This is a genomic window from Bartonella sp. AA9NXGY, assembly GCF_042196845.1.
Classification (GTDB): Bacteria; Pseudomonadota; Alphaproteobacteria; order Rhizobiales; family Rhizobiaceae; genus Bartonella.
This window is the reverse complement of sequence record NZ_JBHIRB010000008.1, coordinates 1-115,270: the sequence shown is the minus strand read 5'-3', so window position 1 is coordinate 115,270 and position 115,270 is coordinate 1. Positions and strand designations below refer to the sequence as shown.

At 37.2% G+C, this 115,270-nt stretch carries 89 protein-coding genes, 2 tRNA genes, 2 other RNA genes and 2 pseudogenes; 39 read left to right on the top strand and 56 right to left on the bottom strand.

The features are described from left to right. The first annotated feature begins 593 nt into the window (after positions 1–593). Both ACFIM6_RS05710 and ACFIM6_RS05705 read left to right on the top strand, forming a co-directional pair. Positions 594–779: a hypothetical protein gene (locus ACFIM6_RS05710; RefSeq protein ID WP_375612034.1), complete on the top strand. Its 186-nt coding sequence runs from the start codon at positions 594–596 to the stop codon at positions 777–779. 53 nt (positions 780–832) lie between these two features. Beyond that, positions 833–1,262, top strand: a pseudogene (locus tag ACFIM6_RS05705) (phage antirepressor KilAC domain-containing protein); the annotation flags it as partial. 244 nt (positions 1,263–1,506) lie between these two features. Here ACFIM6_RS05705 and ACFIM6_RS05700 read toward each other — a convergent pair. Together ACFIM6_RS05700 and ACFIM6_RS05695 are read right to left on the bottom strand one after the other, a co-directional pair. Then, positions 1,507–2,772: a hypothetical protein gene (locus ACFIM6_RS05700; protein WP_375612033.1), complete on the bottom strand. Its 1,266-nt coding sequence runs from the start codon at positions 2,770–2,772 to the stop codon at positions 1,507–1,509. A gap of 26 nt (positions 2,773–2,798) precedes the next feature. Continuing rightward, positions 2,799–3,229, bottom strand: a pseudogene (locus tag ACFIM6_RS05695) (DEAD/DEAH box helicase family protein); the annotation flags it as partial. 608 nt (positions 3,230–3,837) lie between these two features. On the opposite strand from ACFIM6_RS05695, the gene ACFIM6_RS05690 reads away from it, so the two are divergent. From ACFIM6_RS05690 to ACFIM6_RS05675, 4 genes are all read left to right on the top strand, one after another. Continuing rightward, on the top strand, positions 3,838–4,446 hold the full coding sequence (locus ACFIM6_RS05690) for a fumarylacetoacetate hydrolase family protein (RefSeq protein WP_375612032.1): 609 nt from the start codon (positions 3,838–3,840) through the stop codon (positions 4,444–4,446). 150 nt (positions 4,447–4,596) lie between these two features. Further along, on the top strand, positions 4,597–5,076 hold the full coding sequence (locus tag ACFIM6_RS05685; RefSeq protein WP_375612031.1) for a LysE family translocator: 480 nt from the start codon (positions 4,597–4,599) through the stop codon (positions 5,074–5,076). Positions 5,077–5,858: 782 nt separating this feature from the next. After that, a complete protein-coding gene (locus ACFIM6_RS05680; RefSeq protein WP_375612030.1) occupies positions 5,859–7,259 on the top strand; it encodes an amino acid permease in 1,401 nt (466 codons plus the stop codon). Between the two features lie 1,004 nt (positions 7,260–8,263). After that, positions 8,264–9,655, top strand: coding sequence for an amino acid permease (locus ACFIM6_RS05675; RefSeq protein WP_375612029.1), 1,392 nt, complete (start codon positions 8,264–8,266; stop codon positions 9,653–9,655). 115 nt (positions 9,656–9,770) lie between these two features. Here ACFIM6_RS05675 and ilvC read toward each other — a convergent pair whose 3' ends face one another. The 3 genes from ilvC to ACFIM6_RS05660 form a co-directional block, all read right to left on the bottom strand. Next, positions 9,771–10,790: a ketol-acid reductoisomerase gene (ilvC, locus tag ACFIM6_RS05670; RefSeq protein WP_375612028.1), complete on the bottom strand. Its 1,020-nt coding sequence runs from the start codon at positions 10,788–10,790 to the stop codon at positions 9,771–9,773. A 1,067-nt stretch (positions 10,791–11,857) separates the two neighbouring features. Next, positions 11,858–12,592 (bottom strand): pyridoxine 5'-phosphate synthase, encoded by a 735-nt coding sequence (locus ACFIM6_RS05665; RefSeq protein ID WP_375612027.1) that lies wholly within the window; start codon positions 12,590–12,592, stop codon positions 11,858–11,860. 86 nt (positions 12,593–12,678) lie between these two features. After that, on the bottom strand, positions 12,679–13,800 hold the full coding sequence (locus ACFIM6_RS05660) for an ATP-dependent RecD-like DNA helicase (protein ID WP_375612026.1): 1,122 nt from the start codon (positions 13,798–13,800) through the stop codon (positions 12,679–12,681). Positions 13,801–14,840: 1,040 nt separating this feature from the next. On the opposite strand from ACFIM6_RS05660, the gene ACFIM6_RS05655 reads away from it, so the two are divergent. From ACFIM6_RS05655 to ACFIM6_RS05645, 3 genes are all read left to right on the top strand, one after another. Then, a complete protein-coding gene (locus ACFIM6_RS05655) occupies positions 14,841–15,767 on the top strand; it encodes a D-2-hydroxyacid dehydrogenase family protein (RefSeq protein ID WP_375612025.1) in 927 nt (308 codons plus the stop codon). Between the two features lie 230 nt (positions 15,768–15,997). Continuing rightward, positions 15,998–16,249 (top strand): hypothetical protein, encoded by a 252-nt coding sequence (locus ACFIM6_RS05650; RefSeq protein ID WP_375612024.1) that lies wholly within the window; start codon positions 15,998–16,000, stop codon positions 16,247–16,249. 1,212 nt (positions 16,250–17,461) lie between these two features. Beyond that, the gene (locus tag ACFIM6_RS05645) at positions 17,462–17,683 is read left to right on the top strand and encodes a hypothetical protein (RefSeq protein WP_375612023.1); all 222 of its coding nucleotides are present in this window, start codon (positions 17,462–17,464) and stop codon (positions 17,681–17,683) included. Positions 17,684–18,883: 1,200 nt separating this feature from the next. Here ACFIM6_RS05645 and ACFIM6_RS05640 read toward each other — a convergent pair. The 7 genes from ACFIM6_RS05640 to ACFIM6_RS05610 form a co-directional block, all read right to left on the bottom strand. After that, complete coding sequence (locus ACFIM6_RS05640; protein ID WP_375612022.1) at positions 18,884–20,683, bottom strand: acetolactate synthase 3 large subunit; 1,800 nt, start codon at positions 20,681–20,683, stop codon at positions 18,884–18,886. Between the two features lie 270 nt (positions 20,684–20,953). Next, positions 20,954–21,826, bottom strand: a complete 873-nt coding sequence (gene miaA / locus ACFIM6_RS05635; RefSeq protein ID WP_375612021.1) for a tRNA (adenosine(37)-N6)-dimethylallyltransferase MiaA — start codon at positions 21,824–21,826, stop codon at positions 20,954–20,956. A gap of 706 nt (positions 21,827–22,532) precedes the next feature. Further along, on the bottom strand, positions 22,533–24,056 hold the full coding sequence (locus tag ACFIM6_RS05630) for a Do family serine endopeptidase (protein ID WP_375612020.1): 1,524 nt from the start codon (positions 24,054–24,056) through the stop codon (positions 22,533–22,535). Between the two features lie 151 nt (positions 24,057–24,207). Continuing rightward, positions 24,208–25,146 (bottom strand): protease modulator HflC, encoded by a 939-nt coding sequence (gene hflC / locus ACFIM6_RS05625; protein ID WP_375606990.1) that lies wholly within the window; start codon positions 25,144–25,146, stop codon positions 24,208–24,210. Between the two features lie 2 nt (positions 25,147–25,148). Continuing rightward, entirely contained in the window at positions 25,149–26,288 is a 1,140-nt protein-coding gene (gene hflK / locus ACFIM6_RS05620; RefSeq protein WP_375612019.1) for an FtsH protease activity modulator HflK, read from the bottom strand. 119 nt (positions 26,289–26,407) lie between these two features. Further along, positions 26,408–26,917, bottom strand: a complete 510-nt coding sequence (locus tag ACFIM6_RS05615; RefSeq protein WP_375612018.1) for a dihydrofolate reductase — start codon at positions 26,915–26,917, stop codon at positions 26,408–26,410. Further along, positions 26,914–27,708 carry a thymidylate synthase gene (locus tag ACFIM6_RS05610; protein WP_375612017.1) on the bottom strand — a complete coding sequence of 265 codons (795 nt, stop codon included), beginning with the start codon at positions 27,706–27,708 and terminating at the stop codon, positions 26,914–26,916. The genes ACFIM6_RS05615 and ACFIM6_RS05610 overlap by 4 nt, the downstream gene beginning before the upstream one ends. Positions 27,709–27,921: 213 nt before the next feature. Here ACFIM6_RS05610 and ACFIM6_RS05605 point away from each other — a divergent pair, with 213 nt between their 5' ends. From ACFIM6_RS05605 to ACFIM6_RS05595, 3 genes are all read left to right on the top strand, one after another. Next, on the top strand, positions 27,922–29,229 hold the full coding sequence (locus ACFIM6_RS05605; protein WP_375612016.1) for an MFS family transporter: 1,308 nt from the start codon (positions 27,922–27,924) through the stop codon (positions 29,227–29,229). Between the two features lie 956 nt (positions 29,230–30,185). Beyond that, positions 30,186–31,496 (top strand): MFS family transporter, encoded by a 1,311-nt coding sequence (locus tag ACFIM6_RS05600; RefSeq protein ID WP_375612015.1) that lies wholly within the window; start codon positions 30,186–30,188, stop codon positions 31,494–31,496. 653 nt (positions 31,497–32,149) lie between these two features. Beyond that, positions 32,150–33,457 (top strand): MFS transporter, encoded by a 1,308-nt coding sequence (locus tag ACFIM6_RS05595; protein ID WP_375612014.1) that lies wholly within the window; start codon positions 32,150–32,152, stop codon positions 33,455–33,457. Between the two features lie 69 nt (positions 33,458–33,526). On the opposite strand, the gene ACFIM6_RS05590 is transcribed toward ACFIM6_RS05595, so the two are convergent. Continuing rightward, a complete protein-coding gene (locus ACFIM6_RS05590) occupies positions 33,527–33,832 on the bottom strand; it encodes a DUF2853 family protein (protein ID WP_375612013.1) in 306 nt (101 codons plus the stop codon). 96 nt (positions 33,833–33,928) lie between these two features. Here ACFIM6_RS05590 and ssrA point away from each other — a divergent pair. From ssrA to ACFIM6_RS05565, 5 genes are all read left to right on the top strand, one after another. Further along, positions 33,929–34,285: a transfer-messenger RNA gene (ssrA, locus tag ACFIM6_RS05585) on the top strand. A 179-nt stretch (positions 34,286–34,464) separates the two neighbouring features. Further along, positions 34,465–35,016 carry an SspB family protein gene (locus ACFIM6_RS05580; RefSeq protein ID WP_375612012.1) on the top strand — a complete coding sequence of 184 codons (552 nt, stop codon included), beginning with the start codon at positions 34,465–34,467 and terminating at the stop codon, positions 35,014–35,016. 8 nt (positions 35,017–35,024) lie between these two features. Next, entirely contained in the window at positions 35,025–35,207 is a 183-nt protein-coding gene (locus ACFIM6_RS05575) for a DUF4169 family protein (RefSeq protein WP_375612011.1), read from the top strand. A gap of 10 nt (positions 35,208–35,217) precedes the next feature. Then, entirely contained in the window at positions 35,218–35,469 is a 252-nt protein-coding gene (locus ACFIM6_RS05570) for a ribbon-helix-helix domain-containing protein (RefSeq protein ID WP_375612010.1), read from the top strand. 120 nt (positions 35,470–35,589) lie between these two features. Beyond that, a complete protein-coding gene (locus ACFIM6_RS05565) occupies positions 35,590–37,929 on the top strand; it encodes an ATP-dependent helicase (protein WP_375612009.1) in 2,340 nt (779 codons plus the stop codon). 56 nt (positions 37,930–37,985) lie between these two features. On the opposite strand, the gene ACFIM6_RS05560 is transcribed toward ACFIM6_RS05565, so the two are convergent. Then, positions 37,986–38,615 carry a DapH/DapD/GlmU-related protein gene (locus ACFIM6_RS05560; RefSeq protein ID WP_375612008.1) on the bottom strand — a complete coding sequence of 210 codons (630 nt, stop codon included), beginning with the start codon at positions 38,613–38,615 and terminating at the stop codon, positions 37,986–37,988. Positions 38,616–38,751: 136 nt separating this feature from the next. Between ACFIM6_RS05560 and ACFIM6_RS05555 the strand changes: the two genes are divergently transcribed. The 3 genes from ACFIM6_RS05555 to ACFIM6_RS05545 are packed head-to-tail and all read left to right on the top strand — an operon-like array spanning position 38,752 to position 42,078. Further along, positions 38,752–39,333: an SCO family protein gene (locus tag ACFIM6_RS05555; protein ID WP_273790767.1), complete on the top strand. Its 582-nt coding sequence runs from the start codon at positions 38,752–38,754 to the stop codon at positions 39,331–39,333. Positions 39,334–39,359: 26 nt separating this feature from the next. Beyond that, complete coding sequence (locus ACFIM6_RS05550; protein WP_375612007.1) at positions 39,360–40,229, top strand: 50S ribosomal protein L11 methyltransferase; 870 nt, start codon at positions 39,360–39,362, stop codon at positions 40,227–40,229. Positions 40,230–40,251: 22 nt separating this feature from the next. Beyond that, on the top strand, positions 40,252–42,078 hold the full coding sequence (locus tag ACFIM6_RS05545) for an aminopeptidase P family protein (RefSeq protein WP_375612006.1): 1,827 nt from the start codon (positions 40,252–40,254) through the stop codon (positions 42,076–42,078). 595 nt (positions 42,079–42,673) lie between these two features. Here ACFIM6_RS05545 and ligA read toward each other — a convergent pair. The 24 genes from ligA to ettA all read right to left on the bottom strand — a co-directional run bounded on the left by ligA (position 42,674) and on the right by ettA (position 75,667). Next, the gene (gene ligA, locus ACFIM6_RS05540; protein WP_375612005.1) at positions 42,674–44,833 is read right to left on the bottom strand and encodes an NAD-dependent DNA ligase LigA; all 2,160 of its coding nucleotides are present in this window, start codon (positions 44,831–44,833) and stop codon (positions 42,674–42,676) included. 111 nt (positions 44,834–44,944) lie between these two features. After that, on the bottom strand, positions 44,945–46,606 hold the full coding sequence (recN, locus tag ACFIM6_RS05535; protein ID WP_375612004.1) for a DNA repair protein RecN: 1,662 nt from the start codon (positions 46,604–46,606) through the stop codon (positions 44,945–44,947). Between the two features lie 6 nt (positions 46,607–46,612). Next, a complete protein-coding gene (locus ACFIM6_RS05530) occupies positions 46,613–47,506 on the bottom strand; it encodes an outer membrane protein assembly factor BamD (RefSeq protein ID WP_375612003.1) in 894 nt (297 codons plus the stop codon). Between the two features lie 157 nt (positions 47,507–47,663). Next, positions 47,664–48,548 (bottom strand): UDP-3-O-acyl-N-acetylglucosamine deacetylase, encoded by an 885-nt coding sequence (gene lpxC / locus ACFIM6_RS05525; protein ID WP_375612002.1) that lies wholly within the window; start codon positions 48,546–48,548, stop codon positions 47,664–47,666. 213 nt (positions 48,549–48,761) lie between these two features. Beyond that, on the bottom strand, positions 48,762–50,534 hold the full coding sequence (gene ftsZ / locus ACFIM6_RS05520) for a cell division protein FtsZ (protein WP_375612001.1): 1,773 nt from the start codon (positions 50,532–50,534) through the stop codon (positions 48,762–48,764). A gap of 63 nt (positions 50,535–50,597) precedes the next feature. Then, a complete protein-coding gene (gene ftsA / locus ACFIM6_RS05515; protein ID WP_375612000.1) occupies positions 50,598–51,899 on the bottom strand; it encodes a cell division protein FtsA in 1,302 nt (433 codons plus the stop codon). Continuing rightward, a complete protein-coding gene (locus ACFIM6_RS05510; protein WP_375611999.1) occupies positions 51,896–52,807 on the bottom strand; it encodes a cell division protein FtsQ/DivIB in 912 nt (303 codons plus the stop codon). The genes ftsA and ACFIM6_RS05510 overlap by 4 nt, the downstream gene beginning before the upstream one ends. After that, positions 52,795–53,715, bottom strand: a complete 921-nt coding sequence (locus ACFIM6_RS05505) for a D-alanine--D-alanine ligase (RefSeq protein WP_375611998.1) — start codon at positions 53,713–53,715, stop codon at positions 52,795–52,797. The genes ACFIM6_RS05510 and ACFIM6_RS05505 overlap by 13 nt, the downstream gene beginning before the upstream one ends. 237 nt (positions 53,716–53,952) lie before the next feature. Further along, positions 53,953–54,930 carry a UDP-N-acetylmuramate dehydrogenase gene (gene murB, locus ACFIM6_RS05500; RefSeq protein ID WP_375611997.1) on the bottom strand — a complete coding sequence of 326 codons (978 nt, stop codon included), beginning with the start codon at positions 54,928–54,930 and terminating at the stop codon, positions 53,953–53,955. After that, a complete protein-coding gene (gene murC / locus ACFIM6_RS05495) occupies positions 54,908–56,335 on the bottom strand; it encodes a UDP-N-acetylmuramate--L-alanine ligase (RefSeq protein WP_375611996.1) in 1,428 nt (475 codons plus the stop codon). The genes murB and murC overlap by 23 nt, the downstream gene beginning before the upstream one ends. Next, complete coding sequence (gene murG / locus ACFIM6_RS05490) at positions 56,319–57,455, bottom strand: undecaprenyldiphospho-muramoylpentapeptide beta-N-acetylglucosaminyltransferase (protein ID WP_375611995.1); 1,137 nt, start codon at positions 57,453–57,455, stop codon at positions 56,319–56,321. Before murG ends, murC begins: the two co-directional genes overlap by 17 nt. After that, the gene (locus ACFIM6_RS05485; protein ID WP_375611994.1) at positions 57,448–58,602 is read right to left on the bottom strand and encodes an FtsW/RodA/SpoVE family cell cycle protein; all 1,155 of its coding nucleotides are present in this window, start codon (positions 58,600–58,602) and stop codon (positions 57,448–57,450) included. Before ACFIM6_RS05485 ends, murG begins: the two co-directional genes overlap by 8 nt. Before the next feature lie 143 nt (positions 58,603–58,745). Further along, positions 58,746–60,140, bottom strand: a complete 1,395-nt coding sequence (murD, locus tag ACFIM6_RS05480) for a UDP-N-acetylmuramoyl-L-alanine--D-glutamate ligase (protein ID WP_375611993.1) — start codon at positions 60,138–60,140, stop codon at positions 58,746–58,748. Positions 60,141–60,144: 4 nt separating this feature from the next. Next, on the bottom strand, positions 60,145–61,215 hold the full coding sequence (gene mraY / locus ACFIM6_RS05475; RefSeq protein ID WP_375611992.1) for a phospho-N-acetylmuramoyl-pentapeptide-transferase: 1,071 nt from the start codon (positions 61,213–61,215) through the stop codon (positions 60,145–60,147). Positions 61,216–61,237: 22 nt separating this feature from the next. Beyond that, positions 61,238–62,659 carry a UDP-N-acetylmuramoyl-tripeptide--D-alanyl-D-alanine ligase gene (gene murF, locus ACFIM6_RS05470; protein ID WP_375611991.1) on the bottom strand — a complete coding sequence of 474 codons (1,422 nt, stop codon included), beginning with the start codon at positions 62,657–62,659 and terminating at the stop codon, positions 61,238–61,240. Then, positions 62,656–64,107, bottom strand: a complete 1,452-nt coding sequence (locus ACFIM6_RS05465) for a UDP-N-acetylmuramoyl-L-alanyl-D-glutamate--2,6-diaminopimelate ligase (RefSeq protein WP_375611990.1) — start codon at positions 64,105–64,107, stop codon at positions 62,656–62,658. Before ACFIM6_RS05465 ends, murF begins: the two co-directional genes overlap by 4 nt. A gap of 23 nt (positions 64,108–64,130) precedes the next feature. After that, a complete protein-coding gene (locus ACFIM6_RS05460) occupies positions 64,131–65,873 on the bottom strand; it encodes a peptidoglycan D,D-transpeptidase FtsI family protein (protein ID WP_375611989.1) in 1,743 nt (580 codons plus the stop codon). Further along, on the bottom strand, positions 65,873–66,277 hold the full coding sequence (locus ACFIM6_RS05455; protein ID WP_375611988.1) for a hypothetical protein: 405 nt from the start codon (positions 66,275–66,277) through the stop codon (positions 65,873–65,875). Before ACFIM6_RS05455 ends, ACFIM6_RS05460 begins: the two co-directional genes overlap by 1 nt. Continuing rightward, positions 66,274–67,272 (bottom strand): 16S rRNA (cytosine(1402)-N(4))-methyltransferase RsmH, encoded by a 999-nt coding sequence (gene rsmH, locus ACFIM6_RS05450; protein ID WP_375611987.1) that lies wholly within the window; start codon positions 67,270–67,272, stop codon positions 66,274–66,276. The genes ACFIM6_RS05455 and rsmH overlap by 4 nt, the downstream gene beginning before the upstream one ends. Before the next feature lie 264 nt (positions 67,273–67,536). Further along, positions 67,537–67,927: RNase P RNA component class A (gene rnpB, locus ACFIM6_RS05445), an RNA gene on the bottom strand. Positions 67,928–68,010: 83 nt separating this feature from the next. After that, entirely contained in the window at positions 68,011–68,520 is a 510-nt protein-coding gene (locus ACFIM6_RS05440; protein ID WP_375611986.1) for a lytic transglycosylase domain-containing protein, read from the bottom strand. A 1,355-nt stretch (positions 68,521–69,875) separates the two neighbouring features. Further along, positions 69,876–70,253 carry a hypothetical protein gene (locus ACFIM6_RS05435; RefSeq protein WP_375611985.1) on the bottom strand — a complete coding sequence of 126 codons (378 nt, stop codon included), beginning with the start codon at positions 70,251–70,253 and terminating at the stop codon, positions 69,876–69,878. Between the two features lie 2,159 nt (positions 70,254–72,412). Continuing rightward, positions 72,413–73,351, bottom strand: a complete 939-nt coding sequence (locus ACFIM6_RS05430; RefSeq protein WP_375611984.1) for an ArsR/SmtB family transcription factor — start codon at positions 73,349–73,351, stop codon at positions 72,413–72,415. 666 nt (positions 73,352–74,017) lie between these two features. Beyond that, entirely contained in the window at positions 74,018–75,667 is a 1,650-nt protein-coding gene (gene ettA, locus ACFIM6_RS05425; RefSeq protein ID WP_375611983.1) for an energy-dependent translational throttle protein EttA, read from the bottom strand. A 160-nt stretch (positions 75,668–75,827) separates the two neighbouring features. On the opposite strand from ettA, the gene ACFIM6_RS05420 reads away from it, so the two are divergent. Continuing rightward, positions 75,828–76,364 carry a hypothetical protein gene (locus ACFIM6_RS05420; RefSeq protein WP_375611982.1) on the top strand — a complete coding sequence of 179 codons (537 nt, stop codon included), beginning with the start codon at positions 75,828–75,830 and terminating at the stop codon, positions 76,362–76,364. A gap of 46 nt (positions 76,365–76,410) precedes the next feature. After that, a complete protein-coding gene (pncA, locus tag ACFIM6_RS05415) occupies positions 76,411–77,019 on the top strand; it encodes a bifunctional nicotinamidase/pyrazinamidase (RefSeq protein ID WP_375611981.1) in 609 nt (202 codons plus the stop codon). A 450-nt stretch (positions 77,020–77,469) separates the two neighbouring features. On the opposite strand, the gene ACFIM6_RS05410 is transcribed toward pncA, so the two are convergent. Next, positions 77,470–78,522, bottom strand: a complete 1,053-nt coding sequence (locus ACFIM6_RS05410) for a DUF475 domain-containing protein (RefSeq protein ID WP_375611980.1) — start codon at positions 78,520–78,522, stop codon at positions 77,470–77,472. A 359-nt stretch (positions 78,523–78,881) separates the two neighbouring features. On the opposite strand from ACFIM6_RS05410, the gene ACFIM6_RS05405 reads away from it, so the two are divergent. Continuing rightward, the gene (locus tag ACFIM6_RS05405; RefSeq protein WP_375611979.1) at positions 78,882–79,421 is read left to right on the top strand and encodes a helix-turn-helix domain-containing protein; all 540 of its coding nucleotides are present in this window, start codon (positions 78,882–78,884) and stop codon (positions 79,419–79,421) included. Positions 79,422–79,808: 387 nt separating this feature from the next. After that, on the top strand, positions 79,809–79,988 hold the full coding sequence (locus tag ACFIM6_RS05400; protein ID WP_142416545.1) for a DUF1508 domain-containing protein: 180 nt from the start codon (positions 79,809–79,811) through the stop codon (positions 79,986–79,988). A gap of 530 nt (positions 79,989–80,518) precedes the next feature. On the opposite strand, the gene ACFIM6_RS05395 is transcribed toward ACFIM6_RS05400, so the two are convergent. From ACFIM6_RS05395 to ACFIM6_RS05380, 4 genes are all read right to left on the bottom strand, one after another. Then, positions 80,519–80,689 carry a hypothetical protein gene (locus tag ACFIM6_RS05395; RefSeq protein WP_375611978.1) on the bottom strand — a complete coding sequence of 57 codons (171 nt, stop codon included), beginning with the start codon at positions 80,687–80,689 and terminating at the stop codon, positions 80,519–80,521. A gap of 52 nt (positions 80,690–80,741) precedes the next feature. After that, complete coding sequence (locus tag ACFIM6_RS05390; RefSeq protein WP_375611977.1) at positions 80,742–81,053, bottom strand: hypothetical protein; 312 nt, start codon at positions 81,051–81,053, stop codon at positions 80,742–80,744. 305 nt (positions 81,054–81,358) lie between these two features. Then, the gene (locus ACFIM6_RS05385) at positions 81,359–81,613 is read right to left on the bottom strand and encodes a hypothetical protein (RefSeq protein ID WP_375611976.1); all 255 of its coding nucleotides are present in this window, start codon (positions 81,611–81,613) and stop codon (positions 81,359–81,361) included. Positions 81,614–81,628: 15 nt separating this feature from the next. Further along, on the bottom strand, positions 81,629–81,754 hold the full coding sequence (locus ACFIM6_RS05380) for a hypothetical protein (RefSeq protein ID WP_375611975.1): 126 nt from the start codon (positions 81,752–81,754) through the stop codon (positions 81,629–81,631). 608 nt (positions 81,755–82,362) lie between these two features. On the opposite strand from ACFIM6_RS05380, the gene ACFIM6_RS05375 reads away from it, so the two are divergent. After that, positions 82,363–82,677 carry a helix-turn-helix domain-containing protein gene (locus tag ACFIM6_RS05375; RefSeq protein WP_007347852.1) on the top strand — a complete coding sequence of 105 codons (315 nt, stop codon included), beginning with the start codon at positions 82,363–82,365 and terminating at the stop codon, positions 82,675–82,677. Here ACFIM6_RS05375 and ACFIM6_RS05370 read toward each other — a convergent pair. Both ACFIM6_RS05370 and ACFIM6_RS05365 read right to left on the bottom strand, forming a co-directional pair. Beyond that, positions 82,601–82,783, bottom strand: coding sequence for a hypothetical protein (locus tag ACFIM6_RS05370; protein WP_375611974.1), 183 nt, complete (start codon positions 82,781–82,783; stop codon positions 82,601–82,603). The genes ACFIM6_RS05375 and ACFIM6_RS05370 overlap by 77 nt on opposite strands. 1,697 nt (positions 82,784–84,480) lie before the next feature. Further along, positions 84,481–84,557, bottom strand: a tRNA-Ile gene (locus ACFIM6_RS05365). Between the two features lie 170 nt (positions 84,558–84,727). On the opposite strand from ACFIM6_RS05365, the gene ACFIM6_RS05360 reads away from it, so the two are divergent. Continuing rightward, positions 84,728–85,471, top strand: coding sequence for an SIMPL domain-containing protein (locus tag ACFIM6_RS05360; protein WP_375611973.1), 744 nt, complete (start codon positions 84,728–84,730; stop codon positions 85,469–85,471). 29 nt (positions 85,472–85,500) lie between these two features. Here ACFIM6_RS05360 and ACFIM6_RS05355 read toward each other — a convergent pair whose 3' ends face one another. From ACFIM6_RS05355 to dnaG, 3 genes are all read right to left on the bottom strand, one after another. Continuing rightward, positions 85,501–85,962 carry a YcgN family cysteine cluster protein gene (locus ACFIM6_RS05355; RefSeq protein ID WP_375611972.1) on the bottom strand — a complete coding sequence of 154 codons (462 nt, stop codon included), beginning with the start codon at positions 85,960–85,962 and terminating at the stop codon, positions 85,501–85,503. A gap of 608 nt (positions 85,963–86,570) precedes the next feature. Further along, a complete protein-coding gene (gene rpoD / locus ACFIM6_RS05350) occupies positions 86,571–88,586 on the bottom strand; it encodes an RNA polymerase sigma factor RpoD (protein WP_375611971.1) in 2,016 nt (671 codons plus the stop codon). Between the two features lie 373 nt (positions 88,587–88,959). Beyond that, positions 88,960–90,897: a DNA primase gene (dnaG, locus tag ACFIM6_RS05345; RefSeq protein ID WP_375611970.1), complete on the bottom strand. Its 1,938-nt coding sequence runs from the start codon at positions 90,895–90,897 to the stop codon at positions 88,960–88,962. A 134-nt stretch (positions 90,898–91,031) separates the two neighbouring features. Between dnaG and ACFIM6_RS05340 the strand changes: the two genes are divergently transcribed. The 4 genes from ACFIM6_RS05340 to ubiC all read left to right on the top strand — a co-directional run bounded on the left by ACFIM6_RS05340 (position 91,032) and on the right by ubiC (position 96,774). Beyond that, positions 91,032–92,249, top strand: a complete 1,218-nt coding sequence (locus ACFIM6_RS05340) for a mechanosensitive ion channel family protein (protein ID WP_375611969.1) — start codon at positions 91,032–91,034, stop codon at positions 92,247–92,249. A gap of 69 nt (positions 92,250–92,318) precedes the next feature. Next, positions 92,319–94,010, top strand: coding sequence for a Na/Pi cotransporter family protein (locus tag ACFIM6_RS05335; protein ID WP_375611968.1), 1,692 nt, complete (start codon positions 92,319–92,321; stop codon positions 94,008–94,010). Between the two features lie 857 nt (positions 94,011–94,867). After that, complete coding sequence (locus ACFIM6_RS05330; RefSeq protein WP_375611967.1) at positions 94,868–95,119, top strand: GlsB/YeaQ/YmgE family stress response membrane protein; 252 nt, start codon at positions 94,868–94,870, stop codon at positions 95,117–95,119. A gap of 1,148 nt (positions 95,120–96,267) precedes the next feature. Next, positions 96,268–96,774, top strand: coding sequence for a chorismate lyase (gene ubiC / locus ACFIM6_RS05325; RefSeq protein WP_375611966.1), 507 nt, complete (start codon positions 96,268–96,270; stop codon positions 96,772–96,774). Positions 96,775–97,451: 677 nt separating this feature from the next. On the opposite strand, the gene ACFIM6_RS05320 is transcribed toward ubiC, so the two are convergent. Then, on the bottom strand, positions 97,452–97,949 hold the full coding sequence (locus tag ACFIM6_RS05320) for a GatB/YqeY domain-containing protein (RefSeq protein ID WP_375611965.1): 498 nt from the start codon (positions 97,947–97,949) through the stop codon (positions 97,452–97,454). Between the two features lie 235 nt (positions 97,950–98,184). On the opposite strand from ACFIM6_RS05320, the gene carA reads away from it, so the two are divergent. Continuing rightward, complete coding sequence (gene carA / locus ACFIM6_RS05315; RefSeq protein ID WP_375611964.1) at positions 98,185–99,381, top strand: glutamine-hydrolyzing carbamoyl-phosphate synthase small subunit; 1,197 nt, start codon at positions 98,185–98,187, stop codon at positions 99,379–99,381. A gap of 872 nt (positions 99,382–100,253) precedes the next feature. Here the strand turns inward: carA and ACFIM6_RS05310 are convergent. Continuing rightward, positions 100,254–101,474, bottom strand: coding sequence for an MFS transporter (locus tag ACFIM6_RS05310; RefSeq protein WP_375611963.1), 1,221 nt, complete (start codon positions 101,472–101,474; stop codon positions 100,254–100,256). A 548-nt stretch (positions 101,475–102,022) separates the two neighbouring features. On the opposite strand from ACFIM6_RS05310, the gene ACFIM6_RS05305 reads away from it, so the two are divergent. Beyond that, positions 102,023–102,862, top strand: a complete 840-nt coding sequence (locus tag ACFIM6_RS05305; protein WP_375611962.1) for a DUF1460 domain-containing protein — start codon at positions 102,023–102,025, stop codon at positions 102,860–102,862. A gap of 717 nt (positions 102,863–103,579) precedes the next feature. Here ACFIM6_RS05305 and ACFIM6_RS05300 read toward each other — a convergent pair. After that, entirely contained in the window at positions 103,580–104,488 is a 909-nt protein-coding gene (locus ACFIM6_RS05300; RefSeq protein ID WP_375611961.1) for a cation diffusion facilitator family transporter, read from the bottom strand. Between the two features lie 767 nt (positions 104,489–105,255). Here ACFIM6_RS05300 and ACFIM6_RS05295 point away from each other — a divergent pair. Further along, a complete protein-coding gene (locus ACFIM6_RS05295) occupies positions 105,256–106,065 on the top strand; it encodes a TrmH family RNA methyltransferase (protein ID WP_375611960.1) in 810 nt (269 codons plus the stop codon). Positions 106,066–106,342: 277 nt separating this feature from the next. Here the strand turns inward: ACFIM6_RS05295 and mnmA are convergent, their stop codons facing one another. Further along, positions 106,343–107,566 carry a tRNA 2-thiouridine(34) synthase MnmA gene (mnmA, locus tag ACFIM6_RS05290; protein ID WP_375611959.1) on the bottom strand — a complete coding sequence of 408 codons (1,224 nt, stop codon included), beginning with the start codon at positions 107,564–107,566 and terminating at the stop codon, positions 106,343–106,345. Positions 107,567–107,956: 390 nt separating this feature from the next. Here mnmA and ACFIM6_RS05285 point away from each other — a divergent pair, with 390 nt between their 5' ends. Next, a complete protein-coding gene (locus ACFIM6_RS05285) occupies positions 107,957–108,232 on the top strand; it encodes a DUF1153 domain-containing protein (RefSeq protein WP_273790817.1) in 276 nt (91 codons plus the stop codon). 139 nt (positions 108,233–108,371) lie between these two features. Here the strand turns inward: ACFIM6_RS05285 and ACFIM6_RS05280 are convergent, their stop codons facing one another. After that, positions 108,372–108,758 (bottom strand): flagellar export protein FliJ, encoded by a 387-nt coding sequence (locus tag ACFIM6_RS05280; RefSeq protein ID WP_375606932.1) that lies wholly within the window; start codon positions 108,756–108,758, stop codon positions 108,372–108,374. A gap of 563 nt (positions 108,759–109,321) precedes the next feature. On the opposite strand from ACFIM6_RS05280, the gene ctrA reads away from it, so the two are divergent. Further along, positions 109,322–110,023, top strand: coding sequence for a response regulator transcription factor CtrA (gene ctrA / locus ACFIM6_RS05275; protein WP_273790819.1), 702 nt, complete (start codon positions 109,322–109,324; stop codon positions 110,021–110,023). Between the two features lie 223 nt (positions 110,024–110,246). On the opposite strand, the gene chpT is transcribed toward ctrA, so the two are convergent. Further along, complete coding sequence (gene chpT, locus ACFIM6_RS05270; RefSeq protein ID WP_375611958.1) at positions 110,247–110,885, bottom strand: histidine phosphotransferase ChpT; 639 nt, start codon at positions 110,883–110,885, stop codon at positions 110,247–110,249. A gap of 214 nt (positions 110,886–111,099) precedes the next feature. Here chpT and ACFIM6_RS05265 point away from each other — a divergent pair, with 214 nt between their 5' ends. Genes ACFIM6_RS05265 through ACFIM6_RS05255 form a run of 3 tightly spaced genes read left to right on the top strand, consistent with a single transcriptional unit; the run spans position 111,100 to position 112,366 of the window. Continuing rightward, a complete protein-coding gene (locus tag ACFIM6_RS05265) occupies positions 111,100–111,696 on the top strand; it encodes a DUF1134 domain-containing protein (protein ID WP_375611957.1) in 597 nt (198 codons plus the stop codon). A gap of 27 nt (positions 111,697–111,723) precedes the next feature. Continuing rightward, positions 111,724–112,110 (top strand): hypothetical protein, encoded by a 387-nt coding sequence (locus ACFIM6_RS05260; protein WP_375611956.1) that lies wholly within the window; start codon positions 111,724–111,726, stop codon positions 112,108–112,110. Continuing rightward, positions 112,100–112,366 carry a hypothetical protein gene (locus ACFIM6_RS05255; RefSeq protein WP_375611955.1) on the top strand — a complete coding sequence of 89 codons (267 nt, stop codon included), beginning with the start codon at positions 112,100–112,102 and terminating at the stop codon, positions 112,364–112,366. Before ACFIM6_RS05260 ends, ACFIM6_RS05255 begins: the two co-directional genes overlap by 11 nt. Before the next feature lie 324 nt (positions 112,367–112,690). Here ACFIM6_RS05255 and ACFIM6_RS05250 read toward each other — a convergent pair whose 3' ends face one another. Next, entirely contained in the window at positions 112,691–113,809 is a 1,119-nt protein-coding gene (locus tag ACFIM6_RS05250) for a DegT/DnrJ/EryC1/StrS family aminotransferase (protein WP_375611954.1), read from the bottom strand. Between the two features lie 49 nt (positions 113,810–113,858). Continuing rightward, positions 113,859–114,815, bottom strand: a complete 957-nt coding sequence (locus tag ACFIM6_RS05245) for a Gfo/Idh/MocA family protein (protein ID WP_375612035.1) — start codon at positions 114,813–114,815, stop codon at positions 113,859–113,861. Between the two features lie 164 nt (positions 114,816–114,979). Here ACFIM6_RS05245 and ACFIM6_RS05240 point away from each other — a divergent pair. Beyond that, positions 114,980–115,056, top strand: a tRNA-Met gene (locus tag ACFIM6_RS05240). Positions 115,057–115,270: the final 214 nt, after the last annotated feature.

Sequence of the window (115,270 nt, the reverse complement as noted above, 5' to 3'; positions counted from 1 at the left end):
AAGGCTAGATCATGTTCTCAAGCTTTATCTATATATTCCATATCCTTATGAGTTTAGGCATTACATATTCTTATTGCGATTTTAAAAACAGATTATCACTTATGCTTTGTTTTTTTCATAAAAAATCAATAAAATCAATTCAAAAGGTACTTCCCAGCGGGTTGGCTTCTTTGCGGGGCAGGACAGCGCGAACTATCGCTAGCGACAGAATTTTCAAATCAACTGTACATTGTACACTTAACTCATTGATAGATAACAATTTCAATATGTACACTGTACAGTATGTGAAACGTTTTCTTAGCAAAAAGTAATTTTTATTACTTGACAATTCTACAGTAATAGGTATCTTCGAATCAGGTGCCTGAAAACACCTTAAAACCATAAGCGGATGGATTGCCGATACAATCGTTTTCCGTACATTGAAGGCTTTGACTCATTGTATGTTAGGCGCATATAATAACTTTGTCGGGTGTAGTTATGCTATACAATACCCTTCGGGGAAAGGCGTAACGACGGACTAGATGCCGTGTTTCTTAGTGCCCAGCACTCTTTTAGAATGTCATTAAGGAACGTCTAACATCTAAGAATTCTTTATGAATACCATTATTAAAATTACTGAATTATGTGGCAAAAGGCATGACAATATTATGCGTGACATCAAGAAAACGCTTGAAGAACTTAACGCCCTCAAATTTGAGGAGGTTGATTTTGGTGGGCACTACCTTGATAACAAAAGTGAAAGCCGCCCTGTTATAACCTGCCAAAGCGTGAATGCTTAATTCTTGTTTCTAGTTACAGCACTGCCTTACGAGCAAAGATAATTGACCGTTGGAAAGAGTTGGAAAGACAAGTAGCTATTCCACAAATTGATTACTCCAAACCCGAGGTATTACTTGGCGCCTTAAATCATCTACAAAATCAAATTAAGCAGAAAAACCATGTTATTTCAGAATTAGCACCAAAAGCAAAAGCTTTAGAAGGCTTAAAACGCTCTGATGGTTTGTTTGGTTTGATTGAAGCCGCGAAGATGTTGGAGATAAGACCAAAGGATTTAATAGATTACTTACGTAAAAATGATTGGGTGTATCGACGTGGTCCATTGTTACCTTAATCAGGATAAAATCAACAAAGGATTCATGGACTGTTCTGCCATCACCATTCAAAAATCGGATGGAACAGAAAAGGTGCTGCCTTCAACAAAAATCACACCTAAAGGATTGGCGGCATGTTTGAGAGAACAAGTCCACGGAGGTGTGCAATGAAGGTAGATTCTAACTTCTTATGCGATTTATGGATGGCATTATCTCAATTTTCTAGACATGAAAATATGAGTGATAAGATTGTACTGCTCTGGTTGACATCATGAGTTTAGTAGAAAAAGCTTTGATTTTAAAACTTCAAGATGAAGTGCCTATCCTTCTTTCGATATCTTTCTCATCTGACGCTCCATAAAAAAAGCCCCACAAAAGTGGGGCTGGATAAAATGATGTTCTAATCAATCTCGCGTTAATTATAATAAAGTGGCTCGCTACATCCACGGGCGCCTATTTTTTCATCTTCTACATAACGAGAATGCGCAAAATTCCGTACAAGATGATCATTGTTAGAGCCACCAGTCCAATCGCCTCCTTCCAACATAACATTTATGTCTACACGTAAACTGCTTCCTTGCTCCCCTGTATGCCATTTAGTCACTGGATAACAACCAGACAAATATTGCCAAACATAACCGCAACCATCCTCACAACCGATATGCGAAATCATCCGTCTATTGTTTGTATCAACGTGTCCTCCAGACGTCTTAAGAGAAGGCGCTTGATTGCCGACAATACTGGTTGCTTGATTACTTCCATACATGCATGGCGAAAACTCATCACTCGTCAAAAATCTCTTATTAACAGACCAAAAATCAAATGCATGATCCGCATAGCTACGATTGGTCGTAATCGGAACACCATATGCCAACTTTACATTTGCATCTGTCCCTGATTGAAGATAAATATCAACCCAAATATTCTTCCACGGATCGTAAACCATTCCCTCTGGATCAGTCCTCGGACAGTGATTTAAACACCAAACAGAATTGGGCAAAACATCCCCCGCTTGGTAACCCGATAAGAGATGACCTTCAATCTCACCAACATCCGCACATAGCGTATGAAATCCACCGATCTTTTCAGAATTATCCTTTGTATAGCCATCAGGAGCCGTCGGATTTTGCGAAAGCTCAAAGCATAGCTCATTCGTCTGATCTTTTAAGATGAGATATATATAATAATCCTTTCCTGCTTCAAGATCTTCGTCAAAAGTCATCCTTCCACGCCCTGGAACGCTGTAAAAGATGGACCTATCCCCATTCTCTCCACCATGATAAAAGCGAAAACATGCCCCTTCATTGATCACAAGACCTTTTCTATTTTTCGAATCGACTTCCAGAATTCTGTCAGGTTGATGAAAACGCACATCCTCTAAATAACTAGTGGCAAGAGAACCTACCTTACTTTGAAGCTCAGAAAGACTGTCACTGTTCCTCTGTGCCTTCTCTTGAACTTCTATCAATGCACTCTTCGCTTCTTCCGCTAACACTTTTGCCTCAGAGGCGGCTATATTCGCAGAATTTGTTGTTGCTGTCACCGTGTCTAATGAACTCTTGACCTCTCCAAGCCCTTGCTTCGTCGTATCAGCTTCTTCTTTTGCTTGCTCCGCAACATTCATCGCTTCTTCCGCTGTTGTCTTCGCAGTCTCAGCTACTTCCTTGGCTTCTACAACCAAAGGTTCTACCTTACTGCCTTAGCCTGTGCTGCTTCACGAATGATCAGATCAAATTCTGGTAAACCGTATTTCTTTTGCGCATCCGCAATCACTTGGATTAATTGGTAAGTAGCAAACACCACGGTCATTGCATTCGCTAAGACTTTATTTGTTTTTTTCAAAGCTTTTGAACATCCGTTGGTAGCTGATAGAGCAATATCTGAAACATCAAGTTCGACAACAGCATCTTTGTTTTTCGACGCTTGCCAACTTATGTATCAGAATACACCGCAAAGGAACGAAACGGCACTTCTGTATAGCGTGTCCATTCTCTTATTGTTTATGACATCAAAGCCAGAAAAGGCACGAGAAACAAAACACGCTCTCCAGTTCCGGATATTTGTTGTGCTATCTTAAAGCTGGTAAAAATCTTCTCCGTTCCAAATGCCATAATAAGTTTGCCACGGTCTGCTTCTTTTTAACCATCACAGACTTTCTCATACTTTTGGATTTGTTGAAAAGTTATCCCTAATTGGTGCCCTAATTGCTTTTACGACATTCCCAGCATTTTTTTTGAAAGCGATTTTTTGCCTATAGAAATGTCGTTAAAATGTGGCTTTTTGCTTTTCACTTTCAAGTCCCCCGCTGGGTGCGAGCACCCTCGCATTAGTATTCCGAGAGCCTGAAAGTACTGAGTTCGAGTCAGATTTTTTGCTTTTAGTGCTCACCGCACCTAGACATAGAAAAATATCCCATAATTCCGAGACACCCACAGAGTGGGCTCATTTATGATCGAACTTTAGGGCTTTCAACCCCTACTGATCGCTGCGTAGACGAGCAAAATCACTCTTTAAATAATAAAGTAATTTCGGGAAATTGGCAATCAAAATTAAAATAATCTCAAAGACTATAAGATTGGGCACTCTTCAAAAGAGGATAATGCGAAGAACTGTCATCATGGTTAATCATCAACCCACATAATGCTTCTTTTTCAGAAACCGCACAACGCGATATAAGAAAAAATGTTGTTTGCAAAGTTCTCTCTTGCCTATACAAAGAGAAAATGAAAAATTTGGAGGGCGCCCTATGATAAATGACATCTACTGTGTTGGATACAATTATGTTGAACATGTTCATGAACTAGGTAATGTTGTTGAAGATGAACCCGTTATCTTTAGCAAGCCAAAAAGTTCACTCGTTTTAGGCAATGAAATTTATCTCCCTAATTTTTCCAAAGAAATACATTTTGAAACCGAAATTGTACTCAAAATCTCAAAGGACGCTTTCATGATCATGGAGGAAGAAGCAGAAGAATGCTATGATGCCGTAGCAATAGGTCTTGATCTCACAGCGCGGGATTTGCAAACAAAACTGAAAGAAAAAAAGCTTCCTTGGCTTTTATCGAAAGGATTTAAAGGCGCCGCATACGTCTCTGACTTCATAAACAAGGAAAAAATAAACAACCCAATAACCTTTGCAATGAAGTTAAATGGCGAAACAAGACAAGTTGGCAATACGAAAAATATGATCTTTAACTTTGAGAAGATAATCTCATTTTTAAGTCACTACATTCAGCTAAGACGTGGTGATCTCATATACACAGGTACTCCACAGGGTGTAGGAAAACTTTCTCAGTTTGACAGAATAGAATTGTATCTCGAAAATCAATTAATTTCAGAGCTAAAAGTAAAATGAATCATCAAATACTGACCTTTTTCATTGTTTCATTTTTTTTAGTCATCTCACCGGAGCCGAATATGGCCCTTATCATCGATAATGCAACGAGATTGGGAAGAAAGAACGCATTTGTAAACGTTTTAGGATTGTGTACAGCAACATATGTGCATGGGGCATTTTCCACACCTAGGTGTATCAGCGCTCATTCTCAACAACAAAACGCTGTTTTTTTTAGTAAAACTCATGGGTGGCAGCTATTTATTATACATGGGCTTTAAATCAATTAAATCTGGAATACACAGCTTAAATTCAAAAGAAAGAAGTTCAACGAATGAAAAGCATGCTACGAGTGAAACAAAGCTTTTAACCAGCTATATGGACGGTTTTCTGACACAAATACTAAACCCCAAAGTATCTATATTTTATATAGCAGCTTTTCCAAAATTCTTAGCTTCTGGAGGTAGCATTAAAAAAGGTTTTGAACTTGTCACAATACATTCTTTCAACATCTTTGCATGGTTTACTTTAATGACCATTTTTATATCATTTGCCAGTACCGCCTTAAAAAAGCAGCGGGTAAAAGGCTCGATTAACATTGCGACAGGAACAGTTTTATCTCTGTTTTCTTTTTTCATTTTCTTTGGATAGTTTTATCTTTGATAACAAATTGTAAAGTTAATAGAGCAATCTTTTCCTGATTCTGTCTCTCACTATGAATAGCTCAATCTCTAACAGAGCTTATACAATCCCCAGTTCTTTTTTTCTTTATATAACTGAATTACGTTGCATTTCTTTATCATACTCTCAAGGACGTTTGTGTAAACAATGTGAGTTTCTCGCAATATTTTATAAAATGTTACCAATATCTAAACAAAATCCTTATTCATCACTTTAAAAAAAATAAGCTATGATATTCCTCTTTTCGCTTATGAAACAAAAGTAACTTTTTGATTTATGATAGCACCATACAAACAAAAAAATGATTTAAAAATCATTTTAATTTTCCATTAAAAATTGTTTCTTAAACTAAGATGAGAACTCTCGAGTGCTATTTGAGCAAAAAGTAAACTCTCACCATTATGAATAATAATAAATAATGCACTGATTACAAATAATAAGTTTCAAAAAATTATAAAAACTCCTGACAACTTTCTGAAATAATTTTAAAAGCCCCACGTCTTTTAATGAACAATTAATTTGTTATTCATAACAATAAAAAGCTCCCCATTCAAATATCTGTTACGTTATTTAAGAGGAAAACATTCTCTTTTTTCAAAACCATATTCCTAAAACATATTCTTTTCTTTATCCACACAAAATCATAAAAAACGTTTTTTTCCTTTACACCTCATTTATATCATGCTTCGATACAAAATAATGCTTTTTTAGTGTAATTTAATCTCAAAATAATTAAAGGGAACCCCCAAAAAATGAGCTACAAACAAAATTTAAAAGATAATTCTCAGAATAAGTTACAGCGTGGACTACACAACCGACATGTACAACTTATAGCCATTGGTGGTGCTATTGGAACAGGTCTCTTCATGGGGGCAGGAAAAACAATTAGTGTAGCAGGTCCTTCCATCATACTCGTTTATGCTATTATCGGTTTTGCTCTATACTTTGTCATGCGTGCTATGGGAGAATTGTTGCTTTCTAATTCACAATACCGATCTCTTATTGATTTTTCAACCGATATGCTAGGACCGGGAATCGCTTTCTTTGTTGGCTGGAGCTATTGGTTGAGCTGGGTTGTAACTGGAGCTGCTGACATTATTGCCATCATCACTTATATGAACTTTTGGTGGCCAACACTCAATCCATGGTTTACCGTTTTTACCTGCATTAGTGTCTTTTTAATCTTTAACCTCTTTGCCGTAAAACTATTCGGTGAACTTGAATTCTGGTTTGGTCTTATCAAAGTCGTCGCAATTTTAGCATTAATTGTTGTGGGATTTTATATGATCGTTACGGGCTTTACCTCTCCCAATGGTACGGTTGCTTCTCTCAATCACGTATGGAACGATGGAAATATCTTTCCGCGAGGAATGACAGGTTTTTTTGCTGGATTTCAAATTGCTATTTTTTCTTTTGTTGGTATAGAAATTGCTGGAACAACCGCTGCTGAAGTAAAAGAACCTAAAAAAGTGCTCCCCAAAGCAATTAATGCAATACCGGTCCGTATTGTACTCTTTTACATTTTTTCTCTCGCTGTAATTATGTCTGTCACACCTTGGGATCAAATTGTTCCAGATAAAAGCCCCTTTGTCTCGATGTTTTGGCTTGCAGGCATTCCGATAGCTGCTGGCTTGGTAAACTTTGTCGTTATTACCTCAGCTGCCTCTTCAGCAAATAGTGGTATTTTTTCTACCAGCCGTATGATATATGGACTTGCAACACAAAAAGGTGCCCCTCCAATTTTAGGTAAACTTTCCAGATACCATGTTCCAGCCAATGCTCTATTCTTTTCCTGTTTATGTATTTTAATAGGGTATACAATTGCCTCACTCTCTCCAAGCCTCATAAGTGCTTTTACAATTGTGACAAGCATTTCAGCTATTGCATTTTTATTCGTATGGTCTGTAATTTTGATTAGCTATATTGTGTATCGTCGCAATCGCCCTCATCTACACGCTGAATCCATTTATAAAATGCCAGGAGGTGTTATCATGTGTGGGATAATTTTAGTTTTCTTTGTTTTCATGCTCTATTTGTTGACATTAGAAGCTGATACTCTACTAGCCTTAAAATATAGTATATTCTGGTTTGTTTTCTTAGGTATAATGTATTTTATGTTTGTAAAGAAAAAAATAACTCAAGGTAACAAATAAAGTCTATACATAAAAACATCTCAAAAAAGGGTAATTTTAGTTACCCTTTTTCTACTTAACCTCCTCCCCAAACATCAAAAAACGACGACTCCTACCGGCACCGGTTTGTAAACAAACCGGCTTATTAAGGGGGAATGCTGCTGATCATTTATATGGTTCACCTACATAAGGCTCTATGGGCTAGCCCTGCCCTGAACACTCACCACCCATTCTAAAAATACTTAATGCGTAAAACGTTATATGCTTTATATCACTACTCTACACAACAGTATTTTACTGCACAATAGGATAAGAAACGAGCTATTCTGTAAAAAATTCTCTATAAACTTCACTGACATTGTTTACTAATAAAACATGAGATTTATCTAAAACTTTCCCCCCAAAAAATTTATATTCAATTTTTTATCAAAATTAAAAATATAGCTCTAAACAGAATATATCTTAATAGCTATCTGCAATAAAAAAAGATTCTATGAAAATATTTTTCTATTTGTAATAAATTTTAAATATTAATACTTAAATGTAAATTTTAAATATATTTTTTAATATTTTAAATAATAGTTTAACTATTTAAACTTATTTTATTTATATACAAAGTTTTATATTTAATAAATTTACAATTTTATTTATATTTTTATATAGATAACAATATCTATAAATAAATAATTTTAAATATAAATATATTTATATAAAAATTTACTATAAATAAATATACATAAAATATAAATTATTATTTATATACATATAATAATATATAATATAAATTATATTATATATATTAATTATGTATAAAACATAAAAAATCAAAAAAATATAATACAATTTATCTTTTTTTTCTTATATATAAAATAATTATTCCATTAATTAATAATGTTTTTGCTTTATTCACATATAGTCATAGAAAAAAATTCCTTTACTCCTTAACCATAGCGTGTTCCGATAGAAGGAATTACCTTTTTTAGGGTAATTTTTATTTAAAAATAACTAAGGAGAACTCCCCAAAAATGAACAAACAAAATTTAGAAAAAAAACCTAAGAAGAAATTGCAACGTGGACTACATAACCGACACATACAACTTATAGCCCTTGGTGGAGCGATTGGAACAGGTCTCTTCATGGGATCAGGAAAAACAATCAGTGTAGCAGGCCCCTCAATTCTACTCGTTTATGCAATTATTGGTTGTGCTCTATACTTTGTCATGCGTGCTATGGGAGAGTTATTGCTTTCTAATACACAATACCGATCTTTTATTGACTTCTCAACCGATCTTCTAGGGCCATGTGCCGGATTCTTTATCGGCTGGACATATTGGTTGTGTTGGATTGTCACTGGAACTGCTGAAATTATTGCTATTGTCACTTATACACACTTTTGGTGGCCTGAGCTCAATCCGTGGATTCCTGTTATAATTGGTCTTATGTCCTTTTTAATTCTTAACCTCGTCGCCGTAAAACTATTTGGCGAACTTGAGTTTTGGTTTGGTTTTATCAAAATCGTAGCAATTCTAGTCCTAATCGTTGTAGGATTTTATATGATCTTTACCGGTTTTGTCTCTCCAAACGGTACGGTTGCTTCTCTTAGCCATATATGGAACGGTGGGAATATTTTTCCGCGAGGAATTACAGGCTTTTTTGCTGGATTTCAAATTGTTATTTTTGCTTTTGTTGGCATTGAACTCGCTGGAACAGCTGCTGCTGAAGTAAAAGAGCCTCAAAAAGCTTTACCACAGGCTGTTAATTCAATACCAATCCGCATTGTATTCTTTTATATATTCTCTCTTCTTGTGATTATGTCTGTGACGCCGTGGGATCAAATCAGTCCAGAAAAAAGCCCATTTGTAACAATGTATGCACTTATTGGTATCCCAACTGCTGCAGGTTTGATGAACTTTGTTGTCCTCACAGCTGCCGCATCTTCAGCAAATAGTGGAATTTTTTCTACCAGCCGTATGATATATGGGCTAGCAACACAAAAAGGTGCTCCTAAATTTTTAGGAAAACTTTCTCGTAACCACGTTCCAGCCAACGCATTATTCTTTTCATGTATATGCATCTTATTTGGTTATGCCGTTGTATCGTTATCTCAAACACTCATAGCTGCTTTTACAATTGTTACGACAATTGCCGCAACTTTGTTTATATTTGTATGGTCTATCATTTTGATCAGCTATATCGTCTATCGCCGCAATCGTCCTCTCCAGCATACTGTCTCTCCTTATAAAATGCCAGGAGGTGTTGTTATGTGTTGGGCGCTTCTTGTTTTCTTTGCATTCATTATCTATTTATTGTCATTAGAAGCTGACACTGCCATAGCTTTAAAATACACTCCAGCATGGTTCATATTTTTAGGAATTGTATACTTTCTTTTTGGGAAAAAGAATTATGCAAAAAATTAAAAAATAAAGCTTATGTTTCCAAAAACATATAAAAAAGGGTAACTAAAGTTACCCTTTTTTTGATATTTATCTATAAAATTATAAAAGCTATTGACAAAATATCTCTGTAGAATCTTCAATTACGCTCTTTATCAACCAAAGCATTCGATTTTATCCAAGGCATCATAGAACGAAGTTTTTTACCAACTTCTTCAATAGGATGATTATCATTTAAACGCCGCATACTTTTAAAATGAGCAGCACCAGCTTTATATTCTTGAATCCAATTCGATGTAAATTTACCCGTTTGAATATCTTTCAATATACGTTTCATTTCTGCTCTGGTTTCATCCGTAATCACACGTGGACCAGACATATATTCACCCCATTCAGCTGTATTAGAAATCGAATAATTCATATTTGCAATGCCCCCTTCATACATGAGATCAACAATCAGTTTAACCTCATGCAAACACTCAAAATAAGCCATTTCCGGCGCATAACCTGCTTGTGTTAATGTTTCATAACCTGCTCGAATCAATTCAACAAGACCACCACAAAGAACCGCTTGTTCACCAAAAAGATCAGTTTCGCACTCTTCTTTAAATGTTGTTTCAATCACCCCAGCACGTCCACCACCAAGTCCACATGCATAAGATAATGCTACATTATGTGCATGCCCTGAAGCATCTTGCGCCACCGCTATTAAGCAAGGAACACCACAACCCCGTTGGTATTCATGACGAACTGTATGCCCTGGACCTTTAGGAGCAATCATCACAATATCAACGTTTTTTTTAGGTTCAATCAAGCCAAAATGAATGCTCAAACCATGCGCAAAAGCAATCGCTGCCCCATCGTGTAAATGATCATGAATATGTTCCTTATAAATATCAGCTTGCAATTCATCTGGTGTTGCCATCATGATGAGATCTGCCCATTTTGCTGCTTCAGCAACACTCACCACTTCAAAACCATCAGCCATGGCTTTTTTAACTGTTTCCGACCCTGAACGCAAAGCTATTTGCACATTTTTAACACCAGAATCTTTCAAGTTTAAAGCGTGCGCACGCCCTTGAGAACCATAACCAACAATGGCTACTTTTTTCCCTTTAATGAGATTAACATCCGCATCACGATCATAATAAACACGCATAAAAAATTCCTTCTTTCTCTATTTAAACTGGATTTCAAATTATTTTTATTCAATAAGAAACATTATCTACAGTGCATCACACACTTATAAAGACAAAAAAAAACCGCTTATAAGAACACAGCAATTGAATAATTTTAAAGTTTACATATTGCATAGAAAAAACTGTAGTCCCCAAACATTCCTAAAACATATACGGATCCCCAAATAAACTTCAACTGCTATTCTACAAAAACAATAATTACACAAAATAAGATTTCTAAAGAAAATTTAGCTAATATTCTACTCTTTTATCGTGCAACAACGCTATATTCTAAAAATTAAGATACAACATACAATCTTTAACATGAACCAAATCAATACGGATAGCAAGAAAAATTACAAAATAACAAGTATTGTTTTAATACAACCTTCAAAAGCATATACAACAATATCTTTAGAATAATAGAGAGGATGTTTTTACTTTTTACGTTCTTTTAATATCCACGCCTCTCACACGAAGAAGCCCCCATACGGCTATTATGTTATCCATTTATGGCGCCTTATAAAAAAATTTTAATATGCTCAAGCCCTTTTCAAGAATTCCCTATAATAGTGTAAGATTTATTGCACATCACTCTCTTTACTTCATAAAGCTACAAGTCGATATCATCATTCTATTTAACAGCTCCTATTGCATTAAGCTTATTCATAAGGAGATTTTACGTTATACTATTTACAGATAACCCAAAAATGAGCTCAAATATCAAGAAAATTTGTGTATTAATCCATTAAAATCCTACGCACTCCTTTTATAAGGGAAATACTTTCAAAACCCTACTTCTTCTCCATTCAAAGAAATTATAATAAGAAGATTTTAAAACTTCCTCATAATGGATAGTACAAATAAAAAACATCGCATGCACTCAAAAACAAAAGATAGAAAGCAACCAATAAATAGAGGAACAATAGAATATTTATAATGCACGATAATAGTGCTATTTATATCAACATATATAAAATTGTTTTTTAAGATAAATTGGCAAACCTCTATAAAAATTTCTTTTCCAATTTTTATAGAGAGAAAAAGATTACGATAATAACCGGATAAAACGCTGAACAGTCTCATGTATTCCATACTCTAATGCATCAGCAATGAGCCCATGGCCAATAGAAACTTCATCAAGCCAAGGAATATTTTTGACAAGAGCAGGAAGATTCATAAGTGTCAGATCATGCCCTGCGTTTATACCTAACTGCAATTCTTTTGCTCTTCTTGCTGCTAAAACAAGTTTATTGAGCTCTTGATCTTGTTTTGTTTTATCCTGAAATGCACCACCGTAAGGTCCCGTGTAAAATTCCACACGATCAGCGCCCATTGCTTTAGCAATATCAAGACCATCGACAGTAGGATTAGCAAAAAGGGATACACGAATCTTTCTGTTTTTTAAATTCTGAATAATAGGTGCTAAAAATTCTGCATCATGAGAAAAATTCCAACCATGATCAGACGTTGACTGATCTGGATCATCAGGAACAAGGGTAATCTGATCCGCATAGTTTTTAGCGATATCCAAAAATTGATCACTGGGATAACCTTCAATATTAAACTCAGCAGTAGGAAAAGTGTTCTTTATTAAACAGTATATATCTGGTAAATCCGCAAAACGAATATGCCTTTCATCAGGGCGCGGATGAACCGTCAAACCTGCTGCTCCAGCAGCAAGCGCTATATGCCCAATATTCGTTATACTTGGCCACGGAAGATTACGTCGATTACGCAAAACAGCAACAGCATTAAGATTAACCGAAAGTTTTACCGCCATGCCCATTTCCATTTTTTTATAGTGTGTAACAAGATAGAAAAAAGGCATTTTCCATCTGAAACTTAGATGATATACACATCTTTTTTCTATCGAACAATCGTTAAACGTTCTGCTGCGCGGGTAATTCCCGTATAAAGCCAGCGCGCATACATATCACGAAATGCAAAACTTTCATCAAACAAAACGACATTATTCCATTGAGAACCTTGCGCCTTATGAACCGTTAATGCATACCCATAATCAAAATCATCATATCGCTTTTTTAATTGCCATGAAATTTCTTGATCAGGGTTTTCAAACGCTGCTTTTAAAAGTTTAATCTTTGCTACCCCACGCTCACTTTCTTCTGGTTTCACAAGAAGATTAATACTTGGTTTAACGGTCTCCTTCTGTGAAGTCATCACCTTCCATAAGGAGCCATTCAACAAACCTTTAATCGGATCATTTCGCAAACACACCAGCTTATCTCCCGCTTGTGGATAATCTGCTGTAAATCCCTTTAACACACGCAAACGCTGATTATAAAGGTGGCGTGTACGATTAACCCCTACCAAGACCTGATCAGCATCCAAAACCAATTGTTGATTGACCTCTTTACGTGTCACAACGCGCGCTTCTCCATAGTCACCATAAGCAATATCGCGTCCTTCACGTACATCCATAGCAAGACGTATAATCGGATTATCTCGCGCTTGCCGATGAATTTCTGAAAGAAGAAAATCTGGTTCTCCATTAGAAAAAAAGCCTCCACCTGATATAGGAGGCAATTGACCTGGATCACCAAGAACAAGAATTGGCGTTCGAAAACTCATTAAATCACGGGCCAATTTTTCATCTACCATCGAGCACTCATCAACAATAATGAGTTTAGCTTGTGCAGCAGCACTTCTTCGATTTAACGTAAATGTTGGAGCAATAGATTTTTTTCCTGTTATTTCATCGGAAACTTCCTCTTCACCACGTGGACAATAAATTAGCGAATGAATCGTACAAGCATTGCTTGCACCTTTAGAACGCAAAACCTGCGCCGCCTTCCCTGTAAAAGCAGCAAATTGAACAGAACCATCAACTGTCTCTGCAAAATAGCGCGCAAGCGTCGTCTTACCCGTCCCCGCATAGCCAAAAAGGCGAAAAAGAGGAGAACGCCCTTCCTTCAACCACGCGGCAACAGCCTTCAATGCATTATCCTGTTCCCGTGAAAACTGCATAGCTTACCAACATAAGATTTGCATAAAAAGAGCAGTATTTTGAAAAAAACCAACTATCAAGAAAAATTTTTTTATTAAGAATTGCTGACACACGCCCATCTAACAACTTTCGTAGCACAATTATCAATTATTTACCCATTGTTTTTTCAAGATATTGTAACAATCTAAATTTTATCTATACATCGATCTTCTTGGTAACACCTTATGCGTATCAAATAAAACATCATTTTTTACAACAGTAACACCAACAATGGAAGATGCATATCTTAAATTTAAAATAACACCTATATACGCTTTTTCTAACCAAAATTTAGAATGAGAAAAAGAGTATTGCAATTGCAAAACCCTCACTAGAAAAAATGTCCTTAACAGGATAAAAATAATGTAATTTTTGAACGCTATTTTACACAATCAATCAGCTTTCTTGCACATAAAAATAAAGTACATCCACTATTACGAAATAATAATTAAATATCTCAAAAACCTTTTAGCTGAAATAAAAATAGCTCTCAACAAAACGACTTAATCCTATGATGATACACCTATAAAGTTCCTATCTCCCTCTCATCATGATTTTAATAAATTTACTCTTCATGCTACAAATAAGTGATATCTCAACGAATAAAGAGAGACATCACACTTATATGAAGCACGCTTTATCTCGCACAAATATGTAGCTTTTTCTGTTTCAACAATAAAATATGGTTCGTAAGTATGGCCTTCTTGGTAGTCTATTATAGAAAACTGGGACATGGCTTCAGTCCAGCGTAGCACTTCAGGTTCGTCCTCTAGAATATGAGAAAAGCGCAATTCTCCATCGACTGAGTTAAACTTTTTCTTTTTGTCGCAATGTTTTAAAGTTTATAAAAACTAACTGATTAATGCTATTCTTATTTGCTAGAAATAACAATAAATCAAGGGGTATAATTTGTTAATAGGCTTGGTGTTATATCAAAATATCAGCGATGAGATTGCTTTTTGGTTGTTTTAGAAATGAAATAATGAGCTCAAATATTGATGAATGAAACGGAAGGTTTAAATTGAAAATATTAATTCCAGATGACTATCAAAAAGCCACTCTACCATTACAGTCTATTACAAAATTAATGAAATCGCATGAAGTGCTGGTTATAAATAATTTAGCTAAAGAATATGATTTAGAAGATAGGCTCAAAGAGATAGATATTCTGATCTTAATCAGAGAGCGGACTATAGTTGATAGAAATCTTCTCCTGAAACTGCCAAATTTAAAATTAATCTGCCAAACAGGCCCTATAGGTTCACATATTGATATAGAAGCTTGTAGAGACTTAGGAATTGAAATATTAGACGGTGGTGGAGATCCAACTTCTGCTGCTGAATTTGCGTGGCTCTTAATTATGTCTGCGCGTAGAAAACTCTGTAAATCTGTATCTGATATGAAAAAAGGACGATGGCAAACAACATTTGGCAACCAAATGAAAGGGGCTACTCTTGGAATATTCGGGTTTGGCCGTATTGGTAAAATGGTTGCTCAATATGCTCAAGCTTTTGGCATGTCCATTTTGGTTTATGGGAGCGAGCGTTCAACGCAAGAAGCAAAAAATTTAGGTTATCATTTTACGCATTCAAAAGATGAATTTTTTACACGTCCTGACGTTATATCCGTCCATTTACGTTTAAGCGATAAAACCAGAGAAATCATAAAATTAGATGATCTATTGAGCATGAAACCTCATGCTATTTTTGTCAACACAGCGCGTTCAGCTTTGGTTGAAAAAGGGGCGATAGAAAAAATACTAAGTTTGGAAAATTCAATTTACTTTGCACTGGATGTTTATGACAGCGAGCCAGTATATGAGAGCAAATTATTGCAATCAGATAGAGTTCTTTGCACACCGCATCTGGGCTATGTGACTGAAGAAAGCTTTGAGAATTATATTGAAAAAGCTTGCCAAAATATAGCGTCTTTTATAAAGAGCACTTAATGCCGGCTGAGCCAATGTTTGTAAAATTTATCTTATATCGCTAGCGTATCAAATTTGCACGACACATAATAGCTTATTTCCTTAAATGAAGCATATTCCTTAGCTTTCATATTAATACCAATTGTATTGACAGATTTTTATGTAATCAGCATAAAATACCTAATTTATTGTTGCAAGCATTATTAAAAAGGCTACTTCATTGGAATACAATTTAATTGGAGGGGGGCGGAGTGAGCAATAATAAATTTATAGAAAAGAATTATTATAGATGTATTATATTGCTTGTTGCCACTATCGCTCAAGCATCAGCCTGCTTCTTTGTTCAAGGGATTGGTCCTTTAGCTGAATTTTTTAAGAAGGATTTCTCGCTTAGTGATTCTCAGATAGGTTTACTATCTTCAGCAGCGCAGTTCCTACCTATTATTGGATTACTTGTAGCTGGTGAATTACTAGACAAGTTTAACGAGCACTATATTATTTGAGTTGGCGCGATCGGCGTTTCTGTCGCTCTTTTGTTGGAAGCAATCGCAGATAACTATATTTCCCTTTTGGTTTGTTTGCTAATTGTAGGGGGATTTATAATTCTGCTCAACTCGGTAGTGCTAAATCCGTTTCTTCATGGTTTTCACAATCGCAACGCGGATTTGCAATGGGAATAAGGCAGGCGGGGCTACCATTAGGTAGAGGGCATTAGCTGGGTATAGTTATTCCTGCGAGTGCCCTTGTCTATGGCATACAAGGTGCGTTTTTGGTCGGTACCATAGTTTCTTTTTTAGGTGGATGTATCTTTATTATTTTTATCACTCACCAGCAAAAGTTATCACTATCGTTCCAGAAAGCAAGGCAAAAGTTTCGTTCTATGCAAATGTAAGGTCACGTCTTGCGATGTGGCTGCGCCGCATATGAAGAATAATATTTTTTCAAACGTTTCACTTGTGATCATTTAATATGTTTTAACCATTTTTATAACGATTTATTTTTATAGAATCTATCACCTGTCTCTAGATAAAAGTGCTTATTTATTTTTTGTTTCACAGGCTTCTGGTGCCTTAGGAAGAATTATTTTAGCAGCGTGGAGTGATCATTGTAGAAAAGGACGATTTTTTCCTGTCTTGTTTTGCATGATTGCAATCGTTTTTGGATTTTTAATATTAATTTTGAGCATGAGTGGATCCATAATTTATTTAACTATTTTATCTGCTTGGTTAGTTTTTTGGGAATGGAATGGTATGGCCCTTGAGCTGCTTATATTGTAGACTCTTAAACCGAAAGAAAGCGTTGTGTTTTCTCTGGGTTTAGCAATATCTGTAAATCAAATCGCAATTATTACTACTCCACCATTATTTGGATTAATCCAAGATTTTACAGACACTTATTTACTAACATAGCTGATTTTAATTATTGTTTTTTCACTTTTTTAATAAAAAAGTAGGGAAATATAATTGGGGAAATTATAATGATAAATGGAAAATACTTTTTAGTTGAGCAATGTCGAAAGAGACAAACTTTGAGAGGCTTTAGACCATGTTATTTATGATCCATACGGTGGTATTGAATATTCGGTTGAGTTAAAAAAATAGCATTTTCGCTGCTACCCCATAGAATATTGACAATTCTTATGAACCAAAAGGTGTCTATTACCCCTAGACCATATTTAATCTTTGAAAACCTTCCTGTTGATAAACAAATTAATTATGTCACCTAATCCTTACAATTTAGATGTGTCTTGTAAAAGTGGCTATATTAGCGAAAATTTAATTATAATGTTTTCTTTATTGATCGGAGAGCCTTATTCAATTAAGTTTGAAGGCGAACATATAGTAAATAACCTAGTTCCTTTAGAGGATAATAAAAAAGATTATACAGGATTAGGATCTGAAGTTGAGTTAGATTTTCATATGAAAATGCTGCACTAAAATTTATAACGGATTTAAATTTATCTCCTAAAGGTGATACTTTTATCTGGTATTCGCAATGGTGTTGATGGCCCGTTAACGAGAATATCTGATGCACGTCTAGCCTTAAAACTTTTAAGTGAGGAGGATTTGAGGAGCTTAAGGGATAATTTATATATAATTAATGTTCCCTATAGATGGAGAAAAAATGGGGTAACCTCTACAAGTAAAGTGCCCCTAGTTCAAGGGGACGGTGAATTCCCAGATATCAGCGCTGTTTTTTATCCAGGCATGTTAGAGCCACAGTCAAAAAAGCCAAGAAAGCTTCAGATCATTTTTATGAAGCTATTAAGGCTGTATCTTTTGGAATTGATGTACAACCAGAAAGATTATTATACATTGATAACAGAATGACCCTACACTCTAGAGATAAATTTTTTGGATCATTTGATAGTTATGAAAATCCAATGCGGTGGATTCAAAGAGTGTTTGTGTCTGCAGATTTATGGAATCATAGATATATAGAACAAATAAAAGAAAGAGTATTTAATTTTCAATGTTAATATCCTGATAATGATATGATGTTGAGTATTATTCTGGTTTATATATTGACGATACATCTCATATGTATAGGTTTCTCCCGCATAATCATACCTGATTATAAGCTATGGTGACCTATTGGTTTTCTATGGCTGCATTTGATTTTTGTTATTTTTTCCCTTCCTTTCAAACCGCTAGGGGATTTTCCTATCAAGCCCCTGAAAGAGCTATTTGGAGTAATTTCATAATGCAAAACCAAAACATAGTAACAAACTTTTCTATTGTTTTCACAAGTATGACGGCTTGCATGGTTGCACCCTTCAAGCACTGTGGCTTTTTTTCTTGCACGATGAAATCATTCATATATGAGACAACATAATTAATTTATAACAGATAATTCAATGTATTATCTAAAAAATGCAACGAAATAGCTATTAATGTGAACATATGAATTAAAAAAACAAACATCGCGTACAAATAAATTCAAACATAATTGTGCACACGACTTATAACATTTTTTAGATGAACAAATAATAATACACCCCATGTCTTTAAACAAAGAATGAAAATCATAAAATGAGCTCTAAGGATAATAGGAACTCTCCACAAAGAAGTGACAGAGATGAAGACTCCAAAGACTTCATCATCACCATCCTTCACCATTTTGTTAACATATTCATTTTATACAAGAATCTTTCCCTCGGAAGAAATAGCATTTGCAATAGCTTCTTCGCTTGCCTCATCGGGTAATAACATCTCATTATGAGCACATCCCGATGGGATCATAGGAAAACAGTTTTCTAAATGATAAACACGACAATCAAAAAGAACAGGCTTATCACAGTCAATCATCTGCTGAATTTTATCATCAAGTTCATCGGGTTTTGAACAATGAATTCCCACGGCTCCATAAGCTTGTGCCAATTTCACAAAGTCAGGCATAGATTCCGTATAAGAATGAGAAAGACGATTACCATGCAGCAATTGCTGCCACTGGCGGACCATTCCCATATACTGATTATTTAAAATGAAAATTTTCACCGGTGTGTCATGCTGAATAGCTGTTGCAAGCTCTTGAATATTCATCTGAATGGAGGCATCACCAGAAATACACACAACAAGCGCATCAGGATGCGCTATTTGAACACCTATAGCAGCAGGTAAACCATATCCCATCGTTCCAAGACCACCAGAAGTCATCCAGTGTTTTGGTTCATCAAAGTGATAATACTGCGCTGCCCACATCTGGTGTTGTCCAACATCTGTTGTAATATAAGGACAGACATCTTTGGTAAAAGCATAAAGTCGTTCAAGAGCATATTGCGGCATAATGACATCTTTTTTCTCCGCATATGCCAATGAATTACGAGCTTTCCAACGGTTAATTTGCGTCCACCACGCCTCACGGACTTCACTGTTAAACGCTGGTTGCTGTATCTTTAAGAGTTGCGTCATATCTCCTAAAACACAAGCCACATCACCAATAATTGGAACTTCTGCTTTTACAATTTTATTGATAGAAGAAGGGTCAATATCAATATGAATAATACGCGCATGAGGTGCAAATGCATCAAGGCGCCCGGTGATACGATCATCAAATCGTGCTCCAACAGCTAACATGACATCACAATCATGCATGGCCATATTAGCCTCATAGGTTCCATGCATTCCAAGCATTCCAAGCCAATTTTTACCGGAAGCAGGATAAGCACCAAGTCCCATTAATGTTGAAGTAATCGGAAAATCCCCCAATTGAACCAAATTACGTAAAAGCTGTATAGCTTTCATCCCCGATGAAATAACACCACCACCAGAATAAATAATAGGGCGTTTTGCCTCAACTAAAAGAGAAACGGCAGATTCAATAGCCTTAGTATTCCCTTTCAACGATGGAAAAGAATGTAAAGACTCCTGAACTTGAGGTGCTCTATAAAATCCTGAAGCAAATTGAACATCCTTAGGAATATCAATCAAAACCGGCCCAGGACGACCTGATTGAGCAAGAAAAAAAGCTTCATGAATAATAGCCGCAAGATCATTGACATTTTTAACCAGCCAATTACGCTTCGTACAAGGCTTTGTAATTCCAACTGTATCAGCCTCTTGAAAAGCATTTGTTCCAATCACCGTTGTTGACACCTGCCCAGAAAAACAAATAAGAGGTATCGAATCCATAAGAGCATCTTGCAAAGGTGTAACAGCATTCGTTGCCCCTGGACCAGACGTCACAAGCATAACCCCTACCTTCCCTGTGCTGCGTGCATAGCCTTCAGCTGCATGCCCTGCGGCTTGTTCATGGCGCACTAAAATATGCTGGAGTGTATCTTGGTGATAAAGAACATCAAAAATAGGCAAAACAGCCCCACCAGGATAACCAAAAATATGTTCAACGCCTTGATCTATAAGAGCTTGAACCACTATTTCAGCGCCCGACATTATTTTTCCATCTGCACTCTCTTGCTTTCTTGGATCATTTCTCATTTTTCCCACTCACCTACTTTATAGGACAATAAAAAAGCCCCTAACGGAGCCCATAAAAAAAGCCCCCAAAGGAGCCCATTACACAACACATACTGTATGATTACCCCCATTATTCCAACGTATAAAATATATAAAAAATTCCTTGTAGAGAGATTTCTAATTCCATTGATACCATTCGTCAATAAAAAATTATATTTTCTAAAAAATTTCTTTTTCACGAATTATATTTTATCTTTCGATAAGTTTCTTTGCAAAGCTCTAATTCTTTTATCAAAAAGTAAGCATCCATTCTTCATCAAATTGATTACGAAACCATGTCATTTGTCTTTTTGCATATCTCCTCGTTTGTATTTTTACCGCTTCAAGAGCATTCTCAAAGCTTCTATATCCATCCAAATAAGCCATAAATTCAGGTATACCAATAGCCTTCATTGCCGGTAAAGAAGGGGAAAGTTTAAGTTTTTTCATAGCCACCACTTCTTCTAAAGCTCCTCTTTCAATCATAGAATCCAAGCGTTTATGAATACGTTCATAAAGCAGAGAACGTGGTGGCATGAGAAGAATTTTTTCGGTCAAATTTGGCGCAATGAGAGGTGTTGTTTTTTGTTTCTGCCACCAACTGAGCGTCTTACCGGTTGCATCATAAACTTCCAAAGCACGGACAATACGCTGTCTATCGTGCGAAGAAATTTTTTCAGCAACAACAGCATCAATCTGCAACAACTGGCGATAAAGACTTTCAGGTCCCTCTTTATCAAGCAGCAAACGCCACTTCTGCCGCACAACATCTGGAACATGAGGGATTTCCGAAATCCCCTCTAAAAGAGCACGAAAATAAAGTCCTGTTCCACCAACAAAAATAACTGATCTTAAAGAAAAAGTAGCCAATAGCCTCTCGACATCACACAACCATTGCCCTACTGAATAATTCAAAATAGGACTCACATGACCATAAAGATAATGGGGAACAATCGCGGTATCAGCCTCCCTCGGCCGTGCCGTTAAAATATTTAAAACATCATAAACCTGCATTGAATCAGTATTAATAATGAGAGCATTTTTTTCTTGAGCCATTTGCAAGGCAAGTTCTGACTTCCCACTTGCCGTTGGCCCCGCTATTAATGTAACTGTTCTCTGTGCCATGAATAGCAATTTCTCCCAATCAATAATTTATTACAACATGCAGACACCCCTAAAGTCTTCCTGTATTTTCTCTCCATTATCATAGAGTAAATACTTCAAACAAAAAATACGAACACAAATTCCCCTTAAGACAAAGCCCCTTATGAAACTTATAAAAAAGAAAAAATGGACTTAATAACAACACCAAAGGAATTTCCAAGCATTTTTTGCTATCATAATTCAATAACAAACCACAGCTATAATAATTCTGTCCGTTAAGGCCATTAAAAATATACTCTTTGTCATCATTTATGAAAATAATACTAAGTTTAATCTATACAATCAAATAGCTTTATTTTTTCCTATAAAAATAGCATGCTACGCCGGTTTATAATAAGAGCCTCATAAAGTATCATATCAATACCATTTACTTGCGCATCACAAGCAGAGATAAAAATGGACTTAAGAAAGGTGTACCAATATCTCTTATGCAGCATTTCAAAGTCTAGGCTGTTACAATATTGAGAACTGAAAAATACTATGATGACACCAATTTATACTTTGATATTCAGCATAAAGATATAATGATTTCCAATGGATTTTATATTGCACACCCCATACTCTCTATCGTGAAATGAGCTTGAGAAATATTGGACATCACATGGCTGACTTGCAAAATATCCCACACACTAAGGCTGATAAAAAACAAAAAATAATTTTTTAAGGATCAATCCATTAGGAGCGTTACGAACCGTAACTCTCCATCTGGACACGCTACAATAAATAGAGCATTTTTGCGTCCAGCTTCACGTAATTTATGAATACGTTTTTTAGCCTCATCAATTGTTGTGATAGAACTCTGATTGATATCAACAATCACTTCACCAACGCGAATACGCTTTTTATCCGCTGCACTATTTTGTGCAACAGATGTCACCACTAGTCCTCGAAGTTTATCTGAAATTGAATAACGATGACGCAAATCCTCTGTCAGTTCAGATAACGTCATTCCCATAAATTGCATTGTCACGTTTTTCGACAGATCTTGATTTTTTTTATCATCAACTTCTTCTGTATCTTCATTTGGATCTGTTTCAATCAAACGTCCAAGCTTAACTTTTACTGTTGCTTCTTGCCCATTGCGTAAAATAGTAACGTCCACCACTTTTCCTTCTGAACTTTCTGCAACTAAACGCGGCAAATCACGTGCATGCTTAATTTTGGAATTACCAAAGGAAAGAATAACATCTCCAGTTTGTAACTGGCTATTATCTACATTATTTTCTTCCGTCTGTTCTATTTTACCAGCCACCAATGCTCCCACAGCATTATCCAATTTTAAACTTTTTGCAATATCCTCTGTTACCGGCTGAATACGAATAGCCAACCAACCACGCCTTATTTCTCCAAAATCACGCAATTGATTAATAACAGAAAGAGCCATATCCGATGGAATAGCAAATCCAATACCGATAGATCCTCCCGAAGGTGAAACAATTGCTGTATTAATGCCAATGACTTCACCATTTCTATCAAATAACGGCCCACCAGAATTTCCCCGATTAATTGCTGCATCTGTTTGAATAAAATTATCATAGGGACCAGCATTAAGATCACGGTTACGTGCAGAAATAATACCAACCGTCACACTTCCACCAAAACCATAAGGATTACCAATAGCCATAACCCAGTCACCAATACGTGCTTTTTCTGAGTCACCAAAACGCACAGCTTTTAATTTTTTACTTCCTGCATCGACTTGAAGCAACGCCAAATCAGTTTTGCTATCCTTTCCAAGAAGCTTTGCCTTTAGTTTTGTCCCATCCGTAAAATTAACTTCAATATCATCAGCATCTACAATAACATGATAATTTGTAACAATAATCCCTTTTTGCGCATCAATCACAAAACCAGACCCTAAAGAACGCACCTTTTGAAATTGACTATCTTTTTGACCATCCTTGGGTGTAAAAAAATCACTGAAATATTCCTCCAGCAATGAATCTTTTGGGATAACGGGTACCGAGGTGTTTGCATCCTGTTCTGTTCCTTCAACAGTCTGCGCCGTGGAAATATTCACAACTGTTTCCAAAAGCTCAGAAGCTAAATCAGGAATAGAAAGCAATGCCTTGCTTGTCTCGGCTCCCCAAGACAAACTCACTGATCCTGATAGAAACAAAGTCACACAAAAAACAACTCTTGTGATAAAAAACTTTAAAAACGTATTTTTACTCACGACACTTCTATCCATGACATGCCTTTAATCAAAGATGCAAAGAGCCCCACTAAATTTATCTACGTAAAACCAGCACGGCTCGATACTCTCTACCACTTTTACCATAAAAGAAAATGGTCACAGATCATTCTTTTCATGCAAAATCTCGTATCTGCAATCCATTATTTTATCTATTCTCTCCCGATTTTGGATCAGTTTTACTGAGGCCAGTATTCATTGTCGGTAAGAATGCTTTATTTGCCTGCGGCGGATTACGAAAATAGAAAAAGAAATCCTCATTTGGAGAAATCACCATCGGTGTTTTCTCTAAATTCTTGTATTGTTCCATCGCCAACCAAAAATCGTAAAAAGACGGATTAGCCTCCCTCGCATTCAATAAAAGACGAATACTTTCAGCTTGACCTTCACCACGGGTAATTTCAGCATCACGCTTTGCAGCTGCTACAATTTCTTCATATTCACGATTAGCTTCTGCCACAATACGATCTCGCTCCTGCTGACCACGAGCCCGGATATTTTCCGCAGCAGCTTCACGTTCAGCTGCCATTTGCCGATAGACATCTTCTGAAACAGCATCAGTCAAATCGGTTTTACGAATACGCACATCAACAATGGTAATACCCAACGAGCCTGCATCTACAGAAAATTGCTTCTGTACTTCAGCCATCATCGCGCCTCGTTCATCCGATAAGGCTGCTTTAAATTCTCGCTTACCATAAACAGCACGCAAAGCGTCAATAAACCGTGGTGCAAGGTTTTCACGTGCCGCAATTTGTGGACGCCCAGAAGCAATGCGCTGTAAAAACAACTTAGGATCTGTAATACGGTAAATAAAGAACGCATCCACCTCATAATACGCACCACCACGAACCTGTACAGATTGTGTAGGAACATCGTAACGCAATAACCGATTATCAACAATGATCATCTTATCGATAAAGGGCGCCTTGAAATAGATTCCAGGATTAGATTCTACCTGAACAATTTGTCCAAAACGCTTAATTGCTACTTGTTGACGAGGATAGACGATAAATACGGACATCCACAAAATCATCAAAACAAACACTATAGCACTAAAAACAAACAAAAAGCGAGATTGCTGCATAATTAATCTCCTCCAGAAATACGAGAATCTAAGAGTAACGCAGGACGCGCTGCTGTTGCCTTTACTTTTTCCGATGACTTGCTACGCAACAATTCATTCAAAGGTAAATAAGGCACCGCTGGAGAATTTGCCTGATCAAGAACCAGCTTATTTGGTGAAGAAAGAATCCGCCCCATCGTCTCCATATAGAGACGGTAGCGAGCAGCTTCTGGTGAAATCGCAGCCTCTCGAGCTATCGCCTGAAAACGTTCAGCACGCCCTGTTGCCTCTTCAACCATTTGTGCCTTTTCACCTTTTGCGATTTCCCGTGTGCGTGAAGCTTCACCATTTGCTAAACCAATTTTCGTAAAACGCACACGATTCCCCTCTTCAATCATTCTTCCACGTTCCTGCTCCGCCTGCTGAACAGAATTAAACGCAGCAGCAACCTTTGTCGGAGGAGCAGCTTCACTGATAGAAACACGGCTTATTTCGACACCAAGTTGATATTTATCCACAGTCAACTGGATAATCTTTCTAACGTCATTAGCAACTTCTTCTTTCTTGTCACGTAAAACATCATCAACCGGCCGCGAACCAATGACCTCACGCATTGCACTCTCAGCAACTTGGCGGACAGTTCCCTCTTGATCATTCACATTGAATAAAAACTGACTAGGGTATGAAATCCGATAATAAACGGAAAAATTAACATTAACGATATTTTGATCACTCGAAAGCATTAAACCATCACTTTGTTGCGCCTGACCGGGCTTCCCACCAATCGCGATTGTTTTTTCCGTTAAAGGGACTTTCATATAGGTCTCAATTGGCCAAAAATGAAAATGCAACCCATCACCAATAATGCCTTCTTTAGGGATGCCAAAGCGCAACTCTACCGCTTGTTCATTTTGCTGAACAATATAAATTGACTGGTATAGCCAAAAAAACACAATAAGCAGAAGGAATAAAACAGAAAAACTGCTTCTCCCGAATTGTTTAAATTGATCCTGCCCTTTGCGCAAAATTTCATTAAGATTAGGACCATTTTCGCCACCATTACCGCCACCAGAACCAAAGAGATTCTTAGCTGGTGTTTTTTTGTCACCACTGTTTTTATCGCCACTCCACGGGCCACCACCATTTTGATTTGTCCAGGGCATTATCACCTCTTTAACTGATTACCACTACTCGAACACCAACCATTTGCTTGATCTTATAGGGTGTCTCTTACCTCATTACAATACAACTGATAAACCCTTCCACTTCATATTACAAAAAATTATTTCCGCTCATAAACAACAAAACGTGTCGGATGACTATCTTTATCCCCTTTTGGAATATCTTGTGTTTGCACAATAGTCCACTTTTCTTTATCAAAAACAGGAAAAAAACTATCACCTTCTATAGAAGCTAAAACTTCTGTAAGGAATATTTTATCAGCCATATGCAACCCTTGTTGAAAAATTTCACCACCACCAATAATAAAAATTTCCTCTACATCATTTTGAGAAGCAACATTTGTTGCAAGAGAACAAGCTTGCGATAAAGAGTGAGCAACAACAGCCCCTTCAGCACAAAAGGTACAATCACGTGTAATAACGATATTTGTACGCCCTAGTAAAGGTCTCCCAATAGAATCCCAAGTTTTTCGCCCCATAACAATGGGCTTACCCAATGTCAAAGCTTTAAAGCGTTGCAAATCCGTTGATAAATGCCACGGCATTACACCTTCACGACCGATAACACCATTTTCTGCAACAGCAGCAATTAAACAAATGGAAATCGTCATATTGCTACCGGCGCTTTAATATGGGGTTGTGCTTCATAATTAAGCAACTCAAAATCCTCAAATTGAAAAGAAAAAAGATCTGTTACCGCTGGATTTATGCGCATACATGGCAAAGCATTTGGTCTACGAGACAATTGATATTTTGCCTGTTCAAAATGATTAGAATAAAGATGAGCATCTCCCAGAGTATGAATAAAATCGCCTACTTTAAGACCGCTTACTTGCGCAATCATCATCGTTAGCAATGCGTAGGATGCAATATTGAATGGAACACCTAAGAAAATATCCGCCGAACGCTGATAAAGTTGACAAGATAATTTCCCCTCCGCAATGTAAAATTGAAAAAGACAATGACACGGAGGCAACGCCATTTCCTCTATTAATGCAGGATTCCAAGCTGATACAATCAAGCGACGAGAATCTGGCGTTTCCTTAATCATTGTTAAAAGATTGTTAATTTGATCAATATGGCGTCCATCAGGAGCAGGCCAAGAACGCCACTGATAACCATAAACAGGACCAAGATTTCCCTTTTCATCAGCCCACTCGTCCCAAATTGACACACCATGCTCTTTCAACCAAGCGATATTTGTATCGCCTTTAAGAAACCACAAAAGTTCATAAATAATTGAACGTAAGTGTAGTTTCTTTGTTGTCAACAACGGAAATCCTGCTTGTAAATCAAAACGCATCTGATACCCAAAGATAGATCGCGTTCCAACACCCGTTCGATCTGTCCGATCAATACCCTGATTTAAAACATGAGATAAAAGAGCAAGATATGATTTCATGAGGGTATTATGTCCGATTCTTCTTATTATAGAAAATAAAAACTGTAAAATCCGTACAAAGATAATTCAAATCTTTTTCCAAAAACATCTTACACAAGAAATTATCATGATCTGACTAAATTTTTGATGCAAAAGATAAAATACTATAGACAGCTTCTAAAAAAATGACATAAATGAACAAAGATGGATGAACATCAAATAAAGGGATCGACTATGGAAAAACAAGAAGCTTTAAAACCACATGATACAAGAAAACGTATCTGGGCTATCGTGTCCAGTGCATCAGGTAATCTAGTAGAATGGTATGACTTTTATGTTTATTCCTTTACATCTATTTATTTTGCATCACAATTCTTTCCCTCAGATGGCAATGACGTTACGCAACTTTTAAAAGCGGCGGGTGTTTTTGCTATTGGTTTTCTTATGCGCCCAATCGGCGGATGGCTTTTTGGCTTCATTGCCGATCGTTACGGACGCAAACGCTCAATGCTTATCTCTGTTTTTATGATGTGTGGTGGTTCGTTCTTAATCGCCCTACTTCCTACCTATGAAACCATTGGAATGGCAGCAGGAATTCTTTTACTTTTACTCAGAATGCTTCAGGGGCTTTCTGTCGGTGGTGAATATGGTACAACAGCAACTTATATGAGCGAAATCGCCCTCAAAAATCGCCGCGGATTTTTTAGCTCTTTCCAATATACCACACTGATTGGAGGTCAACTTCTAGCCAGTCTCGTTATATTCATTTTAGCGCTTTATCTCACCGAAGATCAGCTAAAAGCGTGGGGCTGGCGTATTCCATTTGCCATTGGTGGATGCGGCGCAATTGTTGCGATTTATCTACGCCGCACACTCCATGAGACAACGACCAAAGAAAGTCGTTCTAGTGCACAAGCTGGTAGTATTAGGGGACTTCTGAGCAACCACCGAAAAGCTTTCTTTCTGGTTATTGGCTTTACAGCTGGAGGATCGCTCACATTCTACACCTATACGACTTACATGCAGAAATATCTGATCACAACCACTGGCTTTGATAAACATACAGCCACAACAATCATGACAGCTGCACTCTTTGTTTTCATGTTACTCCAACCCCTCTTTGGTGCTCTTGCAGATAAAATTGGAACAAGAACTTCACTCCTTATTTGGAGTGTCTTATCTATTATCTTTACCATTCCTGGACTTAATATGATTGGTAGTACTGATAGTACATGGATTGCTTTATCAGTCATTACTGGAATGCTCTGCATTATGAGCTTTTATACATCTATCTCTGGCATTGTAAAATCAGAAATGTTTCCTGCTTCAGTACGAGCAATAGGAGTTGGGCTCTCTTATGCTATTGCCAACGCACTGTTTGGCGGTTCTGCTGAATATGTCGCACTTGGATTAAAAGATCTTGGATATGAATCTGTCTTCTATTTTTATATAACCGGCATGATGATTATTGCATTCATTGCTGTTCTCTTAATGCCAGATGCTCGCAAAAAAGGGTATTTACAAGGAGACGATATTCATTAACCTTTAATGTTAACAAACAAGGATTTTAACAAAAAAGCCCAGAGTACTGGGCTTTTTTTTATATTCTTTCCGATAGAAGTTTAAAGCTCACAATTTTTTATCCCTTCAAACACTCTAAAGAAGCAATGTTCCCTCCTGCACACGCCGCTTATAAAAATAAATGGCTTCATATTATTATGTAATAAATACTTCTTTAGCTGAATTTAATTCACTGAAGATAAAAAACGTTTGATTTATTTTAATATTCCCATGCCCACTCAAAATCGAAGAAAAGTGATTATCTTTCAAGATAATTTTATCAATAATAAAGATTACACTCATGATTTTGTTTAATACGTTCTTAATAGTACCCCCTCATGCAAAACAAATCCTTTCATGAAAAATAGAAAATACCATTATATTATGAATTCGCACACTTTTTTGAGAAACATTTCTCAATGCACCCAACTCCATTTCACAACGACACCCGTGAATGACATAACGTAAAAGCCCCGTAAAGTATAAACATGGGCATCACTCTCTTTACACTTAATAAAAGTGCAAGCCGCTATCATTATACTATTGAGGAACTCTTAATATTGTACTCCCCCTTAACACTTAAGATCATTCCTAAAAATTATTTTAACTGATACACCAACCTCGCATGAAATAGTCAATAACATCATTTTACGAAACAACATCAAGCATATAAACTAAAGAGTATCATATCTTCATAAACACTCTGCATATGCAAATAATTCACAATCAAACAAAAAATAATATTTCCTTAAGGATAGTAAAAAGCGTATGATTTACGCAATGTAACAACACCATGAGCCCAAAACACCACTGATAGCTCTAGAAAAAATCTTTATGTTTCCCTAAAAAATTATCATGATACAATGGCGTTTTTATAATGCACATCGTAAATAGCTTTAAAAAGAAGAAAAGTTATAAATCTAAAAGGGGAATACTTCATGAATAATCAAACAACTTTAGATCCACATGATACAAGGAAACGTATTTTTGCTATCATATCCAGCGCATCAGGAAATCTGGTAGAATGGTACGACTTTTATGCTTACTCCTTTGCATCGGTTTATTTTGCATCACAATTTTTTCCTGAAGATGAAGATATTGTTACACAACTGTTAAAAACGGCAGGAATCTTTTTTATTGGCTTTCTTATGCGTCCAATTGGAGCATGGCTCTTTGGATACATTGCGGATCGTTATGGACGTAAACGCTCAATGCTTATTTCTGTTTTTATGATGTGTGGTGGCTCTTTTCTCATTGCCATACTTCCCACTTATAAAACCTTGGGAATAACAGCAGCATTTCTTCTCCTTTTAGTCCGTATGTTTCAAGGGCTTTCCGTTGGCGGTGAATATGGTACAGCAGCAACGTATATGAGTGAAGTTGCGCCCAAAAATCGTCGTGGTCTCTTTGCTTCTTTTCAATATGCAACAACGATCTCAGGTCAACTTCTGGCAAGTTTTATAATATTTATTTTAGCCATTTACCTTAACGAGGATCAGTTAAAAGCATGGGGATGGCGTATTCCCTTTGTCATTGGTGGCTTTGGAGCAATCGTTGCAATTTATCTGCGTAGCTTGCTTCATGAAACAACAACCCTCAAAAGCCGCTCTGAACAACACGCTGGTAGTCTTAAAGAACTTTTTCGTAATCATAAAAAAGCTTTCTTTTTGGTTGTTGGCTTTACAGCTGGTGGATCTCTCACATTTTATACATACACCACTTATATGCAAAAATATCTGATCACAACCACTGGTTTTGATAAACAAACCGCAACAACGATAATGACTGCCGCCCTCTTTGTTTTTGTGCTACTCCAACCCCTTTTTGGTTCCCTAGCCGATAAAATTGGAGCAAGAGCTTCACTCATTAGTTGGGGGGCATTATCCATTATCTGCACCATTCCTGTACTTAAAATGATCGGTAATGCCCATAATCCATGGACAGCACTCTTAATCATTATTGGAATACTCTGTGTTATGAGTTTTTATACGTCCATTGCTGGTATCATAAAAGCAGAATTGTTCCCTGCTTCAATCCGAGCAATTGGTGTTGGATTTGCTTTTGCCATTGGCAACGCACTCTTTGGCGGTTCTGCTGAATATGTAGCGCTTGGATTAAAAAATATGGGATACGAATCTGTTTTCTTTTTTTACATCGTTGGTATGATGGTCATTGCACTCATCTCTATTCTTCTTATGCCCGATATAGATAAAGGAGGATATCTCGATAAAGACGATAGACTTCATTAAACTTATTTTCTGGATAAAAAAAGCCCAAGAAATTGGGCTTTTTTTGATCTCCTCTCCACCCTAGTAAAGAACGAAAAGCCCGCCCCGCATTCGTCTTACAAACAACTCAGTTTCTTTTAAATTGTCTATAGTTACTGCCCTCTTTATGTAATTTACTTGATAAGATTCTATGGGCAGCCCTACCCTAAATATTTATCACGATATCTAAAAAACACCTCATACGGAAAACCTTATCTGAGGCTTACCTCACCCCCCTAAATGATGATGTGTTATGATACAATAAGATAAGTGAGGACACAAAATCCCCTTTTACATTACTTAAGCTTTTTGAAATATTTTCAGTTTTGGGGCTTTCTGCTCATAAAGACCATCTCTTCTATAATCTTCCGGTATGATGCCAATATTGCATTCTTATCATAAAGTTTAAAGGTATCTTGATCTACTTTTCAATGTTCTCTCCCTTTAAATGCAACGTGATAACTTTTTATTCTATAACACAAGTAAAAATCTTAAAACGAATAACAACATAACTCTAATAAATCATCTTAAAGAGTTTCCCTAAGAAATTGTTATAATACCATTGAATTTTTCTGGAAATCATAAACAATTATGTTTAGAAAATATGAACTATAAATCCAAAAGGGGAACAATTCATGAAAAATGAAACAACTTCAGCATCACAGGATGCAAGAAAACGTGTTTTTGCTATTATAGCAAGCGCATCAGGAAATCTCGTAGAATGGTATGATTTTTACGTTTACTCATTTGCATCAATTTATTTTGCATCACAATTCTTTCCCTCCGATGGTGATACGATTACACCACTGTTAAAAACCGCGGGTGTGTTTTTTATTGGCTTTCTTATGCGCCCTATTGGAGCTTGGTTTTTAGGATTTGTCGCCGATCGTTATGGACGTAAACGCTCGATGCTTATATCCATTTTTATGATGTGTGGTGGCTCTTTTTTCATCGCCATACTTCCCACCTATGAAACCTTAGGAGTAACATCAGCAATCCTTTTACTTTTAGCTCGGATGATGCAAGGACTTTCAGCAGGTGGTGAATATGGTACAGCAGCCACTTATATGAGCGAAGTTGCCCTCAAAAAACATCGTGGGCTTTTTGCTTCTTTCCAATCAGCTACCCTTATTACAGGTCAACTTCTTGCCAGCTTCATTATATTTATTCTAGCATCTTATCTCTCTGAAGATCAGTTAAAAGCATGGGGATGGCGCATTCCTTTTGTGATTGGTGGTTTCGGGGCAGTGATTGCGATTTATCTGCGTCGTTCTCTCCACGAAACAACCACGAAAGAAAGCCGCTCTCACAAACACTCTGGCAGTCTTAAGGAACTTCTCACCAAGCATACAAAAGCCGTTGTCGTAATTGCATGCTTTGCATCAGGAGGATCACTCACATTTTACACCTTTACGACTTATATGCAAAAATATCTGATCACAACCACCGGCTTTGATAAACATACCGCAACAACGATTATGACAGCTGTACTATTTATTTTCATCCTATTCCAACCCATAGCTGGTATCATAGCCGATAAAATTGGAACAAAAACTTTACTTATCATTTGGAGTATACTCTCTGTCATCTTTACATTTCCTGGACTCTGGATAATCGGTAATACGCATAGTATATGGGTTGCCTTTTCCGTCATTATTGGCTTGCTCTTCATTATGAGCATGTATACATCCATCTCTGGTGTCGTCAAATCAGCAATGTTTCCCTCTTCAATACGCGCATTAGGCGTTAGCATCTCTCATGCCATTGGCAACGCCTTATTTGGTGGTTCTGCTGAATACGTTGCGCTTGGATTAAAAAAGTACGGTCATGAATCACTCTTTTATTTTTATATAACCGTCGTGATGATCATGGCATTCATTGCTCTTCTCTTTGTCCCGAGTATGCGTAAAGGAGGCTACCTCCAAGAGGATGAAAAACATTAACCCTTTTTATCAACGAAAAAGCCCAAGAAATTGGGCTTTTTTTTATCATTATCACAAATTTAATATTGTTTAAATTTTATGAAGTGCATTAAGGTGCTTAGCAACTAGATAATAAAAAGTCACACGACTTTTTCTACGCTCTCCAGACATCATCTCAGCCACTTTTGAAACAGCCATTTTAGCACTCTTCTCATCGGCTTCTAAAACATCTTGAACCCATTTTTCAACACGTTCTAACTCTTTTGGATCCGATGTAGCAACAAGCGCTGCATCCTGCTTTTTCATCACTAAAGCTAAACGACGGCTAAGTCGTTCTACTGCTGCTTCATCGGGATTTGAATCATATAGTTTAATATCTGCTAGATTATTTGTCATTTTGCATCATCTCCTCTCCAAAAATGAGCGGACTATACTTTACAGCCGCATCATATAGCTCCATAAATAATTAGAGGATTAAAAATATTAACAACCCCCCTTTTCCTAAGACTGTTCTTCATCTATATTTAGAGGGCTGGTTCACCAGCTATGGTAATAAATGGACGGTGAAATAAACCTATTGGACCCGGGGGCGGTACCCGGCGCCTCCACCAAAATATAAGAAACCAAAATTATATTTTGGTGGGGGCGAAATAGGATCGACAAGGGTGTAAAGATCGCTCTTTTACTCGGCATTGTACCACCGTTATCGGGCTAAATGAGTAGTTGCAAATGACAACTATGCGGAAGCACGTCTCGCCGCTTAAGGTGGTGTGAATGTTTCAATTTAAGTCTTAAACCGTCGCAGGTTTAAGCGGGGTTCGGAGGCACCTGGCAACAGAAGCCTTCACTTTTTTAAATGTTGTTGATTGATCTTTCAGACATTATCAGACATTATTTACCATAGAGTTTCGTATTTATTCGATTTATTGAGGTGCATCGTAGAAAAAATCTGCTAATTTAAAATATATTCTGTCACACAATATCAATACGCCCCATTCTGCTACGTGAAATAAAAGGAATAAACTTCGATGGTTAAAGATCAAATCCGTTACGATATTCTCGTTCAGGATGCGCTTCGTGGAGTTATCCGTAAAGTTTTATCGGAAGTTGCCAAAGCAGGTCTTCCGGGAAATCATCATTTTTTTATAACTTTTTTGACAAATGCCCCAGGCGTTAAAATTTCTCCTCGGCTAAAAAATCGCTATCCCGAGCAAATGACAATCGTCTTACAACATCAATTTAGAGATCTCAGTGTTTCAGAAACAGCTTTCGAAGTAACCCTCTCTTTCAGGGAAATAACCGAAAAGCTCGTGATTCCTTTTACTTCCATTCAGGTCTTTTATGATCCTGTAGCAGCATTTGAAGCAGCATTTGATCTGCCCTCAAATCTGACCTCTGGAGAAAGTGAAAATTCAGAAAATACCTCAACTACGCCTATTACCTTATCAAACAAACAAAAAAAAGAAAATACGCTTACAAAAGAACAAAATCTCAGTACAAATAAAGAACCTTCAAATAACGATGCAAAACAAAATCAAAGTGCTGATGTTGTCTCTTTAGATTCCTTTCGGAAAAAATAATTTTTCTCATGACTGAATTGATTAATCTTCGCCAATTTCGAAAACAAAAAAAACGTACAGAAAAATCTCTTTGTGCTGAGCAAAATCGTTATCGTTTTGGACGAACAAAAACTGAAAAAAATTTTGAGCAGCAAAAATCTTTAAAAATGCAAAAATTTCTTGATCAAAATCGTTTGCGAAACGACGAATAAAGGTGGAAAAATGCACGAAAATAATTCTATCGATTGGTCAAAAGTCATTCCACGAAAGATATCTGTTCGCGTTGATGGACACGCAACAAGCGTCTCTTTAGAACCACCATTTTTAGATATTCTAAAAGATATAGCCCGCAAAAAAGGACAATCTTTAGCCTTTATTATTACCGATATTGATAGCAAAAGACCACAACAAGTAAATCTTTCGGCTTCGTTACGCGTTTATGCCCTTCAAAGCGTTCTCACCCAAAGCCTTTAATGTTTGTGCTTATTTTTTTACGTTCTCTTTCTGTCTGTTCAACTGAAACTGTTGTGACTTTTTAAGAGAAGTTTTTTTAATCTAGAACTTCAATAAAAAAAAGACTACAAAAGAGAGATAATGAGTAATTTTTCTGATCATACCATACCTTTCTTTGAAGAAGATTCCCCTCCAGACCATGATAAGAAGAGCTCTGGTTTTTTCTCCCATACTCTAAAAAAACAAAAATCATATAACACAGACTATTTAGAACAACTCAATCCAGAACAGCAACAAGCTGTTATGAATACTGAGGGGCCTCTTTTAGTTCTTGCCGGTGCTGGTACAGGAAAAACGCGCGTTTTAACAACCCGTATTTCTCACATTTTACGCTCTGGACTTGCTTCTCCTCAGCAAATACTTGCTGTCACTTTCACCAACAAAGCAGCACGTGAAATGAAAATACGTATTGGTGAACTTATTGGAGAAGTTGTTGAAGGTATGCCTTGGCTTGGAACCTTTCATTCCACTGGAGCTAAAATTTTACGCCGTCACGCAGAGCTTGTTGATTTAAAAAGAAACTTTACAATTCTTGATAGCGATGATGTTCTTCGACTTTTAAAACAACTTATTCAAGCTGAAGGATTAGACGATAAGCGTTGGCCCGCACGAAACCTTGCCATGATGATTGATTCTTGGAAAAATCAAGGACTTTCACCAAAACATATCTCAAAAAGTGATGCTCATTCCTTTGGTAACGGCATGGGACGTGAACTTTATCACAGTTATCAAAATCGATTAAAAGATCTTAATGCTTGTGATTTTGGTGACCTTCTACTTCATTCTATCTCTATCTTCCAACATAATCCAGATATTCTTCGCGAATATCATTCTCAATTTAGTTATATTCTTGTCGATGAATATCAAGATACAAATACAGCACAATATCTTTGGCTTCGGCTTTTGGCCCAACATCCTCAAGGTCAACATGTTAATCTTTGTTGTGTTGGCGATGATGATCAATCCATTTATGGATGGCGTGGTGCAAAAGTCGAAAACATATTACGTTTTGAAAAAGATTTTCCTTCTGCTAAAATTATTCGTCTAGAACGCAATTATCGCTCAACATCTCATATTCTTAAAACCGCCTCCCATCTCATTGCTCATAATGAAGAAAGACTGGGAAAAGTCCTTTTTTCTGCTCAAATAAAGAGTGAGGAAGAAAAGGTAAAAATTCATTCAGCATGGGATTCGGCAGAAGAAGCACGAGCAATCGGAGAAGAAATCGAACGCGCACAACAAACCGGTCATGCATTAAATCATATGGCTATATTGGTACGCGCATCATTTCAAATGCGTGAATTTGAAGATCGCTTTGTAACGCTTGGCCTTAATTATCGCGTCATTGGTGGTCCTCGTTTTTATGAGCGAATGGAAATACGTGATGCCATGGCTTATTTACGCGTTGTTGTCCAACCTACTGATGATTTAGCTTTTGAGCGTGTTATTAATACACCCAAACGCGGCATAGGAGATGCAACCCTGCGCATTCTTTATGAGAGTGCACGTGCACGTGCTGTTCCTCTCTTTTCTGCTGCCGCAGACATCATTGAAACAGATGAATTAAAGCCTAAGGCACGCAGTGCGTTACGAAGCCTCATTGAAAACTTCCGCCGCTGGCAAAATATGCTTCAAGACACTCCTCATAGAGAACTTGCCGAGATCGTCCTTGATGATTCTGGTTATACAACCATGTGGTTAGAAGATCGCTCACCAGAGGCTCCTACAAGACTAGAAAATCTTAAAGAAATGATTCGTTCCATGGAACAATTTGAAAATCTTCAAAGTTTTTTGGAACATGTTGCACTCGTTATGGAAACGGAAAATAATGAAAATATGGATGCAGTCAACATCATGACACTTCATTCAGCCAAAGGACTTGAATTTGAAACAGTTTTTCTTCCAGGTTGGGAAGAAGGACTCTTTCCCCACCAGCGCTCATTAGATGAAGGTGGACGTTCAGGATTAGAAGAAGAACGGCGTCTTGCTTACGTAGGTCTAACAAGAGCAAAAAAACATTTGCATATATGGTTTGTATCGAATCGAAGAATTCATGGACTTTGGCAACCTGCTCTTCCCTCCCGTTTTCTAGATGAATTACCAGCAGAACATATAGAAGTTGTAGAAATGGAAACATCCTATGGTGGTTATGGAAAATCTTCCTTTCAACATCACGATTCCTTTTATACTGACTATGCAACAGCAAGACAAAAGCGTGCACAAAAAAACAAGAATATTGAAGGGAAAGTTATCTCTCAATCAATCTCTCATGCACCATCAGATTTTTCTGTCAATGATCGGATTTTTCACATAAAATTTGGCTATGGTTATATTACAGCAATAGACGATCATAAATTGACAATAATGTTCGAAAAAGCCGGAGAAAAGCGTGTACTAGACAATTTTGTAAACAAAGCTTAATTACAAGTAAACCACGATCAGTTTTTTCAAGAAACCACTTTGTTTTATTCTGACTATCATTTCCATTTACGAACAAAGGCTTCAATGGGCAGATTTTGCATATCAGGCAATGCGTCGTGAATTTTATCAAGTGGCCAATCCCACCAAGCCATATTTAAAAGGCATTCTATCACATGATTGGGAAAACGCATCCGCAATCGCTTAGCAGGCACCCCAACGACAATCGTATAAGGCATAACATCTTTCGTTATAACAGCGTTCGCGCCAATGATAGCGCCATGACCAATTGTCACTCCAGGCATAATAACCGCACCATGTCCAATCCACACATCATGCCCAATAATAACACGTTTTGCACAACGCCTTTCACGAAAACCACTATCTAATGCCATATAACGAAAATATTCGTTTGGACGATAGGTTATTTTATGCGTTGAAACGCGCTCCATAGGATGCTCCAACGCATTCATCCGTACATGAGATGCAATAGAACAAAAACGCCCAATATCGCTATAAATAGCCTCACTATTACGCTCTAAATAAGAAAAATCTCCAACGGTTACATCCCGTAAAATCACCCGCTCATTAATTTCCACATAGCGCCCTAATTTACAACCATGCAGCCGCGCTGTCGTATGGATACGAGGTTCACTTTCATGAAATCGAAGATCTTTCTCAATATTCATACATCTTTCACCAATGTTTTATCAATAGATATGGAAAGACATACCAATCAAGCCAATAAAATCAACCATGAAACAAACATTGCAAAACAAACCTGCCGATGTTACAATTTCTCGATCTATCTAAGAGAGTCAAACTATGAAAAATGTAATACGCATCTTGGGGCTGACAATCATATTTCTTGCAGGTGTTTTTATTTATGATACGCTGACAAATAAGCCTTTAGGTGATAACTTTACGCTCACTGATTCTAATGGAAAAAATATTACTGAGGCTGATGTTCGAAGCAAGCCTTCAATAATTTTTTTCGGCTTCACTATGTGTCCTGAAAGCTGCCCTACCACACTGATGAATCTTGATCGATGGCTTACAGCCCTTGGGCCTGAAGCTGATAAATTAGGTATATGGTTTGTAACTGTTGATCCTGAACGTGATACACCAAAAGTACTCCATGATTATCTCAGTAATTTTAACAATAAAATTGTTGGCATCAGCGGAGATCCTGAAAAAGTTCATAAAATGGTCAATTCTTTCAACATCGTTGCTGAAAAAGTCCCTGAAACAGATGGAAACTATACATATAACCATACAGCAGCAATTTTTTTACTCAAAAAAGGTGGAAAATTAGCTGGCGTTATCCGTTATGACACGAAAGAAAGCGATAGCGAATTAAAAGATGAAATCGCCATTGAACGGTTAAAAAAACTCATCTTAAACTAAAAAAACCGATCAAAAGAAAGAACAGCATGTCGCAACAAATTCGCCTCTATTATACTGCTTCTAGAAATGAAGCAGAACGGTTCTATACCCTTATAGAAACAGCCTTTGACGAAGAAGGGTATCCTCTTGCTCTTACAGAGATAGATGAACAAAATGCTGTATATGAGCTTTCTCTATATGTCGATCAAGACAATCAAGAGAACGCATTGAAACGTTTTGCTCAAATCCTTTCTATAGATTTTGATAATATTAATATGGAAGTTTTACCCAACATTGATTGGGTACAAAAAAGCCTAGAAGGACTAAAACCTGTGCAAGCCGGTCCTTTTTTCCTTCATGGAAGTCACAACCGAAACGCCATTCCAGCAAATGTTCTCCCTATTGAAATTGAAGCTAATCAAGCTTTTGGCACCGGACATCATGGAACAACAGCCGGTTGTTTAGAAATGATTGCCAAAGTCATGAAACACGAAAATCCCCAAAATGCCCTTGATCTTGGTACTGGGAGCGGTGTACTAGCCATTGGCATAGCAATGCTCAAACCAATTACTGTGCTTGCATCCGATATTGACCCAATTGCTATTCAAGTTGCACAACACAATATCGAATTCAATGGTGTCAATGAATATGTTACAGCTATTACAGCAACAGGTTTTGCCCATGATTCAATTGCATCACGAGCCCCTTTTGATCTCATTGTTGCCAATATCCTTGCTAATCCGCTTATTGAACTTGTGCAAGAAGTGGTAACGGCACTTCAAAAAGGGGGATCACTTATACTCTCTGGAATTCTTGAAGAACAACATGCCCATGTTTTGGAGACTTATATAAAACAAGGACTGAAGCATATCGAAACATACCACCGGCAAGGATGGGTTACGATACACCTGAAATAAAATAAAAGAAAAGGACGTCGTTATGTATCAATCTTTTGAGGCGACAACAAATCCTGCTTATGCAGCAGAACGCATTTCTTGCCTTCGTAAAGAACTCGATCACCTTGGACTCGATGGTTTTCTTGTTCCGCGATGTGATGAGCATCAAGGAGAGTATGTCCCTCCTCATGCTCAACGCCTTAGCTGGTTAACCGGCTTTACTGGATCAGCTGGGATTGCACTGATTTTAAAAAACAAAGCCATCATATTTACAGATGGGCGATATAAGCTCCAAGTTCGCCAACAAACTGATCCTGATATTTTTAATTATGAAGATCTCATAACTTGTCCTCCCTCACAATGGCTTGAAAAAAATGGTCAAAAACTTTCTATTGGCTTTGATCCATGGCTCCACACGATTGCTGCCACCGATGCATTGAGAAACGCATTAGAAATGAAAGCAGGTGGAAAACTTGTAGAAGTTCAACATAATCCCATTGATTTGCTCTGGCATAATCAACCAAAGTTACCACAATCTGCCTTATCAATTCACCCTCTCAAATATGCTGGGTGCGATACAGATGAAAAACTCGCTTTGATTTACAAAGATATACAGCAAACTCATGCAAATGCTTTTATTTTTACAGACCCCTCTTCCATTGCATGGACATTCAATATACGGGGCAATGATGTTTCCAACACGCCTTTTTCCCTTTGTTTTGCTCTCATTCCACTTAACAAAACACCAGCTTTATTCATTGACAGCAAAAAACTTGGTGTAGAACAGAAACAATATCTAGAACGTTATGCAAAATTATATGAACCAGAACAGCTTATTCCCAAGATCAAAGAGTATATTCAAAAAGGGACAGTGTTTGCCTTAGATCCACAGCTAACATGCGAAAAATTACGAACTGTTATTGAAGAAAAAAATAGCTTTTTTATCACACTTACCGATCCTGCTGCTCTACCACGTGCCATTAAAAATGACACAGAACTCAATGGCGCACGCAAAGCGCATCTACGCGATGGTGTTGCCCTAACCCGTTTTTTTTCTTGGTTAGATAAACAAATACTAGGGTCAATAAGTGAAATTTCTGCTGCTCAAAAATTAGAAGAATTTCGCATAAATACAGCAAAAGAAATGGGAGAAAAACTTAAAGATCTTTCTTTTGATACAATTTCAGCAGCAGGAGAAAATGGTGCCATTATTCATTATCGTGTAACAACGCAAACAAATAAACAACTCAAAGCCGGTGAACTTTACCTCGTTGATTCAGGTGGACAATATCGTGATGGCACGACTGATGTCACACGCACCGTAGCAATTGGGAATATTGGAGAAGAAGAAAAACGCTGTTTTACGCTTGTCCTCAAAGGCATGATTGCTCTTTCAACTATCAGATTTCCAAAAGGCACACGAGGACAAGACCTTGATGCTCTTGCACGCATTGCATTGTGGAAAGCTGGTTTTGATTATGCCCATGGCACCGGTCATGGTGTTGGATCTTATCTTTCTGTCCATGAAGGACCGCAAAATATTTCTCGCAAAGGGTGCCAAGAACTCATCTCCGGTATGATTCTTTCAAACGAGCCAGGCTATTACCGCGAAGGCGCTTTTGGTATCCGTCTTGAAAATTTGATGATTGTGAAGCCAGCACAAAAAATTGATGGCGGAGATATAGAAATGCTCTCGTTCGAAACACTTACAAATTGCCCCATTGATCGACGGTTAATCCTTCCAGAGCTTTTGACACAAGAAGAACGACAATGGCTCAATGATTACCATGCGCGCGTTTATCAGATGAATGCACCTTACTTAAATGAAGAAGATAAAAAATGGGCAAAAGAAGCAACAATGCCCCTTTAAATGAAGCAACCTATAACTTTTACTCTTTCTACAAAACACAGGATTTTCTCTTTTTAAGGGAAAAATATGTATCTGCGTCAGGAAATATGAAAAATATTTCTACAAGATACTTCAAGTTTTTTGCTGGTATGGTAAACGCTAACCTAGGTGAAGCAAGATGAGATACACCTATACGTGGTAATACTTATCTTGGCGATCTCCATCCAGACATTATTATATCCCTATTTCCTTTATATGGAAACTTTCGTTATATTTTGTAATTTTCCGCGTTATATTTCTATTACGTCATTATAATTGGTTTATTACGGCATTTTGGATTAAATTATACATATTTATTTACAATTTTTACCTTGCTTCACAATGATAATTTATAAATTTTACTAATAATAACCTTGTATATTCTTCATCATAATAGTTTAAGTTTAATATTTAAGCTCAACGTTAATTATTTTAAATAACGTAATAAATATTAAAATATATGGCGCTCTGTTTTTGCAAAAAACAGCCACTATTATCCCTCTTTTTGATTTCATCCCCCAAAAAATGTAAGAGAGATAATCATACAAACAGCATACGATCTTCTAGAAAACATCCTCTAAACATTATGTTTCTCAATCAGCTGTAGCCAAGCCTCTTCATCGATAACCTCAACACCTAATTCCTCAGCTTTAGCCAATTTGGAGCCCGCTCCAAGTCCTGCAACAAGAAGATCTGTTTTTTTAGAAAGTGAACCAGATGTTTTAGCCCCCAATCGCTCTGCCAATGCTTTTGCTTCATCACGTGACATATGCGCCAAAGTTCCTGTAAAAACAATAATCTTATCCGCTATTGGTGAAGAATCTGCTATGATAGGCTCCTCATCAAGAGGAGTTACTTCTTCAAGCAAAACAGATAAAATCTCACGGTTATGCTCTTCTTGATAAAAATCAACAATTGCGCTCCCTACCTGTGGTCCAATTCCTTCGATATTGGTAAGCTCTATCCAAGCCTCATTTCCTTCTTCATTTTCCTTATCACATGGCATAAATGCTTCCATAGCCGCAGTCTCAAAAGCTGTATAATTTTTATAAGCACGTGCAAGGCGGCGTGCATTCACTTCGCCAACATGACGAATCCCCAATGCAAACAAAAAACGGCTCAAAGGAATTTCTCGGCGCGCATTAATGGCATCATACAATTTCCGCACTGAAACAGTACCAAAACCTTCCATATTTTCCAAACGTATCAAAGATTTTTCTTGGCGCCGTTGTAACGTAAAAATATCGGCTGGTGTATGAATACAAAGCGCTTCATCTTGAACATGGAAAAAAAACTCTACCTGTTTTTTACCCAAGCCTTCAATATCAAAAGCATTGCGTGAAACAAAATGACGAATACGTTCAATTGCTTGTGCAGGACAAATAAGCCCCCCTGTACAGCGACGCACGGCTTCTCCCACTTCACGAACAGCATGACTCCCACAAGCTGGGCACAAATGAGGAAAAATAAAAACAGCAGCATCTTTCGGGCGTTTTTCAATGATAACATCAATAACTTGAGGGATCACATCACCAGCACGTTGTACAATCACGCTATCACCTACACGGATATCACGTCCTTCACGAATGGGCTCTCCTTTATGACCAATTCCCTTAATATAATCCTCATTATGCAAACTAGCATTGGTCACCACCACTCCACCAACAGTAATAGGCGTAAGACGTGCAACAGGTGTCAAAGCTCCCGTGCGACCAACTTGAATGTCAATATCTTCCAAAAGCGCTATCGCTTTTTCTGCTGGAAATTTATGGGCGATAGCCCAACGCGGCGAACGAGAAACAAACCCCAAACGCTTTTGGAGCATCAAATCATTAACCTTATAAACAATACCATCAATATCATAGCTTAAAGAATGACGGCATTCTTCGATATCGTGATAATACGAAATAATTTCTTTTACTGTCTTAAAGACTTTTGTTAATGGATTGATAACAAAGCCATATTCTTTTAGCTTTTTCATCATCTCCATTTGACTTTCTGCCAATATTTCACTCACCTCACCACAAGCATAAGCAAAAAATTGAAGTTTTCTGCTAGCGGTTATCCGTGAATCAAGCTGACGGAGTGAACCAGCCGCCGCATTTCGAGGATTGGCAAAGGTTAACTTGCCCTTCTCTTGTTGGTTGATATTCAGTGCTTGGAAATCTTCCCGCCCCATATAAACTTCACCACGCACCTCAATGATATCAGGAAAATCACCTTGCAAAACTTGTGGGATATCAGCAATTGTTCGGGCATTTGCCGTCACATTTTCACCGACAGTTCCATCCCCACGCGTTGCCGCACGCACAAGCCGCCCCTTTTGGTAGCGCAAAGACAAAGATAAACCATCAATTTTGGGCTCCGCTGTTATTTCCAACACTTGTGTTTCTGGAAGACGTAAAAAACGACGAATACGCTCAATAAATTCAGTAACATCTTCAGAGCTAAACGCATTATCAAGTGAAAGCATAGGCTGTGCATGAACAGATTTTTCAAATTTTTCAGAAATTGGTGCTCCAATTTTATGTGAAGGAGAATCAATACGTATAAGCTCTGGAAAAAGAGCTTCAATTTCTGCATTACGACGACGTAAAGCATCATATTCTGCATCAGAAATTTCAGGCTGATCATCACGATTATAAAGCACATCATGACGTGCAATCTCTTTTGCCAACCACTCTAATTCACGTTCTGCTTCAACAGCTGTGAGATTTTTATATGCATCTTTGTTCATAAAATCTATTCCACATTACAAGCGCTGCCACAAGGGCCTCCCACGCCTCCTCATCAAGTGAATCTCAATAAATATAAGCTTTCTAGTATTTTTATCGCTGACTAATTACCTTTATGCTAGAAGCTTTTGAGCCGCTGCACGCGCTTCTTCAGTAATCTGTTCTCCAGCCAACATACGGGCAATTTCTTCTGCACGCTCATGTTCTTTCATTTTATGAATCGCAGTAACAAAGCGTCCTTTATCATGACTCTCAATTTTTGAAATAAGAAAATGACCATGCGCTTTCGATGCAACCTGTGGAGCATGCGTAATAGCAAAAACTTGGACATGTTCTGATAAGCGTTGCAACCGATGCCCAATAGCCGCTGCAACAGCCCCCCCAACGCCTGTGTCAATTTCATCAAAAATCAGCGTCGGTGCTGATCCTCGATCAGATAAAACAACTTTTAATGCCAGCAAAAAACGAGATAATTCACCGCCAGAAGCCACACTAAGCATCGGCCCAGCACGTGTTCCAGGATTTGTTCGCACCCAATATTCAATACGATCACATCCCTCTGCACTCCGCTTTTCCATATCACTTTGCATTTCAACAATAAATTCAGCCCTCTCTAACTTCAATGCCGGCAACTCAGCCATAACACTTTCAGATAAATGCTTTGCTGTCTCCCGACGCTTTATTGTTAAGGCTTGCGCCAATGTATCATAATTTTTCTTTGCCTGCTCTGCCTCATCTTCAAAACGTGTCAATATGGTCTGAGCCTCTTCAAAGTCAGCCAGTTCAGCATCCATTTTATCGCGTAACTGAACCAATTCATCCGCAGAAACTTGATATTTACGAGCAAAACCCCGAAGAGCAAAAAGACGCTCTTCTATCCGTTCCAATTCATCAGGTTCAAAATCTAATGCTCGTATTGCCGTCTCAATACCTTCTTGTGCTGTTGCAAGTGCATGCAATGCCTCATCAATAGATTTCACCACTGGTGCAATAAGTTCTTGCGCCTCAGGAATTTTCCGCTCCAAACGCCTCACCAAATTAGAAAGCACTGGGATTGGTGATTTTTGACCTGTTAAAAGATCATCCGCTTCTTTAATATCTGTCGCTATTTTTTCTAATTTAAGCATATCAGCACGACGAAGAGAAAGAGCTTCCTCTTCACCAACTTTAAAATCAAGCTTTTCAAGCTCTTCTACACACGCACGAAGATAATCAACCTCCCGTACAGCACTCTCTACTTTAAGACGCTGCCGTTGCAAACGCTCCTCAAATTCACGCCATGTGTGATAACACTGACGCAAATTTTCCACTTCATCTTCAAGACCACCAAAGGCATCTAATAATTGGCGATGTGTAGCAACATCAACAAGCGCACGATCATCATGTTGTCCATGGATTTCAACCAGCAAACGGCCAACACTCCGCATCAATGCAACACTAGACACCTGATCATTGATAAAAACACGGCTACGTCCATCACTTGATTGCACACGTCGTAAAATAATATCACCCTCATCATCAAGACCATTCTCACGAATAAGTTGACGTGCAGGATGTGAAACAGACACATCAAAAACAGCTGTGACCTGCCCGCGGTCAGCCCCATGACGCACAAGCGAAGCATCACCCCGCCCCCCTAGAGCAAGTGATAAAGCATCAAGGAGAATAGACTTCCCCGCACCCGTTTCTCCAGTTAAAACCGTCAACCCCGCTGTAAAATGAATATCGAGCGTTTCGATCAAAACAATATTATGAATCGAAAGCTGTACCAACATAGAGAATCAACGTACCCTCTTCTTGTCACCACCTAAAGCATTTGAGATCCAAGAAGATTTATGCTCACGTGGTGATATTTTATTCTTCTGCAAGAGATTATAAGAAAATTTATACCACTCACTTTTGGGATAATTACGTCCTAAAATAGCTGCTGCCGTCTGTGCTTCCGCCGTTAAGCCGAGAGCAAGATTAACCTCAGTCAAGCGGAAAAGTGCTTCTTCAATTTGATTTGTATCAGAATACTCTTCAACTACGGTACGAAACCGTCTACTTGCCGCAAGATAGCGCCGCCCCTCTTCATAATAACGGCCAATCTGCATTTCTTTACCAGCCAGTTGTTCGCGACCAAAACGGATTTTATCCTTAGCATCCTTGACATACTCAGAATTAGGATAACGCTCTATAAGAAGCTGCATAGCAGCAATAGCACGTTTCGTGTCACGTTGATCACGCGTAACATCAGGAATCCGACGGAAAGAAGAAAGACCAATAATATAGTATGCATAAGCCGAGTCAGTCGACCCTGGATAAAGAGTAATATAGCGTTGAGCCATACTAATTGAATCATCATACTTTCCGAGTCGATAATTAGTAAAAGCACCCATGACCAAAGATTTACGTCCCCAGTCTGTATAAGCGTACTGTTTTTCAATCTTCAAAAACTTCTTCGATGCATCCCCAAGCCGCCCACTTTCAAGGCTAGCAAGCGCCTGATTATATAAAACATCTGGTGGCTCTATTTTCAAAACATAAGCAGATGGATCAAGGGTATTTTTCTCTTTAAAGAGGCATCCCGCTAACATACAGGTGCTTCCCAAAAGCACCACCCCCAATATCTTGCGTACAATGTTAGATTTTCTATATGTCATATTTCCAATGCACACATGAGATTTTTTCATAGTTTTTCCGGCCTCCACAGAATATCACCTTGTAGCAAAAACAATTTATCAAAGGTTTATACCATATCACTTTAAAATCCACATAACCAATTTAGCAGTTTAGGTCAATCATCCCCTTAAAAATCAAATAAACGATAAAAAAATCTTGCCATTTTTTTTACTTTTTCTCTAAAAAGCTTTTTTCATAATATGATTCGTCTGCCAAAACAGCCTTCACCAATTGCGCATTAATTCTATGCCCACTACAATAAGAACGAAATAATCCAATAAAAGGTGCCCCAAGCAAAGCAGTATCACCAATCGCATCAAGCATCTTGTGCCGAACACATTCATTCTCCCAATAAGGACCATCGGGATTTAAAATTTTATCATTAAGGTCGATAACAAGAGAATTTTCCAAAGAAGCGCCTCTCGCCTTTCCAGAAAGCCTTAATTCTTCCACGTCTTTGATAAAACCAAAAGTGCGCGCACGTGACAAATCATCCCTAAACCCTCGTGTGGTAAGATCAAAACTGAAATGTTGCTTACCAATAGCAGAAGAAGGAAAAGAGATCGTTATATCAAAACGACGTCCATCGAATGGCAAAAGCTCTGCAACACCATGAGCTCCTTCAACTCGCACCGGCTTTTTTATAATGAAATAAGAACGCAACGCATTTTGCTGTACAATACCAACATCTTCAAAAGCTTGGCAATATAGCCACGCTGAACCATCCAAAATAGGAATCTCATTATGTGACACTTCAATAACAAGATTATCCAAATTATAAGCAGCAATTGCCGCCATCAAATGTTCAATTGTTTCAACCCTTACATCTCCATCTCCAAGTACTGTTGATAATTCAGTTTTTCCTGTTTGCGATGCATGGGCTTGAAATATTTTCTCTGTTCCGTCTAATCCACAACGCTTAAAAACAATACCACACCCAACATCCGCTGGACAAACCTTTACCACTGACAAACAGCCACTATGAACGCCAATCCCCTTAAATGTTACTGCTTTTTTAAGAGTAGACTGATATTTTGGTACTAAATTCATCATATCATTTTATTAAATTGCTTGTACATCTTTTAACAAAATTTATAAAACTATAAAAAATATTCATAGTAAATAATAAAAAAAACCGCTTATTGTAAGCGGTCTTTTTAAAACAAAGTATTTTATCCAAAAAACAGTAATATATTTTACTGTATAATTTTTGACTGAGCATTAAAGAAATAATAAAATTTCTTACTTTACCTCATTTTTCATCAATTAATTTGCCTGACGACGTAAAAATGCTGGTATTTCCAACTGATCTTCTTCACTTATAAAAGTACGCTGATCTTGTGGTACCTGAGGATGCAGCTCACCAGAACGACGTGGAACATAAACAGAAGCATCTTGAGAAAGCGCCTGAGAATTTTTATTGTAAACATGAGAATCTTTCTGCTGAGACGATCTAACAGCAGGCTCCAGCCTCGCTTCTGGCTCAGCTTCTTCACGATGTGTCAAGCTCTGTTTCAAACGCTGCCAAAGATTACGAGGACCTTGATCAGTCACAAATGTTCTTTGACTTTGTCCATGAGCAACAGGTGGAAAATCCTTTAACTCAGGCATACGCATTGGAGCGCGCGCTTGCATTTGTTGCATTTGTTTTGGTTGCACTGGCTTTTCTTTTTGCTTCACAAGCCCTGTCATCTCATCAAGAACATGCGCTGTTGCCTCCATACTCACAGGAGCCGTCATCGCCTGTTGAGAACCACGGCTTACTTGCATACGAGGCACATTGGATCTCTGTTCCTGAACAGCATTTGAACCATACGCAACAGCATTCGTGGCACTTCGTGTCGTCATTGCTTCTGCAGGTTGTGCAAAAATTTGACTTTTGGGACGGAACTGTTCTCCGGTTGATTTACCCTTCTCTATTTCAAGTGATTCGATCACTTCTACCATTGACTCAGAACGCAGAGGCGATGATTGAACATGAAAAGAACTATGTGACGTTCCAGGATCGCTCTTGCGTATTGAAGAAGCAGGCCTTTGAATCTGAGGATGAGAGGACTGAACCACATCACTAACTTCACGATCAATACCGGTGGCAACCACAGAAACACGAATAACACCTTCCAATGACTCATCATCAATAGCGCCAAAGATCACATTCGCATCAGCATCTACTTCTTCACGAATACGATTAGCAGCTTCATCAACCTCAAAGAGAGTCATATCACGACCACCCGTAATAGAAATCAGTAAACCACGCGCCCCACGCATAGAAGTATCATCTAACAATGGGTTCGCAATAGCAGCTTCAGCAGCAGCCAAAGCACGCCCATCACCAGATGCCTCACCGGTTCCCATCATGGCTCGACCCATTTCGTGCATAACAGAACGAACATCAGCAAAATCAAGGTTAATCAAACCCTCTTTAATCATCAAATCCGTAATGGAAGCAACACCAGAATAAAGCACTTGGTCAGCCATAGCAAAAGCATCAGCAAATGTTGTCTTATCATTTGCAATACGGAAAAGATTTTGATTGGGAATAACAATCAATGTATCGACAGACTTTTGTAATTCTTCAATACCAGCCTCTGCCGTTTTCATACGACGTGCCCCTTCAAACTGAAAAGGCTTTGTCACAACACCAACAGTCAAAATACCTTTTTCACGCGCTGCGCGAGCAACAACGGGAGCAGCTCCTGTTCCAGTTCCTCCCCCCATACCAGCAGTAATGAAAACCATATGAGAGTCTGCAAGATGATCAATAATTTCATCAATACATTCCTCCGCCGCCGCTTGCCCAACTTCCGGTAAAGCACCAGCACCCAAACCTTCTGTCACAGCTGCCCCAAGTTGGATAACACGTTCAGCCTTTGACATAGCTAAAGCCTGTGCATCCGTATTTGCAACAACAAAGTCAACTCCCTGAAGACCAGCATTTATCATATTATTCACGGCATTCCCGCCACCACCTCCAACACCAAAAACGGTAATGCGTGGCTTCAATTCCGCGATATCTGGCCGATGCAGATTAATCGTCATTTTCTTTTCCTTCTCATAAGACACCGCAAGCCAAAGCGATGAAATTTATCCAACTAGACTTAACTAAAAACTCTCACGCAACCACTGACCAACACGCTGAAAATACCCACGCGTGCCCATCGATAAATGATTTCCTGCCGCCTGCATTGTTTTTTCTTCAAAACCCACCAATTGCGGATAAATTAACAACCCAACAGCAGATGTAAACGCCGCCCCTTTTGCAAGAAAAGGAAGCCTCGAAATACCTAAAGGCCGCCCGATACGAACATTTCTTCCTAATATAGTACGTGCCATTTCTGGCAATCCTGTTAACTGGCTTGCTCCCCCAGTCAAAATAACACGTTTACCAATGATGTGACCAAAACCAGAACGATTTAAACAATCACGGACCATTTCTAAAATTTCTTCAACACGCGCACGAATGATACGCCCAAGAACTGCGCGAGGATATTGAGTTTCACGCTGTTCACTCCCAATTTCTGCTACATTAATCATTTGCCGCTCATCAGCACTTGTTAAAAGTGCTGAACCATAAACAACTTTTAAACGTTCCGCCTCTGTTAAAGACATAGAAAATCCGCGCGCAACATCAAGAGTGACATGATGCCCCCCAACAGCAAGAGCATCTGCATGAATAAATTTCCCCTCAAAAAACACTGAAAATGTTGTTGTTCCACCACCAAAATCAATACATGCAGCCCCTAAATGCGCCTCATCATTCATCAAAACAGCAAGACCACTTGCAAAGGGAGTGGCAACCATTGCTTCAACACTCAAATGTGCACGATTAATACAAGTTTCTAAATTACGCAAAGATGCTGTTTCCGCTGTTACCACATGCACATCGACACCAAATGTTTCCCCTGCCATGCCAATAGGATCAAAAATTCCTTTATCTCCATCCAATACATAAGAAACTGGAACTGAGTGCATAACATGACGTTCAGCATCAAAGGCTTTGCGCGAAACATCTGAAAAGGCCATACGCATATCACGCTTGGTGACTTCACGACCATTCAAATGGACCATTCCATTAATCAAAGCACTTTGTAATCGACTTGAGGAAAAATTCACAATCACTGAATCCACCACCAAACCCGCCATTTTTTCTGCCGCATCAACAGCCAAGCGTATTGATTGCTCTGCTGCAAACATATCCATCACAACACCAGATTTAATACCACGTGAACGCTGCACACCAAAACCTAGAATTTCCGTAGAATGTGTACGACCATGTAAATAGTGCGCATGCTTCAAAGGACGCAAACAAGCAATAAGACAAACAATCTTACTTGAACCGACATCAAGTACCGTTAAAAAACGTGTTTTACGCCCCTTCAAATGATGTGATCTGAGTAGCATCATAGGCTTCCTGCCTTTCGCGCTTTTAAAATACGTTCTTCTTCTGCTACAGTAGTATGATAACGCTCCAACGTTTCATCTGATAAAGAAACAGTAATTCGATCAGCAAGACGTAAATCAACACTGAGAATATCGCGAGATAAAAGATCTTGCATTGTACCGGACGAAACAAGAGAAGAAAGCCTTTCAAGCGCACCACTTTCAGGCAACATAACGCGCATTCCATTATTCAAAACAAGATCCCAACGTCGATCACCTACCCGCACAAAAGCACGAATACGATCATATACTTCCGGATAGACTGACAGCGCTTGAATAAACACTTTAGCAGCATTTTGTGCACCCTGCCCAACCACAAGAGGTAAATCCCGAACAATTTCCCCTTTAAAAGGCACAATGACACGACCTGTATTATCAACAATATCCATTATGCCATCATGTTGCCAAATGGCATAGGGTTCACGCTCCACGATGGAAATGCGCATTCTATTGGGATAAATTTTCTGAACATTAGCCGATTGCACCCAAGCCTGTTTTTCCAACAGAGAACGCGCTCTTTCAACATCAAAAGTGAATATAGAAGGCGCAACATCAAGTTTTAAAATTTTAAAAATATCCTGCTTTGCCAAGCGCTTATTACCGCTTATATCGACATGAGTGACCACAAAACTACTATCCAATATGATCGTATTTACGATCACAGCCATCTGACCACTTGATGAAAGTCCATAAAAAGCCGTAACAAAGAAAAACCACACAACAGCAAAAGAGCCAAAATGGCGTGGAATATGAATATTGACAAAAACAAACTCAAACATAAACCGAAGAAAACGACGATAAAGACGTGGCAAAGCCGGCACTGAAAGCACCTCCATCGGAACATTTGTTTTATTAACATTCAACGCATACATGATGCGTCCTCCACCATCCATTGAACAATATCGCCGTAAGTACGGCCGCTCGCTTTTGCAATATCAGGAAGAAGAGACGTCGAGGTCATACCTGGTTGCGTATTAATTTCAAGCCAAACCAATTCTCCCGTTTTTTCATCAAAACGAAAATCAGAACGGCTAACACCTCGACACCCTATCGCCTGATGGGCTGCTAAAGACATTCTTTGCACACTTTGGTAAATATTTAGTGAAAGTTGTGCAGGACAAATATGAAGAGAACCACCCGTTTTATATTTTGAGTCATAATCGTAGAATGGAAAGTGTTTATCGGGAAGAATTTCACACACATCCAGCACTTCGTTCCCCAAAACAGCACAAGTCAATTCACGACCAGGAATATATTTTTCAATCATCACCTCATCGGCATACCCCCACTCAGCTCCCCCAATATTATGCGGCGGTGCAGCTTCATTTCCTTGAACAATGACAACACCAAAACTTGATCCTTCACACACAGGTTTAATTACATAAGGAGGCTCCATGGGATGCGTTCGGCCCAAAGCAAAGCGGCTCATGATACGAGAAGGAGCAACACAAACCCCAACATTTGCAACGATAATTTTTGCACGTCCCTTATCCATTGCCAAAGCAGATGCCATCACGCCAGAATGAGTATAAGGAATTTTTAAATATTCAAGAATCCCCTGAATCCGGCCATCTTCACCAAATGGACCATGCAACGCATTGAAGGCAATATCGGGCTGCAACTGTTCAAGAACAGAAGCAATATGAGCATCAACATCCACGCGGCTCACGCGATACCCCTGCACCTCTAAAACATCAGCACACGCCGCCCCTGAAGATAAACTTATAGACCGTTCAGAAGAAAAACCTCCCATTAACACAGCTATATGTTTATCTTTCATAATAAATCACCCTCTTTCGCATACTATATGTAGTCTATATAGAATACATCAGCACTACATACAGGAAAAACAAAGTTTATCCTTGCGAATCAATAACCTAGCATTTTGCATAATGAATCAGACTCAAAAGCCTGATGCAAGAGATTCTTTGTTAATTTATTGATTCTTAATAGAAATTTTTTATTATCTCTTTGAAATGACTCAATTTTTTATTTTCACTTTTTAGTGAACAATAAATCAATGAAATGGATCAAAAGGAGAAACACTTCGACCACGCTCAAATTGACCAATACGCTCTATTTCCCATTGTAAAAGGTGGGCTGAATTTGCAAAAACACGCGCACGCACTGTTTCTCCCAATGCTTCAAGATCATATCCTGTTGCTTGCCCTGTATTAATCATAAAATTACAGTGCATTTCACTCATTTGAGCGCCACCAATCTGTAAACCACGACACCCTGCTTCATCAATCACGCGCCACGCGGATGTATTCTCAGGGTTTTTGAAAGTTGACCCCCCTGTTTTTTCGCGAATAGGTTGCACTTTTTCTCTGTGGAGGGCAACTTCATCCATAGCAGCACGAATATCATCTTTATTGCCGAGTTTTCCTTCTAATAAAGCAGCCGTAAAAATAAAATCTTTAGGAATATCACAATGGCGATAGGAATAATGCATATCTTTCACACTCAAGATATGACGTTGCCCTTTACGATCCAGCGCATAGACCTCGACAACACGCGCTGCGGTTTCAACACCATTCGCACCCGCATTCATTTTGAGAGCTCCCCCAAGACCTCCAGGAATACCATGATAAAAATGAAAACCTGCAATCTCAGCTTCTAAAGCGGCAGCAGCTAAATGTTTATCCGCCGTACCAGCACCAACTAAAAAGCCTTTTGGAGAAACTTGTTTCACTTGCCCAAATTTTTTTGGCGAAAGACGAATCACAACACCAGGAACCCCCCCATCACGCACCAGAAGATTAGAACCGATACCGACAATTGTGACAGGAATAAATTCAGGCAAATTTTGAAGGAAAAGAGCTAAATCTTCCTCATCAACAGGCTGATAAAAAAGTTCTGCCAACCCACCAGTGCGAAACCACGTCACCTTACGCATCTCAACATTAGGTGTAAGCTTGCCTCTTATACCCCCCAACAGTGGTTGCAATTGCGCCAATAACGCCTCACCATCAATGTGCTGAAAATTTATCATGACCATCCAATACCGACAACTGATGAGGCAAAGCACAAGCCCATTGTGTGATATTGCCAGCACCAAGAAAAACCACATAATCCTCTGCCTGAGCAAATGTTGAGACAAGAGACACAACATCTTCCAGACCATGTATTAAGCGCACATCACGATGACCAGCCATTTTAATATGCTCTACCAATTCTTGAGAACCAAATCCTACAATAGGTTCTTCACCAGCCGCATAAACGGGCGTAATCAACACTGTATCTGCATCATTAAAACAAGCAGCAAAATCATCAAATAAATGATACAAACGCGAATACCGATGGGGTTGTGCAATCGCAATAACACGCCCTTTTGCACTCTCACGTGCAGCACGCAAAACTGCCTTTATTTCAACAGGATGATGTCCATAATCATCAAATATTTCAATGCCACGCCAACTTCCTGTTCGCGTAAAACGCCGTTTTACTCCGCCAAATTCTGCTAAGCCCCTTTTTATAGCTTCATTTGAAATGCCAAGTTCATGCGCAATAGCAATCGCCGCCGTTGCATTGGCAACATTATGCTGCCCTGCCATGGGCAAAAGCAAATTTTTTAACTCAATCTTTCTTCCTGTTTTGCGTGAGCGAACAAGAACATCAAAATGCGTTTTTTGACCATCCATCGAAAGATTAAGAAAACGAACATCCGCTTGTGGATTTTCACCATAAGTGATCACCCAACGATCATCAATACGGCCCGCCAATGACTGAACCTCTGGATGATCAAGACACAAAACAGCAAAACCATAAAAAGGAACATTTTCTACGAATTGCCGAAAAGCCTCACGCACAGCATCAAAATTTCCATAATGATCCAAATGCTCAGCGTCAATATTGGTAACAACAGCAATATCAGCAGGCAGCTTTAAAAATGTACCATCACTTTCATCAGCTTCAACAATCATCCAATCGCCATCTCCTGTACGAGAATTCGTACCATAAGCATTAATAATACCGCCATTAATCACCACTGGATCAAAATGACCAGCATCAAGAAGGGCTGCGACCATTGATGTGGTTGTTGTTTTACCATGTGTACCACCCACCGCAATTGCACGCCGAAACCGCATCAGCTCCGCCAGCATTTCTGCACGTCTGACAAGCGGCAAATGTCTTTCCTTTGCAGCAATATACTCAGGATTTGTTTTTTTAACGGCAGTAGAAAAAACAACAACCTCTGCATTCCCTAAGTTTTCAGCACAATGACCTATATGAACGTTAATTCCTTTTTTCCGCAAACGTTCAACATTTGCACTTTCAACTTGATCTGATCCTTGAACTTTATAGCCAAGATTATAAAAAACCTCCGCAATTCCACTCATACCGATCCCCCCGATTCCGATAAAATGGATAACGCCTATATCAAGTGGCATTTTCATTAAAAAGCTCCTCTTTTATATTTGACAACAATCGCCCTGCAATTAAGGATTCAGCCATATCAGCAAGGCGACGGGTTGCATGAGGTTGTCCAACTTTTTTTGCAGCAAGCGCTTGTTTTTCCAATAAATGGGGCGCACAACAAGCGTGCATTAAAAGAGAAGAAAGCTTTTGTGCATTTAAATCTTTTTCTGATATAATTTGCGCTCCCCCCACACGAGCAAGCAAAGCTGCATTGGCAGCCTGATCATGATCTAAAGCATGGGGATAGGGAACAAGCAAAGCAGGTCTACCAATCACCGCTATCTCACAAACGGACGAAGCCCCAGCGCGCGACAAAATAAAATGAGCATGTGCCATACGTTCAGCCATATCATCAAAGAAAGGAGCAACTTCTGCTTGTACCCCCATATCACGATAGATTTTGATCAACCTTCCTGCTTCACCGCGGACTTGCTGTACAATTCGTAAACGTTTACGGTTCTTATCATCAAATAAAGCAATAGCTTCTGGAACAATATGTGAAAAAGCAGAAGCCCCTTGGCTACCTCCAAAAATCAAAAAATTAAATGGCTTTTCCTCCTCTGAAGAATGATAAGGAATTTTGGACGCCTTCAACACAGCCTCACGGACAGGATTCCCCGTCAAAAGTATTTTATGAGCATAAGTGCCATTTGGCGACAACAAGCCACCAGCGATTGCACGCACAAAAATTGCCAACACCCGATTGGCACGCCCCATAACAGCATTTTGTTCATGAATAAATGTCACACGCCTCGTTAAAGCCGCAATAAAAAGAGGAGGAAAGCTCGGATACCCCCCAAATCCTCCAACAAGAACAGGACGTAATTTATAAAACAACGCCAACGATTGCCCCATACCCCTTAGCAAAGACCAAAACGTCTTTATCAGAGCAAAAGGATGGCGTCGTGTAAATGTTGCCGATGAAACGATATGAATATGCCCTTCATCAAAACACCGAACAAAAGGGCGTGCTCTTTCATCTGTTATTAAATGAACATCATATCCACGCTGCCTTAATTCAACAGAAAGGGCTTCAGCAGGAAAAAGATGTCCACCTGTACCACCAGCCACCAAAATAATAACTTTTTTATCATTCATAAGGGGTATCCAAGACAGAAGAGGAAGAAAAAGCTGAAAGGCGCGCTTCTGGCCAACGACGTGTTAAACTAAGCAAAATGCCCATTGAAAACGCAATCGCCACCATCGAAGAACCACCATAAGAAATAAAAGGCAATGTCATACCTTTTGGAGGAATTAAGTGAAGATTAACGGCCATATTAATAGCTGATTGAAAGCCAATCATCATTGCTATGCCAGTAATACCAAGACGTATAAAGGAATCACGTGTATTCATGGCTATATACAATGAACGCATAACGATAAAGCCAAACAGCATCATAATTAATAAACAAAGAATAATACCATATTCTTCAGCAGCAACGGAAAATACAAAATCTGTATGGCTATCAGGAATGATACGTTTTACTGTGCCCTCCCCAGGACCTTGCCCAAACCAACCACCATTCAAAATAGCCTCACGTCCCACATCCACTTGAAAAGTATCTCCTTCACCTGTCAAAAAACCATTGATCCGCTCGCGCACATGATGCAGAAAAAAATAAGCTAAAATAATTCCTACAACGCCTAAAATGAGAAAGAGAAAAATAATAGTAAGAGGGACACCAGCAATAAAAAACAGCCCCCCCCATGTTGCACTTATTAAAACTGTTTGTCCAATATCAGGCTGCAAAACCAGAAGCACACAACAAATGGCATAAAGTAGAATCGCTAACGTATAACCCAGAATGCCCCTCTTGCGTATCTGTTCCGAAAAAAGCCAAGCGGACATAACCACAAAAGCTGGCTTCATAAATTCTGAAGCCTGTACAGAAAAACTAAATAGTAGAATCCACCTCCGTGCTCCCTTTAATTCTGGACCCCAAAATAAGGTTGCAACCATAAGAGCAAGCGTTACAATGAGCAAAAGAGCACATAAACGACGAATATTAGAAAGCGAAAAAAAGGAAATGGTAACCATCGTAAAAAATGCTGAAATGCTAAAAATGATATGCCACCGAACAAAATAAAAACTATCAGCAATTCCGATTTTTTTTGCAATAATAGGGCTGGCAGCAAAAGACAGCATAATGCCAATTCCCATTAAAATTAAACAAGCTGCAAAGATAGAGCGATCAATCGTCCACCACCAATTAGCAATTGGATCTCTATCTGCACGCGTCACCATGATATCCACCTTATCCATTTTATAAATTATCTCAAAGTGATATGGTTCCCCAGCCTGTTTAACAAACACTTTAAAAACTAAATTACATAAAAAAAGATTCTGGAGTCTTAACGCAAAAATATTTTTTTATAACTGATGCTTTTTTATTGTAACTGCATCACAAAAGAGACAAATGCTTCGCCTCGCATTTCATAATTTTTAAATTGGTCATAACTTGCACAAGCAGGTGACAAAAGAACCGTCACCTCTTTTTCCTTACAACCCATTGCGTCAACAGCTGCTTCACGCACCGCATTTTTCAAAGTTAAGCTCATAGAAAAGGGAAAAGCAGATCCAATAGTGCGAGCAAATTCTTCCGCCGCGCTCCCAATCAAATAAGCTTTACGAATTTTAGGAAAAAATTCTCTAAGAGACTCTATCCCTCCCTTTTTTGCCTGTCCTCCAACAATCCAAAAAATATCATTAAAGGTGGAAAGCGCAGGAGCTGTTGCATCTGCATTAGTAGCCTTGCTGTCATTGATAAACAAAACCGCCCCCATTTTACGCACCTGCTGCATACGATGATCCAACCCTTTATAACTTGCCAAATGCTTGTTCACAGAAGGATCGGTTATTTTTAAAGCCTGCAATGCTGCTAATGCCATAAGGGCATTTTGCGCATTATGACTCCCACGTAACACCGCCATAGGAGCAAGATCTGCAAGCATATGGCGCTGTCCTTGACGAACAGAAAAGAGCTTTGTCCCATCTGCATAAAAACCATTTTCAACAAAATGATCCTTGGAAACTGCCTCAATTTGCTTCCCATCATGAAGTAACTGTTGATATAAAACCCGACAAGCTGCATCATCAACTGAAATGAAAGCCTGAGAAGCCTGAGCAATCAGATGCCTTTTGGTTTGCACATAACAGGCAAAACTCCCATGTCGATCAATATGATCAGGTGTTAAATTCAATAAAAGTCCAATGGTCGGCTGAAGAGAGGGAGTAAGATCAATTTGAAATGATGAACATTCAATCACATAGATACGTTTTTTAACAAATGGCTTAAGCGTCAATATTGCTTTTCCGATATTTCCCCCCATCTGCACATCATAGCCCATTTTTTCCAACAAATGCGCAAGTAAAGCCGTTGTGGTTGACTTGCCATTCGTCCCCGTAATCGCAATGAAAGGAACATCTTGGTCACACAAACCATAATGTTGTAAAAAATGCTGGCGCGCACGAACAAATAATTCAATATCACCGATAATTTCTATATTTTTTTTTCGTGCTTTTTCAACAATCCAATGGGGCTGAGGATAACTTAAAGGAACTCCAGGAGCTACAATCAATGCAACAAATTCTGACCAATCTTCATAACGGAGATCTCGTGTTGGAATATTGTGCCGAAAAGCCATTTGCACGCTTGAAGAACTATCATCCCACGCCACCACTTCTGCACCACCACACATCAATGCTTGTGCCGTTGCTAGTCCAGACTGTCCCAATCCAAACAGAGCAACTTTTTGACCTTTATAACACGTAACAGAAATCACATTCTCACCGCAATTTAAGTGTTGAAAGACCTATGAGAGCGAGAACAATCGAAATAATCCAAAAGCGTATCACGACTTGGCTTTCAGTCCAGCCTTTTTTCTCAAAATGATGATGTATCGGTGCCATAAGAAACACGCGTTTTCTTGTTAATTTGAAATAACCAACCTGAATAACGACTGAAAAAGCTTCCACAACAAAAAGCCCACCAATAAGAACCAAAACAATTTCGTGTTTCGTAGCAACCGCAACAGTCCCTAAGAGTCCTCCAAGAGCCAATGAACCAGTATCTCCCATAAAAATAGCTGCAGGTGGTGCATTAAACCATAAAAAACCAAGCCCTGCCCCAACAACAGCTCCCAATAAAACAGCCAATTCACCTGTTCCCGATACATAATGGATTTGGAGATAATCAGCAAAATTCATATTACCAGAAAGATAAGCAATCAGAGCAAAAGATAAAGCTGCAACCATCACAGGAACAATAGCAAGCCCATCGAGTCCATCCGTTAAATTAACCGCATTACCCGTCGCAACAATGACGAAAGCAGAAAAAGGAATAAAAAACCAGCCCAAATTGATAAGATAATCTTTTAAAAAAGGCAAAGCTAATCCAGATGAGCCAATTTTCAAGATGGCAAAAGCCGCAATTGCCGCAACAAAAAACTCCAAGCTTAATCGTGCTTTCCCAGAAAATCCTTTGTCTGTTTGTTTTGTGACCTTAAGATAATCGTCATAAAATCCAATTCCCCCAAAAGAAAGCATAACCAATAGCGATACCCAAAAATAAATATTCGATAAATTACCCCATAAAAATGCCGATACCACAATGCCGATTAAAATCATCAATCCACCCATTGTAGGTGTTCCAGCCTTTTTAAAATGTGTTTGAGGACCATCAGCACGAATCGGTTGCCCCTTACCCTGCCGCAATTTAAGAGAAGCAATGATGCTAGGTCCAAACAAAAAGACGATAAGCCCCGAAGTAAGCATAGCCGCTATCGTGCGAAAAGTAATATAACGAAATACATTCACACCTGGAAGCCAATCACTAAACGAAGAAAAAAATAGCATCATGGAATAAAAAAACCTCTTAAAACTATGAAGAAACCGCTTTATAGCGATCAAGCAATGCAGTCACAATATTTGATGAACAAAGGCTATTGGATGATTTAACCATAAGCAGATCCCCAGAAGAAATTTCTGCTAAAAGAAGCGATAAAATTTTCTCAATATTTTCAGCATAATGAACCTTAACACCAGCAGACAAATCACTGACTAAAGATTTCATCGCCTCACCAAATAGAAAAACCGGATTAGCACCAGAAAGACGTATTGGTTTTATTAAATCACGATGAAGCTTTTCACTATACTCCCCTAACTCTAGCATATCTCCTAAAATAGCAATTCGCCGCCCCCCTTTCCCTACAGGCCCTGTAGCAAGAAGCTCAAGTGCAGCACGCATAGAAGCAGGATTTGCATTATAGCTTTCATCAATGAGATAAAATTCACCCCCATTTGATAAAGACAGTCGATAACGAACACCTCGCCCCTTTTGAGAAGAAAAATGGCGAAAAGAAAGAAAAACAGGCTCTAGCTCAACCCCCATAGCATCACAAGCAGCAATAACCCCTAAACTATTTTGCACAATATGGCGCCCAGGAGCACCAATTTGGACCTCCCTATCCCGCCCCCCCATACGCACAATCATAGAAGAACTATCGGTTAGAAGACGTATATCATGCGCTTGATAATCAGCATCTTTAGTCTCACCAAAGCTTAAGATCTTTTTTACACCGCATTTCTTTGCTTTTTGAACGAGATAAGAAAAAAAATCACTATCCGCATTTAAAATGGCAATGCCTTCCTCATCCAATCCTTCAAAAATTTCAGCTTTTGCCTTTGCTATTTCTTCAAGATCCTTGAAAAAACCCATATGTCCTGCACAAATATGCGTAATGAGAGCAACATGCGGACAAACCAGTTTGACCAGAGGGCGAATTTCATCTCTGTGATTCATGCCAATTTCAAAGATACCATAATCACTCTCCACAGGCATCCGCGCTAAAGTGAGTGGAACCCCCCAGCAATTGTTTAAAGAAGCGAGATTCGCATGAACATTCCCAGCCGTTGCAAGTGCTTGTTTCAAAGCTTCTTTTGTCGTTGTTTTTCCCACTGATCCTGTTACCGCGATAATCTTAGCTCTTGAACGTTTGCGTGCAGCTTGTGCAAGTTGTTCTAAGGCGTGCAAAACATCAGGAACGACAATGAGTGGAGCCGATATCTTTTTCATATCCCTCAAACGGTGTTCCGCAACGATAAGAACGCCTGCACCTCGTTCATAAGCTTGCGCAGCAAAATCATGACCATCAAGATGATGCCCTTTAATGCAGAAAAAAACATCCCCTTCCGCAAGAGTACGGCTATCAATGGAAACCCCAGAAAAAGTTTCTGGCAGGCTTCCCATTACAACACCATTAACTGCAGCAACAAGTGCTTGCTTATCCCATAAAGCTGTCATTTTTTTCGGTCCTCTAAAGCTTCTATCGCTTTCAGACGATCTGAAAAAGGATAAGTTGTCTGCCCTATAATTTGGCCATCCTCATGACCTTTTCCAGCAATGATTAATGTATCACCAACTTTCAAAAGCTCCACCGCGTAAGAAATAGCCTCTCCACGATCTGCTATCTCTATTGCTGTTGGCACCGCCTGTAAAATATCCTTGCGTATTTTTTCTGGCATTTCTGTGCGAGGATTATCATCCGTTACAATAACAATGTCCGCTTTATCCGCCGCAATTTTTCCCATCAAAGGTCTTTTTCCTTGATCACGATCTCCTCCACAACCAAAAACAACGATCAAGCGCCCTTGCGTAAAGGGACGAACAGAAAGCAAAACCTGCTCCAAAGCTTCTGGTTTATGGGCATAATCAATGTAAACAAGCGCATTATTTTCTGTCTTTCCCACAAACTCTAACCGCCCAGGTGCCCCCTGCAAAGTTTCAAGCGCAGAAAAAACCTTACGAGGTGAAACGCCCGTTGCAATTGCTAACCCCGCTGCCATAAGCGCATTGGCGACCTGAAAATCTCCAGCTAAAGGCAAATCAAATGTATAAATATTGTTTTCCACACGACACTCAATACACTGTTTTGAGCGTTGATGTTCGACACGATTAATCGTGATAAATTGCCCCTTACGACCAATTGTCAAGACACGGCGGCGCGCTTGTGTAACAACATCAATAACCTTTTGTGAATAAACATCATCAGCAAAAATCAAAGCAGGAGCAGATACAGGCAAAAGTGTATCAAACAACCTCATTTTAGCCCGCAAATAATCCTCTACCCCCGTGTGATAATCCATGTGATCTCGCCCTAAATTGGTAAAGGCACCAGCCGTTAAACGGACTCCATCAAGTCGTCCTTGGTCAAGCCCATGCGAAGAAGCTTCAAGAGCTGCATGAGTCACACCTTCATGAGAAATTTCATAAAGAAGACGGTGCAATACGACCGGATCAGGTGTTGTGAGAGAACCATAAACATTCCGTTTAGGAGAAACAACACCAACAGTTCCTATACTCGCAGCACAAAATCCAGCATAAGTCCAAATTTGCCGAAGAAAAGAGACAACAGATGTTTTACCACTTGTACCAGTCACAGCAACGACCGTTTCAGGCTGAGAACCGTAAAAACGTGCAGCTGCCAACGCTAAACTATGACGAACATTAGAAACACGTAAAATGGGAACAGATAAATCCTCAAGAACAGCATGATAATCTGTAACGATTGCTCGTGCGCCACGCTTTATCGCATCATCTATATAGTGTCTTCCATCACTTTTTTTTCCTTGAACAGCGACAAAAACATAGCCTGGCAAAACTTGCCGAGAATCCACACTGATTCCTGTTATTTCTATTGAAGAAAGACTTTCATCTTCAACACATTCTGTAAAAACTGTTCCCAACAACATGATAACGCACCTTTATATTCATTTTACCGTTGTTTAACGAAACTTGAATTGCTCTTTTTACTTAAAAGAGGCTCATATTCTTTTTTAAAATCGGGTTTTACACCAAGAAAACTAGCTGTGCGACGAACAATATTAGCAAGCATTGGTCCAGCATTCATTCCCGCTGTTGCTGAACGCTGTCCCTCCTCTGGCTTTGGTTCATCGATAATTGTTAAAACAACATAAGCAGGATCTTCAATAGGAAAAGCAGCAAGAAAACTATTGAAATTTTTTGTTTTAGAATATTTTCCATTTTCAACTTTTTCAGCTGTTCCTGTCTTACCACCTACACGATAGCCTTCTACTTTTGCATTACGTCCAGAACCAATATCACTATTTAATTGATAAAGGTAACGCATATTTTGACTTGTTTTAGCCTGCAAAACCCGTTTTGCATGGTGCAGAGTTTGTTCTTTTGTCCGTTTTAAAAATGTCGGAGCAATTAACCAACCACCATTCATTAAAGCAGCAGCCCCGACAGCTGTTTGCAAGGGGGTTGTTGCCATACCATGCCCAAAAGAAATCGTCATAGAATGTATATCCTTCCAATGATGTGGCACAATAGGGTGGGCAACTTCAGGCAACTCTGTTGTGAGACGATCCAGTAATCCAAGTTTTTGTAAAAAACCACGATGTTTATCAATCCCTATCGCCAATGCCTCTTTAGCAGAACCAATATTAGAAGAATAAATAAAAACCTCCCATAACGTTAAGGGTCGATTTTTTCCATGAAAATCATGAATAGTATACCCACTACTTGCTTTTATTGGCTTTGAAGCATCAATAATACTGTTTAAATAAAAAATATTGGAATCAAGTGCCATGGCGGTCGTAAAACTTTTAATAATCGATCCCATTTCAAAAGCTCCTGCCGTCATCCGATTGAGACGATCACTTTTTAAAGCTTCAATAGGATTTCCAGGATCAAAATCTGGTAGTGATGCCAAAGCCAAAACTTCCCCCGTATGTATATTTAAAATAACAGCTCCTGCAGCAATTGCCTTATAACGCTTCATAGCCTGAATAAGTTCATCATGAACAATTGCCTGAACACGCACATCAATCGAAAGCTGAACTTGTTTTAATGATTCTTCCATGGCAAGACCAGCAGCACGCAGAGCACTCAAACCCGCATCATCAATATATTTTTCCATACCTGCAATGCCTTGATTATCAACATTCACCATGCCGAGAATATGGGAAGTTACAGGTCCATCAGGATAAAAGCGACGAATTTCAGTCCGAAAACCAATTCCTGGTATACCAAGAGCCATAATTTGTGTCTTCTGCATTGGTGTTAACCCACGCTGTATCCAAGAAAAACCAGTTTTTCTTTTTAAGCGCTTATAGGTTTCCTGCCAATTAAGATCAGGCAAAACTGTTGAGAGCAATTCAATTGTTTCATCCACATCAATAATACGTCGTGGCTCAGCAAAAAGTGAATAAGTTTTAATATCTGTTGCCAATAAACGACCATTACGATCAACGATATCAGGCCGTGCCATCAATTGAAGAACTCCAGGCCCTTTTGCTTCTTCAATCTGTCCACCTTCCAACCCATAAGAAATAAGGCAAGCCCCCATGATGCCATATAAAATTAAAAAGCAGAACAACGAAAAAAGCAAACGTGGACGACTAGAATAGGGACGACGAACAGAAACATTATGATTATTCAACGAATTCTTTAAGCGCTTTTTCTTCTGTGAGAATAAAAAAGTCGATTTCATTACTGCGCGCCTTTTTGGACAACACTATTGATCTGAGAAGCCCGATTATTTGTCAAAATATCTTGATTATCTTCCAAGATATTTTGTTTAATCACTTCTTCAATTTGATCATGTACCCGTACCGGAATGTCTTTAAACTCCACGATTTGACGCGGCTGTATAACCTCTAACCCAAGTTCTTTCTGATAACGTTTCGCAAGTTTTTGCATGCGTGAAGGCCTTATCATCACAGCCCACTCAGCATGAAGCAAACTTACCGTATTTTTTGCTGCAGCAATTTCATGCTCAAGATGAAGAACTTCGTTCATTCGCTTTTGAACATCATATTTTACCTTATAAGTAAGTCCTGCCATACAAATCATAATCAACACTAAAATCATATCAAATGTACGAAAAACTGTCATTTTTTGCTGCCTTCAAAACTGGCAATCTCTGCTAAACCAAATAATTTCATATCTGCTGCAAGAGCCTCTGCTTCAGTCCGTACACCAATACGCAACCTCGCAGAACGTGAACGAGGATTTTTCTGTAACTCCTCTTTAGTTGCCGTGATCCCACCTCTAAACAAAGGAAAAAATGTTGCTGGAGTAGCCTTTATTTCTGGCAGATAGCGTGATCTCATACATTCTCCAGAACGAGCCGAAAAAAATCTTTTGACCATACGATCTTCAAGAGAATGAAAACTGACAACCCCCAAACGGCCTCCAGCTTTTAAAACGCGTTCAGCAGCAAATAAACCACATGCCAATTCACCAATTTCATCATTAACATAGATACGAAGAGCCTGAAATACACGTGTTGCCGGATGAATACGATCTCCCGGCTTACGTCCTATCAACATTTCGATAGCATACGCCAAATCACCTGTACGCAAAAAAGGCTGTACAACACGACGCTTTTCAATCATCCGTGCAATTCGCCCCGCATAACGCTCTTCCCCTAATATCTTAAAAATACGTGCCAAATCCCTTGCTTTTAAATGATTGACAACATCGCTGGCTGTAAAACCAGTCTGAGCCATTCGCATATCCAATGGACCATCTTTTTGAAAAGAAAAACCTCTTTCTGCTTCATCAAGCTGCATTGAAGAGACACCAATATCCAAAATAACTGCATCCACCTTCTCTTCAACGACACGATCGAGCTGTGAAAACGCCATATGGACCAAACGAAGGCGTGGAAAAAATTCTTCAACAAGCGATTGTCCTGCACTGATAGCATAAGGATCACGATCAAGAGCAATCACCTGTGCCCCTGCCTTTAACAAAGCGCGCGTATAACCACCAGCACCAAAGGTGCCATCAATCACTTTTGCTCCAACCAATGGCATAAGCCCAGCCAAAACTGGCTGTAACAACACTGGAATATGGCGTTCAGCTCTTTGATCCTGCTTTATCAAAATAATCCGTCTTGAAGTTATGCTGTCTTAAATCAACAGCTCTCTCATGGCAACTGATCTTAGAATAACCTAGCCTTCAACTTTCACATTAATCACAATGAACGAAAAAACTAAAGTTATCCCAAAACAGATCCTAACGCATTATACTTAAAGAAATGTTATAATTTTTTAAAACACTCTTTGCTCAAGTGTCTATTTCAAACACATAGACTCCATAAAAGACCATATATAATTGATCTTATAAAATATCGCGTATCATCATGAAATATCAGTCGGCCTATAAGCCGGGTTCTGTAGAGTAAAGCTTACACTTTACATGGCAACCATTCATCTGGGACGGATGTTACCATCCGCCTCATGCAACCTACCCGAATGACTCGCCCGGAAATCGGCTGCAAATTAAATTTTGCACGTCATTTCTATTTGGTCTTGCTCCCGGTGGGGTTTACCTTGCCACATTCATTACTGAATGCGCGGTGGGCTCTTACTCCACCCTTTCACCCTTACCTATAAAAATAGGCGGTTTACTTTCTGTGGCACTTTCCCTAGGGTCACCCCTGCCGGGTGTTACCCGGCACCGTCTTTCCATGGAGCCCGGACTTTCCTCACCTGCCGTATTTCAGTATCAGACAAGCGCGGCTGCCCAGCCGACTGACATACTAGTTTATAAAACATTTTCTGCTCCGTGAAAATAGCATCTTAAAATATTTTATGACAAACCTCTCTCAACAGATGTTTTTATTTTAATGAAGCCAGATAAGTCTTTACTTTTGCGCAATATTTCGCTGAAATGGAATTCATTTTTTTTGCAGCATGACCTGCGTTATATTTAAGGATTGTACCACACGTACTTCCACCACTGAGTTTATAGGCCCGTGCCAAATAACGCATACCATATTCAAGATTGGTCGCAGGATCGTACAAATCCTGTACAGAACCACTAAAGCCCAACCCTCGTGCCGTAGAGGGTTTAATTTGCATCAAACCTATTTCGCCAGCAGCCCCCTTTATACCTGCCTTATAATTACTTTCAACTTTTACAACAGCATGTGCTAAATTAACGGGAACATTATATTTATTCGCAAGTTTCTGAATAAGAAACTCATAAGGACGAGCAGAAATCTTAGAAGCAACAATCACTGAGGTTTCTCCTGATTCCGCAACATTTAAGACAGTATGAGTCCAACTTATATCAAATACAAAAAATACAGCACATGCTGTATTTAACAAGATTTTCAAAAATTGCATTTTCTTTCTCTTCACTCAAACATTCTCAAATTCTAGCCGCAAGTAATTTGCAAATGTATTATACAAAAAAGAAAGCAAAAGAACGTCTTTAAAAAGGAAATAGTAAGACAATTTCAAGCTAAAATTATGAAATAAAAGAATATATCTTTATGCACAAGTCTCAGATTTCTCTATATCATAAAATAAAAAGACTATAATTAATCTTATAGCGTATCAAATAAAATGATATAATCTATAACTTGCGGCTATCGCTGTTGTATCAATCAATTTTTATATTAAAAAAATAGCATCTTAACTAGATGTAATATTTTTTACATAAGATTATTAATTTTTTTATTGAGATCAATCCCTCAAAGAAAGAGAGACAAGAGCATCTTTTTACCGAAGATGCTCAATATCAAAAAAGGTTCACAAAAAATATAAACCGTTATCAACGCTTCTCTCTGATTAATAAACACCCACTGCACTCTTTATGTCCGATAAAACCTCAAAAAATCACAAAACAAATCCCCCCATCATTGCGCATAAAAAATTCATAAATATACTAAAACCATCATACTCTTTACCAGTTCAAAATATTGCAACAAACTTTTAGCTCTCAAGATGTCTCAAAGAAGCTTTTTAATTCCTTTTTAAAAGAGTTTTTATCCACACAAGCCTCTACTTGTGGTATACAAGAAACTGATTTTAATTTTTTCACCATGGATAAATTTAAAATGAGAGGATTTTACAATTCTTAAGATTCTCATTCAATATAAAATGATAAATTATCATTATAAAACAATATACTAAAAAATTTATATCCGTTTTTATCCCTACAACAAAGCTTAACAATTACTTGTGTCTATTTTTTTTGAAAAATGTTAGAAAACTCAATACCCCCAAAGCCTTTTTAAATAAAAATAGACCTCTCATCTTCATTCAAATATTTTTTCTTTGTCACAGACTATCATCTTATCAGTCTTGCACCTCATTTTCAGAAATCATACAAGTGGATAAATATCCTAAAATCCGTAGAACAAAAAAAGCTTAAATCCTTTAAAAAATTTTATTTTCTCATATCAAATAAAAAAATAACCGGCATATAAAATGCAGTTAACGTGTTTTATTATAGTCAATACTGCTTTTGTCATTGTAGCGATTGATAATGCAATTAACTTGGACCAATACCCTTGATAGACTTTCTATCACTCCTGTAATGATTGCAACATTACCCTTATACTCCAATTGCTTACCTTTTGAGAGATAAATTCTGTTAATACCTTACAAATTGATCATCTCCTCGCACTTTTCAAAATTTCAAGAGAAGCTCTTTCTCCTTAAAATAAAACCCAAAAGCGCGATTAAAAAAATAGCTAAAAATAAGCATTAGCAACGGAAGGACGAGAAATCGCTTTCGAGAGAGCCATAGCAACAGTTTCACCAGATTTTTGAGCCTGCTCACGACTCTGACCACTTTTAGAAGCAAGCGCAATTACATCACGACGCAGCTGCGCAATAAACAACTCTTGCTGTTGAGGGGTCATTTTAGAAAGATGCTTGATAATATCTGGAAAAGATACGGATAATCTCTCTAATAACTCCTCCTCTGTTACATCAAGCTGCTGAGAAGAAAAAGAAGAGCGACCGGGAAAAAACTGATAAACAACACCACTTCGAGAAGCAAAAAAGACAGCGCCAAAAATAAAAAATACGAATAAAATAAAAATAATACGATGCGAAAAAGATCCCATTATCTCTTACCTAAAGACCACAGAATACAAACATAGATTCCTTTTATGATTCCCCTTATAGCATTCAACAATGCCTCAATAAAGAAAAATCAAATTATTAAAAATGAATACGCTAACACTATCCGCCCAATAAGACTCGCCCCTCTATGTATTTAGGTACTATAGGCGAAACAATAACAAATTTTACACCTCCCCCTAATAACACCTTACATTTCCTAAAATAATTACAAAAAGCCTGACTGAGGATTTCCTCAGTCAGGCCAGACAATCTAGGGGATCCACGCGGGGGGGGGGGAGGAGGTTCCCCGATTGTCCTCTTACATCAACCACTAAGATAGCTGATGCAATATTCTTGCTATGGAATAAAATTCTTTAAACAACAAGAAATTCTTATCATCTTCTACGCAAAAAAACATAAAAGAATTATAAATTATTTAAAAATGTTTAAATTTAGGCAAAAAAAGTTCAAAATGACCCAATTTGAAGCAATTTTATTTCAAGAAGCATCAATTAGAATCTACGATCATTATAACTTTTAAATAGTTTCTTTCATAACTCTGATGATCATATTAAAAAACAGTAATTTCTACGTATCCACCCTATAAAAATCAAACTACGTAAAAGTAGAATCACTTTTCCAACAGCAATCACCACAAAAAGAAAAACGTAGATTTTTAAAATCTTACACAAATAACCGTAAAAAATGGAAAATATCTTCTTGCAAGAAAGCTATGAATTATTTAAATTAAAACAATAAATTAGAGAAAATAAAATCTTATCTACCTTTATAAAAAATTTCTGTAAATGATCATTAAAATATTGTTACATCCCTCATGTAACAATCAATGAGAAACTTAAACAGCTTAATCTTATGAGAAAATGAGAACTCTGAAGATATTTGTTTCGAATCACGCCCCATCGTCATTCCAAATAACGATAGACCATTTTACAATAACCAACAGTCTCTAACGCATTTTAACATAACAAACCGAAATCAATGCAGACATTTTCTCTTAATCTCTATCATTTAAATGATCCCGTAAAATAATACACACAGTAGTTTCTATGCTCAAAAATTTTTATAATCTGTTCTTCTAACGTAAACAATTCATTGATTTACAATCATAACTCATCATTTTACAATTTACATGAGAAACCTCAAGAACGTAAGATTCCCTTATTTTCAATCTTCGTCTATTGAATTAATGAATAGCCATACTATCGCACATCACAAACAAGAAGAAGCATATGGATAAAAAACATAAAACGATGATGCCGGCTTACAACTTTTACTTAAACTAAAGACGATGGTGCCCTATCAATTTTACGCTATACCCACGGACTGCGTCATAAGATGAGCGGCAAACATAAAAAGAAAGAAAATACTTTTGGCAAAAACAATGAACTTATTTAATAACCTTCATAACTTCTCATGATAAAGAGATACGAAACTTTAGTGTAATATCACACTTTTCTTTCCTACTTTCAGCCACAGACTATCCCTAGATCATCGCCGATCTTATTTTTATGAATATAATGCATTGTCTTACCCTTTTACTTTTTCGTCTTTTTAGAGCATCTTTTTGCACCCCTCACTAAAAGTTCCAACGTACTCCTTATCTAAAAACCTGTTTTAAAGAGATATTTTAAGATCTATTGGGCACCACCATCTTTGACATTTATGAAGGTATGAGCCTTCACTATGATTATATTGTGCGGCATTATATCATATTGCAGCCGCCCTCACATTTAGAAGATGTATTTTCTTTTACAAACGGTATCATTAAGATAAATACCTTCTTTTGTAGCAGACAAACAGACTCTTTCGGATTCTGAAACAGGAAATTTGAAATGAAACAACATTCCTGTATTTAAACCTCTTATTGAGTCTAAAAAAATCAATGATCTTTTAAAATCAATATATTGGCTAATAACATAAATATAATATCAAGACACCTTAAATAATGATCCTCATAGGCTTAACTCTATAGAAGGTGCTTCATTATACAGCCTACACGCCGCTATAAAACACCAATACTTCCATATAAAAACATAATACAAATATAAAAAACAATAGCTTATCAATGATTGAATAAAGTTTTATCTCTACGCTATTCCTTGAGAAAAATCAGAGTATAAAGCACGTTAACAAACGCGATTTATGCAAAATCTACTTGTTTATCTTTGATATCGTCAACCAATAAACGCGGATCATGAGCAAGCCAAAGCGTAGCAATCCCCTCCTCACTGTTTTCATTTTGTATAGGAGTAAGACAAACCGTTTGTTCTAGAACAAGTCCCGCATTTTTAAGCCATTGTTCTATTTGTAAAGCCGAAAATCCAAAACGCATATGCACTTGATCAGAATATGAAGACTCAATTTCATGATAACCAAAATCCACAATCAATAAACGGCCATGAGGACGCAAAACACTTGATATCTCATGAAGGAATATTTCAGGATTTTCAAGAAAATGTAAAACCCAATGAAGAATAACTAAATCAAAAGTTGTATCTCCAACAGACAAGTGAAAAACATTGCTATCAAACACAACTTGAACCGCATGCGTATAAAGATTAGAAAACAATTTTAAGATAGAGTCTCCACCTCTTCCAATATTCAGCATCGTCTGAAATGGTTTATCGCCAATGATTTCAAGTAAAGAGTTTTCTACACGATGATCTGCCATATAGGATGACCGTAATACATCCCGTTGCAACGCATTTTTTAAGAAATGCTTCTTCCTCGTTTTTTGACGCTGCTTTTTAACATCCTTCAAACGTTTTAAATCATGCGCTAACAACACATCATTCTTTGGCAAAGCCGAAAGAATACCCATCACAATGTCTTTACCCCAAAAATCATGACAAAGCTTAAAATAAAGGCTATCCCCCTTCTGATAACGCTCAATCAATCGTGCTTCGTACAATAAACGTAAATATCGTGATATACACGCTTGCGACTGATCAAGAATAAAAATAAAATCAGGAATTGTTAAATCTTCATGATGTAAGAGCCTAAGAACACGTAAATGGCTTACTTCTGCGACCGCTTTCAGCAGCACAATCATTGCATCTAAACTTGCACTTTTTTTCATAATTATCCCCTAAACATTCCTATAAACATTTGTTTATAGGAAAAAAAGTCAAGCATACAACGCATATTCTCATCTATTTTGTTCTCTCTATTTTATCATACTATGAAAAAAATAGGCTAATGTAAAAAACGAACAGATCTTATCTCCCTGCTTCTCGTTATAATGAGAATACATTGATTTATAATAATAATTCATTTTTAACTTGAATAAAAAACCGGAATACCGTAGATTTTCCTCATTTCAAATCTATTCATGATAAATCAATCCAAATCATTCTCTTAAAGCTCATAAACGGAGGGGATAGATGGATAAAAATACCTTTTATGCCCACCTCAAAACAAAAACTGCATACTATTGAGAAAAAATAACATGATAATGCCAGCTTGCATTTTTATTAAGTAAAGATGATAATGCTCGATGACCAAGGCATTTGTAGAAGTAATACTATACGCTTCATCCCCTCCTTTTCATTGCAGTTTTACAAAAAATAACCGGTTATATATCATGAGTAAAATAACCCTATTTAGGTCATAATTTCATAAAGTGTCTCTTACTCTTTTCAATGAATAAAAACTCCCACAGAGTACACACACACTTTATTTATGAAATAACAAACGCAATAAAATACACTATTATTCTAACAAAGTTGCGATAAGGTAAAAAATTCTAGCGTGTAAGAGGTTTATAATTTGCATGCTTAGGATTAAGAGATTCCGCCCCAAGACGACGAACTTTATCAGCCTCATATTCAGCAAAATTACCTTCAAACCATTCTACATGACCATCACCTTCAAAGGCTAAAATATGTGTTGCCAATCGATCAAGAAACATACGATCATGCGATATGATAACTGCACAACCAGCGAAATTTTCCAATGCATCTTCCAATGCACCCAATGTTTCAGTGTCAAGATCATTTGTCGGTTCATCAAGAAGAAGCACATTTCCCCCCTCTTTTAGAAGTTTCGCCAAATGTACGCGATTGCGCTGCCCTCCTGATAAATTTGCCACCTTCTGCTGCTGATCTGCCCCCTTGAAATTAAAAGCCCCGCAATAAGCGCGGCTATTCATCTCATATTTGCCTAATTTAATAATGTCATTTCCACCAGAAATTTCCTCCCAAACAGTTTTATCCCCCACCAAGGAATCGCGACTCTGATCCACATAACTCATGTGAACTGTTTCACCGATACGTATCTGACCTGAATCGGGCTTTTCCTGTCCCGTCAACATTTTAAACAAGGTCGACTTTCCCATACCATTGGCCCCAATAACGCCTACAATGCCACCAGCAGGAAGTTTAAAAGAAAGAGAATCAATCAATACACGTTCACCATAAGCTTTAGAGAGATTATCAACCTCAATAACAACTTGTCCTAATCTTTCTCCAATAGGAATAATGATTTGCGCCTCTCCAGGACGGCGCTCACGTGCTGATTGAACCAACTCATCATAAGCCTTAATCCGAGCTTTTGACTTTGCTTGTCGCCCTTTTGGACTAGAAGCAATCCATTCTTGCTCACGTGATAAAGCACGTTGACGCGCTGCCTCTTCACGGCCTTCCTGAGCCAAACGCTTGGCTTTAGCCCCCAAATAAGCAGAATAGTTCCCCTCATAAGGAATACCTCTACCGCGATCTAATTCTAAAATCCAACCCGTTACATTGTCGAGAAAATAACGATCATGGGTTATCAAAAGCACAGCCCCAGGATATTCACGTAGATGCCTCTCAAGCCAAGCCGTCGTTTCAGCATCTAAATGGTTTGTCGGTTCATCCAAAAGTAATAAATCAGGTTTTGACAAAAGCAATTTACAAAGTGCAACACGCCGCTTCTCACCACCCGAAAGTTTTGTTACATCCCCATCGGCTGGCGGACAGCCAAGAGCAGCCATAGCCATTTCCACTTGACTTTCTAAATCCCAAAGATTCTGACTGTCAATAATGTCCTGAAGCTGTGCGCTTTCATCAGCCGTTTCCTCGCTATAATTCATCATCAATTCGTTATAACGCTCAAGAACTTCCTGTTTATCTGCAACACCTTCCATCACATTACCACGTACATCTTTGCTCGCATCAAGCAAAGGTTCTTGTGGTAGATAACCACAGCGTGCTCCTTCAGAAATCCATGCTTCTCCGGTATATTCCTTATCTAGCCCAGCCATAATACGTAAAATAGTTGACTTCCCTGCACCATTCGGCCCTAAAATACCGATCTTCGCATCTGGATAAAAAGACAAATGAATATTTTCTAGAACTTTTTTATTGCCGTAAGACTTGTTAAGCCCAGCCATATGATAGATAAATTGACGTGCCATAAATTTCTCTTTATATTATGCGATATTAAAGATTAGGATTTTGAAAAAACTGCTTTTGCTTTTTGAAACTGTACAGTAAATAGCACTTACGTCGTATCAAAAGCTTTCGCTTTATATTGGTACATTTTTTCTAATCTCACAAGCCCCAGTATGGTCCTGAATGCAAAAAAACATCCCCCTAAAGAGCAAAAAGCAAATCTTTTTAGCTGTACCTGAAACCTGTTATCAAACATTGCCTCTCTTTTCCATACCAGATATAACATTGTATTTTTATCGTATTAAACCGACTTATCAATGTAATATGATACCACAAAGAAAAGCAATTCTCTATGCGCCTTCTTTTCTCGCTTTATGGGCTTTATATTACGCAGTAAAAAATCCTTCTCTTTTTTCATCGATTTTTTGCTACGGAAAGCAATGGACTTCACCCCTTGCCTTGATATGGCTTAAATTACGTTTACAAAACGACCGCCGCCTTATGGGATCTGACGTCCCAAGCCCAATGATCATGAAAGCTTTGCATCAACACGTAGCAACAAATGACTACAGCGCACTTCCCATTGGTACGTGGTTACAATTCGTAAAAAACTATAAAACCAATTGTAAAAACTTATCCATCCCCCTCTTTTGGCTTGATAATTATAAAAATAATATCAATATCCAGCACATCATTTCAAAACTTCAAGACGACATATAGCTTTTTAAAAATACGATAAAAGCTCATCTCGTATAGGAATATATTTATGGAAAAAAAAGCCTTAATCGTCATTGATGTTCAAAATGACTTCTTACTAGGTGGAGCACTTGCCGTACCTCAAGGTGATGCTATTTTACCCGCCGTCAATAATCTCATAAATCATTTTGACCACGTTATCTTAACCCAAGACTGGCATCCCCAAAACCATTGCAGCTTTGCTTCCTGTTATCCTGAAAAAAAGCCCTATGATACAGTCATTCTTGACTATGGTCCTCAAATACTTTGGCCTGATCATTGCATACGAGGAACACAAGGAGCAGAATTCCATCCATCTCTTAGAGCAGAAAAGGCACAACTTATCCTTAGAAAAGGCTATAATCAAAAAATGGATAGCTATTCTGCTTTTCTTGAAAATGATCAAAAAACACCAACAGGTTTACAAGTTTATCTCAAAGAACATGGTTTTACTAAACTCATTATGTGTGGCTTAGCAACTGATTTTTGTGTCGGATTTTCTGCTCTTCACGCTATACAATGCGGTTTTAAAGTCAGTGTTTCATTAAATGCCTGTGCTGGTATTGATGTAAACGGATCACTAAACACTATGCTTAAAACAATGAACGAAGCCGGTATAGAACTTTTAATGGTCTCTTAAAAGATCCTTCTCTAATCTACCATTATAATACACTGATTTATAAAGGATAAATCATTTTGCACATATTTAAGTAAGAGTCCAGAATATCGTAAATTCTCTCATTTCAAACCTGTTTCAAAAACATTCTTTTACACGTTACAAAGAGAATCAATGTATGAATAAATCATTCAAAAAAACAGTAAGAATGCTTCTTATGACCCATTAAATGCAAGGGCTTGTCATAATATTGAAAGCTGGTAAAAAGTATAACATCAGCTTTCTGTCTTATATTTAGGTCAAAAAGTATCCTAGAGATTGTACATTATTGGCTTCATGGGTAGTATCATACAATGAACTCAACTTTAAAAAAACGCAAATAAGCAATAAAATAGTATTTTATTTTGCATAAAAGACCTCTTTCTATTCAAAGATATGCGATAAACAAAAGTGTGAAAAAGGAAGAAATCTCCATTACTTAGATACAACATGTTTATCTAATTGACGATGCTTAAAACGAATCGAAGAATATAATGCCATTCCAATAATACAGACTCCCACAAGTCCTGTTAAAACTTCAGGAACCGATATAATCGTTTGCAGATACATAATCACTGCAAGAACTAGAATTGCATAAAAAGCACCATGCTCTAAATAACGATAATGCAATAATGTTCCTGATTCAACCAACATAATTGTCATAGAACGAACGTAAAATGCTCCGATACCAAGACCTATCGCAATAATAAAAAGGTTGTGTGAAAAGGCAAAAGCACCAACCACGCCATCGAAAGAAAAACTAGCATCAAGAACTTCTAAATAAAGAAACGCCCCTACTCCCCCGTGAGCTACTGTTGTTAAAGTCTTTTGAGGAGTATCCAAGAGATGACCGACAACTTCAACACCGATAAAGGTCAAAAGTCCATAAAGTGCTGCCAATAAAAAAGTTATTTTATTTTCTGCATCAATCTGAGCTGAAACAAATAAGATCAAAATCAAAACAATTGCAATATCAATTCCAACAAGCGCCCCAAACTTTTGAGCAGGTCTCTCTATAACATTAAGCCAATGTACTTCTTTTTCAGAATCAAAAAAATATTTTAAGCCAACCATCATAAGGAAAGTTCCTCCAAAAGCAGCAATCCCCATATGCGCATCGGTTAAAACTTCAGCATATCGATGTGGTTCCCATATCGCTAATTTGACTGCCGCAATTGGATTAATCCCAACAGCAACGACAACCACCAATAATGGAAAAACAATTCTCATCCCAAATACAGCTATCAAAATGCCCCATATAAGAAAACGACGACGCCACAATGGACTCATTCTACTAAGAACACGCGCATTGATAATAGAATTATCAAAAGATAAAGAAATTTCCAAAATTCCTAAAACAAAGCAAATAAAAAAATATTTAAGAAAACCAGTAATACTTTCCGTTTCAAACCAACCAATAACCCCTCCTAAAAAGACACCAATAATCGTGAAAAAAAAAGCAACCCCAAAATAGCGTAATAGGGACATGATCATTCCTCAAAGTTTATTTTCTACTTCATCTAAGCACACCCAGTACCAATCCAAAGTTTGCATCTCTTTAAAGTTGCATCTATTAATGCAGAGGTGTATAGAATATATATGGTAAAGTTACATGAAAATTCTCTCAAAAAAAGCAAGAGACAAATGTAGCAACAAGGAATTTTGTTTTGAAGTGAATATCAATTGTCAATACAATAAGTGCAAGATTGCTTTCTATCTACACAAATAAAAAAAATAACAAGAAATTAAAGCTATAATATTGACATTATATCATAGAATATTAATACATAGTGTGCTTTTATTATTTAATGATTTATACCATGATGATTTACCGAGGGAGATAATTCGTGGCACGTCCTGAAACTGAATCAAAAACCATATTTGGAAAACGTTTACGTTATGTACGTCTTGCTTTAGGCGATCCATCACGTGAAACCTTAGCTAAAAGTTTTAGCATGACAAAAAATTCCATTGCTTTTTATGAGCGTGGAGAGAGAGAACCCAATCTTAGTGTCTTACAAACATACCGCACGTTATATGGTGTCAATATTAATTGGCTTTTAACTGGGCAAGGAAAAATGTTTGACACCGAATATACAAAAGGTGATTTTGACTGGAATTATTTTATTAAAAAAATCGAGGGACTGGAAGAAACACTTGCCGATAGTGATCGTAACGAAAAACTAAATCAAGAAAAAATCGACAGTTCTTATGAAAAATTGCAGCAATATTTGTCAAGACAAGGTTTATCAAATGGTTTTAACCCTAAAACTACAACCTCTCTTATCGATATGAAAGCTAAAATGGCCAATTCTTATACCCTTAGCTTATTCATTGATTTACTCATTCGAAGCGTATCCCAAAAAGAGGTTATAGCTAATCAATAAACGTCTATTTCAAAAGAAAAAGCAAGAAATGATTAAACACCAGTATGGAAAAAAGTATTTTTTACTTTATCCATGCTGGTGAAGTTTTATATAATTTATAAACTTTATTTCTGTAACGACAGAAAAATATTTGCGTTGTAAATGAAAGTATAGTGTCTTTAAATTAAAAAAAATAATTTTATAGTATAAAATTCTCATTCATATCTTATTGACAATAAATTTTTTCTTGTTAAAAGAATAATAGCTCTCATAGAAATTATTTTTAAGGTCAGAAAATTTAAGGGGAATATATTGACGACTTCCTAGAGAGACATACATTAATGTTTACAAGCGGATTAGTTAAATATTTATCCTGAAAATTATCAGCTATTTTATGAGGTGGGAAGCATGTATTTTGAGGTGTTTCAAGGAGTTCACAATCAATGGTACTGGCGTTTAATCTCAGGAGATGCACAAAAAATTGCTTTTTCTAGTAAAGGTTATCCAACAAAACAAGATATCCTAATTAATATTGAGCAAATAAAAGAAATTACACATAAGGCTCTTATTAGAGAACTACAGTCCTAACATTCTTTACCATTAAAACAAGCGTTTATTTTGTATAATGGTATGGTAGTTACTTTTGTGACAAATGAAAAGTGATTGATTTGCCCTCAATGAGAGGAAGTTTTTGTATTATTTCTGACACTCACAAAGAACATTCATATTCTTACAGATTATATGTTTATTTTCAATCATACTCAAATCTCTATAGCCTTTATCAAAAAGAAAATCTCTTAAGTTTTGTATTTTTCATAAAAAATAAACGCACATGAAGAGAAGATAAATCATCAATGAGAAATATATTTACTCTACAAGATATTAATATCTTTTACGTTCATATTCCTCTTCTGTATCTGATAATCATAACTGACTTACCCATTTCATCTTCATAAAAAGCAAATATCTCTTTCTTTCTATTATCATGCAATTTTTTATACCTATTAGCTGAAACTATCGTAGCATTTATACCTTACATCTAAAAAGAATGTGCAAAACTGTTTCCAGCAATAATATAAAATTGCTGGATTGTATAGACGCGCTTTTTAATAACTAGCCTACCTATAAACTGGTTTATCATCATAAACTCTTATTTTATGATTAACGACGCTCTGTCTTATAAACTTAAATGTTGTCATAAAATCAGAGTAAACTTGAATATTCTCTTCCAATACAATCTCTCCATCAGCACCATAATTGGCTTCATTAAAGTTTATCTCTCTCGTCATTCCAATCTTCCTAACACATTTCCAAACCATTTAATGCAAAATATGAATACAATCACTCTTTATCATCTTCAGATTTCAGCATTTTTTTATATTTCTTTTCATTTTTTTCATATTGCTTAATTTGTTTTTTCAGTTTTTCAATTGCTTGGTCGCGTCTTTTAATCACCATACTTTGCTCTCTAATAGCCCTATCTCGTTCTTCAGTCATCTTCATAGTATCTCTTAAAAACTCATGCTTTATTCTTCTAGATTCCTCTTTTAAAATTTTCACTTGACTGCGATAATATAAAGAAAATCGAAATATAACCCCGCTGCACAACAAAACAACAATCATTGCTCCCAATAAAATTTCGTTTACACTCATTTGGATCTCCCTTAATTGTCGCTCAAGTGATGATCTTGACCAATTTGTTTCATCCTCAATCAAAAAAAGAATGCAATAAATTGCATGTTCCAAGTGTGAACAATCACTCTCGGCGTTCTTATTTTCTCCATTAAAGCATTGATAAATGACGCAAACAAATCTCTGAAAGCGGCTAAATCTACACTCACACCAATTATTTGCGACACATTTATTGACACAAAATACAAAAAATAAGGAACGTCAAATAAAACTAACGACGCAATCCAATCATACAAGCCTTGCCCAAATCGTTCCTATCTTCCTTTTTACGCCATGTGGAATGCGGCTATATATGAAAGTTTTTCATTATTACAAAAATCTTCAGTGTCACAAAGCACAGCATTTCTGTAAAATTTTGCCTTCCCACAAATCTTTACATCACCACAAACTAAAGCATCATTATAAACTCGAGCCTTTCTAAAATCACGAGTATCACCACAAAATTCAATACATTGAGCATTCAAAACTTGATCAAAAAAGACCGCATTAGCATAAACATATGCATCTCCACTCATATTCAAATAACGATAAAGTTCTTATTTTTCATAAACATGCGAACTCTTACGAACCACTAAACAACCATATGTTAATGCATTGTTATCAATAACAACATCATTATAAACACAGACTTCATTATAAACCGCAGCATCATAAAAACACATTCATCCCCATAAGGGCATTGATCGAATGTACAATTCTACCAAACAACCACCTTTGTGGATCAGATTACCTTCCTGTTTAATAAAATATCCAAGATCACTTTTTTGATATTTCCCATTTTTTTACGCATATATACGATATACCATCTGATAGTGATCTAATTTATTACAATAAAGAAGAAATCAGTATTCTTTGCTATGCAATTTACATTTTTTCTACAGCCATTATCCTATCTCTTAAGGCTCTAAAGCTTCGTTATATTCACACACTACCTCAACGCAGAGTTTTTTTTACAAATTCTGATGTTGGGGTATATCTTGATTTATAATGCTGCTACGTATACTATCATAGTGAAATCTCATAAACATACGAGTGTGTATCGCCCTTTCTGGTATACACATTTACTTTTTCACAACCGTGGAACTAAGCAACCATTTTTATTGATTCGAATCTGAAAGTGTATGGGGACATTTTGTTATTAGTTAAAAACAACTCTATATGCTTCCTTAGCGAAGAGCTACACATGGATATTTTCACGCTCCTTGTATCATATATTCTGGATTCGCAACGCAATATTAACGCTATAGCGTAAATATGTAAAGGTCTAAAAATGACAAAGACTGAAAAAGATTGGTTCCAACGCTTAGTTGAATTGATAAAAAGTGACGGACGAACAATGATTGAAATAAGCAGAGCTGCAGGCTGTGGACAAAATTACGTCCAACAAATGATAAATGGAGGCAAGAGACCTTCTGTAGATAAACTCATGGCTATTTTGAATACACTGGGAAATGCTAGTGCCATATATGTAATAACTGGTTTCAATATCTCCGATGAAGACTTAAAACTCATAACTTTGATTTCGTCTGGAGATAAAAAGAAGATTGAAGCCTTAAATGTTCTGTTGAATGAGCAGAATCTGTAGCATTTTCTACTTTATCCAATATCGCTTGCTTTTGAGACGTCGATAAAGACTCCCATTTCACAATAATATCAGATAAAGTTGTTTCAAATTTTTTATCATTCTTCATAGTCATACTCCATGTAGTCACACTATATAACGCTAAAGCGTTCAAAATATATCTCATACCTTAGAAAAAAATATTTGCAATAGGCAGTATGGAAGCAATTGTGTACAAACTTATTTTACAAAATCAGATGAAGTTCTATTAGTCATGTACCATAGTGAAACAGAAAGCATCACACGATCCAGACCTTCTTATGAAAATTGGTATAATCTATCAAAAACGCGAATAATGTTACGCAGATCTTGCGATTCGGACCAATAAAAACTAATGTGAAAATATCCCTGAAGACACTCCTGAACTCTATATAAGAGAACACGAAAAAGCTTTTTTGAAAAAAATACATCACAATTTATTCTACATAGCACCATCTATGTTTTTTTAACAATATTGCAAAGCAAGAATATAACAATGTTATAGGAATAAATTCTTATAAACAGAGCCACACTACCTAAAACTCTGTAACACATTTACAGGTAACCTCTCCTCTAAACGCACCTTGTAAATACTAATATAAGTCTCTATCATAAGCAAAAATGATACTATTAAAAAATAAAACGAATCATCACGCACAATCTTTGTACGTAAATTTTATACAGATTTACAACAAGAGAGAAATTCCCTTATGCAAATGAAGAATTATATTTTCAAAGTATGACTTTGAAGAAGAAGTATACTTTTCCAAAAAAACACCCTCCCTGCCAATAATTTTTCATAAGAGAAAAAACTCATAATAAAGATAAAACTCTCTATACGATCAATACGAGAAAAATGTTAGCAATACAAAAAAGTGCTAGGGTTACCGCAATATTGCCAATTCCTTATCAGAGTAAAATCAAAAAAGACATCTGCTCTTCAATAATAATTCGGATCACATGAAAACTCTATAATTTAAACATTAAGCAAAAAATACACAAAAACAGAAAATGGTATTTTAACAAATTTTCCAATATCATAGAAAACATTTCTTACAGAATAATAAAATGCTTATTACAATAGAATCTGGATGATGCAAAGCGATAGAAACAATCACTCAATTGACTTTTCAAAGAACAATTAATAAAATTCTTTTCAGAAAACACGCCACCGTCACTATGAACAATATTTCTCAAGACATTAAATAGAATTCCTTTCTTGGGAAAAAGAAAATATCAACAAATGTTATCATCGTTGCCCCCATGACACATATGAATGCCCATAGATCACATTCTCTTATACACTAACCTTTCATCACAATGATGCTATTCGAACATCTAAAAGACATTAACATCACTTAGAAAAAAGCAAATTTACACTAAATGTTTTTTGAGCCATTTGTTCTGAACAGGTACAATCTTTAAAATTGGTTTTATTGAGGTCTGTTTATTTGCAGAACAAGTATAAATAAACTTATCCAATGAAGCTTTTAGCCTTCTATTTTATGAAGAACACCATATAGAAAAAGTACAAAACAGTATATGAATTAAGAAAGTAAATAGCGACCCATATCAGTTAATCCAAATGCTAAAAGGTTGCAAATGAGAGAACTTCTTTGATGAGACTAAGAAAACATACCATCATATTAAAGCGACTGAGAGGAAAAACTGCAACAAACAACGACCAAAAGCTTCTAAAACAAACAGGAAAATAAATAAAAAACGAAAAAGGTAGAATCTCAAAACTTTTATATAAACGATCCATTTTTCTATTGTACATTTCCCTATTGGTGGGCCCGGAGGGACTCGAACCCCCAACCAAGCGGTTATGAGCCGCTGGCTCTAACCAATTGAGCTACAGGCCCCACATAGGTTGTTTCTCTCTAAACTAAAATGCCCTATGATACAAGAGCTGACAAAGATTATAACCCATCTTTTTCTCTTTTCTATTGGTTTTTTTTTCAGTGCTCTAATTTCTTTACAAAAACTCTTAAAAATGAGAGAATAATTAACTGACAAATATAAAGGTATAGATATGATAGAAAAGAAAATTCAACCACTGAAGAGTTCTCTGGTTAAAACAGTTATATTAGCATTTACACTCTTAGCCACATCGTTGACTGTACGTGCTTATGCTGAAGAGAATAAAATGAAAAATGCAACGATTACAGTGACAGCAATCGGAGAAAGTCAAGCAGCACCGGATATGGCCATTATTAATCTAGCCGTTGTTACCTATGACAAAACTGCCCAAAAGGCATTAGATTCCAATAATCAATCCATCAATGATATTATAAACGCTTTTAAAAACAATGGCATCCAAGCAAATGATTTGCAAACATCAGGCTTATCAATTTATCAGTCGACCTCTGATAAACACCACGAAAAAAAGAATAATGAAAAACTCTATCATGTTTCAAATTCTTTAACGGTGCGCATTCGTGATCTTACCAATGCTGGTAAAATCTTTGATCAAGCGATGACACTAGGTGTTAATTCAGTTAACGGCATTACTTTTACCAACGCAGATACAAAGCCATTTTATCAAGAAGCACGTAAAAAAGCCATTACTGAAGCCATTGAAAAAGCGCAAACGATAGCGCAAGCAGCCGATTTAAAATTAGGAAAAATTATTGAAATCAATGAAAAGGATGATTACTATCACCCAACACCACGTCTCATGAGTAGAGCAGCAGATGTAAGCTACGCAAATACAAATTTTGCAGGTGGTGAATTAAATTATAACGTGAGCGTCACTGTAGTCTTTGCGATCGATTAAGTCACAAACAAGTTGTATAAAAAATCATATTACTGGCCTTCACGTAGAAGACCAGTAATGTGATAAAGATAATCTTCCTCAGATAATAATTCGTCTTCGTAAATCTCTATTTGTCCGCGTGCAGAAATACGCGCTGTATGTACCGTCTGACAATCTCCTGATACCAATGGATGCCACCAATGAAGATCTTTTCCCTCATAAATTAATCTATAAGCACAACTTTCTGGAAGCCAACGCGCTGTTTTAACTGTCGTAATATCTAGCGATATACAATCTGGTACAATTGATTTACGATGAGCATAATCTCGACACCTGCAGGTTTCCCCATCTAAAAGACGACAAGCAATACTGGTTGCATAAAGGTCACCCGTATCATCGTCCTCAACTTTATGGAGACAACAACGGCCACAGCCATCACAAAGGCTCTCCCACTCAGAAATGGAAATCTCTTCTAATTTTTTTACTTTCCAAAAGGGAAGCTCTCCACTCATAAACTCAGACACACCTTTTAAAATTAAGACGATCTATAAAAAATGAAACATTTAATTTCTATAATTTCATCTATTTTTGTCTCTTAAAAAGATTTAACTCAATGTATACTTTAAACCATGTTCTTAAAATCTATCTGAATAAAAGAGAATATTCAAAAAATAGCGTATATAAATGAACGTAACCTATTGAAACATCTCTTTAATAAACTGACAAAGAGTAAAATGCGTCACCTAAAATGATAGAAAAATTCCGCAAAGAATATACATTTTTCATCAAAAAGTCCGTATGTTGCAATATAAGTTTATTCCTAATAGATCTCATTTCTTAAAAACGAGCCGCGCTATACGCAAGGTAATGTTTTTATCGTTCATTTCTTGAAAGCTCCCCCTCTCTACTCCATAACCACCCTTTGCCCTATATCTATTCTTCTGAGACAGAGAAGTATAAAGCCCCAAAGCTAAGAAAAACATTAAACATCGAAAACTTTCTAGATTGTTCAAATTCTTCCTATGTTTTTCTCAAGAAAGCATCCAAGTACAACGTGACGCACCTCCCCCTTCATTAAGAAGAAGGAGGAAGTTATTAAAATGCACACGAATTCCTTTATTTAAGAATCGAGAAAACTGCGCAATTTTCGTGAACGGCTAGGATGTTTCAATTTACGAAGTGCCTTTGCTTCAATTTGACGAATACGCTCTCTTGTAACTGAGAACTGCTGTCCCACTTCTTCCAATGTGTGATCGGTATTCATCCCTATTCCAAAACGCATCCGCAAAACACGTTCTTCTCGTGGTGTTAATGAAGCAAGAACGCGTGTTGTCGTATCTCGCAGATTAGCTTGGATAGCTGCATCAATTGGTAATAAAGCATTCCTATCCTCAATAAAATCACCCAAATGGGAATCATCTTCATCACCAACAGGCGTTTCGAGAGAAATGGGTTCTTTTGCAATTTTAAGAACTTTTCGTACTTTTTCTAACGGCATAGAAAGCTTGCTAGATAATTCTTCTGGTGTTGGTTCTCGTCCAATTTCATGGAGAATCTGACGCGAGGTACGAACAATTTTATTAATTGTTTCAATCATATGAACAGGAATACGAATTGTACGTGCCTGATCAGCAATTGAACGTGTAATAGCTTGACGAATCCACCATGTTGCATAAGTTGAAAATTTGTAGCCGCGCCGATATTCAAACTTATCCACAGCCTTCATCAAACCGATATTGCCCTCTTGAATAAGATCAAGAAACTGCAAACCACGATTGGTGTATTTTTTTGCAATTGAAATGACAAGACGCAAATTAGATTCTACCATCTCTTTTTTTGCAATTGTTGATTCGCGTTCACCTTTCTGCACCTGCATAACAATCCGACGAAATTCACCAATCGAAATAGCCGTTTCTTGCGCAAGATTTTGTATCTCACTTCGCAGTTTTTGGATTTCTTTTGCTTCACGCACCGAAAACTCTTTCCAACCAGGTGTAGGCAAAGCAGCAATATAATTCATCCAATCTGCGTCCAATTCACGCCCTTGGTATTCTTTTAAAAAATCCTCATGGCCAATGCCATAGCTATTGGCAATCCGTTTCAGCTTACCTTCATTATGAATCAATCTCTTATTAATGTCATAAAGCTGTTCAACCAAAGCTTCGATACGATTTTGGTTTAAAGAAAGAGATTTTACTGCTTGAATCAACTCACCCTTTAATTGAATATATTTCTTCTTCTGAGAAGATGTAAGGGCCCCCTCTTTACGCTCTGCCAAACTGCTTTCAACATGCTGATCTTGTAATTTTCGTAATTTTACATAGGTTTGAGCAATAAAATCTAATGTTTCCATAACTTGAGGACAAAGTTCATTTTCCATTGCAGCAAGCGATAAGTTAACATCGTCCTCGTCCTCTTCATCATCGTCTTCAATGTTTCTCTCTCCTGCGCTCTCCCCCATATTACGTATACCAGAAGACATTTTTTCTTCTACGGTCTTATCAACTTCACTTCGCTCAATAACAGGAGCCTGCTTTGCTTCTGGACCAGCATAAGTCGTTTCAAGATCAATAATTTCACGAAGAAGAATACGCTGCTCTTTTAACTCGTCACGCCAGATAATAAGAGCCTGAAAAGTCAAAGGACTCTCACAAAGTCCTGCAATCATTGTCTCACGCCCTGCTTCAATACGCTTAGCAATGGCAATTTCGCCTTCCCGCGAAAGAAGCTCAACAGCTCCCATCTCACGCAAATACATACGCACCGGATCATCCGTACGATCTGTTACTTCGCGTTTATTCGTTGTCGTTGCAATTGCGTGGCTAGAGGCTTCTACTAAATCACCCCCCTCTACCGTAACTTCTTCTTCATAATTTTCAGACTCGACTTCATCCTCATCATCCACAACATTAACCCCCATCTCAGAGAACATCGCCAAGATATCTTCAATTTGTTCGGATGTAACCTCGTCAGAAGGAAGAACTGCATTGAGTTCATCCATTGTTACGTAACCATTTTTTTTGGCAAGTTTAATCATTTTCTTGATGGCATCATCAGAAAAATCAAGAAGAGGACTATCCAAACTCGCTTGGTTTGTTACTTCTGCATTATCTTTCTGTTTAACCTTTGTTGCCATACCATAACTCCACTCGATCACTTCACAGTTTCCATGTGACCAGTTTTTTTGTTCTCACTAAAATCTACCAATAGTTACTCATATATACTTCCTGTTAAGAGATTACCATTGGAAAGAATACATTTTGTATACGCCCTGACATCCAGACAAACTCGACATCCAGACAAAAACGCGGGAAAACTCCAGAAGTTTCCCCGACACCTCTCAGCCCTTCTGAGATAATCTCTGCACCCTATCGTAAGAACCAATTTCCCGCTTTTCCTAAAATTTACCCGCTTTTCCTAAAATTTAATTGTCATCTTTATAAAAATGTCACTCCACATAAACTTCCTCATCTAAAATTTAAGTGACTGATTCGCATTAAAAAAGCGAATCATTTTATCGTATCTTGTGTATTCCCGTCTATTTTTTCATCCAACCAACTTCCAAATCCTTCAATTAACGCTTCTGTTGCCTGCATCTGCTCCAGCTCATTTTTTACCTCACGAAGCAGATCAAAAACCTCACTCTTAGGATTTTCTACAAGTTGCTCTTCAATATCCTGTAACCTCTTATGTAGGTGGTGTTCTTGAAGATGCAAGTAGACAGCTTGTTTTAATATAGCACGCGCATCTTCTATAGGGGCTCCACCAGGAATAATACGCATACCAATATTTTGCACAAGATGTTTCATACGCTCTAACAGAGCCTTTTGCCCTCTTTTTTCTAAGAACGCAACCATCGTCTCTTTATCATGAAGCTGTTGGTCCCCAAGAATTTCCAACATAGCTTGGTGAAAAATTATCAATTGAGTATTTTTTAATTCTAACTCAGAAAGAATTTCAAAATTTTCATACCACAACTCAGGATAGTAAGCTAAAGTGAGTAAAATCACTGCTTCACGCAAAGGGATAGATTGCGAAGAATTTCGTACTATTTCAGAATTTGCTAACAGAGAAAAGGTTTGATCTTTAAAGGTCCTATTTGGTGAAGATTGACCATATCGCCCTTCCCCCTTTTGTTTTGAAAAAGAGGGACGAAAAAAATCAAAAAGGCGTTTTTTTACATCTTGCAAATAATAACGACGGACATCTTCATCCTTAATCGTAAAAATTTGTTGTTTTAGTTGTTTTTCTAGCGCTGCTCGTGCCTCTGGAATTTCAAAATGCTTTCCATAGGTAGCACGCCACCATAAAAGCTCACTCAAAGGAATAGCTTTTTGCAAAAAAGAAGAAAAAAGCTGTGCTCCACCAGCACAAACAATTTCATCAGGATCTTTCCCTTGTGGCAACAAAACAAAGCGTACACAAACCCCAGCCTTTAAAAGAGGCAACACACGATCAGCAACACGAAAAGCAGCTTTTAAACCAGCATCATCACCATCAAAACACAAAATAGGTTCCTTCCCCATCTGCCATAAAAGCTCAATTTGCGCTTCCGTTAATGCTGTCCCTAAGGGTGCTACAACTCCTTCAAAACCAGCTTTAGTCAATGCAATGACATCCATATACCCCTCAACAACAAGGAGTGAATGAATTTTTTCATCGCCAACAAAGCGACTATTTTTGCGAGCTGCTGCCGCGTTATAAAGTATATTTCCTTTATGAAACAGCACTGTTTCAGGGCTATTGAGATATTTTGCTCGTGTCTCTTTCTCTAATGCACGCCCTCCGAAAGCCACCACACGTCCACGCAAATCTTCGATAGGAAACATAATGCGATTTCTAAATCGGTCATAAGAATCCGCGCTCTCCTCATGCACTGAGAGAAGCCCACATTCTTCCATTTGCTTTATTGAAATGCCCCGTGTACCTAAAGCTTCTTTCAAAGCTGTACGCCTTACCGGTGCAAAACCAATGCGGAAACGCTCTACAAGCTCTGGTGTAACACCACGTGCATCCAGATAACGACGTGCTTGCGTACCTCCTTTATCGCGTAAATTATATTGAAAAAAATCTGTAGCAATTTTCATCACATCATAAAGGTCAGCTTTTTCCAGTTGACGTTTATGACTTTGTGAATCCAAAATAGGGAGTTTCATTCCCGCAAAATCAGCCAAACGCTCTACACTTTCTGAAAAGTGCAATCCATCAAGCTCACACAAAAAGGTAAAAATATCTCCACTTACACCACAACCAAAACAATAATAGCGCCCTTTATGATCATCACAATGAAAACTTGGCGTTTTTTCACCATGAAATGGACAACAACACCAAAAGTCTCCCCGTGAAGGCTTACTTTTTCGAGGATCAAAATCCACCCGTTGACCAATCACTGTTGAAATTGGGAGTCTCGTACGCAGTTCATTAAGGAAATCGGGCGGAAAACGCATTATCTCTCACAGAGTTTGAAAATTCTTTTTTGCATATTTAACGACTTTAGAGCATAATTCCAATACTTCCTCTTAAGCAGTTGTAAAATTTTAAATCCTCAACTGCATATATTTTTAGAAATGGAGAATAAAAAGTGATCGAATTTATTGCTCAATATCCGTGGTTAGAGGCTATTTCTTGGCTTGTTATTCTTACTATAGCTGCCCTTTTAGTGAACTTTTTAGGACGAAAATTACTTATTCACGGAGCAAAAAAACTCTCTTCTTTTCTCCCCAAAAATACAACGATCGATATTAATAATGCTATTCAATACATAGCGGATATCATTTCAGCTTTTATTCTTTCAATTGGTGTTAATTTTATCTCAACATTGCCCGATGCATTTAGCACTGTCATCAGTAATGTTGCCAACGCCTTCATTATCTTCTTTGTCGTCCTGACAATTTCTTCCTGTCTCAATGTCATTAACATCCTTTACGAACAACGACCAACAGCACGACTAAAACCAATAAAAGGTTATATTCAAATTGCTAAAATTGCACTTTTTGCTGTTGCAACAATTTTAATGGTCGCTACATTGATTGACCGTTCCCCTCTTATTCTCTTCTCCGGTCTTGGTGCAATGGCCGCGGTTCTCATGTTAATTTTTCAAGATACGCTTCTTTCTCTCGTTGCCGGTATTCAAATTTCATCTACTGATATGGTTCGTGTTGGGGATTGGATTGAAATCCCCAATCTCGGTGCCGATGGTGATGTTATTGAAATTGCCTTGCATACTGTTAAAGTTCAAAATTTCGACAACACCATCACCTCAGTTCCTATCCGTAAACTTGTGACCGACCCTTTTAAAAATTGGCGTGGAATGCAAGAATCGGGTGGCAGACGCATCAAACGCTCTCTTTTTATTGATCAATCAAGTATCCATTTTCTCACAAAAGAAGAACAAAAATATCTTTCCCGATTTAATTTATTAGAAAATTATTTCACACAAAAAGTAGCAGAAATTGATCAATGGAATGCTCAATTAGATAAAAATCATGATGTCTTAGCCAATACGCGCCGTTTAACCAACATTGGAACTTTTCGTGCTTATGTTTTTGCTTATCTACAACAGCATCTAAACATCAACCCTAATATGACCCTCATGGCACGACAATTACCTCCTACAGAAAATGGTTTACCCTTAGAAATCTATTGCTTTACGAACACCACCGTTTGGATCGACTATGAACAAATTCAAGGCGATATCTTTGATCACCTTTATTCCATTCTGCCCTGTTTCGGTCTAAAGGTTTTTCAAAATCCAAGCGGTTATGATTTTAATCAAGTATTAAAAGCAAAAGTGAAATAAAAACAATAAACTTCAATTTATTAATTTGAGGCAACCACATTCACAACAACAAAGAAAGAATAAAGTATCATGAATGGTTCATTGGTACTCCTTCATCTTGCCGGCGCTATTTCTTTACTTCTTTGGGCCACACGCATGGTGCGCACAGGAGTTGAACGCGCTTATGGTGACAGACTTAAATATAAAATGTGCCACGTCGTTTCAAAACCATTGTTTGCCGTAAGTTTTGGACTTTTTACAGCAATGATTTTACAAAGCTCTACAGCAATAACACTCCTCGTTGGCTCTTTCGTTGAATCTGGTTTTGTCTCTGGAGTAGCAGGACTTATGGCTGTACGTGGAGGAGAATTAGGATCAGCAATCGTTGTAAAAATTCTCACCTATGACCTCACTCTTGTTGTACCCTTATGTCTTTTAATTGGCACTTGTATCTTCATGACAACAGAAAAACGTGAATGGCGTCAAATAGGACGTATTGTCATCGGTATTGGTCTTTTGATTTTATCTTTAGAGATGATAAGTACCGCGACAGAACCTTTACGTGAAAGCGAAATTTTGCCTAGCATCATTCGTTATCTTTCAACCGATCCTATTTCCACTTTTTTGTTGGCTGCTGGCTTAACCTACCTCTTACATTCATCCATTGCAGGAATCATTTTGCTGGTCAATTTTGCCAACTACGATCTTATCCATACGCAACTCTGTGTTGTCATGGTTCTTGGTGTCAACTTTGGCTCTTCTCTTATAGCACCACTTTTAACGCGCAACGCCTCTCCTAATACCCGCCTCGTTCCCTTAGGAAATTTACTCATGCGTGGGGCAGGGTCAATCCTTATACTTATCTTATTTCTCTCCTTTCACCCTCCCATCACATGGCTTGGCAATAACGCCCCTACTCAAGTAATCAACGCCCATATCATTTTTAATGTTTTCATTCTCCTTGCTGGAATACCGCTTTCAAAATGGGTTTTAAAATTAACCACTCAGATCGTGAATATAAGTGCAAAAAAAATGCAAGCCGACAAAACGCTCAATTTATCCGATCAAACAGCTCTTGATGACAGTGTTCTTGATCGCCCAACTCTCGCCCTCTCGAATGTCATGCGTGAAGTCATTCATATTTGTGATCTTGTAGACATCATGCTAGAAAAAATTATGGGACTTTATGAAAAGCCTGATCCCAATATTATTCGTGAACTCAACCAACTCAACACCATATTGGACAAAAAACATATCGCCATCAAACTTTATCTTGCCCGATTAGCGGGACAAAAATTATCTGACGAAGAAGCTCTTCAAACGCAAGAACTTCTAGGCGCCTGTATAAAATTAGACCAAGCAGGCGATATCATTATTCATAATATGTTGATGCTGGTTAAAAAGAAACAACAAAAAGGTTTACAGTTCAGCAGCGAGGGCTGGAGTGACCTCCTTCGTTTCCACGCCATTGTACTAGCCAACGCGCATATAGCATTTAACGTTCTCGTCTCACGTGATACACACACTGCACACCTATTGGTACAAAAAAAAGATCAGCTACGAAACTTAGAAAAAGAGATGAGTTTAAAACATTTTAAACGTCTGCGTGAAGGGGATCTCAAAAATGTAGAATCATCCAGTCTTCATCTCGACACTGTACGCGACCTTAAACAAATCAACTCTCTTTTGACCTCAATGATCTACCCCATTTTAGAAGAACAGGGACTTCTTCAAAGTTCTCGTCTACGCAACCCTGCTGAAGAACAAGCAGAAAAAACTTAAACTTTTCAAATAACTTGAATAAAACACACATCACATCGATTATTCAATTTTGAATATGGTCAAGATATTGATCTAATCAATAATATCTTATTATTCGATAATTTAAATGAGCTTTCTTCATCGTAAGTTTCTTTCATTTAAAATCTATTCATGATGATTTGCTCAAAGTCATTTGCTTGCACATTACAAACAAAGCAGCATGTAGAATAGAACTCTTGAAGAAAGATGTAAAAATGCCTAACCATCTCAAAGCCAAGACTGTTAAACACATAAAGAGTAGGTCAAGAGTATGATAGTTCCAACCTAAACCCGCCTTGTAAAAAGGGAACCGCTTCACAGTAGCAGCGAAACAGAAATACTCTATAAGAAATACAAAACCCCACAAAAATGCAACATTTATATCAAGATTGGTAGAGGTTCAACCTATACAGCCATGCTATAACGTATCAACGAAACAGTTTTCATTTCAAACATCATTGATATCAATTGGCAAGCTCCAAACTTTTAAATATCCATTTTACTTATTGCTTTAATCACAATTGTTTTTTTAATTTAAGAGAGAGATTTAAAAAGCTTATAAATACACTTTATGAGTTCTTAGAACATTTCTACTAATATTTTCTTCTTTTATTCATATTTATCAATTAATTAATTTATTTATAAATTAAAATATGTTGTATATTTATACTTATTAAGTATTATTATTATATAAATGTGAATATTATTTTTATATAAAGGAAAGTAATAAGTAAAATATCTAAAAGAAATATCCTTTCCACTGGTAAAAAAAGGAATAAACCTTGATTTTTACAAAGTTTACTCTAGTTACAATTTAAATTCAGGCAAAGGAGGGTATCATGGAAAATGCAAACATCGGTTGGATTGCTGCTATTATTATCGGCGGGATTGCAGGTTGGGCAGCACAGTATATTATGAAAAGCCAAACAGGAATATTGTTAAATATTATCTTAGGAATTATTGGCGCTGCGCTAGCAAGCTTTCTTTTTAGTCTTTTAGGTGTAAGTTTTGCTGGTTGGCTTGGCTATCTTATTTCAGGTTTTATAGGAGCCTGTATTCTTATATGGATAGGACAAAAAATTCGATCATAGAGTATTTATTTTTTACACCTTTTGGAATTCAATACAAAACTAGGAAACAACGAGCAGAGTTTGAAATATTTTCTTGTAACTTGGTGTTACCAATTTTGATATGATGGTGAGATGCTTAAGCTGCGATTTTAGGCATACACCATCACCGTATTATAAAACGAAATGCAGTAAAGAACTTTATAACGCACCATTTCATACCTATATAAACTTACGCATATCAGGAGAGATATGTTGCGTTATTTTAACGAAATACGAACTGATTTATGTACCACGTGCGCAAATCCAGCTTATCTCACTGTAATAACAATTCATAAGGTTACAAAAATCACTAACGATGATTAAAAATTCTACCGTATAATGCTTAACACCTATACACTCTATCAACAACACCCTTTTTACCAAGAAAACTCGAAGAGCTTTTTTGCATCTTAAGAAATAAAGAGAGACGGCAAGAATAAAATGATAAATATTTTTTCTAATCTATGAAATAAAATAGTATCTAAAATAAATATAAAAATTAAATTATAATTTGTTTTTTAAATTTATTTTTAATAATAAAAATATATAATTAAAAATTAATAATATTAATGCAAATTTATTATAAAATTAATACACATTATGTGATGTAATATTTCAAAATTTTAATAATATAATATATTTTGCAAAAATATATGCATTACTATAAACTTCTTGATTATAAAGAATACGATCTCCTTTACATCTCAATTCAAAAGATTTGAATATCTCTTCTCTTTCTAAAGTATAAAATAAAGTTTTGTTCCTCTTAAAATTTCCTCTTTATATCATCTTGCATAGATGAATTTTTAGCTCTTCTTTATATGCGTTACAAACGAATTTTAAAGCACGAAACATTTTTCCCATTGCTCTCATGCGATAAAGAAATTTCCGTAATGCATTGTGAAAGCACCTTGAACAAAACATAATACTTTATTTTACTTTTTTAAATGAAAATAATCCTATAATATATACTTCCTGCATATCTTCTTTTAAAGACCTTTGCTTTCGATTTTCCCTTTGATATCTTCCTGTTAAAATCTTGCTGCTTTTATACTCCTTGTATTACAATAGAGCTATCTATTTAACCCAACATAACATATGGAATAAGACTTTAGCTGTGGAGTAAAACGATGTCTGATCTTGAAGATTCCATCTTACCACCTCTAAAGTGGTTCTCTGATCAAAATCCTCCAATACCAGAAAATGTTCGCGATTGGCTCATGGAATCGGGCTCAATGACGCTTCGATTAAAGAAATATTGTACCTGCCTCCAAGTTCAACCACAACGCGAATGTTTTATTACGCGAGATAAATTAACAGAAGAAGCAGAGCATCTCCCCGAAAATGCGCGTTATTGGCTACGCGAAGTCATATTAATGGGAGATAATAAACCTTGGCTCCTTGGACGCACTGTAATTCCACAAGAAACCCTCCTACACAATCAAGCCTTGATGCATTTGGGAACTGTACCTCTAGGACATTATTTATTTAACAATGACAAATTAACCCGCGATTACATTCATATTGGTCAACAAGGTGCGCTATGGGCACGCCGTTCCCGTTTGCGGTTAACGGGTAAGCCATTGTTGCTAACTGAACTATTTTTAACAGATTCACCACTGTATCCCCACAAATAGAGGTTACTCATTTTATTCTGCATAACTTATAGATTTCATATAGCTTATAAGGGATTTAATCAGAGAAAAGAATTTCAAAATCATCTCAAGAACACATTAAAAACAAAGACTTCTTTTCAAAATATCCTTTTATTTCATCAACTCAGCTTAAAAAATCTCTTCCCTAGAAAAAACGTTCTAAAATTCTGATTTTCTTATCATTAAAACCAGCACTTGAATTAAAAAGATACACACCATATTGATAAAACCATCTACGTTTAAATTTTTTGCTGAATAATCACTACTCTAAATACGGTAACTCTTTATCAAACAAATGCTTTGAAACAGCAAAAAAGACAATAATACACTCCCCAAAATTGGAAATCTGTATCAATTAGCTTAATCATTCTGTTTTAAAATTTTTAACAGTGCTGACAATAGATCTTTTTAAAAAAGTAAAAACTCTATAATCTTTTTGTTTTTTAATGGTCTAACAGCTTTGAAGAACAGAAAAATATAATACTTAAAAGAATGTTTATTGCTCTATAAGAGCCAAAAAAATTTCGTTGATATCAAAAAGTTATTTTTTTGATAATAGTATGTAAGTACAAGATAAATGACATTTATCAACATCCTACTGATTTACAAAGGCGACGCACAATAAAAAACATTTTCCAATCCCCTTGAATTAACAAGATCTATTGCAATTTTTGACGAAGACTATTGCACACTTTAGAAAAATTCATTTGCCCCGCATACCGTTCCTTAAGCCATGCCATCACCTTACCGATATCGCGTAATTTTTCTGCCTTTGTTTGTGCCAAAGCTTCACAAAGAACCTGTTCTACTTCCATCTCCTTAAGTTGATAGGGAAGAAATTCACGAATAACTTCTATTTCTGCTTGTCCTCTCTCTGCCAATTCCAAGCAACCAGACTCTTTATAGGCTCGCATCAATTCTTCACGCTGTTGAAGCATTTTAGTGAAAACAGACTGTATCTGCTGATCATCCACTTCTAGCTTCCCTTCATCATAATAAAGAATATCACGATCCCTAACTGCAGCATTCATTAAACGAAGTGTAGCAAGACGCGCACTATCTTGCGCTTTCAAAGCAGCCCTAAGAGCCCCATCAATCTGGTTACGCAACATAAATTTATCCAATTTTTGTTCAAGAAGAAGATGCCTTTTAACCAATCTTTATCCATCTTGCAATGGAGAATAAAAAAATAATTAAGGACTCGATCTTCGAAAAGCTAAAACAAGACTTTACCTCTTCATGGAATGTACTTATACTGCCTATTTCAAGCGAAACGTTACCAGAATAATATGCACAGCATCTGCTAAAGGTATGATTTTTGTGTAAAGTTGATCATTATACCTTTCAGAGAATAAGCCATCATACCTTTAGAATAAATTGTGGATACATACTATGATACAAGCGACTTCACCCAGCCACCCTTGGAGTATCAAAAAACCGACAGCCCTCTTAGTCTTAGCAGATGGAACCGTTATTGAAGGCAAAGGAGCAGGTGCTACAGGTATAGCTGAAGCTGAAGTGTGTTTTAACACCGCCATCACAGGCTATGAAGAAATCCTCACAGACCCGTCATACACACAACAAATCGTTAATTTTACTTTTCCTCATATAGGAAATGTAGGGGCAAATAGCGAAGATATTGAAGATCTCTCTCCTCTCAATTGTCATGGTGCTGTTGGCGCTATTTTCAAAGCAGACATTACACATCCCTCAAATTATCGATCCAATGAAAATCTTCATCAATGGCTTAAAACGCGTAAAATTATTGCACTTTGTGGTATTGATACACGTGCACTCACAATTCTTATTCGTGAAAAAGGTGCACAAAATGCTGTCATTGCACACGATGCTAATGGAAACTTTGATATTCCTTCTTTAAAGAAACGTGCGCAAAAATGGCAAGGTCTCGTCAATCTTGACCTTACGAAAGACGTGACATCTCAATCATCAATGCAATGGAATGAAAAACCATGGAGTTGGAATAAAGGATACGGTACAAACAATGTGCACAATCTTCATATCATTGCAATTGACTACGGTATTAAACGTAATATTCTTCGCCTTATGGCAACACAAAAAGCACGCATTACTGTTGTGCCTGCCCACACAACTGCAAAAGAAATTCTGGCAATGAACCCTGATGGCGTTTTTCTTTCTAATGGACCAGGAGACCCCGCAGCTACGGCTCAATATGCCATTCCAACAATCAAAACATTAATTGATCATAATTTACCAATTTTTGGAATATGTCTTGGTCATCAACTTCTCGCTCTTACGGTTGGTGCAAAGACCGTGAAAATGCACCAAGGACATCATGGTGCCAACCACCCAGTTAAAGACCTTAACACTGGAAAAGTTGAGATTGTATCGATGAATCACGGTTTTGCCGTAGATTCTTCCTCTTTACCACAACATGTTCAAGAAACACATATTTCTCTCTTTGATGGTTCAAACTGTGGTATTCGAATCATTGGAAAACCTGTTTTTTCTGTTCAATATCACCCCGAAGCTTCTCCTGGACCACAAGATAGCCACTACCTCTTTCAGCATTTTAGTGATCTCATTATGAATTATAAAAAAATATCTTAAAATAAAAAGCCTCACCTTTTAACTTCTCTCCTTTAAATTATATCATCTTCCTACGCACAATTATATTATTTTTATACCTACAACTTATTGAATAAATATTCTTATTGATCATTCTAAAACTAAAAAGAGCGCACTGAATAACTTAAATTTTTCTCCCTCCTCTTCTCTTAAGGTCGTATCCATCAAAATCATTGGCTTCTCCCCCCAAGCAAGGTAAGTGTATCGATAAAAACTATTTTTAAAAAGAGTAAAGTGTCTAAACTTCAAATAAGCATTTGATTCACAATACAATTTTAAGCATTCTATTGTGCATGAGAAGCATAACTCCTCCTAAAGAATAAAAAAAAAATTAAAGTGTGAGACAATGCAACAAATCTCTACTTTTTAAAAGATATTGCCGTAGATGGTTTTGAAAACTGTAAAGCCGAATAAAAAAGTAATAGCAAAACAGAAAACATCTTTTCAATTTTACAACTTTATATTCTTCCAAAATGAGGTTTTCTTTCGATTCCAGAAGTGATGCCAACAAATATAAGCAATATTTTACTTCCAATTTGCCATATAAAATTTGGAATTGTTCATACAATACTGATACATCTAACTCAGATACGTTTTAATCTTTGTTTTCAATATGCTGCTGCATTAGCACTGGATATTAATTTGCAAGCAATAGAAAAAATACGGACTCCCCCTCTACAAACAATATCACAAAATAAAAAAATTATTTTTACTAAATGAGAAGGATATATCGATATTTTATACAACACTTTGTGAAACAAATATCACAAAAACTTTCTGCCTATAAAATGATACATTTTGTTTATCTTGTGCATTCTTTAGCAAAATAGTACGTACCAGCCCCTCTCAACAAATTAACGTACCCGCAAGACAAAAATAACTGTCGCAACAACAAGAAGAAAAAAGCCTCCAACAAAAGGAGCACCAGAAAAATAAAACAGTGCATTTTTATCTGTAAAACATTCAAAAAGAAACACATAAAAAACAGAACCAAATGTTAAACTCAACGAAATAACAGATGTCATCGCTCCTTGCAGTTCTCCTTGTACATTTGTCGGTACCTGCGCTGAAGCAATAGCACGTATAGGTGCATGAACAAGATACTCGAGCATAGTACACACACAAACCATATAAACCATCCACCCCTGCGTCGCAAATGTATAACCCAGCATAGCAACAGAGGCAAACAAAAGCCCTACTATAACAATATGCCAATCACTCCATCGTTTAGAAAAATAAGGCAAAATGAGAGCGACTACAATAAATTGGCCTATCCCAAAAACACTATAGGAGAGTCCAATAGAAAAAGAACTCCAATCATAGCGTTCTTTTGCAATGAAAGCCCAAATGCTTAACCATACAGATTCCGCAAACCAATAAAGAAAAAAGACCAATAACACCCAAAGAACCATCGGGTATTGTTTCAGATGCCAAAAAGCACCTAAGGGATTTGCCCGCTTAATATCAAAAAAGCGCCTATTCCATAAAGAAAGGGTTTCTGGAAGCATAACCCAAGAAAAAATAAAATTAATGAGTGAAAAACCAACAGCAAAATAAAACGGAATACGCGGACCAAACTGACCTAAAAAACCACCAATAAACGATCCTAAAATAAACCCCAATGCGGATGCAATGCCTAACAGACCAAAATTGCGTGTACGGGTTTTATCATCAGATATATCCGCAAGATAAGCTGTACAAGTTGCAAAACTAGCGCCACTTATCCCTGACAAAAGACGCCCGATAAATAACATAGAATAGCTCCATGCTATAGCACATATGAGATTATCAAGAGCAAAGCAAATAATAGAGAGAAGCAAAATAGGACGACGACCATAACGATCAGAGAGATTGCCAATAACAGGAGCAAACAAAAACTGCATCACTGAATAAGCTGCAAGTAATTTTCCTCTTTCTACAAAAGATGTACTGACCTCTTTTCCAGTTAATTGAGAAAAATATTCAGGCAAAACAGGACAAATGATCGCAATACAAAGAATATCTAACAATAAAGTGATGAACACTAAAATGAGCCCACGCTGAACAAATTTCGGATTGAGCATTTGGTCTTGCATAACATACACACTATTTTACGCATACAATGACTCCCCCGCTCTCTTTTAACTCCCTTTTCCTTTTAAAAGTATTCTATGCTGTATAATTTTCATATATGAAATAATAACAAATTAAAAATTACAAAAAGAGTCAAGATAAAAATATAAAATTATTTTTTACTTGATATATCATTATCAAAGTATAAAAAATATCTTTTATATTAAATGAAAAAAATACTTATGAGAATAAATCATTAACAATTAATCGTAAGACATAGAATATCAAAATAATTTGATAGATATTATGATTAATTTTATAATACATTATTACAACTTATCATACTGCTAATTTTTAAAACATCAACTCTATTAGATAAATCAATGCCATATAATAATTTAAATATTTAATAATCATCGTAAAATATATTAATACTGTAAAAACTGATTATATTTATTGAATCAATCAATATTATATGTTATTATTACATTAAAATGCTAATAAGCATGAGAAAACAGTTCTTTTAGTACGTGTTGTCCGTGAACTGTTAAATTTAAAAATGGTGTGTAAAATGCAAAAAATATCCCTATTAATTCTCACTTTAATGTTAGTGATAGGACGTGATGTCCAAAATTCTTATTCACAAGAGGGGGGGATAGAAAATAAAATAGAAACACAACAAACAACCAGCGTAGAGCTAGATCCCTATACTTTAAATAAATTAAATGCTCTTCTCAAAAAACGTTCAGAAATAAATGATCACGAAAAAGGAGCCGTGATTGACTTTCTTTCTGAAGCTTTTTTAGGAACACCTTACAAAGCTAATATGTTACATGGCTCAGAAAATACACCAGAAAAACTGATTATTGATTTTAGAAGCTTAGATAACTTCACTTGTATGGATTATGTTGAAGCATTGCGCAAATCAACATCCCAAACAGAATTCATAAATAACGTCATAAAAACGCGTTATATTAACGGTAATGTTGATTTTTTAAATCGGAAACATTTTTTTACGGATTGGGCTTATAGAGAATATAAACTCGCCACTGATATTACCGCTGAAATAAGTCCCCATGCGGTAAAAATAGAAAAATATCTCAACAAAAAAGCTGATGGTGAAAGCTATCTTCCTGGACTTCCAGTTGTGAAACGCACAATAACGTATATTCCAAGTAACTTTATTAATGAAGAGGTTATAAGCCGTTTAAAATCAGGGGATTTCATTGGTATTTATGCAAAACTTGCTGGATTGGATGTAACACATGTGAGTTTCTTTATCATGACAGATAAAGGGCCGATGTTACGACATGCTCCTTCACACAAAGAAAATGAAAAAGTCGTCGATACCCCTTTTATGGATTATGTTGCAAAAACACCAGGAATCGTCGTTTTAAGAGCCCTTGAATAACATCATAGCGATATGAAATAGCTTTTCTATTCTTAATAGATATACTGAAGCTATTCAGATAAACGTCTAACTTTGTATAATCTACACGGATAAAATCATATTTGAAGAATGGCGGTTATAATTACCTTTACTGACTGAAGGCTGAAGGCAAGCAAAACTCTGTTATTTCTTGTATCATACTTTCTTTTCATATGCTCGAGCTAAGAATTATCTATAGACCACCGCCATTCTAATCTTTATGAATATAAAAAATATTTTTTTGCAAGCATAAGTAAAATAAGGTATGTCATGATTATTGTCTCACAAAGTATTTTATATAAAATTTATAATTAAGCTCTATTTCCTCTCGCCCTCAAAAACAAGAGATCTATTCTTGACAGCCCCGTAAACAATACATCTTCTTAAGCCAATTTCAGCGGATAACCATTTCATGTAATTCAATTAAACGCCACCAGCAAACCTTACTGCTCGGCATTGACCGCGCACTCAAAAAATGCTTAAGAGATCAAATTTTATAGGTCTTATCTCACCACACCTTAAATGACAGTGTACGATAACAGAATAAATCTTGCCTTAAGAGACTCTGTTTAATCTTCCCCTTTATTGATGCAAAAATACAATCAACAAAAGAGCATCATCGTATTTTCAAGAGATATGAGTTGCCACACCGTAAAAAATTAATGTTCGTAACATGACAACCCATTTGAAAAAATCTTTTTATATAAAAGGGATTACCGTTGTACCGGGAGGCAATTTTGCCTCATCTTCAGGCTCGACATGAATAGAAATACGCACATTATCAAATTCTTTTTGAAGAACAGCTTCGATTTTATCACAAATTTTATGTGCTTCACCTACCGGCATTATAGCAGGTACAACCAAATGAAACTCTATAAAAGTAACCCTCCCAGCAACACGCGTCCGCAAATCATGGACCTCAAGCGCACCCGATGCATTTGCAGAAATCAGCTCACGAATCCGCATGCTTTCATTCAATTCAACGCCAACATCCATTAATCCCTGAACAGCATTTCTAATCACCTTCCAGCCCTGTAAGAGAATATTAACGGCAACGATTATCGCTAAAATTGGATCTAAAGCTCCCCATCCTCCGACAAAACCGGCAATTAAACCAATTAAAATTGCAAGCGACGTAAAAACATCAGTTATAAAATGTACTCCATCAGCTTTAAGAGCCGGTGAGCGATGGAGTTTTCCCTGCCCAATAAGAACCATTCCCCACATACAGTTTATGACAGTTGCAATAAGATGAATAACAAGCCATATTCCAGGTTTCTGCAACAATTTAACGGTAGAAAGAGCTATCCATGCTTCTCTTAAAATAACAATTGCCGCAATAATAATGAGTACCCCTTCAAGAATTGCGGAAAAATATTCCGCTTTATGATGCCCAAAGGGATGATCATGATCTGCTGGCTTCATACTCACTTTAACAGCCCACCATGCTGCCAATGACGCAAGGATATTAACGATTGATTCCAATGCATCAGAATAAAGTGCAACCGAACCTGTGATGTGATATGCCCAATATTTCAAAGCAAAAACAATACACGCAATAAAAATAGAGTATAAAGTTAAGCTTTGTATATTGATTTTTACATCCATGAACCTCATCCTTTTCTTCACGAAATAGGGAATTAATATTTTCAACCATATCATTATACTTTTTGCATAACGACGATCTTTCCTCAATATTACAGAAGCTTCATCATACAATAAACGCCTCAACTCACCATTATTATCGTAAAAACTGCTCAGTTACACGAACAGCACCAATAAATAAAGAAGAGAGAAAATAATAGAGAAAAGAGCTTTCCCAAGAGCAATCAAACACATAACCTTCATTATTAATCGTTTTCTGAATAACTTAAAGCCACCTCACTTCTCATAAACGAAAAACTTGTTTTTGCTCAAATCTATCATGATCATGCATTATTTTTCAGTCTTATGATGTGCATTATAACCCATCTATAAGCCATCTTTGCACCTTAGAAAAAATATCTTAGCACTCTACAGTAACTTTACAGGTCAACAGGATTTTAAAATATGATTTACTGAAAAATTTAGATATAAAAAGAAGAACAATGATTACCCTCAAAAAAAAAGAATCTGGGCATTGGGGACCCAGATTCTTTTCCCTTAAAAACTAAGGGCATACAGAACTTGGGAAATAGCGGGGACCCAAGACACTGCACCCGATACGAGAAAAAATATATGATTCCGTATCAGTATTTTTACATTATACCTATGGTTGCATATTGTCAATACAAATTCTACCATAAGTTTTAAAAAATATTTTTTTATCTCTTCTTTTTAAATAAAACAAATTCTAACATCTGGAAATCATAAGAAAAAAGCACTAAAAATCTCGCATGCATTTGAATATCATAACAATCAATGAAACAGATGATCCACGCCTAAAAGCCTATCATAATATCCGTGAAAAAGATCTTGTTGGACGGCAACATCAATTTATTGCTGAAGGCAAAGTAACATTGTCCGCATTACTACATTCGAAAGAGTTTTCTGCCATCTCACTGCTCATCGTAGCAAACCGTCTCTCTGGACTTCTACCGCTTTTAGAAAAAACACAGCCCCTATGTCCCATTTATTGCGTTCCACAAAAAGTTATGGATAATATCACCGGCTTCCATGTTCATCGTGGTGTTCTGGGTATTGGTAAACGAAAAATACTACCATCCTTACAAAGTTTTTTACAATATCTTCCAGAAAAAGCTTTGATTCTTGTTTTATGTGGTATCTCGAATCACGATAATATGGGATCAATTTTTCGTAATGCAGCAGCCTTTGCCAGTAATGGCATTATTGTCGACAAAACCTCATGCGATCCACTTTATCGCAAATCAATAAGAGTTTCTGCCGGCGCTGCTTTAAAAGTACCCTATACGCAAAACGCTGATATAGATGACATTATAGCTGCTCTAAACGATGAAAACTTTCATCTTTATGCACTCTCCCCTTCTGCCTCACACACTCTCAAACAAGCCAACAAAAGCAAAAGAATAGCACTTATTTTTGGAACAGAAGGCGATGGCTTACCACTCCACATACTAAAACAATCAAACACCTTACGTATTCCCATGACTGACGGTTTTGACAGCCTTAATGTTGCCACAGCCTCAGGTATTGCACTTGCTCATTTTACCAACTTTGACCACTAAAGATGATAACACTTCAAGTTATAGAACATACCTAATGTTGTATGTTATCTACCAGTCTCCAATAATATTGCCGTTCCCTAGCCTTTGAAAGCATTGATAAAAAACATTTTTACATTTTTTTCATCACTTTCCACACCCTAACCCCGCTTATGACGTGCAGAAGATATAATTTTGATGGATTCAATCATAAAACAAACTTTCAATGAGAAAATCTTCCGGAAGTCTCTCATTCAAGTTTAAGATTAAAAAATATCATTATAAATCAATTTACTATGCTTTATAAAGCTGTTGTTTTTAGTTCTGAGGAAACAGGATCTTTTGTTTCGAGATTGCATAAAACGCGCTTCAACATCATTTCAGTATCAGCTGCACGTTCTGAATGTGTTACAAATCCTCCTCCAAGAATACGCGCCTCATGACCATTTCCATCATAAAGAACGCAAGCTTGCCCTGGTGCCACACCATTTTCACATTCCAATAAATCAACAGAAAAAATACCTTCTTTATAATGTAAGCGCGCAAGGTGAGGAGGACGCGTTGAACGCACCTTTACAGCCACCTCAATACCTTGAGAAGGGAAATTATCTAACGACTCATCACCAAGCCAATTCACATCACGTAAAAAAAGCTTATGCGTTTCTAACATTTCACGCGGTCCAACAATAACACGTGCATTTTCCACATCGAGATAAACCACATAAAGCGCTTCACCCGTTGACACCCCAATACCACGACGTTGACCAACCGTATAATTAACAATTCCCGAATGTTTACCTAAAATCTTTCCATCAATATGGACAATAACGCCAGGATTAGCTGCTTCTGGACGCAGTTTTGCGATAACATCTGAATATTTTCCTTGTGGAACAAAACAAATATCCTGACTATCATGCTTATTGGCAACCACAAAGCCCATTTCTGCTGCCATTTCACGAACGCGGGCTTTTGGAAGGTCACCAAGTGGAAAACGCAAATAATCAATCTGTTCTTGTGTCGTTGCAAAGAGAAAATAACTCTGATCACGATCATTATCGAGAGGACGAAAGAGTGCTCGATGCGCTCCGTTGGAACGCGAACGAATATAATGTCCCGTAGCCAAAGCATCCGCCCCCAATTCGCGTGCCGTTGCTAATAAATCAGCAAACTTAACCGTTTGATTACATGCAATACATGGTACTGGGGTCTCTCCATGAGCATAACTTTCTGCAAAAGGATCAATAACAGCTTCGCGAAAGCGCTTTTCATAATCAAGAACATAATGCGGTATTCCTAATGTTTCTGCAACGCGGCGTGCATCCTCAATATCTTGTCCTGCACAACACGCCCCCACCCGATGCATTGCTTCCCCATGATCATAAAGCTGCAACGTAATGCCAATAACATTATACCCTTCCTTTTTCAAAAGACCTGCAACAACCGATGAATCAACCCCCCCCGACATTGCAACAACAATGCGATAATCCTCAGGTTGTCCTGGTAAATCAAGACTGTTTAAAAACATGTATTCATTCTCTATTTAATGCTCTGTTTAATGGCTAGCCATATGTTGACATTTTGATGCACGCTCTTTAGCACTTTTACACGATTGATTGTCTTTATATTATTTTTTTATCCTTTCCACAACCATAGGCATTACTTTCTTAAAAGCTGCTGCAAACAAAAAAAGAATGATAGAAATAAGGCATAATGGTAATCGTTTAGGAGAAAACCTTTTTTCTCTTTTGAAAAATCCGGTAAAATATTGCAAGAATCTCTTCTACACACTTCAACTTGAGCTTCTTTTTACATACCCAATCACTTTATTAATTTTTTCTTTCAGCGCTTTTAGCTCTTTTTTAAATTTCATGCTCTATAAACGAATCAAGTCCTTGACTAAAGGTAGAGGATACGAATGAGCAACTTGATAAAAACACAAATGAAATATGTTATTGGGCCAGATGGAAGTCCGCTTACAATTGCCGACCTACCGCCGCAAACAACACGGCGCTGGGTGATTCGTCGCAAAGCTGAAGTTGTTGCGGCTGTCAGAGGTGGATTGTTAAGTCTTGACGAAGCGTGCCACCGTTATACTTTGACCGTAGAAGAATTTCTTTCATGGCAAAGTTTAATCGATGAACACGGTTTAGCGGGATTACGAACGACCAAGATTCAACACTACAGGCATTAAGTTGCCATTGATTAATAACATAAAGCAATCTATAAAACAGCCAAACTTGATAAAAGTTTGGCTGTTTTATACTATATCCAAAAGATAAACCTGAAAGAATGGATTTTTCAATAATTGCTTTTATCATCCAGCCATTAAATTAGCCAACCATTGAATTAGATTGAATCAAAATATCCTTATCATCCGCAGCAATCTTCTTTTCTCGTGCTTCCAAAAGCTGTGCACGTTGCAGCTCTGTATTAGCTTCATGGAGAGCAATTTCAGCATTTGTTTTTTGAAGTTCTAAATCACGAATTGAATTGATCAGATTATCACGTCTTTGCCGCGCTGCACGCGCAAAAGCAGAATAAGCAAAATGGTGAACATCATTGTTTCCAGATTTACGTTCTTCATGAGTAATCTGTGCTTCCAACTCTAACACCATTCGTTCAAATTCTGCGATCATCATCTCAAGCTGTGCAATTTCACGGCGCTTTCCACGCACTTGAAACATCCTCAATCGCACCATATTTTCTCGTGGCTTCATACTCACTACTCCTTGATTGCGCCAACTCAAAACTCGCATTCACACCCAATAAATATCTTTTAGTTATATATCTATCCGACAAAAACAGTCTATTAACTTGAAATTATAATAATTTTTGCCTTGCATTAAAGCATCTGAAAATACAATCTGCTTTAAAGAGCAATAACTATTTCTTTAACTTTTCCCCCATTATAAACTGAAGAGGTTTAAAGCTCAGTAAATAAACACTGAAATTATAAAAAAGTAATTTATAAAGCTCTTTTACAAATTTTTTTAAGTTAAAGTTTATAGAAAAAGCCCTCCTTTTTTATTATGTTAAAAAATATAGGATTTTTCTAAAATAATTTTGTAGCCTCTTTCAAAAATAAAAATATTTTGTTAACCACTATCATGGATAGTGGGGAATTTAGTAGTGATTGTTACGCGTACTACTGAAATGTTCATAAACGCTTTGTTATAAGTGTTTGATTTAATGAATTGTTTTTATAACAGTGGTTTTGCTAACTGATATAAAATAGAAATGCTCCTTATGATTCGTGAAGGAGCAAAGTGAGGGATCTAAAATGCGCGTATTATTAATTGAAGATGATAGAGCAGTTACTCAAAGCATTGAGTTGATGTTAAAGTCGGCTAACTTTAATGTTTATATCACTGATCTGGGTGAAGAAGGTATCGATTTAGGAAAACTCTATGATTATGATATCATTTTGCTTGATCTGAATTTGCCTGACATGTCAGGGTATGATGTCTTGCGGACTCTAAGGTTGGCAAAAATAAAAACTCCTGTCCTAATCCTCTCTGGTATGAATGCCATTGAAGATAAGGTTCGTGGTTTTGGCTTTGGAGCAGACGACTATATGACGAAGCCTTTTCATAAGGATGAGCTCATTGCACGTATCCATGCAGTTGTTCGTCGTTCAAAAGGACATGCACAATCGGTTATTGTTACCGGAGATCTCACCGTTAACCTTGACACAAAAACTGTCGAAGTTGCAGGGCGCCCTGTTCACTTAACCGGTAAAGAATACCAAATGTTAGAGCTTCTCTCTTTACGCAAAGGTACCACCCTTACCAAGGAAATGTTTCTCAATCATCTCTATGGTGGAATGGATGAACCAGAACTAAAGATTATCGATGTTTTTATTTGTAAATTGCGGAAAAAATTGGAAGCAGTCTCTTCCAGTGTAAATTACATTGATACAGTTTGGGGACGTGGTTATGTATTACGTGATCCAGTTGAAGAGAACGTACGAAAAACCGCTTAAGCAGTGAACATGCACATTGTAAAATCTCGGAGTGTAGCGGGCCGAGATTTTTTCCCGAGATCTTTTCTCTATTAAAAGTAGAGAACTCGCGCACTAAAAATCTCATATAGAAAGCGCTTAAAGCTTAAGAAGTAACCACACCCAATTTACACATATAACCTTATCGCTCATAAGTTCAATCGAAACCACTTTTCCCAACACAGCTTAAGCGCTTCTCTCTTATTCAAAGCTTTTTTACACTTTCTAAAACAATACAACCATCACTTTCATCAATATTTATTTTCATCTCTGTCATCTGAGCAAGTAACATTGTGTAATAAAATTGGATGACATGTGCATCAATAAGCTCTTCTTGAACTTCTCCACGGAATAACGCAAGAAAATGAGGGGGTATACGGAGAGTTCTACCGAAAACCTCAAATCGAAAAGAACGTTTATTTTCTTCTTGCAAAATCATAACAACAATTTCACCACCACGAGAAACTGTTGCGTTTGCAATCAATAATAAATTAAGCAAAAGTTTAACTTCATCTTTTTCTAACAATAAAGAAGAAGCTTGCCATTTTAAAGTTGCTTTTTCTTCTTTCATATATTGTTGAGCAACCTGCTCTGCAGTCCGTGTATCTATTTGTCCTCCACTTGCACCAGCAAAACCAAAAGCCAATCGCGCAAATTGTAGACGTGCAGCAGCACTCGCAACGGATAAACGCACCAATTGTAAAGCATCTTCTTCAGCTCCTCCTTCATCATAAAGCTCCATTGCATTTTGAATAGCCCCCACAGGTGAAATAAAATCATGGCAAATACGACTACAAAGCAAAGCAGCAAGATCCATAGGCTTCAAAGAAATATCTAACGTCATAATGATTGAAAACTCCTAGATTCAAAAAAACAAACTTTATTTTAAAGAAAAACTCTTAACATCTGATGCATAATAGGAAACATTAACAATCATGCTAAAAAATTCAGAAATAAATTCAAGAATTTAAATAACCTTATATCTTATTTTTTATTTGAATAGGATGAAAATTCTAATATTATCTTTTTGTTTATCACTAATAAAAGGAGAAAACTCCATGGCTCTCTCTCTGCTCAAATACTGGTACAAAAATATTATATCTTTAATCTTCCTTTTATTCATCACCATAAACACTACACAAGCTCGACTAAAACCAATAGAGCAAAACGAACCTCATTATTCACTCCAAGAAATTATTGATTCTGGTCATATTTTTTTTGGAAAAACAGCCAGTGGTCTGGCTGTTGCAATTCAAAATATTTTTTCAAAATATGGTTATCCCAATGCCTATATTTTAGGAGAAGAAGCTTCTGGTGCCTTTTTTGCTGGATTAACCTATGGCGAAGGAATGGTTTTTACCAAAAGCTATGGTCAACATAAAGTTTTTTGGCAAGGTCCCTCAGTAGGATGGGATTTTGGCGGCCAAGGCTCCCGTTTAATGATCTTAGTTTACAATCTTAGTGGCATAAATAATTTATGGAGACGCTATGGTGGTATTTCAGGTTCGGCCTATTTAATTGCAGGTGTTGGTTTTCATGTCCTAAAATACCATAATACCTTGTTAATCCCAATACGTACAGGAGTCGGCGCACGCCTTGGTATCAATATAGGATATTTAAAATTAACACATAGACCGACATGGAATCCGTTTTAAACGGTTTCTTATTTGAAAAGGGGTATTATGCTTATTCAATCATTTCTTTTTTTTATACTTGGAGTTGCTTTCACTTCCTGGTTACTGGTGCTTTTATCTCCTTTTATTTGGCGTAAAGCCGTTCATTTTGCGTATAAAGATGTTTGTGCGAAAATGCCATTATCACTCGCGGAAATAGAAGCAAATCACGATTTTCTTCGTGCACAACATGCTGTAGAATTAGCAAACAACCAACAAAAGTACGAATTTTTGCAAAAAAAATATGTCCAACAAAAAATACAACTGAGCCAAGTAACAGAACAATTTTATCGGCTATGCCTCCCCACAAAAGATACTCTCACCAAAGAAGCGATAGCAATCAAACAAAATATCGCCACACTACACACTTCCAAAGGAAAGACAAATGATGCGTGAAAAAGTCGCACACTATCAGCAACGCTTACAAAAAATCCAAACTCATGAGCTGGACACGACTGCTAACCACCAATTGCTAGAAGAACTCCGAGAAGAAACAAAAGAACTTGCAGCAACATTGGCGGCTCAAATAGCACTACAAGAGGGGAATACATCACCCATCAACACATTGATTCAAAAATCCAAAAGCAAAAATGACCTAGCATCACGTATTCGCCAAAAAATAACTTTTCTCTCCAAAAGCCCTGTTAAATAAGTTATCTTTTAAAACACCTTAAATGAAGAGTAAAATCAACAAAGGTTCATTGTAACTTTCATAACCCAAATCCTTTTTACTAAACGTGACTTTTTTGCTAAGCTAAAGGACAAAGTTTCTTAGCCCATACGGTTCTGTTAAAAAATATCTTCTTGTCTAGAAGCTTCACTTTCTAATCATATCACCGCTCTAAAGGACAACATTTCATAGGTCCTAGAAAGGAAATAATACCAAAATATTGGCCACACACTTTAACAAAAAATACCTTCTAAGATGGATCACCAATAGAGATTTGACCATAATTTTAAGGATAAAAACACGCTCTCAAGAGTGATAAAAATCTCTTATTTTTTTGATAATCATATCCTGATCCGTTTGTGTCAAGTAAGGATGCATTGGTAAACTTAAGACACACTCTCCTAAAGACTCTGAAACAGAAAGGGAATCTTTTACATAAGGGAAGTGTTTATAAGCTGGCTGTTGATGTAAAGGAGTTTTATAATAAATCATTGTAGGGATAGAATTTTTTTGTAAAAAATCTTTTAATTTATCCCGTTCTTTTACCTTAATCGTATATTGTGCATAAGCAGAACGAATATTTTCTCCTATTTCTGGAACTGTAACAATATCTCTTAAGCCATTGGAATAGCGTTGAGCAATTTCTACACGCTTTTCCATTTCATCTTCAAAAATCGCAAACTTTTCTAGTAAAATTGCAGCCTGAATGCTATCTAGGCGCGAATTCATACCAATACGTACATTGTCATATTGCGTTTCACCTTTACCATGAAACAAAATAGAGCGTAAAAGTTCTGCAAAATGATCATCATTGGTCATCATAGCGCCTCCATCACCATAACATCCTAATGGTTTTGCAGGATAAAAACTTGTAGCAGCCACATCACCAAAAGCACCACACATAGTATTACCGCTTCTCCCCCCCATAGATTGAGCAGCATCTTCAATTACAAAAAGATTTTCCTTTGCAGCCACTTGAGCAATTTGCACATAGTCAGCAGAAAGTCCAAATAAATCAACGGCAATAATAGCTTTTGGCTTTAGACGTCCCTCTTTTTTTACCATTTCGATAGCGTGAGAAAGTTTTTCAACATCAATATTGAATGTATCAGGTAAAACATCAACAAAAACAGGTTTAGCCCCCACCAAAGCAACCACTTCAGCCGTTGCTGAAAATGTAAAACTAGGACAAAAAACAGCATCGCCTGGACCAATATTTTTAGCCATAAGAGGCATCTTCAAAGCATCTGTTCCATTAGCACATGCAATCACATGTTTAACGCCAAGATATTCTGCCAATTTCTCTTCAAATTCTGTTACTTTTGGCCCCAAAATATACTTACCACTAGCGACTACATGCGCAATTGCAGAATTAATTTTATCTTCAATACGCGCACGCTGCGCCCCAAGGTCGATGAATTGCATATTAACTCCATTGATCATCACAAGAATGCAAAAGCGCTACCTATCTCTTTTATCTATCATAATTGACATCAGCAGCTGTTAAAATCCGTAAAACAGCAACAGCATCATCACCATTTGTACGAGGTGATTGACGCGTTTCAATACAATGAAGGAAATGCCGTAATTCGCAAGTAAGCGGCAAATCTTCACAAACATCAATGTAATTCAGCTCATCCATGCTAAAAGCCCACTCTTGATTTTCTTTCCAAACGGCAAAATGGTGCATTGCCAATTTACGACTCCACGGTTCCATATCATCAAAAACGAGTATAGCCTTTGTTCCAACAACAGTTAAACGCCTCTCACGATAAGAACTCAAGCGTGAAGTAAAAAGATGACTACGCACACCATTTGGAAAAATCATATGAATATGAGAAAAATCAGAAATCTGATCAACGACAGCAGCCCCCTCACCGCGAATTTCGGAAGGTTCACATCCTGTCAACGCCAAAATCATTGAAAGATCATGAGGGGCAAGATCCCATAAAGCATCACTGTGTGTGTGAAATTTTCCAAAGCCTAATCTATGAGAATAAATATATCGCACATCTCCCACATCTCCGTTTTTCACCAATTCACACATTTTTTCAAAAGCTGGATGAAAACGCAAAATATGGCCCACCATAAAAACTCGCTCATAGGCCTCAGCCTCCTGAACTTGGCGTTTAGCATCAGAAACATTCAAGGCTATTGGTTTTTCCACCAAAACATCTTTACCATTTTTAACAGCACGGAGCACATTTTGCGTATGCAATTGTGGCGGCAACGCTAATACCAGCGCATCAATATCTCGATGAGTAAAAAGATCATCTGGTGTAACAACCTCTACACCATACAGTGTTGCAAAACTAGCAGCACGATCATTATCAATATCAGAAACTGCTGCTAAAGCCCCGAGAGAGTGGAGTGTCCGTATATGATTTTCACCCCAATGACCGCATCCTAAAACCGCTACACGTGGCACCATTTTCATGCCTTACCTTACTTTATCATATGAAAATTACACTTTTACATATCGAGGATAAAATAGAATGACAAGAGAAAAGCTTAAAAACGATGCTTGACATCTTACTATTCTACCCCTTATATCCGCAAAAGATGTAATTATTGACAATTATGATTGCTTATTTTGGCGGAGTAGCTCAGTAGGTTAGAGCAGAGGAATCATAATCCTTGTGTCGGGGGTTCAAATCCCTCCTCCGCTACCATTACTTTTTTGTTGTGTGTGTAGCTTACTGTAGCTTGCCAGTTGTAGCTTGCCAGCAGGTTTTGTATATTTTGACACTAGGTTTTGTACCAATTTATTTTTTCTCAAAGAGTTTTTAAGGGGTTCTCAAAGGGTCTTTGTAGCTTGCCAGCAGGTTTTGTATAATTTGCCACTAGGTTTTGTACCAATTTATTTTTTTTCAAAGAGTTTTTAAG

Coding starts and splice junctions, on each gene's coding strand:
- ACFIM6_RS05710 (WP_375612034.1), top strand. CDS start 594: ATGAATACCATTATTAAAATTACTGAATTATGTGGCAAAAGGCATGAC.
- ACFIM6_RS05690 (WP_375612032.1), top strand. CDS start 3,838: ATGATAAATGACATCTACTGTGTTGGATACAATTATGTTGAACATGTT.
- ACFIM6_RS05685 (WP_375612031.1), top strand. CDS start 4,597: ATGGGGCATTTTCCACACCTAGGTGTATCAGCGCTCATTCTCAACAAC.
- ACFIM6_RS05680 (WP_375612030.1), top strand. CDS start 5,859: ATGAGCTACAAACAAAATTTAAAAGATAATTCTCAGAATAAGTTACAG.
- ACFIM6_RS05675 (WP_375612029.1), top strand. CDS start 8,264: ATGAACAAACAAAATTTAGAAAAAAAACCTAAGAAGAAATTGCAACGT.
- ilvC (WP_375612028.1), bottom strand. CDS start 10,790: ATGCGTGTTTATTATGATCGTGATGCGGATGTTAATCTCATTAAAGGG.
- ACFIM6_RS05665 (WP_375612027.1), bottom strand. CDS start 12,592: ATGGCGGTAAAACTTTCGGTTAATCTTAATGCTGTTGCTGTTTTGCGT.
- ACFIM6_RS05660 (WP_375612026.1), bottom strand. CDS start 13,800: ATGCAGTTTTCACGGGAACAGGATAATGCATTGAAGGCTGTTGCCGCG.
- ACFIM6_RS05645 (WP_375612023.1), top strand. CDS start 17,462: ATGTCACCTAATCCTTACAATTTAGATGTGTCTTGTAAAAGTGGCTAT.
- ACFIM6_RS05640 (WP_375612022.1), bottom strand. CDS start 20,683: ATGAGAAATGATCCAAGAAAGCAAGAGAGTGCAGATGGAAAAATAATG.
- miaA (WP_375612021.1), bottom strand. CDS start 21,826: ATGGCACAGAGAACAGTTACATTAATAGCGGGGCCAACGGCAAGTGGG.
- ACFIM6_RS05630 (WP_375612020.1), bottom strand. CDS start 24,056: ATGGATAGAAGTGTCGTGAGTAAAAATACGTTTTTAAAGTTTTTTATC.
- hflC (WP_375606990.1), bottom strand. CDS start 25,146: ATGCAGCAATCTCGCTTTTTGTTTGTTTTTAGTGCTATAGTGTTTGTT.
- hflK (WP_375612019.1), bottom strand. CDS start 26,288: ATGCCCTGGACAAATCAAAATGGTGGTGGCCCGTGGAGTGGCGATAAA.
- ACFIM6_RS05615 (WP_375612018.1), bottom strand. CDS start 26,917: ATGACGATTTCCATTTGTTTAATTGCTGCTGTTGCAGAAAATGGTGTT.
- ACFIM6_RS05610 (WP_375612017.1), bottom strand. CDS start 27,708: ATGAAATCATATCTTGCTCTTTTATCTCATGTTTTAAATCAGGGTATT.
- ACFIM6_RS05605 (WP_375612016.1), top strand. CDS start 27,922: ATGGAAAAACAAGAAGCTTTAAAACCACATGATACAAGAAAACGTATC.
- ACFIM6_RS05600 (WP_375612015.1), top strand. CDS start 30,186: ATGAATAATCAAACAACTTTAGATCCACATGATACAAGGAAACGTATT.
- ACFIM6_RS05595 (WP_375612014.1), top strand. CDS start 32,150: ATGAAAAATGAAACAACTTCAGCATCACAGGATGCAAGAAAACGTGTT.
- ACFIM6_RS05590 (WP_375612013.1), bottom strand. CDS start 33,832: ATGACAAATAATCTAGCAGATATTAAACTATATGATTCAAATCCCGAT.
- ACFIM6_RS05580 (WP_375612012.1), top strand. CDS start 34,465: ATGGTTAAAGATCAAATCCGTTACGATATTCTCGTTCAGGATGCGCTT.
- ACFIM6_RS05575 (WP_375612011.1), top strand. CDS start 35,025: ATGACTGAATTGATTAATCTTCGCCAATTTCGAAAACAAAAAAAACGT.
- ACFIM6_RS05570 (WP_375612010.1), top strand. CDS start 35,218: ATGCACGAAAATAATTCTATCGATTGGTCAAAAGTCATTCCACGAAAG.
- ACFIM6_RS05565 (WP_375612009.1), top strand. CDS start 35,590: ATGAGTAATTTTTCTGATCATACCATACCTTTCTTTGAAGAAGATTCC.
- ACFIM6_RS05560 (WP_375612008.1), bottom strand. CDS start 38,615: ATGAATATTGAGAAAGATCTTCGATTTCATGAAAGTGAACCTCGTATC.
- ACFIM6_RS05555 (WP_273790767.1), top strand. CDS start 38,752: ATGAAAAATGTAATACGCATCTTGGGGCTGACAATCATATTTCTTGCA.
- ACFIM6_RS05550 (WP_375612007.1), top strand. CDS start 39,360: ATGTCGCAACAAATTCGCCTCTATTATACTGCTTCTAGAAATGAAGCA.
- ACFIM6_RS05545 (WP_375612006.1), top strand. CDS start 40,252: ATGTATCAATCTTTTGAGGCGACAACAAATCCTGCTTATGCAGCAGAA.
- ligA (WP_375612005.1), bottom strand. CDS start 44,833: ATGAACAAAGATGCATATAAAAATCTCACAGCTGTTGAAGCAGAACGT.
- recN (WP_375612004.1), bottom strand. CDS start 46,606: ATGTTGGTACAGCTTTCGATTCATAATATTGTTTTGATCGAAACGCTC.
- ACFIM6_RS05530 (WP_375612003.1), bottom strand. CDS start 47,506: ATGAAAAAATCTCATGTGTGCATTGGAAATATGACATATAGAAAATCT.
- lpxC (WP_375612002.1), bottom strand. CDS start 48,548: ATGATGAATTTAGTACCAAAATATCAGTCTACTCTTAAAAAAGCAGTA.
- ftsZ (WP_375612001.1), bottom strand. CDS start 50,534: ATGACGATTAATCTGCATCGGCCAGATATCGCGGAATTGAAGCCACGC.
- ftsA (WP_375612000.1), bottom strand. CDS start 51,899: ATGATGCTACTCAGATCACATCATTTGAAGGGGCGTAAAACACGTTTT.
- ACFIM6_RS05510 (WP_375611999.1), bottom strand. CDS start 52,807: ATGTATGCGTTGAATGTTAATAAAACAAATGTTCCGATGGAGGTGCTT.
- ACFIM6_RS05505 (WP_375611998.1), bottom strand. CDS start 53,715: ATGAAAGATAAACATATAGCTGTGTTAATGGGAGGTTTTTCTTCTGAA.
- murB (WP_375611997.1), bottom strand. CDS start 54,930: ATGATAAATTTTCAGCACATTGATGGTGAGGCGTTATTGGCGCAATTG.
- murC (WP_375611996.1), bottom strand. CDS start 56,335: ATGAAAATGCCACTTGATATAGGCGTTATCCATTTTATCGGAATCGGG.
- murG (WP_375611995.1), bottom strand. CDS start 57,455: ATGAATGATAAAAAAGTTATTATTTTGGTGGCTGGTGGTACAGGTGGA.
- ACFIM6_RS05485 (WP_375611994.1), bottom strand. CDS start 58,602: ATGGTGACGCGTGCAGATAGAGATCCAATTGCTAATTGGTGGTGGACG.
- mraY (WP_375611992.1), bottom strand. CDS start 61,215: ATGATGCTATTTTTTTCTTCGTTTAGTGATTGGCTTCCAGGTGTGAAT.
- murF (WP_375611991.1), bottom strand. CDS start 62,659: ATGACAGCTTTATGGGATAAGCAAGCACTTGTTGCTGCAGTTAATGGT.
- ACFIM6_RS05465 (WP_375611990.1), bottom strand. CDS start 64,107: ATGTTGTTGGGAACAGTTTTTACAGAATGTGTTGAAGATGAAAGTCTT.
- ACFIM6_RS05460 (WP_375611989.1), bottom strand. CDS start 65,873: ATGAAATCGACTTTTTTATTCTCACAGAAGAAAAAGCGCTTAAAGAAT.
- ACFIM6_RS05455 (WP_375611988.1), bottom strand. CDS start 66,277: ATGACAGTTTTTCGTACATTTGATATGATTTTAGTGTTGATTATGATT.
- ACFIM6_RS05440 (WP_375611986.1), bottom strand. CDS start 68,520: ATGCAATTTTTGAAAATCTTGTTAAATACAGCATGTGCTGTATTTTTT.
- ACFIM6_RS05435 (WP_375611985.1), bottom strand. CDS start 70,253: ATGGGATCTTTTTCGCATCGTATTATTTTTATTTTATTCGTATTTTTT.
- ACFIM6_RS05430 (WP_375611984.1), bottom strand. CDS start 73,351: ATGAAAAAAAGTGCAAGTTTAGATGCAATGATTGTGCTGCTGAAAGCG.
- ettA (WP_375611983.1), bottom strand. CDS start 75,667: ATGGCACGTCAATTTATCTATCATATGGCTGGGCTTAACAAGTCTTAC.
- ACFIM6_RS05420 (WP_375611982.1), top strand. CDS start 75,828: ATGCAAAAAAACATCCCCCTAAAGAGCAAAAAGCAAATCTTTTTAGCT.
- pncA (WP_375611981.1), top strand. CDS start 76,411: ATGGAAAAAAAAGCCTTAATCGTCATTGATGTTCAAAATGACTTCTTA.
- ACFIM6_RS05410 (WP_375611980.1), bottom strand. CDS start 78,522: ATGTCCCTATTACGCTATTTTGGGGTTGCTTTTTTTTTCACGATTATT.
- ACFIM6_RS05400 (WP_142416545.1), top strand. CDS start 79,809: ATGTATTTTGAGGTGTTTCAAGGAGTTCACAATCAATGGTACTGGCGT.
- ACFIM6_RS05395 (WP_375611978.1), bottom strand. CDS start 80,689: ATGACGAGAGAGATAAACTTTAATGAAGCCAATTATGGTGCTGATGGA.
- ACFIM6_RS05390 (WP_375611977.1), bottom strand. CDS start 81,053: ATGAGTGTAAACGAAATTTTATTGGGAGCAATGATTGTTGTTTTGTTG.
- ACFIM6_RS05380 (WP_375611975.1), bottom strand. CDS start 81,754: ATGTGTTTTTATGATGCTGCGGTTTATAATGAAGTCTGTGTTTATAAT.
- ACFIM6_RS05375 (WP_007347852.1), top strand. CDS start 82,363: ATGACAAAGACTGAAAAAGATTGGTTCCAACGCTTAGTTGAATTGATA.
- ACFIM6_RS05370 (WP_375611974.1), bottom strand. CDS start 82,783: ATGAAGAATGATAAAAAATTTGAAACAACTTTATCTGATATTATTGTG.
- ACFIM6_RS05360 (WP_375611973.1), top strand. CDS start 84,728: ATGATAGAAAAGAAAATTCAACCACTGAAGAGTTCTCTGGTTAAAACA.
- ACFIM6_RS05355 (WP_375611972.1), bottom strand. CDS start 85,962: ATGAGTGGAGAGCTTCCCTTTTGGAAAGTAAAAAAATTAGAAGAGATT.
- rpoD (WP_375611971.1), bottom strand. CDS start 88,586: ATGGCAACAAAGGTTAAACAGAAAGATAATGCAGAAGTAACAAACCAA.
- dnaG (WP_375611970.1), bottom strand. CDS start 90,897: ATGCGTTTTCCGCCCGATTTCCTTAATGAACTGCGTACGAGACTCCCA.
- ACFIM6_RS05335 (WP_375611968.1), top strand. CDS start 92,319: ATGAATGGTTCATTGGTACTCCTTCATCTTGCCGGCGCTATTTCTTTA.
- ACFIM6_RS05330 (WP_375611967.1), top strand. CDS start 94,868: ATGGAAAATGCAAACATCGGTTGGATTGCTGCTATTATTATCGGCGGG.
- ubiC (WP_375611966.1), top strand. CDS start 96,268: ATGTCTGATCTTGAAGATTCCATCTTACCACCTCTAAAGTGGTTCTCT.
- carA (WP_375611964.1), top strand. CDS start 98,185: ATGATACAAGCGACTTCACCCAGCCACCCTTGGAGTATCAAAAAACCG.
- ACFIM6_RS05310 (WP_375611963.1), bottom strand. CDS start 101,474: ATGCAAGACCAAATGCTCAATCCGAAATTTGTTCAGCGTGGGCTCATT.
- ACFIM6_RS05305 (WP_375611962.1), top strand. CDS start 102,023: ATGCAAAAAATATCCCTATTAATTCTCACTTTAATGTTAGTGATAGGA.
- ACFIM6_RS05300 (WP_375611961.1), bottom strand. CDS start 104,488: ATGGATGTAAAAATCAATATACAAAGCTTAACTTTATACTCTATTTTT.
- ACFIM6_RS05295 (WP_375611960.1), top strand. CDS start 105,256: ATGCATTTGAATATCATAACAATCAATGAAACAGATGATCCACGCCTA.
- mnmA (WP_375611959.1), bottom strand. CDS start 107,566: ATGTTTTTAAACAGTCTTGATTTACCAGGACAACCTGAGGATTATCGC.
- ACFIM6_RS05285 (WP_273790817.1), top strand. CDS start 107,957: ATGAGCAACTTGATAAAAACACAAATGAAATATGTTATTGGGCCAGAT.
- ACFIM6_RS05280 (WP_375606932.1), bottom strand. CDS start 108,758: ATGAAGCCACGAGAAAATATGGTGCGATTGAGGATGTTTCAAGTGCGT.
- ctrA (WP_273790819.1), top strand. CDS start 109,322: ATGCGCGTATTATTAATTGAAGATGATAGAGCAGTTACTCAAAGCATT.
- chpT (WP_375611958.1), bottom strand. CDS start 110,885: ATGACGTTAGATATTTCTTTGAAGCCTATGGATCTTGCTGCTTTGCTT.
- ACFIM6_RS05265 (WP_375611957.1), top strand. CDS start 111,100: ATGGCTCTCTCTCTGCTCAAATACTGGTACAAAAATATTATATCTTTA.
- ACFIM6_RS05260 (WP_375611956.1), top strand. CDS start 111,724: ATGCTTATTCAATCATTTCTTTTTTTTATACTTGGAGTTGCTTTCACT.
- ACFIM6_RS05255 (WP_375611955.1), top strand. CDS start 112,100: ATGATGCGTGAAAAAGTCGCACACTATCAGCAACGCTTACAAAAAATC.
- ACFIM6_RS05250 (WP_375611954.1), bottom strand. CDS start 113,809: ATGCAATTCATCGACCTTGGGGCGCAGCGTGCGCGTATTGAAGATAAA.
- ACFIM6_RS05245 (WP_375612035.1), bottom strand. CDS start 114,815: ATGGTGCCACGTGTAGCGGTTTTAGGATGCGGTCATTGGGGTGAAAAT.